The sequence below is a fragment of the Paucilactobacillus salsurae genome (assembly GCF_054784995.1).
This window is the reverse complement of sequence record NZ_BAAHWX010000002.1, coordinates 230,686-336,390: the sequence shown is the minus strand read 5'-3', so window position 1 is coordinate 336,390 and position 105,705 is coordinate 230,686. Positions and strand designations below refer to the sequence as shown.

Sequence of the window (105,705 nt, the reverse complement as noted above, 5' to 3'; positions counted from 1 at the left end):
CCTGATTTAATGCTTTCCATGGTTCAAATAAGTTATTAATCACGATTAATGATTTATTTGAGCTGTGGAAGGTAAACGCGGTTCTGAATGTCTCTTAAAACCTGTCTCAAATATTGACTTCAATCCAAAAATCATCGGTAACGGCTGGGAAACAGATCTCAATGATGTTCAAATCAAAATTTCATTGCCAACCCAACCTGTCAAGAAACTACAAGCATGGACACACGGTCCATCAAACGGTCATACAACAGTTAATCGTCAAAAAGGCACCGTAATGATGAAGATTGCTTCACTGGATGCTCATCAATTTGTAGAAAGCCATATGATTTTTCCAACAACTGTGACGTCTACTAACACTTATGTCATTAACAAAAAACGTCTGAAAGCTGTACAAAATCAAGAAAGAAAATTTGCCAAAAGTACCAACAACCGCCGATTAAGAAAACAACTAATTTCGGTAGGTAGCTTTTTGATTATTTTTATCATCAGTCTTTGGTTTATCATTAGCCAACTGGTCTGGTTTCATCGTCATAAACGAGACAAAGTCATTAAGACGCCTCATGTGCACAATTTTGAAATTCCAAGTGAAGATGCTGTCACCAGCCAATCTTTGCTGAATCATAATCGACCTAACACACATGCTTTCACGGCTTATTTATTAGAATTAGCAGCAAATAAATTAATTACAATTGTGCCGGAAGGAAAAACTTTTAGATTAACTCAAACTACAAAATATACTAAACCAAAAATCGGTGGCAAACTATTAACTGATTTATTTGAAACGGTGGGAACCTTGATTGATTCTAAAGACGGCTTATATAGTGTTACGCTAACAGAATTAAAAAAATTTGCTCCAGTTGGTTCTGGCAAAAATGATCTTCAAGATCATTTTAAATCTTGGCAATATCAAATCTATAATCACGCTGAGTCACTCGGCTATTTTGACAAACAAAACGGCAAAATAAAAAACAAAGCAATTCTATTATTGATTTTCGGCCCGTTGCTTTCAATTTTTACATTTGTGGCCAGTCTATTTTTAATCACGATTAATGCTGGATTTATCGTACTGGGATGGTTACTCAGTATTTTGCTGTTAGGTTTCAGTGTGATAATAGGAATTTCGAAGTTAATCAATCTGTCACCCTACACACAAACTGGTGAAGATGAAATCGGCAAAATTCGTAACTTTAAATACATGCTCAAAGATATTGGTGAATTTGATCGTTCACAGGTGGGCGATTTAATTTTATGGGAAGAAATTCTACCCTATGCCGTTTCGTTCAATTTAGCTAAACGTGTCATTCAAGCAATGAATACGAACTTTACGGTCGACGAATTAAGTTCAGGCGGGTATGGTTACTACCCAATTTTCTTTGACAGTGAAACCGCAGATATGAACTTTGCTTCTGATTTTGCTAATTCCTTCAACAGTGGTGCTGGCACTGACATGAATGGTAATGACGCTAGTTCTTCAGGTAGTAGTGGCGGCTTCAGTGGCGGCGATTCCGGTGGCTTCGGCGGTAGCTCAGGTGGTGGTGCCTTTTAATGACAGTATATTTCTAAAATAATTAAAAAAATGGATCGTGAAAGTTCACGATCCATTTATTTTACTTTTTTTCTAACACCGTCACACTTTCAATGTGCGTTGTCTGTGGAAATTGATCAACAGGCGTAATTGCATCTTTAACTTGATATCCTTGATCCGCAAATAATTGAATGTCCCGCACTAGCGTCGCCGGATTACAACTCACATAGACTACCTTCCCAGGTCCCATTTGGGCTGCTGCTTCAATTAATTCATTCGTTAGTCCTTTACGTGGTGGGTCAACAATAATCACATCTGGTTTCAGGCCATCTGCTTGCCAAGTTGCCATTTGTTCTTCAGCTTTGCCAACGACAAACTTAACATTATCAATACCGTTATGCTTAGCATTCTTTTTGGCATCGTGAATCGCATCCTCAACAATTTCGACACCATAGACTTGTTTGGCATGTTTAGCAACAGCCAGTGAAATTGTGCCAATACCACAATAGGCATCAATCACTGCCTGGTCACCAGTTAAGCCTGCTTTTTCGATAGCTAATTGATATAATTTTTCTGTTTGTTGGGGGTTAACCTGATAAAACGAACGTGGTGAAATGATGAAATCTAATCCCAGCAATTGATCGGTAATCGTCTCACTGCCCCATAACAACACATTTTTTTCACCCAACAACACATTGGTGTTTGGTGTATTAATATTTTGCACAATGCTTTTCACTTCAGGTAATTGTGCGGTAATACCAGCCACAATTTGGTCAGACATCGGCAAACGTTTGTGGCGGGTTACAATCACAATCATCATCTCATGACTGTAATAACTTCGTCTTACCATGACAGTCTTGACCACACCCTGATTAGATTGTTCATCGTACGGTTCGATGTGGTACTTACGCAATAAGTCGCGAACCACAATAATGGCCTCATCAATTTTAGGATCTTGAATATAGAAATCTTCAATTGGAACTAATTGATGACTACCGCGTTTATAAAAACCGGTCTGCAATTGACCACGAACTTCACGGACAGGAACTTGAGCTTTGTTCCGGTAGTGATATGGTGTTTCCATCCCAATCGTCTCACTGACTGGAATTTCTAAGTGTGCCTTTTGTAATAGTTCAGCAATCTGGTGTTGCTTAAACTGTAATTGGGCAGAATAACTCAAATGTTGTAATGGCGCAATGCCTGTTTGCGTATATTCTTTATTTTTCACTTCTACTCGATCTGGGCTTGTGGTGTTCCACTTAATTACACGGCCAAATGCGTAATTGGCAGTCACCTTAGTGACCTTAAAATCGACTTCTTCACCCGGTAGCGCATTGGTTAAAAAGATCGGAAAAGTGTCAATTTTGATGACACCCATTCCTTGATATGTTAAATCAATGACTTTGCCCGAATATGATTCATTTTTGTGTACTGGTTGATTTCTTTTCAATATATTTTTTCCTCAATTTTTCTGTGTAACGACAAATGAGTCTGGTACAAAATTAGATTGTTACCAGACTCATTATAGGTAAGTTTTTGGTGAATGCAAATTTTTGAGTGTTGAACGTTCTCTACAATTTATCCACCGCTTTAACAAATTTTTCTTCTGCTTTTTTAACATCCTCATCAATCCCAGTAACGGCACTGTCTGGCATGTCATCAACGTTAGCAAACGTTTCGATGTGTTGTTTAAGATCTTCAAACACCATTGGCGCATCGCCACCATATTCACCGTCGAGATTGATCATTAAGCGGTCGTTAGCAGCCATGGCTTCTACCTTGGCGACCTTTTTATAGATCACTTTTGGATCGTCAATGTGTTTGCCACCATTTAACACCTTGGTAATCAAACGCATCATTTCAATTAGATTAGCTTCCTTCACGATAATCATTGTGAATTTACCATCATCTAATGACGCATCCGGCACGATTTGTTCAAAGCCACCCACGGAATTGGTTAAGGCAATCAAAAACATGGAGGCCTTACCATTAAATTCTTCACCATCGTACTTAATGTGCATCGTGACTGGTTTGATTTGTGGCAATAACTCAGCGCCCTTGGCGACATAGGCTAAGTAACCAAATAACGACTTCATTTGTGAAGGCACGTCATACGTCAGTTCAGTCAATGAACCACCGGCAGCAATATTGATAAAATAATTATCGTTCGCTTTTCCAATGTCCATTTTGATTGTTTGGCCCTTTAAAATAACCTTAGCTGCTGCAATCGGGTCTTCACGTGGAATTCGAAGTGCCCGTGCATAGTCATTAGTTGTTCCTGCGGGAATAATTGCCATCTTAGGACGTTTCGGTAATCCAGCAAGACCATTAACCACTTCATTAAGTGTGCCGTCCCCACCAGCAGCCACGATTAAATCAAAGCCTTCTTTCGCGGCTCTGGTCGCCTCATTTTTGGCTGAATCAGGTTCAGGCGTTGTGGCATAAGCACTTGTTTCATACCCGGCTTGTTCATAAACAGCCATAATATCGACTAAATCACTTTTTAAGGCTTCGCGCCCTGAAGTTGGATTATAAATTATGCGCGCACGTTTTTGCATGCGAAATCCTCCATTAAATTAAAGTGCTTCAAGTGACTTAACAAGGAGGTCATTGACGACCTGTGGATTAGCTTGTCCATGAGTTTGTTTCATAATTTGACCAACGAGATAGCCTTTAGCACGGTCTTTACCGTTCTTAAAGTCCTCAACAGATTGGGCATTATCGGCTAAAATACCGTCAATAATTGGTTGTAATTGAGCAGGATCTGATAATTGGACCAAGCCCTTTTCCTTCACAAACTTATCTGGATCTTCACCATCAGTAATGGCCTTAAAGACCTTCTTAGCCATCTTAGTTGAGATAGTACCATCGCTAATTAACTTAATCATGGCAGCTAAATGTTCTGGTGTCAATTTTGTTTGCGTCAAATCAACTTGGTTATCGTTCAGGTAAGCATTCACGTCACCTTGAAGATAATTAGAAGCCATTTTGGCATCGGCACCTTGGGCCACAACTGCTTCAAAGAAATCTGACATTTCTTTAGTTTGCGTTAAAACCATAGCGTCATAATCAGTTAAGCCCAGATCGTTAATATAACGTTTACGACGATCACCAGGCATTTCAGGCATGTGATGCTTGATTTCATCAATCCAATCATTACTAATTTCAAGGACTGGTAGATCAGGTTCAGGGAAGTAACGATAATCGTCAGAACCTTCCTTAACACGCATTAAAATTGTTTGACCAGTTGTTTCGTCGTATCGACGTGTTTCTTGTTCAATCTTACCGCCAGACATTAAGACACGTTGTTGACGTTGTTCTTCAAAGGCCAAGCCTTTACGAACATAGTTAAACGAGTTCAAGTTCTTTAATTCAGTCTTGGTCCCATATTTATCTGAACCAACTGGGCGAATTGAAATGTTAACGTCAACCCGCATTGAACCTTCTTCCATTTTCACGTCAGACACACCAGTAAATTGAATTCGTTGACGCAAAGCTTCGAGATAAGCATAGGCTTCATCTGGTGAAGCAATATCAGGTTTTGACACAATTTCAATCAACGGTGTTCCCTGACGGTTCAAATCGACAAATGAATATCCACTTGGACTATGCGTATTTTTCCCGGCGTCTTCTTCAATATGCATTTCTGCAATTCCGACTTTTTTCTTTTCGCCATCAACTTCAATTTCAATCCAACCATCATGTGCTAATGGTGTTTCTGATTGAGAAATTTGATAGGCCTTTGGATTATCGGGATAGAAGTAGTTTTTCCGGTCGAAATGAGGATGTTGTTCGATTTCAGCGTGCAGTGCAACTGCCGCCTTAATACCATCTTCAACAACGCCTTTATTAGTGTTTGGTAACACACCAGGATAACCCCAATCAATGACGTTAGTGTTAGCATTTGGATCTGAGCCAAATTGCACTGGTGATGGACTAAAAATTTTAGAATTTGTTTTTAATTCAACGTGGACCTCGAGCCCAATTGTTGTTTCAAAGTTCATTAGTTTTGGCCCCCGATCTTTGGTGTTTGTTTATGAAAATCAGTTGATCGTTCAAACGTGTAAGCTGCTTTATACATTGTTTCTTCGTCAAATGGTTTTCCAATAATTTGCAATCCAACTGGCATGTTATTTGAGAAGCCTGCAGGAATTGACATTCCTGGTAGACCCGCCATATTAACTGGCACTGTCAAAACATCATTCATGTACATTGCTTTAGGATCTGAAATAGTTGAACCAATCTTGTAAGCAACTGTTGGGCCAGCAGGTCCCATGATTAAGTCGTGATCTGCAAACACCTTTTCAAAGTCTTGACGAATCAATGTTCGAATTTGGCTTGCTTTTTTAAAGTAGGCATCGTAAAAACCAGCTGATAGTGAGAATGTTCCTAACATGATTCTGCGTTTAACTTCATCCCCGAAGCCTTCAGTTCTGGAGCGTACATAAACATCTTCCAGATTCTCAACATCCTTAGCACGAACACCATAACGAATACCATCAAAGCGTTGAAGGTTTGATGAAGCTTCTGAAGAAGAGATAATGTAATAAGCGGCAACGCCGTATTTAGTATGTGGTAATGAAACTTCATCCACAATTGCACCTAATGATTCGTAGTGTTTCAAGGCAGCTTGAATCGTTTGCTTGACGCCTTCATCCACACCATCATCTAGATATTCTTTTGGTACAGCAATGCGTAAGCCCTTCACGTTTGTGTCTTCATTTAATTGAGCGGCAAAATCAGGTACTGCTTGTTTTGATGACGTTAAATCATGCTCATCGTGACCACTAATCAGTGAAGTCAATAATGCATTGTCCTTCACACTTTGAGTTAACCAGCCAACTTGATCCAAACTAGAACCAAAGGCAATGATGCCCCAACGTGACACACGGCCATATGTGGGCTTCATTCCAACAACACCGTTATATGATGCTGGTAAGCGAATTGAGCCACCAGTATCTGTTCCTAATGCTGCTAAGACTTCACCAGCTGCAACTGCAGCAGCTGAACCACCTGATGAACCACCAGGAACACGAGTTAAGTCCCAGGCATTATGGGTTGTTTGGTAAGCTGAGTTTTCAGTTGACCCACCCATCGCAAATTCATCTAAGTTTAATTTACCGGCATCGATAAAGTTTTGGGCTTTTAGTTTTCCAATGACTGTCGCGTCATAAATTGGCTTAAAGTTATCTAAAATTTTTGAAGCAGCCGTGGTGCGAATATCTTTGGTGACAATATTGTCCTTCACGCCCAATGGAATACCGGCTACTAATTGATCAGCGTTAATGCCTTGTTCATCTAATTGAGCAGCTTGTTTAAGAGCTTCGTCTTTATTCAATGTTAAAAAGGCCTCGACCTGGTCGTCGCGGTTTTCAATATTGTCGTATGTTGCCTTTGTTAACTCCGTTGCACTAATTTTTTTATTGACTAAATCGTCATGCAAGTTTGTTAAATCTGTTTCGTAAAAATCCATTACTCGCCATCCCCGCTTTCGTCAATAATTGCTGGTACTTTAATATAACCGTCTTCTGTATCTGGCGCGTTATTTAACAATGCTTCACGTTGATGGCTATTTACTGCAACATCTTCACGCATTGCATTGACTTGATCAGTTGCAGATGTCATAGGTTCAACACCTGTAGTATCAACTGGATCAATTGTTTCAAACATATCAATAATACTTTCTAATTGGCTGGTAAATTTACCTAACTGTTGATCGTCAAATTGTAATTTTGCAAGTGACGCAACATGTTTTACTTGTTGTTCATTAATTTTGTCTGACATTCTCTCAACCTCTTTTCGGGAATTCATACTTACAACCTATTATTGTATCACAAGCGGATTGTAATTAGCTTTTTTCAATGGAATTTATTGGAATTTGTGATTGTTTTTGTGGCTGGGTGGAAATTGTTTGGATTGTTAAGTTGTTGATGCGGTTTTGTTTATTACTGAAACGTGCTCCAAACAACAGTTTTCTGCGGTTAACAACAAAAAATGAATCATCACACATAACCCGTGTGATAATTCATTTTTTATCGTTAATCCTCAAAAACTACCCGTTGTTTTCCACACTCTATTTTTGAAACGTGTTCCGAGCACCAGCTTCCTGCGGTTAACAACAAAAAATGAATCATCACACACAGACCGTGCGATAATTCATTTTTTATCGTTAATCCTCAGAAGCTAACCGGTGCTCTCCACACTCTAATAGCTGTCAAACACATGACTACTAAACTTCTTCTGTCCTGAATCTCGGTAGACAAACGCCTGCATTTCTTGTGACGATTGAATCTTGATGTCAATTGGGATTCCGCTTGGTAGGTATTTTTGTGCAGCTTGGCCAATATATTGCGTGAAACTAGAAATTTCAGTTTGGCTATAGAACTGTGTAGTAACCGTAATATGCATTCCCGTCAGCGAGCCATTTTGGTACTGAGCTTGTGCTGTGACACCACTTAAATTAGGGAAGAATGATTGGACTTGGGTTTTAAAATTATCAAACGTGTTGTTGTCTGATTGACCTGCGCTATTACTACCTGAGCTGTCCGAAGCCTTTGGAAAGACCTTGTTTTTGATATCTAATGTCTTCCAACCTGCTAGATTGCTGCCTTTGTTGACGTTGTATTGGAAGAACGTTCCACCAACTAAGCTGTCATTTTTGGCTTGTTTATATAGTGCAATGGTAATTGGCACATTCTTTAATGCTTTTTCCTTACGCAAACGTTGCAATATTTTTTGAGCAGCTTGTTGCCCATATTGTTTCATTTCCGCATCACTAATTTTTTGTTCGAATTGTGGCCCATCTTTTTTCTTTTGATAATAATCAACAGAATTCAAACCAATTCCGATTGTAATGCCATGCAATTTAAGATCGCTACCATTTTGTTTCATAAAATCTTGTTCTTCAATTTGTTGAATATAGATTGGATTGCGAGTACCGTTTGTTTTACCTTTTTTAGGATTTAGCCCTGTCGGATTACTCTTTGATTGACGGTCTAGCCAATTACCAACCGTTGAACTATCAACATATTGACCTTCTTGAAAGACATAGCTCTTGGTTGAATAAACTTTTTTAGAAACGTTCAACAGTCCCGTTTCAAAGCTTTTTAAGTTAAAGGCATTATCATTTTGGGCCACATTAACGCCCCGTGACTTACTCGTTTCATACTTACCATTTTTGATGACTCCTTGATAAGTACTCCCATTGGAGTTCCCTGTTGTTGTATATTTAGTTGATTTCTTTGAACTAGAGCCAAATCCACATGAGGCTAACAACAAGGTTGTCACCATTAGAATGATACCAGTCCTAAACTTTTTCCACTTCATTATTGAAGGTCCTCCTTCATCATTTGAGAAAACTGTGTCTCATCCCAAATTTCAATTCCTAATTCTTGTGCTTTCGTGAGTTTACTACCCGCGTCTTGACCTGCAATCACAAAATCAGTTTTCTTGGAAACCGACCCGGTTACTTGCGCGCCTTGTTGTTCCAGCCAATTTTTGGCATCTGTGCGTGATAACTGTTCTAGCTTACCAGTTAAGACTACACGTTTATTTGCTAACGGACCATCTGTTACTGGTTCAGTAGCACCTAAGTAATCAGTATTAACGCCTGATTGTTGTAATTCTTGTACTAATTGTTGAACCTGCTGATTACCAAAATAGGTCACCACGCTGTCCGCAATTGTTGGTCCAATGGCATCAACATTGGCAATCGTCTCGCTATCTGCCGTCATAATTGCTTCAATTGTGCCAAAGTGTTGGGCAATCAGTCGTGCGGCTTTGGCACCAACATGGCGAATACCCAATCCAAATAATAATCGTTCCAATGAATTATGACGACTATTGTCGATTGCTGTCAAGAGATTATTAGCTGATTTCTCCCCAAATTTATCTAAAGTTAATAATTGGTCCATCGTTAACGCATATAATCCCGCTACATCATGAATCATTTCACGACCAAACAACTGATTAACAATTTTTGGCCCCAGACCATCAATATTCATCGCATTACGAGAGGCAAAGTGCGCCAGTCCTTCTTTAATTTGAGCAGGACACATTGGATTGATACAACGCAGAGCTACTTCATCATCCAGATGAACCAGTTTCGAACCACATTCTGGACACGCTGTTGGAATTTCGTAAGCAACACTATCTGCAGCCCGATCTTTTAACTCTACTGATGAAATTTCAGGGATAATGTCGCCTGCTTTATGCAGATAAACAGAATCGCCAATGCGGACATCTTTTTCTATCAAGTAGTCCGGGTTATGCAAAGAGGCTCTAGCTACTGTTGTACCTGCTAGTAATACCGGATCCATGACGGCTGTCGGAGTCACCGTTCCAGTTCTACCGACAGTCCATTCAATATCGCGAATCACAGTTTTTGCTTCCTCAGGCGGAAACTTATACGCGATTTCCCATCTTGGTACTTTAACTGTATTGCCAAGTTCAACTTGTGTTGCCAGATCATTGACCTTTTCAACAATACCATCAATTCCATATTCTAGATCATTACGTTGTTGGGTGTATTTATCAATGTACGCTTCAATTTCTGTCTTTGAATTCACTACTTGATAATTGGGGTTCACATTAAAGCCCAACTCCTTTAATTTAGCAAGCGCATCACTTTGAGTTGTGACACCAAGTGTTTGAAAATCAGGAACGTAATACATAAATGTACTCAAATGTCTGCTAGCAGTCACTTTGGCGTCTAGTTGTCGTAAACTACCAGCCGCAGCATTCCGGGGATTTGCAAAAACAGGTTGCCCCTGTTCTTCTCGTTTAGCATTCAGTTTGGCAAACGCTGCTTTTGGCATATAGCATTCACCACGCACCTCAATTGACAAAGGTAGTGATAATTTTTGCGGTACAGAATCAATGACAGCTAAGTTTTTAGTTATGTCTTCGCCAATAACCCCATTACCACGCGTCGATCCTTGCACTAACTGACCATTTTCATAAACCAACGAAATGGCTAGACCATCAATTTTAAGTTCCAAATTAAACTCAAAATCAGGCAAGCCATTTTTAACCAGTCGCTCGTTAAAATCATCCAATTCGACAGCTGAAAAAACGTCGCCCATCGAAAGCATCGGGTTGGTATGTTCCACTTTATTAAAGTCACCAGAGGTTGCGCCACCAACTTGTTGCGTTGGTGAATCTGGTGTGACTAATTGTGGAAATGCAGTTTCCAACGCCAATAGACGTTGATAGGCGCGATCATACACGTAGTCTTCTACACTAGGATTATCTTGTTGATAATATTCTTGGCCCCATTGTGTGACCTGGGCCTTAATTTGATTGACAGCCTGCTGCGCTTCTTCAACGGTCATCTGTTCAATTGGTTTGTCCATGTTATCCATCATTTCACCTTATTATTAATCAAATTAATCGTTTGCCTTTTCAATTGGTGCAAAACTAGCCAATAGTCGTTTAATACCTTGTTCCTTAAAAGCAATATCTAATTCCATATCATCGCCAGTACCATTGACTTTGACAACTGTGCCAGTGCCCCATTTTTTATGGGCCACTTTGTCACCAGCCTTCCAGCTTTGCTTTTCAGCGCCTGTACCGTTAAATTGCTGAACCGGATTAGCTGGACGATGGTAAGTTGTTGCTTGACTGCGATCAAATGGTGTTTGACGTGAGTGCGGCATTGCCGCCACATTTTCGTTTTCAATTTTAATTAAATCAGGATTGATTTCTTCGACAAAACGAGACGCCGGATTAGCCTGTCGACGACCATAGAGCATTCTTGAATAGGCATTTGAAATGTACAACTTGCGCTTTGCACGAGTGATTCCTACATATGCCAGACGCCGTTCTTCTTCTAATTCATCATCTTCCATGATGGCTCTGGATAATGGGAAGATGCCTTCTTCTAAGCCCATTAAAAAGACAACTGGAAATTCAAGTCCTTTAGCAGCATGCAACGTCATTAAAGTGACTGCAGGTGCTTGTTCGTCGACATCATCTTGGTCAGATACTAAGGCTAAATCTGCTAGAAAATCAGTAACTCGATCAGAATTTGTTTCTTCTTCGTCTTCTTGACCATCATCAAACTCCTTAGTCACTGACATAAATTCTTCTAAGTTTTCTAGCCGTGATTGAGCTTCCAGCGTTTTGCTAGTTTTAAGCGCTAGTTCATAACCCGTTTTTTCTAAAATTTGTTGTGTTAACTCTGTGACAGATAAAAATTCCACCATTTTGGTGAGATCGCCGATTAAGCGGGCAAAATCCTCTAACGCATTTCGCGCACGTGAAGAGATTTCATTATTAATTGACACATTTTCAGCTGCTTCCAACATGGTCCACCCATGATCTTGAGCAAACACTCGGAGTTTATCAATACTAGTTGACCCGATGCCTCGTTTTGGTTCATTGACAACCCGTTCAAAACTCATCGAATCAGCCGGATTGACCAGTAGCGTCAGGTATGAAAGAATGTCACGAATTTCTTTACGGTCATAAAATTTATGCCCACCGACCATTGTGTACGGTACATTAGCTTTTAAAAATGTTTCTTCAATCACACGTGACTGCGCGTTAGTACGGTATAAAACAGCAAAATCATTATAGTTAAGATGATTATCTTTAATCTCATCGCGAATCTTTTGTACCACAAAGTGCGCCTCATCGTTTTCACTTTGAGCACGGTAATATGAAATTTTGTCCCCCTCACCATTTTCCGTCCACAATTTCTTATCTTTACGGTAAATATTGTTTTCAATGACTTCGTTAGCAGCATCTAAAATTGTTTGAGTTGAACGGTAATTTTGTTCCAACATCACGGTTTTGGCGTCTGGATAATCATGTTCAAAATTCAAAATATTTTCCATATTGGCACCACGCCAACCATAAATACTTTGATCTGCATCCCCGACCACACATAAATTTTTAAAGCGCTGTGCTAATAAATTAACCAGTTTGTATTGGGCATCATTGGTATCTTGATATTCATCGACTAAAATATATTGAAATTTCTTTTGGTAATAGGCTAAGATTTCATCATTTTGTTCAAACAATTCAATCGTGACCATAATCAAATCATCAAAATCAAGGGCTTGATTATTGCGTAATTCTAATTGATAGCTTTTATACACCTGCGCCACAATATTTTCAAACGGGCTAGCAGCTACTTTTGCATACTCAGCGGGTGTTTGAAGGGCATTTTTAGCATTTGAAATAGCACTTAATAACGAACGCGGGTCAAATTTCTTGGTGTCGATATTTAAATCGGCACAGATTCGTTTGATTAATGTTCGTTGTTCGCTCGTGTCAGCAATCGTGAATGCTCTGTTGTACCCAACTGCTTCGATATCACGACGTAAAATACGTACACACAGGGCATGGAATGTTGATACCCAAACATCGCGGGCATTTTCACCTAACAAATTCCCCACCCGTTCGCGCATTTCTTTTGCCGCTTTATTGGTAAATGTAATCGCCAGAATATTCCAAGGATTGACGTCTTGTTCTTCAATTAGATAGGCAATGCGATGAGTTAACACACGCGTTTTACCAGATCCCGCACCGGCCATCACTAATAATGGCCCCTGGGTGGTTAAAACTGCCTCTTGTTGCTTATCATTCATGCCTTTTAATAATGCTTGTTGCCCCACTTTTATTCAATCCTCTCTAAAATTCAATCACTTAATATTATACCAAAATTACAGTTATTTTTCTGGATATTGGCCATAAAATATGGCGTCATGTCGATAACGATCATGACGCCAAATTGTGGCACCTATTATGCATTTTCACTGTCTGTTGCGGTAGACCAAACTTCAGTATTGTCCACTTGTAATTGCATTTTCTCTAAACTATCACCAGTGACTAAAACATGGCCATAAATTGGACTCTTATTTTCATCAGTCCGTGGATAATAAACAAATTGCCAATTGTTTTTTAAAACCCATTGTCGTTTTAAATCATCCAATTGTGTTTCATCAATATTCATCAACAAAACTGGTTGAATTTGACCAACTTCATGCAATTCAATACCAGCAATTGCGCGGATATGTTCTAGATATTGATCGACATTCAGACTTGCATCAAAAACAGCTGCTTGCCTAGTCAGTCCAAGTGTAATGCCTTTAACATATAACGAACCAGTCTCAGTCAGATAAAAGCCAATTTCGAAAACACCCACATATGGTAAAGTGCTTGCGACCGCATTGCCTATTCGTTCAATTTCAGCTTTTACGTCAGTTGGCACTTGCGCTGGTGATTGAACTTCCTCAATTCGATCTCCTTCAAATTGAACTTCAGTAATTGGAAAGAGTTTCATGCCTTGCGTCCCCTTACCAATTGTCAAAGAAAATTCACGTTGATGGGAGATATAAGATTCCAACACATACGTGCCGGCATCTATAAAATCTGCCGCTTTAGCAATATCAACTTGCCGATCAATTTTCATTGATCGTTCGCCAATACCACGTTGAATCGGCTTAAGCATTGCTGGATAACCAATGGAATCAATTGATTGGTAGATATCATCTAAACCAACCACCGTTACATATGGCGCAATATTGACATTAATTTGATCAAAGAAAGCCCGTTCTAACAAGCGATCCTGAATAATTTCCAACGCTTCCTTACCTTGTGGAACATAAGCAAAGCGGCTTAAAAATTCAATCATGGCTGAATCAACCAGTGCGTTCACGTACACAATTGCATCACAGCTTTGAGCAAATTCTTTTAACTTATCACGATCATTAAAGCCACCAATCACCGTAAAATCAGCCTGTTTAATAGCTGTATCCACTTGATTTGCATCATACATACCGACTTTAAATCCTGCACTCTTAGCCGCAATGGCTAATTTAGCCCCCAGGTACCCACTCCCGATGATGCCTAATGTATTGCCTGGATATAATACTTGCTTACTAACTGTTGCCACAACTTTCACCTCATTAAATTTGCCTTACTTAGTTATCTTCATCCATAAATGTTACTTGACCATTGTCTAACGACTTAATTCGTGCCAAAGATTCAAGCTTAATATTTTGATCTTTAATTTGCTGGGCGCCGGGTTGAAAACTCTTTTCAATCACAATTCCCACACCAGCGACTTGTATGCCCGCTTGCTTAGCGATATCTAACAATCCAAATACAGCTTGACCATTTGCCAAAAAATCATCAACGATTAAGACCGTATCATCTTGATCAATATACTTCTTGGAAATGGTGATTTGATTTTCGGTCTGCTTAGTAAATGAAAACACGGAAGATGTATATAGGTCGTCAGTTAACGTTAAACTCTTGTGTTTACGAGCAAAAATCACTGGCACATGCATCTGTAAGCCAGTCATGATGGCTGGTGCAATTCCTGACGATTCAACGGTTAAAATTTTGGTAATATGATCATCTTGGAACTTATGGGCAAAGGCTTGCCCAATTGAAAACATGAGATCTGGGTCAATTTGATGATTTAAAAATTGATCAACTTTTAAAACATCCCCAGATAATACGATACCATCTTGTTTAATGCGTTCTTCTAACTGTCTCATCACGTTCTCCTATCGTTATTGATCATATTTATTAAGATGATACTCATCAATTAAATTAATGAGTTTCGTGGCGTAGTTGGGGTCAGTGGCATAGCCCGCACGTTGTAAAGCAATAGCTGCATCTTTATAATTCGTTGCTTGAATTACTGACGCGTACAGATTGGGATTGCTGGTTGTGCCATTCACCATTAACAACGTATGTGCTTGAATCGAATCATCCCAACTGGGATAAACGGCAAACCGACCATGAATGACAATCCATTGCCCATTCTCATACTCTTTGGTATTCAATACTTTACTAGCTGTCGTATCGGTACTCTTGACGCCAAAGAGATTATTATATTTGGACGCCAGTGTGGAACTGCCCCAATCCGATTCCAAAATTGCTTGGGCAATTGTGATGGAAGACAATACATTATGCTGACGCATCATGGATTGGGCTCCGGGAGCGACTGAATTGATAAACTGTTGCTTAGCATCCGGTTTACGTTGTTCAATCAACTGCCGTTGGCGAATCTGATGTAATTCATTGACACCATAACCAACTAAAAAAAGGGCCATGATGACTAATAAAATATGTCCCCACCGCCATTTTCCTTTCAGTAAGAAAAAATTCGTGCGGCGTGATTTACGTCTTTTGCGGCGTGCCAAACTGTCACTCTCCCACTACTTTATGCACCATTGTACACTGAATTACATGAATTTGCAGTGTCAATTTTCTTGAATTTTTTTAAAAGTTAAGCCAAATTCCCAAACCCATGAATACGGTGAAAAATAACGTCATCATGATGGAGTTTTGGACAGATAAACCAAAGGTCTCTTTTTTAACCTGGACTGCAAAAAACTTGCGAACGTTCTTCCACACGAGCGGAATACTTAGCAACGCCAGAATCGTCAATTTTGGTAATAATCCAATCAAAGCAGCAATCACTAAACAAGCGTAGCCTAAAACATATGACCAGGCAAAAACCTTTAACATCGTTGGTTTGCCAAGGTAATAAACAGCCGTTCTGCGGTCATTCACTTTATCTTCTTGTTCATCGCAGATATTGTTAGCAAGCATGATATTCGAAATTGCAAAAACAGCAATTCCAGAAGATAATAGCACAGATAAAATGAATTCAAGATTAATTACTTGCTTCGTATAACAGTTAATATATGCTGCAATAAAGAAGATAAAGAAACCCATTGTAATACCTGAAAATGGTTCGCCAAATGGCGTAGTTGAAATTGGCCGCGGACCAGCGGCATAAAAATAACCAACTGCAAAACAGACTAGGCCGATGAACAGTAGTGACCAGCCAATCTGGGTCACCAAATAAATACCGATTAACGCTGAAATTCCAAACAATGTGAACGTAATAGTTCTTGCTAGTGGAATTGAAATGTTATGCACACCGACAACGTTTGTTTGTGATTTAAATTCTTCTTCGTCCTCAGAATTCAAAAAATCTTGGTAGTTATCGTTCGCATTCACGGCCATTTGCAAGACATTAGCTGCAATGAAAAACAAAATTGAATAGAGTAGATTGAACGTGTGATAATGGTAATAGGCATATAGAATGCCTAAAACAAACGGAAAAACTGATGCAATTAACGAATATATTTCAATAAATTCTAAAAAAACTTTTGGTTTCACAAGATCTCCTCCAAATTGGAATATGATTGACAATAGTAACAGTTATTTGTATGGTTAAATGTATAAATTCTCATTTCGGGGTATGAACATGGCACATCAAATTTGGCAAAAATTTCCAGTTATCGCTGATCAATTAGATGACCTAAGAACTTATTTATTAGGACTCATTGATTTATCAAATAAGCCTATCCAATCAAAAATTGTAGAGCTTCTCAGCGCCGGTGGCAAGCTTTTACGACCTGGATATTTTTATTTGTTTGCTGAACTGGGCAATACCGACAATCAAACACAATTACGTGCTGGTGCGGCATCAATAGAATTATTGCATGTTGCCACTTTAATTCATGATGACGTTGTCGACGAATCACCATTACGCTGCAATGTGGTTACTATTCATACACAGTACGGAAAGAAAAATGCAGTCTATGCGGGTGATTTTTTATTCACCTTATACTTCAACCAAATTATTAAAGCAGCTAATACCCTTGATGATGTTGCTAGTAACGCGCAGGTCATGCATGACATTTTAAACGGTGAGTTGAATCAAATGCAGTTGAATTATAAATTTGACGTCACCATTGATGAATATCTTCATGAAATTGATGGTAAGACTGCTAAATTATTTGAATTAGCATGTGTTCAAGGAGCCCGTTTGAGTGGTTGTGATGCAGAAATCATGACGCTAGCCACGAAAATCGGCCATAATATTGGGATTGCTTACCAGATTCAAGATGATATTTTGGATTATGCTGGTAATAGGCATCATACACAAAAACCAATTCTGGAAGACGTTGCTGAAGGTGTTTATTCACTGCCTTTAATTTTAGCATTACAAACAGAACAAAGGTTGCTAAACCCATATCTTAAGAAAAAACAAAAGATGACTAAGACCGATATTTTAGCAGTTCAAAAAATTGTGCTTGAATCTGGTGGCGTTACAAAAGCCCAACAACTTTCTGCAGAATACACAAACGAAGCCTTAGCGTTAATTCACCAACTTCCTGCTGGTCAGAGCCAAGAAATTTTAACGCAATTAACAAGTTCATTATTAACTAGAAATGCATAAAGAGTCTGGAACATAAAGTTCCAGGCCCTTTTTTGCTGGTCATGCTTGACCGGTATCTAAGCGATAAAGATTTTGGAATCTGGTATTTGTTGCTAACAATTCAGCTGGCGTACCGTTCATGTCTAATTGACCATGTTCCACGAAATACACACGATCGACAGATTGAATGCCAACTAAATGGTGCGTTACCCAAATAATGGTTTTATCTTTTAAAACATCGAAAATGGTTTTCAACAGGTCATGCTCCGTAATCGGATCTAGTGCGACCGTTGGTTCATCCAAAATCACGATGGGGGTATCTTGCAATAAGATACGGGCCAACGCTAACCGTTGTTGTTCACCACCTGAAAAACGCGAACCCGCTTCTTGAACCTGTGTATTAATGCCATCTGGCAAGGTACTGATCAGTTGGGTTAGTTCAACTTGGTCCAATGCTTTCAAGACCTGTTCTTCAGTTGCGTCTAAATTACCGAGGCGTAAGTTATTCAAAATAGTGGTATCAAACAAATATGGTTGTTGATCTAACACGGCAAATAGTTTTGAACGGTCATCTTGCAGATTTTCGATATCAACATCATTTAATTTAATGGCACCATTCGTTGGACGTTCATCACCTAAGATTAATTTCAACAGTGTACTCTTACCCGTTCCACTAGGACCTAAAATAGCAATCTTTTGTCCTTTAGTGATATTCATATCGATATCACTAAGTACTGTTCGATTGGCTTCAGAATAGCCAAATGAAACATGATCAATTGTCAGTTCTTGAAAATCTTCAGTTAAATGTTCCTGTGGTACCGTCTGTGAACTAGTTTGTGGCAATTGATTCACACGCTTAATAGATTCACGATATAAAGGCCATTCAGTTACACCTTGAGCAATTGATGTAAATGCTTGATCTAATGGGAAAATGCATAATACAAATGCTGCAATCCAGTTAGCTTGTTCCTGGCTTCCAACTAAATGCGTCCCGGCCCAACCAAGCGTCAAAATGGCAACTAAGCCAATCACAATTTGACTGAGATAGTCTCGTAACCATTGGAAGTTTTTATCCTTAATGCGTAAATCAAAAATTTGATTACTTTGGTTCAAATGTTTGGTCATAAAATCGTCTTGACGACCAGAAATCATCCAATCACTTAAGCCTAAAACTGAATCTGTCAGTGTTGTGTATAAATCAGTTTCGATTTCTTTTTGGCGAAATTCATTGGCACCGTTAATAAGGACAGATACCAATGGCATTACAAACATTAGCACGCCCATAATTAGTAAAATTAAAAGGGCAAAGGGCCAGTTAATCACGCCCAGGCCGATGACGATAAACAAATACACCATAAAGCCAGTCACTATCGGAAAAACCGTCGTTAAATACAAGTTTTCGATGTGTTCAATGTCATCGGCTAAAATCGTTAATAAACTACCTGTTTGATGTTTTTGTTTGATGGCTACTGCAGTTTGTTCGACAGAGTCATACAACCGTTTCCGAAAATTAGAAACAATTCGTAAAACCCAATTGTGGGCTGTTAACCGTTCAGCGTAACGAAAGACAGGACGCGCAATCCCGAAAGCACGTGTCAACACTATGGCTGGATAGATTAGTAATATGTTAAAAGGATGTGTGGCTGATTTACTAATCAAGTAGCCGGAAGTAAACATCAATGCCGAGCCACTAAAAAGCATCATAAATCCTAAAAACAAAACTAAGATAAGTAGCATCTTGTACTTACGAAGATATGGCATCACCCAAGTATCATGTTTAAAAATCGACATTACTGCTCACCTCCCATGTCACTAATCAGTTGCCGATAGGCACCCTCTTGATTGGCTAGATCCTGTGGTGTTCCATGTTGAACTAGTCGCCCATGATCAAGTACTAAAACATAATCCATTTGATTAAGCCAGTGCAATCGATGGGTCGCAAAGAAAACAAGATGTTCGGCAAAAACTGGCATCATTGTTTGCTTTAATTCTGCTTCCGTCTCAATATCCAGATGAGCAGTTGTCTCATCAAATAATAAAATTTTACGGTTCTGGTCAAGAAAGGCACGTGCTAAGGCAATTCGTTGCGCTTGTCCACCACTAACCCCACGGTTACCTTCCCCAATCTTGGTTTGTAAGCCATCAGGGAGTGTTTCTAACCAGTCGGCTAGCCCAGCTTGTTTAGCAGCTAATTCAATTTGTTCTAGCGACGCCTCTGGTGTATAAAAAGCGATGTTTTGGGCAATTGTTTCATGAAACAGATACGGTGATTGTGGGATATAAATAAAGTTCTTCTTCCACTCGTCTTGTTCCAAGTGTGGCAATTTCTGATCATTAATTTTGATAAATCCTGCGCCTTTTTGTGGCGATAAAAAGCCACCTAACGCATCAATTAATGTGGTCTTTCCAGAACCTGAACGGCCAATCAACCCAATCTTTTGGTAACCTTTAGCCGTAAAGCTAATGTCTTCAAGTGTTGCATCAACCGTTTGATTTGGATCCTTGTTTAGTTTGTCATAGGCCACATTCACATGGCTGAATTCTAATGTATCTTCGTTGGTCCAACCATTGATCAGCGGTTTTAATTGGCTGCGATCTTCAACTTCGGGTAGCTCTAATACGTCGTAAATGGCTGTCAGTGCATTCTTACCATCTAATGTTGCATGATAGTCATTAGCAAAGTTTCGAATTGGTAAAAAGTATTCTGGCGCTAAAATCAAGATGGTCAGCGCTGGTAACAGCAAGACACTACCCTTAATAAGGCCAAAACCCAGCATAACAGCGACAACGGCAATCGATAACGTTGTAAAAAAGTCTAAAGCAAATGTGGATAAGACCGCAATTGTTAACACCGAAAGAGTTTCTTTACGATAATCTTCGCTCACACTAAAAACATTATTCGAGTACTTTTTAGACAAGCCTAATTGTTTTAAAGTCGGTAAGCCACGTAAGGTATCAACAAAATTATTTGATAGCCGCTGATATCCTTCATATTGTCGGTCAGCTTTAGCCTGCGCGGCGTAGCCTAGTATAATCATGAAGATGATGCTAATTGGATAAATGAGCAGTAAAAATACACCTTGTTGCCAACGTAAAAACGTTATATAAACCAGAAGGATCCAAGGGATAATCATCATATCGAAAATTTTAATCACAACTAGTTGTAAATAATTTTGCACCTGGTCGATGCCGTCGATAGCCATCGTCACTGTACTCCCAGTGCCGCGTCCACTCACTGCATTAGGACCTAATTTAAATAGTTTGCCCATTAATTGTTCGCGCAAACCACGCACCGTTTGATCTACAAATGGTGCAATCGTCTTATTCTTTAGCATCGTTAACAAATGACGAATCAAAAAAACGACCGCAAATAAAATTGTGGTCGTTGTAATACTCGTCAAAGGTTGACGTTTCCAAAGACCGACGATGCTTTGTGCAAGAAATCGACCCTGAAACAGGATCATAAATGCTTGAACAAAGACCAGAAATCCCAAAATACCAAAAACTTTTTTTGCTCCAGGTAATTTGAAAATTCGTCGATCGATCATAAGCTAGCTCTCCTTTGTCTGTAGCCGTTGACGGAAGACCCAGTAACTCCAAATGAAGTATACAAGCACGATTGGCAAAATCGAAAGGGTCACGATTGTCATAATGTGCAATGTATATGGTGTTGATGAGGCGTCAGCTGCTAAGATACTAAATTTTGGATTATTCGCAATCATAACCCGTGGATATAATCCATTAAACAACAGTACGACAACACCTGCAAGGGTTAATCCTGTGGAGAAGAAAGATAGTTTTTCATGATCTAGGATCGTTCCAGCGTGAGCAATCACTGATAGAACAACAATTGCAGCTAAAATAATAAACGTTGAAACTGGTTTTGTAGTAAAGAAATCAGTGTAGAAATAAACTAACACAGCAAAAACAACTTCACCGGCATATAAAACCCAATATAAAGGTTTGGCATATGCTAAGGCACGTGAACGTAAGTCACCTGTTGTTTTAAGACGAATAAAGTTCAAGCCGTGCAATAAGCAAAGTAATGCAACGGCCACACCACCGACGATTGAGAAGAGATTAACATAGTCGGTAAAGCCGGCTGTGATATCTCCTGCCTTGTCCATTGGCATTCCTTTAACCATCGCTGTGAAAATCATTCCCAATAGGAATGGTGCACAGAAACTACCAATAGTAGCAGCCCATTCCCAAATGTTACGGCCTTGATCGGTGTGCATTCTTGAACGGAATTCAAATGCAACCCCTCTAAAGATTAATGCAATCAAGACGAAGAATAACATTAAATAGAAACCTGAGAATAGTGAAGCATACCACATTGGATATGAAGCAAACATGGCACCACCAGCAGTGATTAGCCAAACTTCGTTACCATCCCAGTGAGGTCCGATACTACTAATTAACATATCACGTTCTGACTCATCTTTAGCTAATCCCTTAATTGACATTCCGACACCAAAGTCGAAACCTTCAAGGAAGAAGAAAATACTGAAAAGTAAGCCGATAACTAAGAACCAAAAATTTTGTGTTAGGCTCATTTTACAAACGCCTCCTTTGCATATGGATCAATAACTTCTTGATCAAGTGAGGCAAGATCGTCTGGACCTTTCTTCAATTCACGATGTGATAACCAAATCATGACGAGTCCTAAACATGCAAACACTGCAAAATACGCAATATTTGTAAAGAGTAACGACCCGACAGAAACATTTGGTGAAACCGCATCTGCAATTGTGAGTAATCCGTAAACTACCCAAGGATAACGACCAAATTCTGTGACCATCCAACCGGTTGAGTTAGCAATGAATGGAAGCCACATCGTCAGTCCTAAGACATACAAGAACCAACGTTGATTTAAAATTGCTTTTGATTTTTGACGGTTAAAAATTAATCCGAGAATGGCAACCAATGCGAAGAATCCACCAGAAATAGCCATGATTCTAAAACTCCAGAACAATGTTTTTACAGGAGCATAGTAATTAATATCTTTACCGAACTTCTTGTCATACTTAGCATGTAATTCTTTGTTAATGGCGTTCATACCCTTAACTGAACCAGTTGTCTTGTGGTATGACAAAATTGAAAGTGCATGTGGTACATCAAGTGACCAGTTAGTCTTGTGATTCTTAGTGTCTAAACTAGCCATTGCTGCCCAAGGTGCTGATTTACCAGTTGTCTTGTAAACACCTTCCATTGCAGCAAACTTCATTGGTTGATCTTTAAGCACATATTGTGTTTGTAAATCACCTGAAGCAATGCTTCCAAGAGATGCAATTAAAGCAACAATCAGACTAACTTTGATTGACTTACGCCAAAAGTCTGTGTTTTCAGTCTTATTTTTCAATAAGCCCCAAGCAGACATTCCGGCAATCACAATTCCAGCAGTTAACCAAGCACCAAAGATCACGTGTGGAAATTCCATTTTTAATTGATAGTTGTTCACAACATCAAAGAAACTTACCATATTAACGCGTCCAGTGTTCTTGTTGATCATATAACCAACGGGGTTTTGCATAAAACTGTTGGCAGCTAAGATCCATAAAGCTGAAATCATTGTCCCAATCGAAGTTAACCAGATTGTGGCACAGTGAGCCCAGGCTGGGAGTTTATCCCAAGTAAAGATCCATAAACCGATAAATGTCGATTCCATGAAAAAGGCTGCCAGTGCTTCGATGGCAAGAGGTGCTCCGAAAATATCACCCATAAACCGTGAGTACTCTGACCAGTTCATACCAAATTGAAATTCTTGAATAAGTCCAGTTACGACCCCCACCGCGAAACTGAGTAAGAAAATCTTACCCCAGAAGATGGTCATTTGCTTATACAAGTCTTTCTTCTTAATAACATAAAGCGTTTCCATAATTGCGACGACAAAGCCTAGACCAATAGAAAATGGCACGAAGAAGAAATGAAAAATAGTTGTCATAGCAAATTGCCATCGTGCTAGGAAAACGATACTTAAACCGCTGCTAAACATTAATGTCCCTCCCTTTGTAACAAACTTTTAGTCATCACCTATTCAATAATAAGTAATTGTCTAACTGACTTCATTATATCGACTGATAAATGTTTTTACAATAGCTAGTTCATAAATATTCAAAGTTAATTGATTTTTTACTGTAACATCAGTAATCTAGGCCCCTTTGTTGATTAATAAATTGATCAAATCATCACTAGATAGTTTTCCAAAATAGTAACTAACGTCCAATTGACTAAAAACTTCCTCAATTGCTTTGCGTTCAAATTTCACGCCTTTTAAGCGTTGTTCAACTTCTGTAATAGGTCCTTGACCAAAGAAGTCACCATAGATTTTGATTTCACTAATTTTCCCATTTTCAACATTCAGGCGATAATCGACTGTTCCTGCTTCGAAATGTCGGCGATGTTGCACACTGAAAGCTGGCGACTTACCGTAAATCCAGTCCCAATTGTGATAATACGTGTCTAACAGTTCTTGAACGCCATCTTTGGTGGTTTGGTCAATCACATACCGGGAGGCCTGCGATAAATCATTTAACCCCAAAATTTCTTTTGCTAATTGATCTCGAAATTGTTCAATCGTTAACTGTTGATATTCTGGCTTAAAATGTGGCTTCAAATTAGTCACCCGGCTGTGAACCGATTTGATACCCTTAGATGCAATTTTATCCTTTGGTACATTTAAAGCATGTTCTATTTGAGTTAAATCAACATCATACATTAAAGTCCCATGTGCAAATAAGCGTCCATTTTGGCTATGCATGGCATTGCCAGAGAATTTTTGACCGTTGATTTGTAAATCATTACGACCACTTAGTTGGGCATCGGTTGCACCCATGTCATGAATTGCATTCAATACTGGTTGCGTGAACCGAGCAAAATTACCGACGGCATCCCCATCATCCTTAGTAATAAAACTAAAACTGACATTACCTAAATCATCAAATACTGCGCCACCGCCAGAAGTTCTCCGGGTAATGATAATATTGTGCTCATCCACGTATTGCTGATTAATTTCTTCATAAGCATTCTGATAGCGACCTAAAATAATACATGGTGAATTAATGTAAAAATACAAAATTGGTTCGGTTAAATCAGCATGTTCCATCAAGTAAGTCTCTAAAGCCAAATTGTAGCGAATATCTGTACTGTCACTCGTTAAATATTTCATACTCTTCACCTCAGGTTTATCATAGCGCAATCATTTTTAAACTACGAGATTTTTTTATAATAAAAAAGATTAAAAACCAACTGGTCTTTAATCTTGATTTTGGGCATGTTCTTTAAGACCAGCAACACTGTGGCGATAACCGTAACTAAAGTAAACAATTAAGCCAATGACCAGCCAGATGAAAAAGGCTGTCCACGTGAAGAGTCGTAATTCAAACATTAATGCGACACATAAAATAAATGAGATAATTGGTAATACTGGATAGAACGGCACTTTAAATGCTGTATCCAAATTTTTGAATTGCGGATCGCGTCTTAAGAAAACAATGCCAATTGACACCATCGCAAAGGCAAAGAGTGTCCCAATATTAACTAACTCTGCAATTTTATCAATCGGAATGATACAAGCAAAAATACTTGCCACCAGGCCGAATATCCACGTATTCGCAACTGGCACGTGAGTTTTTGGGTTTAATTTACTGAATGTTTTCGGCAATAAACCATCACGACTAATCGCAAACACTAATCGTGTCCCACCATAAGACATCACCAATAGCACCGTCGTCATACCGACAACCGCGCCAAGCGAAATAATCCCTGACACCCAGTCCTGATGGATAAAATGCAATGCGAAAGCAACCGGATCAGCCACGTTCAACTTGTTATATTTAACAATTCCAACTAAAACAGCTGAAAGGGCAATATATAATCCCGAAGCAACAACTAACGATGAAACAATGCCAATTGGCATATCACGCTTTGGATTTTTGACTTCTTCAGAAGCAGTTGAAACGGCATCAAAGCCAATATAGGCATAAAAAGCCACTGCGGCCCCAGAAACAATGCCTTTCATCCCAAATGGTAAGAATGGATGATAGTTGGCAGGTTTAACATAAAATGCCGCAATTAAGATGAATAACAAAATAACTGAAATTTTTAAAATGACCATCACAGCGTTAACTCGCGCTGACTCACGAACGCCACCAATGAGCAGCACCGCGATAATCATCGTAATCACAAATGCTGGCAGATCAAAGATCGCATGGGGCATGCCTGCCGTACCGTACGCCGCTTGTAATGCTGCAGGTAACTTCAAATGAAATCCAGCAAGAATATTTTGAAAATAGGCTGACCAACTGGCAGCGACTGAAGAAACCGCAAAAAGATATTCGGAAATTAAAGCCCAACCTAAAATCCATGCGATAAATTCGCCAAAAACGGCATATACATACGTATACGCACTTCCAGCTAATGGAATGGTGGACGAAAATTCAGAATAACAGAGGGCTGCTAGGGAACAAACGACTGCCGCCAATACAAATGACAACATGACTCCTGGTCCAGTATATTGGGCTGCAATAATTCCAGGTGTAATAAAAATTCCAGCACCCACAATTGCACCGACACCCATGGTCGTCAAACTAAATGCTGTCAACGATTTTTCGAGTCCCGTTTTCTTAAATAAATCCGTAGTAATATCCTTGCGAACAAATAAATGATGTTGCGCATCCTTGTTTGTCATGAAATACTCCTAATTAAAATATAATGAAACCGACATTTAATTTTAATATTGAATTGGGTTAAAGTCAATGAAATCTTAGATGACGCGTTTTTCTAACCTTATTTGTTTTTAATTTTCTAATAAACAAAGTAAAAATGCCTAACAAGGTTGATATTACCAAGTTAGACATTTCAAATTTATTTAATTGTGGCATCCATAATTGGATCATTTTGTGCAACGGTTGTTTTTGCTTGAATTAGTTTCAAATAACTAATATTTTGCATATTCGTGATGACAACCATCATTGTTGGTTTCTTACCTGCCTGTTTGATTGCTTCACGATCAGCGGTTGCTAAAAGATGTCCGTGTGTGACTTTTTGTCCTTCATGAACATTAATCGTAAACGGTTCACCCTTCAGTTCCACCGTATCGATTCCCATATGGAGTAAAATTTCAGTACCATTTGCTGTTTTAATGCCAATGGCATGTTTAGTCGGAAAGACCGTCATAATTTCACCGTCGACTGGTGAGACCACTTGATCATCAGTTGGTTCAACAGCATAGCCATCTCCAAGCATTTTTTGTGAGAAAGTCACATCATCAACATCTGAGATATCCATTAACTCACCTTGAGAAAAGCTATAAAAATGATCGGTATTACCAGAAAATTCACTTGTTTCATTAGTTTGAGTTTGAACAGTTGAATCCTCTGCTTGTGGTTGCGCAATAGGTGCATTGTTTTGATACAACTTAGCAAGCGCATCAGCCACAAATTGAACCTCTGTTCCGACCACAATGTGAATGTTATTTTGGTCAAGAACATTGACGCCCGCGGTTCCTGCCGCTTTAATGCCGTTTTGACTAGCCTTAGAAGTATCTTCCAGTTGTAATCTTAAACGAGTTGTACAATTATCAACCACTTTAATATTGTCATGCCCACCAATGGCAGCATAAATCTTCTTAGCTTCGATTGTATATTTATCATCATCAGTGTCAACGTCAACTGAAGCATCATTTGCTTCATCTGTTTCAACTTCTCGACCAGGTGTTAATAATTTAAATTTCTTAATTGCAAAATCAAATCCAAAGAAATAAATCACTGCCATTGCTAAGCCTTGAACTAAAAGCATGAACGGATGATTAGCTAGTGGCATGTGCCAACTTAACGTGTAGTCAACCAACCCCGCACTAAAGGTAAATCCGGCCGTCCAATGCATGAACGCTGCAAACGCAAGTGAAATTCCAGTAAATAGTGCATGAATGAGATACAGTGGCCATGCCACAAACATAAATGAAAACTCTAACGGTTCAGTCACACCGGTGAAAAATGATGCAAACGCACCGGCCATCATTAAACCAGCAACTTCTTTTTTGCGTTCTGGTCGTGCATTACGATAAATGGCATAGGCACCAGCTGGTAGACCAAACATCATCACTGGGAAGAAACCAGCTTGGTACATCCCTGTAATACCCTTTGTTCCCTTGCTTGCCCAGAAATTACCAATATCGTTGATACCGGCAGTGTTAAACCAAAAGACCTGGTTCAATGCTTGGTGGAGTCCGGTTGGAATTAATAGACGGTTAAAGAACCCGTAAAGACCGGCACCAACTGCACCAAGATTAACAAAGAATTTACCAACAGATACTAAGGCCTCATACACTGGTGGCCAAATAAAGAATAACAGAATTGTCACGAAGAACATGGCAACTGCTGCCATAATTGGCACTAATCTTTTACCACTAAAGAATGACAATGCCATTGGTAACCTGGTATTATGAAATCTGTTGTATAAAGCTGCGGCAATTAATCCGGAAATAATTCCGACGAGCACGTTACCACTAATTGCGGTAAATGCTGGATCGACGTTTGCCACTTTGATGCCTTTGAGTAACGCTACAGAATCTGGTGCTAAAACAGTCACTGGAATAAAGTAGGCAACCACCCCAGCTAACGCAGCAGCCCCATCTTTATCCTTTGACATTCCAATAGCTAAACCAACTGCAAATAATAGCGCTAACTGACCTAGAATTGCCGTCCCACTACTTTGTAAAAATTGAGCTAACGCCCAAGAAGCGGGCATATAATGCCCAATCCCCACTAGTAATGCAGCAGCAGGTAACACTGCAACTGGTAATTGTAACGAACGTCCCATTCGCTGCAAATACGTCTTCATATCATGTTCCTCCCAAAAAACTATTTTTTAATACGAATTAAATCATACCGTTTATTGTTGATGCTCGCAAACAACACGACACATTTTTGGCGTTTTGCAGTCATCGTTAAAATAGTGCTGTATCAATATTTGATAACTTTTCAACATAATCATAAAATCATCATTTATAGCTAATAATGGTATTACAACAAGCTTTAGCGCATAGAAATTGAACTTAATAATAACTTAAGAAAACGTTACCATTGTGATAATGATAACGTTTAGTCCGTGTATTTATTGGTAAATGATGCAATGCGTCGTTGATATTCCTTGGGATTCACCCAAAAACTTTCAGCATGCGTTGCTGTTGGCACAATCCATTTTTCTTTTGGACCCTGAGTGGCCTGATAATTTTCTTCAATCATCTCAACTGGCACATAGACGTCTTCTTGTCCATGAATAAAAAAGATGGGTAAATGATTCTTTTTTAATTGATCAACTGATGAGGCCTGTCTTAGTTGAAATCCTTGTCTGTATTGATTCAATAAACTCACAGTCGATACAAACGGATACTTGGGCAAATGAAATGTTCGTTTTAGAAGATAGCTCAATTCATCAATGATATCGGAATAGCCGCAATCAGCAATCAAACATTTCACTTGGTAAGGTAGCTTTTCCCCACTCAACATCTCAACCGTGGCACCGCCCATTGAAACACCAAACAAAACAATTTGTGAGTCGACCCCTAGTCGTGTGATTAATAGTTTAATCCATTTTAAATAATCAAGGCGATCTAACCAACCAAACGAAATATACTTTCCCGCCGATTGACCGTGACCACGATCATCTGGCAACAAAACGTTAAATCCTAATTGATGAAACATTTTGGCATAGTTAGCCATTGTTTCGCCGTTACCCTTATAACCATGAGCAATGATGACGCTTCGATTTGTTTTGGCTTTTGCCGGTAGATACGTCGCATTCAAGTGTTTGTCGTCAACCGTCTGATTTAACTTCCATGTATAGGTTTTTTGATCGTTTAACCATTTAACATAATCAAAATAAGCTTGTGCATATTTTTGTTTATCTGCAGAAGTTTCTGGCACTTTATCGACTCGTTTAAATGCAAATTGATATAACTTTTCTGAGGCACCAACTGTTCCTGCCGCTAATGCCAGTGGTGCTAAGATACCTAATGCTGTTTTCTTTTCCATTCTATCAATTCCTTATGCTTATAAAAAATATTAACTCATTGCTTTATTTTACACGCCTCCTGAGCAATCACAAGTTTTTTTGCTTGTCGCCATTGATTCTTTGGCAAATCTCATCTCTTTTGACTAATTTGTTTAATAGTGCATTATTGACACAGACAAGTGTTAAAATTAAAATTAAATGATAATTTAATTAGAAGGTAATACATAATGACAAATAAACATCATCTATTCGTTCGAAAAAACATAGCTACTGATCTCTATAAAAAAACGGGTCTTGAAAAATCTTTGACCGCCTTTAGCCTGATTACGATGGGCGTTGGCGCAATTGTGGGCGCCGGGATATTTATTACGCCAGGTATTATTGCGGCAAAGTATACGGGCCCAGGCGCCATGCTCGCGTTCGTGTTGGCCGCCGTCGTATGTTCATTCGCAGCGTTATGCTACTCAGAATTTTCTTCAACTATTCCGTTAGCTGGGAGTGCCTATACATATATTTACGCTGTTTTTGGTGAATTAATTGCCTGGGTGCTCGGCTGGGCACTTGTTTCAGAATATCTATTCTCCGTTTCTGCAGTTGCAGCCAGTTGGTCTGCCTACTTTCAAAACATTCTGACAGGTCTCAATATTCATATGCCTGTAGCATTAACCGCCGCATACGGCACTGCAGGAAAGCCAGGTGCAATTTTTGATTTACCTGCGTTCGTAATCATTATGATTATTTCAGCACTGTTAGTGGGTGGAATTCGTGAATCTGCTCGTGTTAATGCCATCATGGTAATTTTAAAAATTATTGTGATTATTCTATTTATTGTTGTTGGTGTCCTTTACGTTAAACCAGCCAATTATAGCCCGTTTTTACCCTTTGGAATGAAGGGCGTTGTTTCAGGTGCCGCCGTCGCATTCTACGCCTATATTGGCTTTGATGCCGTTTCAACTGCTTCTGAAGAAGTTAAGAATCCACAAAAGAACGTGCCGATTGGCATTATTGGTTCATTACTCCTAGCAACCGCCCTGTATATTGCATTATCAGCTGTATTGGTCGGCATTGTGAAATATACAAAACTAAACGTTGCTGATCCAGTTGCCTTTGCCTTGCACTTTATTCATCAAGATTGGATTTCTGGCATTGTTTCGTTAGGTGCCGTTATTGGAATGACCACAGTTTTAATTGTGTTTCTATATGGTGGCACGCGGCTGGTCTTTGCTATTAGTCGTGATGGTTTGCTTCCAGAAGTCTTTAGCAAGTTAGCACCTAAGACACACTCTCCTGTATTAAATACTTGGATTTTTGGTATTGTTGGTAGCTTCTTTGCTTGTATTATTCCAATCGATAAAATTACTGAATTAGTCAATATTGGAACACTCTTTGCTTTTGCGATGGTTTCAATCGGGATTGTCTTTCTTCGTCGTGATCCACAGTTTAGCAAACTTGATTCCGCGTTCCATGTTCCCTTCTACCCAGTGCTACCAATTATCTCATTTATTCTCTGTGTCATTCTTATGCTGGAACTAAAATTATTTACCTGGATTGCATTCTTCATTTGGCTTGTCATTGGGCTCGTTATTTACTTCTGTTATGGTTATCGTCATAGTAAGGCACGACAAAATCTTTAAGATCACAAAAAAAGAACTTCCTTTTAAAGGGAGTTCTTTTAAAATATCGATATATAAAATATATATTAACGTTTTGAGAATTGTGAAGCCTTACGAGCTTTCTTAAGACCTGGTTTCTTACGTTCCTTCATACGAGCGTCACGAGTTAATAAACCTGCACGCTTCAAAGGTCCACGGAAATCTGGGTCGACGTTAAGCAAAGCACGGGCAATTCCATGACGAGTTGCGCCAGCTTGACCAGAAAAACCTCCACCATTGACGTTAACTAAAACATCATAGTTACCAGTTGTTTCTGTTGCTCCAAATGGTTGTAATACAACTTCGCGTAAGTTTGCAAATGGAATATAGTCTTCGATTGATTTACCGTTCATAGTAATTTTACCTGAACCTGGTACTAAACGAACACGTGCCACTGAGTTCTTACGACGTCCTGTACCAATATATTGTACTTGAGCCAAATCAGTTTCCTCCTTAAATTAAGTTTGTAATGTCTAATACTTCTGGTTTTTGTGCTTCATGTTTGTGATTTGCATCAGCATAAACATGTAACTTCATTCCCATTTGACGACCTAAAGTTGTATGAGGAAGCATTCCCTTTACAGATAGTTCAATCAATTTGTCAGGATTTGTTGCACGTAAGTTACCAGCAGAGTTTTGCTTCAAACCGCCAGGATAATTTGAGTGACGATAGTACATTTTTTGGCTTGCCTTATTACCTGTTAATTTAACTTGAGCTGCATTAATCACAATTACATTATCACCCGTATCCACATTAGGGGTGTAAGTAGGTTTATTTTTACCACGTAAAATTGAGGCTACAACCGTCGAAAGGCGACCCATTGGTACATCAGTTGCGTCAACAATGTACCATTTGCGATCAACTTCGCCTGGTTTTGCTAAATAAGTTGTTCTCAAAATCATTTCCTCCATTTTTCTGAGTTTCTTTAATTTTATAAGTTTCCGGGGCTTATAAACTAGAAAAGAATAACCAACGACTAGTTTACTTTAATTTTGGTCACGCGTCAATCAATTTTTGTCGTCATAGCTGACTTTTACAAGATATAATCCACTAGCTGGTGCAGTACCTCTTGCTCGCGACCGATCTTTTGCACGCAAAACTTTGGGAATATCGTCAACAGGGCGTTTTTCTGACCCAATTTCTAACAAAACGGCTACCATAATTCGAACTTGATTATATAAAAAGCCACTACCTTCAAACTCAAAAATAATTTCATGATTTATTTTGTCTTCCACAACCTTAGCAGTGTATATCGTGCGGACGTTAGTCTTTGTTTGACTACCTGAGGCGACAAAACTAGTGAAATCATGTTCACCAACTAAATCTTGGATTGCCTGTTGCATCAGTGGCAGGTTCAACGAATATTTAAAGTGCCCCGTATAATTGCGTTTAAAAGGATTCACAAATTCGCCTTGTGAAACCCGATAGCGATACAATTTATGATGAGCATTAAAGCGGGCATGAAAATCAGGAGCAACCCGACAAGCCTGATTCACTAGAATATCGAGTGGCAAGATACTGTTCAAAGCTCTGCGTAATGAATCATCGCCCATTTGATAGGGTAAATCAAAATGAGCGACCTGAGCCAGTGCATGTACCCCAGCATCAGTTCTTCCTGAAGCCACTACAGAAATGGGCGGATTTGGTTTTTTGGCAATTTTATTGACGGCATTTTCCAAAGCCTGTTCTACAGTTCTTTCATGCGGTTGAACTTGAAAACCAGCAAAATTGGTTCCGTCGTATGCAAATTCAATTTTGTAACGATACATTTAACTAACCACTCTTAATATAAATAATAGAACGACAATCACTACAAACACACTAACGGCAATCGTATCACGACGATGCCACTGTAAAATGCGATATTTGGTCCTTTGATCACTATCTCGATAGCCTCTGGCTTCCATTGCAGTCGCTAAATCTTCAGCTCGTTTAAAAGCACTAATAAACAGCGGAATCATGATTGGAATCACTGATTTAATACGTTTAATCAACCCACCAGAGGCAAAATCAACGCCCCGCGCCCGTTGTGAATTCATAATTTTTTGAGTTTCATCAAGTAGTGTTGGTACAAATCGGAGCGCAATTGACAACATTAAGGCTAATTGAGCAACTGGCACCTTTACTTTTTTCAAGGGCGCTAACAGATATTCCACCGCATCAGCAATCATTAACGGCTGTGTTGTCAGCGTGAGGACCGTTGAAATACAAATGATTAAAACAAACCTAATAAAAATGAATAGTCCATTTTTTAAACCAAATTGCGTGATGCTTAAAATACCCCAGTGCCAATAAACATGACCACCTGAGCTAAAAATAATTTGTAGCAGAACAGTAAATAGAATAATCCAAATTAATGGTCGAACACCATCCCAAAAAAACTTCAAACTAACTCTGGTTAATAAAATGCTCGCAATAGTGACCAACGTTAATAACAGGTACGTTTGCCAATTATTTGCAAAAAAAATAAGAATAATAAATAAAATACTCAAACTCAGTTTATTGCGAGGATCCATTTTATGAATTAATGAGTTAGTTGGGACATAGCGACCGAATAATACTTTTGTAAACATTATTTGGCCTCCCCTATTTGTTGCATAATTTGTGTTGCCAATTGCTGTACAGTTAACGGAAATGGCTCAAATTGAAAACCTTTGTCAGACAAAGCTTGTGCAAACATTGTTGTCTTTGGAACATCTAGATGATTTTCTTTTAGTAGTTGTTGATTGGCGAAAATTTTTTCAGGTTGATCAGTGGCGACAATTTTGCCTTGATTCATAACCACTACTTGATCAGCGTATTTAGCAGCATCTTCCATTTGATGGGTCACTAAAATAATCGTCATGTTTTGTGTTTGATGTAATGCATTAAACAACGTCATCATTTCTTCTTGTCCAGTTGGATCAAGCCCAGCTGTAGGTTCATCTAATATCAACGTTGTAGGTTGCATGGCTAATACACCAGCAATTGCAACTCGGCGCATTTGACCGCCAGATAATTCAAATGGCGATTGTGCTTCAAACGAACTATCTAATCCTACTAGCCGTAGAGCGTTTCTAGCTGCACTTAATGCTTGATCATCATCAAATCCGATATTTTTAGGTCCAAACGAAACATCTTGAATAACTGTTTCTTCAAATAACTGACTTTCTGGAAATTGAAAAACAATGCCGATATGTTTTCTTAATTGAGCTAGTTCTTTAGAGCTGCTTTGTGAATCTATATTAATATCATCAACTGTCATCGAACCTGAGGTAGGTTGTAACAAGCCATCCATTTGCTGAATAAGCGTTGATTTACCGCTTCCTGTATGGCCAATGATGGCTGTGTAAGATCCATCAGTTATTTTCAAATTAACGTCTGTTAAAGCCTGAAAGGCAAAAGGCGTATTTTCTTGATAGACAAAATTTAGATTTTTGAATTCAATTGTTGCCATAACCATTCTACCATCCGTTCATTAGTCATATACTCATCTGGAAATTTCAAACCATCACGCTCAAGCTCGTTTTTTAGTTGCTGAGCATAAGGCGGATTGAGTCCCCATTTTTTTAGATTATTGCCTTGCGAAAAAATTAATTCCGGTTGATCTTGTGCAATAATTTCACCATTGTTTAGCACAACTATTTGTTCAGCTAGCGCAGCTTCTTCAATATCATGAGTAATTGAAATAATTGTTAACTGTGTTTGCTCTTTCAGTTTCTGTAGCACATCTAAAACCATGGCCCGCCCTTCTGGATCCAACATACTAGTGGCTTCATCAAGAATTAATATTTCTGGTTTTAAGGCAATTGCGCCTGCCAAAGCTACTCTTTGTTTTTGTCCACCGGATAATGACGAAGGTTCGCGATTTGCAAAGTTTTGCATCCCCACAGTTTCAAGTGCTGATTGCACTCGCTCAACCATTTCTTCACGGGGAATTTGTTGATTTTCAAGTCCAAAAGCCACATCATCAGCCACTGTTGCGCCAACAAATTGATTATCTGGATTTTGAAAAACCAATCCAATTTTTTCGCGAATATCCCAAACTGTCTGCTCACTTAGCTCCAAACCGTCAACTGTTATCTGTCCACTATCTGCAGCGATTAAACCGTCTATTGCACGTGCTAATGTACTTTTCCCGCTACCATTATGCCCAACAATAGCAGTCCAACTACCTGATTCAATTGACAATGAAACTTTTTTTAAAGCTGCCTTAGGTGCATCTTTATATGTAAATGTTAAATCTTTGATATCAATCAGAATCGATTTCATTTTAACGAACCCTTTCTTGCAATAGTGTAATAATACCATATCTGCGTTAAGACAAATAGTGAACTAGACCTAATTTTTGGCAAAAAAAAATCACTTACAATAATAGTGCACGACTGTTGTCGCATTCAAACTAGACTAGAGATTATAAAAATCTCACCATCGTTACGTTTTATACCATTATCATAGTGATTCTTTATTACATTGATTTAAAAACTAATCAACAAATTCCAAAATAACCATTTGTGCACCGTCTCCACGACGAGGCATTGTTTTCATAATGCGTGTATAACCACCATTACGATCAGCAAATTTAGGTGCCAATTCTTCAAATAGGTTTTGAAGTGCTGATTGAACACGGATATTATCTCCATCTTCCTTAACATCAGCAACAACATTGCGAATAAATGAAGCGGCTTGGCGACGGGCGTGTAAATCGCCACGCTTACCCAAAGTGATCATTTGGTCTGCTGTTTTTCGTACTTCTTTAGCACGAGCTTCAGTAGTTTCGATTCGACCGTTAACGATCAAATCAGTTGTTAAATCACGTAATAAAGCTTTACGTTGTGAACTTGTACGTCCTAATTTACGGTAACTCATGAACTTAGTACCCTCCTTTTTACTTAAATTCTAGTCTTCTTTACGAAGTGATAAACCTAAGTCGATTAATTTAGCTTTAACTTCATCCAATGACTTGCGGCCTAAGTTACGAACCTTCATCATATCAGCTTCTGATCGATCAGTTAATTCTTGGACAGTATTGATGCCCGCACGCTTAAGACAGTTATATGATCGAACTGACAAATCTAATTCTTCGATTGTCATTTCTAACATTTTTTCTTTATGCGTTTCTTCTTTTTCGACCATGATCTCAGCATTTTTAGCAGTATCTGTTAATTCAACAAACATTGATAAATGCTCAGTTAAAATTTTAGCAGCTAAACTAACTGATTCACTAGGTGTAATTGAGCCATCTGACCAAACATCAAGTGTCAGTTTATCATAATCATTTCGTTGCCCAACACGTGCATTCTCAACTGTGTAGTTTACGCGTTCAATTGGGGTATAGATGGAATCAACTGGTAAAACACCAATTGGTAAATCATCCATGACAGCTTTGTTATCATCAGCAGATACATAACCACGACCTTTATTGGCGGTCATTTGAATATGCAATTCTGCACCATCAGCAACAGTTGCAATGTGCAAGTCTGGATTTAAAACGGTAACGTCGCCATCAGTTTGAATATCACCTGCGGTAACTTCAGCAGGCCCTTTGACATCAATTTCCATTGTTTTATCTTCATCTGAATCAATTTTTAAAGATACTTGCTTCATATTCAAGATAACTTGGGTAACGTCTTCTGTAACGCCTTCCACAGTTGAAAATTCATGCAAAACTCCATCAATTTGAATACTTGTAATTGCAGCACCCGGAAGTGATGCAAGCAACACACGACGTAAAGAATTTCCGAGTGTCGTTCCATATCCACGTTCAAGTGGTTCTACGACAAATTTGCCATAGTTGTTACTTTCTTCAACTTTATGAATGTTTGGTTTCTCAAATTCGATCATTCTAATTTTTTACCCCTTTCAAAACGTGGTTCGTTATTAATACGAAATTACATTAGTATGAAGAACTTCTCCACGAGGAATGCACTGAATTAAACACGACGACGCTTTGGAGGACGAGAACCGTTATGAGGTACTGGTGTCACATCACGAATAGCGCTGACTTCTAGTCCAGTTGTTTGAAGTGCACGAATAGCAGCTTCACGACCAGAACCAGGTCCTTTAACTGCAACTTCAACAGTCTTCATTCCATGTTCCATTGATGCCTTAGCAGCAGCTTCTGAAGCTAATTGAGCAGCAAATGGGGTTGACTTACGACTTCCTTTAAAACCTAGTGAACCAGCAGATGACCAAGCCACAGCATTTCCTTGCATGTCAGTGATCATTACTAATGTATTGTTAAATGTCGAATGGATGTGTGCCACACCTGACTCGATATTCTTTTTAACTCGACGCTTACGAGTTCCTTTTCTTGTAGCCATAAAAATTACTTACCTCCTTTTCTATAATTTATTTTTTCTTTCCGGCAACGGAAACTGCTTTACCCTTACGAGTACGAGCATTGTTTTTAGTATGTTGTCCACGAACTGGTAAACCACGACGATGACGCATGCCACGATAAGAACCAATTTCTTGCAACCGTTTGATGTTTAATGATACTTCACGACGAAGATCACCTTCAACTTTATAGTTGTCAACAGCTGCACGAACTTTATCTTCTTGGTCTGGTGTTAAATCACGTACACGAATATCTTCAGATACGCCTGCTTCGGCCAAAATCTTTTGTGCACTAGTATTTCCAATTCCAAAAATGTATGTTAATCCGATGACAATTCGCTTATCACGGGGTAAATCCACACCTGCAATACGAGCCATTAGTCACTACACCTCCATTCTTTTATATTATTTACCTTGACGTTGTTTGTGCTTTGGATTTGCAGAGCAAATCACCATAACACGGCCATTACGTTTGATCACTTTGCAGTGTTCACACATTGGCTTTACTGATGGTCTTACTTTCATTTGAATAACCCTCCTAGAAAGTTATAATCAATAATTACTTAAAACGGTACGTTATTCGGCCCTTGGAAAGGTCATAAGGTGACATTTCAACAGTTACACGATCACCAGGTAAAATTTTAATGTAGTGCATTCGAATTTTGCCTGAAACGTGAGCTAAAATCTCATGTCCATTTTCAAGTTCCACTTTAAACATTGCATTGGGTAAAGTTTCAACAACTTTACCTTCAATTTCAATGACATCATCTTTTGCCACTGATAAGTTCCTCCTTTGTGAAATTCATAGAAAAGTGACATAAAAACGGTGGAAAAGTCTTCCACCTGCTCGATATTTAATTAAGCTAAACCTGGAATAGTTTACCATAATCATTATATCAATGCAAGACAAGCGTTTGTTGCCTATAGTGATGTCAAAACTTTTCGAACTTCTTGATAAACTTTATCAATATCTTGATCACCATCAATGGTGTGAAGAACATTTGCTTTTTGATAATAATCAACTAGTGGTGTGTTCATCTTAATATTAACATCCAGTCTGTTTTTAACAGTTTCTGGTTTATCATCTTCACGCTGGTAAAACTCATGACCGCCACACACATCACAGGTACCTTCAACCTTAGTTGGGTTATAGATCTTGTGATATGTGGCACCGCAATTTCTACAAATGTAACGTCCTGTTAAACGTTCAATTAGAACACTTGGCTCAACATGAATATTTAACACTGCATCAATCTTGCGATTTGTGTTTTTCAACATTTTATCAAGAGCTTCAGCCTGTGTTAGATTACGAGGAAACCCATCTAGCATAAATCCTGACTTTGTGTCTTCATTTGCTAATCGTTCTTCAACAATTCCATTGGTAACTTCATCAGGAACAAGATCACCTTTGTCGATAAATTTCTTTGCTTCCAATCCCATTGGTGTTTCATTTTTCATAGCTGCACGAAAAATATCACCAGTAGAAATGTGTGGAATATCAAATTCTTCAACAATTTTTTGTGCTTGTGTTCCTTTACCAGCACCTGGAAGACCCATTAGGATCAAATTCATTGTACTCACGTTTTATCCCCCTAAGTTTATTCTCTGATAAATCCGACATATTCGCGTTTCATCATCAATCCATTAAGTTGACGCATAACGTCCAATGCAATTTGGACAACAATCAAAAGACTTGTCCCACCTAAACCGATAGATTGACTTAAGTTCCAAATGTTACTTGCCAATAATGGAATAAGCGAAATAAATCCTAGGAAAAGTGATCCCACAGTACTTAATCTCATTAATAGTGAAGAAATAAATTTCTGTGTACCTTTACCAGGCCAAACACCTGGAATGTAACTTCCTTGCTTTTGCAAATTTTCAGAAAGTTTTTCTGGATTGACTTGAACGAAAGCATAGAAGAAAGTAAACAGAACTATCAATAAAATATAAAGTGAAGTACCTGGGATGGTCTGCATATTAAAGATATTAGTCATGACCTGGTACCAATGATCTGCTCCGTGACTTCGTTGGAAAGCCATCAAAATAGTTTGTGGGGTTGAGACAAACGATCCAGCAAAAATAACAGGGATAACACCAGCAACGTTAATCTTCAATGGAAGATAACTGCTTTCTGGTGCAGCACTTGTACGGCGAGTGTATTGAATTTGCAAACGTCGTTCGGCTTGCTGTACCCAGGTAACAAACGCCACAATAATCAATAGTGCAACGACTATTAGAGCAATGAATCCAATACCCATCCATAACTCGCTACCACTAGCACCAGTTATTTGATCTGACCACAATTGGTGAATACCCGAAGGCATTCTAGCAATAATACCGGCGAAGATCAGAACAGAAACACCGTTCCCAAGACCTTTTTCAGTAATCATATCACCCATCCATGTAGCCATCATGGTACCAGCTGTTAAAATGACACCAATCATTATATAAGTTTTCCAACCAGGATTATTAACTAACTTCAACGTGCTTAACGCATTAAAACCAGCCGTAATACCAATTGATTGGATAAATCCTAAAACGATTGTAAGCCAACGGGTCGCTTGATTCAGTTTTCTTCTACCAACGTCTCCTTGTTTCCCCCACTCAACAAACTTAGGCACAATATCCATTTGTAACAATTGCACCACAATTTGAGCCGTGATATATGGAGAAACACCCATTGCAAATAAGGAATAATTCTCAAGACCGCCCCCACTGAATGTATTCAGTATAGAAGCTAGTCCAGTTGAAGATATTTCTTGTAATGCAGCGGCGTTAATGCCGGGGACGGTGATATATGCACCAAGTCGGTACACGATCAAAACAAACAAAGTAAATAGTATCTTTTTACGGATATCTTTAACCTTGAATGCATTTTTGATAGTTGTGAACATTAGATCACCTCAGTTTTACCACCTGCAGCTTCAATAGCTTTTGTAGCTGAAGCTGAAAACTTATTTGCCTTAACAGTTAACTTCTTAGTCAATTCACCATTACCAAGAATTTTAACACCACTTTTTTCGTTTTTAACAATGCCCTTTTCAACTAATTGAGTAGGTGTTACTTCGCTGCCATCGTCAAATTGATCAAGAACTGACAAATTTACGACTGCAAATTCTTTACGGTTAATGTTTGTAAATCCGCGTTTTGGAATTCGACGGTACAATGGCATTTGGCCACCTTCAAATCCTAGACGTGTTTTACCACGGGCCTTTTGACCTTTTTGACCACGACCAGCAGTTTTACCATTACCGGCTGACGTACCACGACCGCGTCGCATACGTACTGAACGAGAACCTTCTGCAGGTTGTAATTCATGTAGTTTCATTTAGATTGGCACCTCCTTAGTATAATGTATTATTTAACTTCTTCGACTGATACTAAGTGAGCAATTTTAAAAATTGCACCACGTGTTGCTTCGTTATCAGGTTTTACAACAGAACTATTCACACGTCCGAGTCCAAGTGCTTTAACAATGGCACGTTGTGCAGGAAGACGGTGAGCAGCGCTATGAATTAAAGTAATTTTTACTTGAGCCATTACCTAGTCCTCCTATTGTGCTAAATGTTCTACAGAAACCCCACGTAATGCGGCAACTTCTTCTGCACTCTTTAATGCTTTTAAGCCTTCGAATGTTGCACGAACAACGTTTACGGGTGTATTTGATCCAAGACGCTTTGAAGTAACATCAGCGATTCCTGCTAATTCCATGACTGAACGAACTGCACCACCGGCAGCAACTCCAGAACCTTCAACAGCAGGTTTCAACATAATTCTTCCGCCACCGTATACTCCAATGACTTCATGAGGAATGGTTGTTCCAACAACTGGAACAGCAACCAAATTCTTCTTAGCATCTTCAACAGCCTTGCGAATAGCTTCTGGAACTTCTTGAGCTTTACCAGTACCGAAACCAACATGACCATTCTTATCACCAACAACTACCAAAGCAGCAAAACGTAGACGACGTCCACCTTTAACAACCTTTGTAATTCGGTTGATGGCAACAACATTATCTTCAAGATCTAACTTTGATGGGTCAATAAATGCCATTGTAAAATATTCCTCCTTTTCCTAAAATTTAAGTCCATTTTCACGTGCAGCTTCAGCCAAAGCTTGTACACGACCATGATACAAATAGCCACCACGATCAAATACAACTTCAGTAATCTTCTTTTCATTAGCACGTTTTGCAACTAACGCACCAACACCTGCAGCACGTTCTGTTTTATTATTTCCACTAACTTCACTGTCTAATGTGGAGGCACTTGCGAGCGTCACACCCTCTACGTCATCAATTAATTGAGCATAGATGTTTTTGTTTGAACGATAAACATTTAAGCGTGGGCGCTCAGCAGTACCAGAAATCTTTCCGCGAACACGCATATGACGGCGTTGGCGAACTTTATTCTTATCTGGTTTTGAAATCACAACAGTCACCTCTTTATTTAATTTAATCTTTTAATGATTATTTACCAGTCTTACCTTCCTTACGACGAACATATTCATCCTCGTAACGAATACCTTTACCTTTGTAAGGTTCTGGTGAACGAACAGCACGAATTTCAGCAGCTAAGTCACCGACTTCCTGCTTACTAATACCACTGATCTTAATTGTTGTATTATCAGGTACTTCAAGAGCTAAACCTTCTGGAGTATCAAATTCAACTGGATGTGAGTATCCAACTGAAAGAACAAGTTTTTTACCCTTTAATTGTGCACGATAACCAACACCAACTAATTTTAGTGTCTTTGAAAAACCATTAACAACACCTTCAACCATGTTGTTGAAGTTAGCACGCATTGTACCATGTAATGCACGCGTCTTATTATTGTTGTCTGGACGATCAAACTTAACTTCATTACCATCAACATTCATTGTGATAACTGGAGAAAAAGTTCTTGTTAATGAACCCTTTGGTCCTTTAACTGTGACATCGTCACCGTCGCGTTTAACTTCAACGCCTGCTGGCAATTCAACAACTTTATAACCAATACGACTCAATGTTTGTGCACCTCCTTTTTTTACTTATTGTTTACCAAACGTAAGCGAGTACTTCGCCACCGATTTTCTTTGATCGTGCTTCTTTATCAGTAACAACACCTTGTGATGTTGAGATGATTGCAATTCCTAATCCATTTAAAACCTTAGGAACAGCATCAGCTTTAACATATGAACGTAAACCGGGCTTTGAAATTCTCTTCAAACCAGTAATAACACGTTGATTGTCTTTGCCATATTTCAAAAAGACACGAATGATGCCTTGTTTATCATCATCAATATATTCAACATCGCGTACGAAACCTTCATTTTTTAAGATTTCAGCAATGTCTTTTTTCATTTTTGAAGCAGGTACTTCTAATGATTCGTGACGAACCATGTTCGCATTACGAATACGAGTTAGAAAATCTGCAATTGGATCACTCATAGACATTGATGTTTATCCTCCTTTTTGTCGAATTTTTTACCAGCTGGCCTTCTTCATACCAGGAATTTGACCTTTGTAGGCAAGTTCGCGTAAGCAAATCCGGCATAAATGGAATTTTTGATAGACTGAATGTGGACGTCCACAACGTTCACAACGAGTATACGCTTGTGTTGAAAACTTAGCGGGACGTTTGTTTTTAGCAATTTGTGATTTTTTTGCCAATGTGTGGAACCTCCTTATTTATTAAATGGCATTCCTAATTGTGCCAATAATTCACGTGATTCTTCATCTGATTCAGCAGTTGTAACAATCACGATATCTAAACCACGAACACGATTAACATTATCATAATCAATTTCTGGGAAAATTAATTGTTCTCTAACACCTAATGTGTAGTTACCACGGCCGTCAAAAGCTTTGCTGCTGACACCATGAAAATCACGAACACGAGGTAGAGAAACATTAATTAATTTGTCTAAGAAATCATACATTCTTTCGCCACGAAGTGTAACCTTCGCACCAATTGACATGCCTCCACGAAGACGGAAACCGGCAATTGACTTCTTAGCTTTTGTAACTAAAGGCTTTTGACCAGAAATTAAAGCTAATTCAGCAACTGCTTCGTCAAGGTTCTTTGCATTTGTCGTTGCATCACCAACACCCATGTTCAAGACAATTTTGTCAATTTTAGGTGTTTGCATGATAGATGTGTAATTAAATTTTTCCATTAGTGAAGGTGTGATTTCACTAGTGTATTTTTCTTTTAAACGATTTACCATGAAATATTGTTCCTCCTTTCTCATTAGTTAAGTGTCTTACCTGACTTTTTAGCAACTCGTACTTTGCTCCCACCAACAACTTCAAAACCGACTCTTGTTGGTTCATTAGTAGATGGATCAAGTAGCATTACGTTAGAAGCATTAATTGGCGCTTCTTCGTCGATTACGCCACCTTGTGGGTATTTGTTACTTGGCTTTTGATGTTTCTTAACCACGTTAACACCTTCGACAACCACACGATTAGCCTTAGCAATAGTAGACTTAACTGTGCCTTCTTTGCCTTTGTCTTTTCCGCTGATTACTCGAACTTTATCACCAGTTTTTAAAAACATGTTGACTGTGCACCTCCTTATTAATGTAGATGAAATTATAGAACTTCAGGAGCTAGTGAAATGATCTTCATAAAGTCATCATCACGTAGTTCACGAGCGATTGGGCCAAAGATACGTGTTCCTTGCGGACTCTTATCATCTTTAATAAGTACAGCGGCATTTTCATCAAATTTAATATATGAACCGTCTGTACGGCGTAGACCTGTCTTAGTTCTAACAACGACAGCTTTAACGACGTCACCTTTTTTGACAACGCCACCTGGTGTTGCTTGTTTTACAGTAGCAACAATAATGTCACCAATATTACCTGTTTTAACACGTGAGCCACCTAAAATCTTAATCACTAAGATTTCGCGGGCACCAGAGTTATCAGCAACTTTCAACCGACTTTCTTGTTGAATCACGGTTAATGTCCTCCTTCCATCTTCAAATCAGAATACGAATTTAAGTGATGATTTAGATAATAACGGCTTTTTCAACAATTGATACTAAACGGAAACGCTTCTTTGCTGATAGCGGGCGAGTTTCCATAATTTGAACAATATCGCCAGTTTTAGCTTCGTTATTTTCATCATGCGCATAAAATTTCTTTGAGTACTTAACTCGCTTTTTATAAATAGGATCGTTTTTATATGTTTCAATCATAACAGTAATGGTTTTGTCCATCTTGTCTGAAACAACACGGCCTTGATATACTTTACGAGCGTTACGGTCTTCACTCATGCGTTAATCCTCCTTTTCGTATTCTATTTGTTACTTAATTCTTGTTGACGAAGAACAGTTTTTACTCGAGCAATATCTTTACGAACTTGCTTGAGGCTAGCTGTATTTTCAAGTTGACCTGTGGCCAATTGGAAACGTAAGTTAAATAATTGTTCTTTCAATTCTTTTTCTTTAGTTAACATTTCATCAGTGGTTAATCCGTTCAATTCTTGAACAAAATCTTTAGTTTTCATTTGATTGCCCACCTACTTCCTCACGTTTTATGATCTTAGTGCGGACAGGTAATTTGTGACTAGCTAAACGCAATGCTTCGCGAGCGACTTCTTCAGAAACGCCACCGACTTCGAACATTACCTTGCCACGCTTAACAGGTGCTACCCAACCTTCGGGAGTACCTTTCCCATTACCCATACGAACACCGACACCTTTTGCGGTATATGATTTGTGAGGGAAAATCTTAATCCAAACTTTCCCACCACGCTTCATGTAACGGTTCATAGCAACACGGGCAGCTTCAATTTGACGGTTTGAAATCCAATGCGAATCAAGCGCTTGAATACCATATTCGCCGAATGTGACAGTTTTGCCACCTTTAGCTTCGCCACGCATATGACCACGATGTTCACGACGGAACTTAACTCGTTTAGGTACTAGCATGTTTATTTCCCTCCTTGCTCTTTGGCGTTTTGCTTAGCGCCTTTCTTTTCTGGGAGAATTTCTCCACGGTAAATCCAAGTTTTAACACCTAAAGCACCATATGTTGTATGTGCTTCGTCCCATGAATAATCAATGTCGGCGCGAAGTGTATGAAGAGGAACTGTTCCTTCAGCATATGCTTCAACACGAGACATATCAGCACCATTCAAACGACCAGCAACTTGGGTTTTAATACCCTTGGCACCAGAACGCATTGTACGTTGCATTGCACCACGCATAGCGCGACGGAAAGCAACACGGTTTTCAAGTTGACGTGCAATACTTTCACCAACAAGGTGTGCATCTAAGTCAGGCTTTTTGATTTCCACAATGTTAATGTGAACACGTTTGCCTGTTAAATTGTTTAATTCTTTACGAAGCGCTTCTACTTCTGAACCACCCTTACCAATAACCATTCCTGGTTTGGCAGTGTGAATTGAAACGTTAACGCGATTAGCAGCACGTTCAATTTCAACGGTTGACACAGAGGCCTCAGCAAGTCGTTTTTCAATATATTTACGGATTCGTAAATCTTCATTCAAGAAAGCAGCAAAATTTTTTTCAGCATACCACTTTGCTTGCCAGTCACGAATGACACCAACACGAAATCCAGTTGGATTAATCTTTTGACCCACTTGTTATCCCTCCTGTTTTTCTGAAACAACCACTGTAATGTGACTTGTACGTTTATTAATTGGAGAAGCTGAACCCTTTGCACGAGGACGGAAACGTTTTAAAGTTGGTCCTTCGTTAGCAAATGTTTCGCTAACAACTAATGATTCACGATCTAAGTCAAAATTATTTTCAGCATTTGCAACAGCAGATTTTAAAACTTTTTCAACATCTGAAGACGCACCGCGTGGGGTGAACTTCAGAATTGCGAATGCCTCAGCGACACTTTTACCACGAATTGTATCAAGTACAAGACCAACTTTACGAGAAGAAATTCGAACAGTTGTCGCAGTAGCACGTGCTGATGTAATTGGTTCTGCCATAATTCACCCTCCTTTACTTACCAGTTTTTTTATCGTCACCAGAATGTCCACGGAATGTCCGTGTTGGCACGAATTCACCTAATTTATGTCCAACCATATCTTCTTGTACATAAACTGGTACATGTTTTCTTCCATCATAAACAGCAATTGTATAGCCGATAAAGCTAGGGAAAATTGTTGAGCGACGTGACCATGTCTTGATGACCGATTTTTTATCTTGATCAGCTTGAGCTTCGATCTTCTTTAGAAGATGAGCATCTGCAAAAGGTCCCTTTTTTAAACTACGACCCATTGTGTTACCTCCTCTCGGACTTACATTCAGTATTATTTATTAACGAGTATGTGGACCACGTTTACGACCACGAACAATAAATTTGCTTGAACGTGCTTTGTGTGAACGAGTCTTCTTACCAGCTGTCTTCTTACCCCAAGGTGAAAGAGGTGATGGACGACCAACTGGTGCTTTACCTTCACCACCACCATGAGGGTGATCGTTAGGGTTCATTACAGATCCACGAACATGTGGACGTTGACCAGAATAACGCTTACGACCGGCCTTACCAATATTGATCAATTCATGTTGTTCATTACCAACTGCTCCAATTGTTGCACGGCAAGTTGCTAATACCATGCGAACTTCACCAGACGAAAGACGTACTAAAACGTACTTATCTTCCTTACCAAGTAATTGTGCAGATGTTCCTGCTGAACGAGCCAGTTGACCACCTTTACCGGGCTTCAATTCAACGTTATGAATAACCGTACCAACTGGAATATTCGCTAATGGTAAAGTATTACCAACTTTAATATCAGCTTCAGGTCCTGATTGTACTTCCATACCTACTTCAAGGCCCTTAGGCGCAATGATGTATGATTTCGTTCCGTCAGCATAACCTAACAATGCAATGTTTGCAGTTCTGTTAGGATCATATTCAATCGCTTTAACAGTTGCAGGCACATCATCTTTGATACGTTTGAAGTCAATAATACGATATTGACGTTTTGTACCGCCACCACGATGGCGAACAGTGATGTGACCATAACTATTGCGGCCGGCTGTATGACTTTTTGGTGCTAATAATGATTTTTCAGGAGTTGTCTTTGTGATTTCTGAAAAATCAGAACCAGTCATATTACGACGACCGTTAGTGGTTGGTTTATATTTCCGAATTCCCACTGTTTTTTCCTCCTATAATTATCAATTAATTATTCTTCATTAAATAATTTAATTTCGTTTGAATCGGCAGATAAGGTCACAATAGCCTTACGACGCTTCTTTGTGTAACCAACATAGCGTCCTTGTCGCTTCAATTTACCACGAACATTCATGATGTTTACTTTAACAACTTTAACATCAAAGATTTCTTCGATGGCTTTTTTGACTTGTGTTTTTGTAGCATTAACATCAACGTCAAATGTGTATCGCTTGTCATCCATTGTTGCCATTGAAGCTTCAGTGACAACTGGACGTAAAATAATATCGCGTGCTTCCATTATGCCAGCACCTCCTCTACTTGAGAAAGAGCTGTTTGCGTAATAACTAATTTACCGTTATTTACGACATCCAAAACATTAACATTGCTTGCTGATACTACAGTAACATTTGGTAAGTTACGAGCAGATAATGCAACGTTTTGGGCATCTTCATCAAGTACTAATAAAGTTTTTTCAGTGGCTTTTAAGCCAGTTAAAACGGCTGAAAAATCCTTTGTTTTTGGTTGATCAAGCTTTAGTGCATCAACAACAACCAATTCTTTATCAATCACTTTTTGTGAAAGTGCAGACTTAATTGCAAGTTGACGAACTTTGCGAGGCAATTTGTAGGCATATGATCGTGGAGTTGGTCCGAAGACGATTCCACCACCACGCCATTGTGGTGAACGAATTGAACCTTGACGAGCACGGCCTGTGCCCTTTTGACGCCATGGTTTCTTACCACCACCACTAACAGCACTACGATTCTTTACAGCATGTGTTCCTTGACGCATAGCTGCACGTTGACGAATAACAGCATCGAAAATCGCATTTTCATTTGGTTCGATACCGAAAACGTCAGCGTTTAAATCGACAGTTCCGTTTGTGCTTCCATCTTGTTTATATAATGCAACACTTGTGGTCATTACTTAGTTCCTCCTTTCCTATGCTTTATTTTTTTGCTTACTTAAGTTTTTCTTAGTGTTTGCTTTTACTGAATTTTGGATTGTAATGTATGATTTGTTAGCACCAGGGACATTACCCTTAATTAACAGTACGCTATTTTCAGTGTCAACACGCACAATTTTCAAATTTTGCATTGTCACTGTATTGCCACCCATACGACCTGGCAATGGTTTACCTTTGAACACGCGGTTAATAATGGCACCGAGTGAACCAGGACGACGATGGTAACGAGAACCGTGAGCCATAGGTCCACGATGTTGACCATCCTTATGGATGTTACCTTGATATCCGTGTCCTTTTGTTACGCCTGTGACATCGACAGCTTCACCAGATTCAAACAGATCAGCCTTGATTTCGTCACCGACTTTGACGTCTTCTCCTAATTGCGCATCCCTGATTTCACTAATGAAGCGCTTAGGAGTAGTATTTGCTTTTGCTACATGACCTTGTTCGGGCTTGTTGCTGAGCACTTCACGCTTGTCATCAAAACCCAATTGAATTGAAGAATAACCATCATTTTCAACTGTTTTAACTTGTAAGACAACGTTAGGAGTAACATCAACAACTGTCACAGGAACTAATTCACCGTTTTCAGTGAACACCTGTGTCATTCCGACTTTTTTTCCTAAGATTCCTTTGGTCATGAGTACACCTCCAATATATTGTAATTAAATAGAAAAATTAAAGCTTAATTTCAATGTCGACACCACTTGGCAAGTCGAGTTTCATTAATGAATCAACTGTCTTAGGTGTTGGATCAACGATATCAATCAAACGCTTGTGTGTGCGCATTTCGAATTGCTCACGTGAATCCTTAAATTTATGTGGTGAACGAAGCACCGTATAAATTGTACGTTCCGTTGGTAGCGGAATAGGACCCGAAATTGAAGCACCAGTTCTCTTAGCAGTCTCGACGATCTTGTCAGCAGACTGATCCAAGATGCGATGCTCGTAAGCCTTCAAACGAATGCGAATCTTTTGTTTTGCCATTGTGTTCCCTCCTTCGTCAATATTTTAAATATGACTAGCTCCGTGAAAATTACCGCCACATCCTGTGGCAAAGCGGCCGGGTGTGTCGCAACCTTTCACATCAACGCTTGCACATGTTGAGCCGCAGCAGGGCATAGTACACCCTTGTTGCAGGCTCAAGCACTTATCTATGATACTAGAGAACAACGTTGATTACAAGCTTTTTCTCGCTTTTTTTCATAGAAAAATATTTCATTTATGTGACATTTTTTGCACAAAAAAAGTAGAAACCGAAGTTTCTACTTTTAAAAGATTAAAATTAATCTTCCTTAATGTTTGAACCACCATTTTTCTTGATGATTTCAGCTTGAATTGATTTTGGAACAGCTTCATAGTGATCAAATGCCATGGTAAATGTACCACGACCTTGTGATGCAGAACGAAGTGTCGTTGCGTAACCAAACATTTCAGAAAGTGGCACAAATGAATGAACTTGTTGTGCATTCCCACGTTCTTCCATTCCATCAATACGTCCACGACGAGCAGTAACTTGTCCCATAATATCACCCATGTATTCTTCAGGAATCACGATATCAACTTTCATGATTGGTTCAAGAATAACTGGCTCAGCTGACTTGGCAGCATTTCTCAATGCGATTGAAGCAGCAACTTTAAAGGCAGCTTCACTAGAATCGACTTCATGGTAACTACCATCGTATAACTTGGCTTTCAAATCGACTAACGGATATCCAGCAAGAACACCATTTTCCATTGATTCTTTCAAACCTTGTTCTACTGAAGGAATATATTCACGAGGAACAACTCCACCAACAATGGCATCTTCAAATTCGAATCCTTTACCTTCTTCATTAGGTTCGAATTCAATCCAAACATCACCATATTGACCTTTACCACCTGATTGACGCACAAATTTACCTTGAGCTTGTGTTGCCTTTGTAAAGGCTTCACGATAAGCAACTTGTGGCGCACCAACAGTGGCTTCAACGTTAAATTCACGTTTCATACGGTCGATGATAATATCCAAATGTAATTCACCCATTCCGGCAATTAAAGTTTCACCAGTTTCAGGGTTAGTTTCAGCCTTGAAAGTTGGATCTTCTTCAGCAAGCTTTTGAAGAGCGATATCCATCTTATCTTGGTCAGCCTTTGATTTAGGTTCAACGGCAACTTGGATAACTGGATCTGGGAATTCCATTGATTCCAATTGAAGTGGACGATCTGGTGATGTTAAAGAATCCCCGGTTGTCGTGTTCTTCAAACCAATGGCAGCTGCAATATCTCCAGAAAAGACTTCTGGGATTTCTTGACGGTGATTTGAGTGCATTTGTAGCAAACGACCAACACGTTCACGTTTGTCTTTAGTTGTGTTTAAAACGTATGACCCTGATTGAAGAGTACCAGTATAAACACGAATAAATGTTAAACGACCAACGAATGGGTCAGTTGCAATCTTAAATGCTAATGCGGCAAATGGTTCGTCATCATCAGCCTTTAATTCGATTTGTTCGCCTGAATCTGGATCTGTGGCATTGTATGGCTTAACATCAAGAGGTGATGGTAAGTAATCAATGACAGCATCCAACATCATTTGAACACCTTTGTTCTTGAATGCTGAACCTGCGAGAACAGGGAATAATTCAAGATTCAATGTTCCGCGACGAATAGCAGCTTTGATTTCTGGTTCAGAAATTTCTTCCCCACCAAGGTATTTTTCCATGATGTTATCGTCGATATCTGCTAATTCTTCGATCATAGTATCGCGACGCTTAGCAGCTTCTTCTTTATATTCTTCAGGAATGTCAACTGTATCCCAGTTAGCACCTAATTCATCTTCATCATAGATATCTGCTTTCATTTCAACAAGGTCAATGACACCTTGGAAATTGTCTTCAGCACCGATTGGCATTTGAATAGCCAATGGTGTTGCATTTAACCGGTCTTTGATTGTTTGAACTGAATAATCAAAGTTAGCGCCTAATTTATCCATCTTGTTAGCAAAGACGATACGTGGAACGTTGTAATCAGATGCTTGACGCCAAACAGTTTCTGTTTGTGGTTCAACACCAGCTTGGGCATCCAATACCGCAACGGCACCATCTAGCACACGCAATGAACGTTCAACTTCAACAGTAAAGTCCACGTGTCCTGGTGTATCAATGATGTTAATACGGTGGTCTTTCCATGCAGCAGTTGTTGCAGCAGATGTGATTGTGATCCCACGTTCTTGTTCTTGTTCCATCCAGTCCATTTGTGAAGCACCATCATGGGTTTCACCAATCTTATGAATCTTACCAGTATAGTACAAGATCCGTTCAGTAGTGGTAGTTTTACCGGCATCAATATGGGCCATGATTCCGATGTTACGAGTGTTATCAAGTGAATATTCTCGTTTATTAGCCATCTTAAAAATGTTTCTCCTTCCAAAAAGGGTTTCTTAATGAGTTTTTTTAAAAAAGTGACTACTATATGTTTTCATATAACAGTCACCAAAAGTTGTTGATTAATCTTTTTGTGATTACCAACGATAGTGAGCAAAAGCCCGGTTGGCATCTGCCATTTTATGTGTATCTTCACGTTTCTTAACAGATGCACCAGTATTGTTAGCAGCATCCATAATTTCACGTGCGAGTCGTTCTGTCATTGTGTGTTCCCCACGTGAACGTGAGAATTGTGTGATCCAACGAAGACCTAAAGTAGTTCGACGATCTGGACGAACTTCGATTGGTACTTGATAGTTTGATCCACCAACACGACGTGCCTTAACTTCAAGTACAGGCATAACGTTTTCCATGGCTTCTTGGAATACTTCAACAGGATCGTTGCCTGTTTCTTCCTTAATCATATCGAAAGCAGCATACAAAATTTTTGATGCTGTTCCTCGCTTACCATCAACCATCAAATGGTTAATTAAGCTTGTAACAAGTTTTGAATTGTACATTGGGTCTGGTAAAACTTCAGGCTTTTGTACATGTCCTTTACGTGGCATTTAAGCGATTCCTCCTATTCCTTTGGCTTCTTTGTTCCGTATTTAGAACGTGATTGGCGACGGTCTTCAACACCGGCTGTATCAAGTGTTCCACGAATAACATGGTAACGAACACCAGGTAAATCCTTAACACGTCCACCACGAATCAAAACAACACTATGTTCTTGTAGGTTGTGACCAATTCCTGGAATATAAGCAGTAACTTCGATCAAGTTTGAAAGACGCACACGAGCGTACTTACGAAGAGCTGAGTTAGGCTTCTTTGGTGTCATTGTACCGACACGAGTTGCAACTCCACGTTTTTGAGGTGAAGCATTGGCAACTGTTGCTTTTTTGTGGCTATTGTAGCCAAAGTTCAAAGCTGGTGACTTTGATTTAGAACTATGAGACTTACGTCCCTTGCGTACCAATTGATTAATTGTAGGCATTAAATTTGTTGCTCCCTTCATTTTTTCAAAATTCTAGTCCACACATCCAGGTGGTTCTTTTTAGGTTATAAAAAAAACACACAAAAGCCGTGTAGTTTGGGCTCTTGTCGACAACAGCACTATCTGTAACGACAGAACGACTAAGTTTTAAAAGCACCTTTAATAGAGTATCACGACAAAAACCTAGTGTCAATGATGAGTTGACCAGTTTTTTTAATAAAATTTTTTGTGACTTTTCCGTAACTATTATACAGGAGGTTTATTACTTTGAACTACTTATTTTTTATTTACGGATTGTGTTGGGGATCATTTCTAGGTGTTGTCATCGATAGAACTTACGTCCATCGATCAATCATTTATCCCCGTTCTGCTTGCGACCATTGCCACCAGTTTTTACGGTGGTGGCAACTAATTCCGATTTTAGGGTATTTTCTGCAACGTGGACACTGTCATTTTTGTCACAATAAAATTCCGCTTCAATCGACAGTTTATGAACTTTTATTTGGTGTCATCTTTTTATCCATCTATCAATCTGGCTGGTGTTACTTTTTTTGTGCTCTTTGCTTTTATTCCGGATTATTAATCTTATCTGCTACGGATATTAAGGAACATGCGATCTATACAATTCATTTACTATTTTTATTACCCGGATATTTGTTATGGCCATCTTTAATTACTTTAAAGATCACTGAGCTATTGTTGCTGATTGGCACAACAATTTTTTTGTTGACACTAGGAAAAATTACTCACGGCCTTGGAATTGGTGACATTGAAATTATTTTTATTTTACAACTTTTCACTGGTTTCACTATGATTATTCAGACTATTTTTATCGCTTGTACACTGGCTATTATATATATATTAAGCAAAAAACACTTTTCTCAACTAGCTTTTGTGCCCTTCATTGCGATCGCATTTCTCACTCAACAGTTGTACCAAAATTTTATGTAAAAAAATAACCTGATGCTAAAAAGCATCAGGTTGTTTTTATAAAGAAACTTATTTTTCTTGTTCCTTCATTTGTTGTTCGATATCACTGATTGAGTAGACACCGTCAGCACTCGATTCACCGACTTTTTTAGGAATAATATTCCGATAGTCAGCCATTCCAGTTCCGGCAGGAATAATCTTACCAATGATCACGTTTTCCTTTAATCCAACTAATGGATCATTTTTGCCACGAATAGCAGCATCTGTCAGAACACGTGTTGTTTCTTGGAATGAAGCAGCTGATAAGAAACTGTTTGTTTCCAAAGCAGCCTTTGTAATTCCTAAGATAACTGGACGACCCGTTGCTGGATTACCACCAGAAACAAGTGTCTTGTAGTTATCATCACGGAATTCATCAATATCCATTAATGCCCCTGGTAAGACATCAGTATCACCAGGATCCATGACACGCACTTTTCTGAGCATTTGACGAATCATAATCTCAACGTGCTTATCAAGGATTTCAACACCTTGCATACGATATACCTTTTGTACTTCAGCTAATAGATAGTTTTCAGTAGACAAAACGTCGCGAACTTGGAGAAGTTCCTTAGGATCAATTGATCCATCGTTTAAAGCAGCACCACGATGAACAAAATCGCCTTCAGCAATCTTCATCCGTGCCGTTAGAGGTAATGTGTATGTCCGTGTATCGGTTTCACCTTTAATAGTGATTTCCTTAGTTCTTTCGGCAGGGTTTTCTTCGATTGATTCAACCGTACCAGTAACCTCAGTAATCTCAGCTTTACCTTTAGGATTACGAGCTTCCACAATTTCTTGGATACGAGGAAGACCTTGGGTAATATCTTCGTTACCAGCCACACCACCAGTATGGAAGTTACGCATTGTTAACTGCGTACCTGGTTCACCGATTGATTGAGCCGCAACAGTACCAACTGCTTCACCAGCTTCAACTTGATCACCAGTAGCTGCATTACGTCCATAACAACGTTCGCAGACACCGTGTTTCGTGTTGCAAGTAAATGCTGAACGAATGGTAACTTCGGTAACGCCGGCATCAACAATTTCTTGAGCCATATCTTCATCAATCATGATGTTTTTACCAACGATTTCTTCGCCAGTAGTTGGGTTGTAAACTGATTTCATTGTATAACGACCAAGAATTCGGTCATACAATGGTTCAATCATTTCATTGCCTTCAGTAATGGCAGTAATTCTCAAACCACGATCAGTACCACAATCCTTTTCGCGAACGATAACATCTTGAGCCACATCAACGAGTCGACGAGTAAGATAACCAGAGTTGGCTGTCTTAAGCGCAGTATCAGTCATTCCTTTACGGGCACCGTGCGTAGAAATAAACATTTCCAACACAGTAAGACCTTCACGGAAGTTTGACAAGATTGGCAATTCCATGATCTTACCATTAGGAGCGGCCATCAAGCCACGCATTCCGGCAAGTTGCGTAAAGTTAGAGATGTTACCACGCGCTCCTGAATCTGACATCATGTTAATTGGGTTGTGGATATCCATACTTTCAACAAGTTTTTCTTGAACTTTGTCTTTAGCATCGTTCCAAACACCAATAACACGTTCATAACGTTCGTCATCAGTAATTAATCCACGACGGAATTGTTTGGTAATTGTAGCAACTTCTTTATGAGCATCGGCGATGATTTCTGGTTTTTCTTTCAAGTCGGTGATATCAGAAATACCAACTGTAATACCAGAAATGGTTGATTCGTAGTAACCCAAATCCTTCATTTTATCCAATAAGAGTGATGTAGCAGTTACTTTATACTTTTTGTAAACTGCAGCAATAATATCGGCTAAGAAGCCCTTCTTAAATGGTGAGATTAATGGTGCGTTTGAAAGATAAGCTTTCAAATCCTCACCGGCATCCAAGAAGTACTTTTCGTCAACACCACTATTTAAGTTTGCACTCGTTGGTTCATTTAAATAAGGGAAATCCTTAGGTAAAATGTCGTTAAAAATTAATTTACCAACAGTGGTTACCAAGATTTGACTCTTTTGTGCAGAAGTAAATGGCTTAGCTGGCATTGAAGAGACTGCGACACCAACACGCGTATGCAAGTGCACATAGTTATTTTGATAAGCCGTCCGGGCTTCGTTCAGATCTTTAAAGATCATCCCTTCGCCTTCACGGTTCTTTTCTTCAATAGTTAAGTAGTAGTTACCGATAACCATATCTTGAGATGGCGTAACAACTGGCTTCCCATCACGAGGTGCCAAAATGTGACCGGCGGCAAGCATTAACAAACGTGCTTCGGCTTGTGCTTCATCAGATAGTGGCACGTGAATAGCCATTTGATCACCGTCAAAATCGGCATTGTAGGCTTCACACACTAATGGGTGAACACGCATTGCTTTACCAGAAACTAAAACAGGTTCAAAGGCTTGAATTCCTAAGCGGTGAAGCGTAGGTGCCCGGTTTAGTAACACGGGATGTTCTTTAATAACATCTTCAAGAACATCGAACACATCATCATCTTTACGATCAATTTTGCGTTTAGCATTCTTAATGTTTGAGGCAAGTTCACGTTTAACCAATTCTTTCATAATGAATGGCTTAAACAATTCCATTGCCATTTGGACTGGCAGACCCATTTGGTTCATTCGTAGTGAAGGGCCCACATCGATAACTGAACGACCAGAGTAGTCAACACGCTTACCAAGTAAGTTTTGACGGAAACGTCCTTGCTTACCTTTTAATAAGTGAGAAAGGGACTTCAAAGGACGGTTACCTGGTCCAGCAACCGGACGACCACGACGACCATTATCGATCAACGCATCGACGGCTTCTTGTAACATCCGCTTTTCGTTTTGGACAATAATACCAGGGGCATTCAAGTCTAATAAACGCTTCAAACGATTATTACGGTTGATCACACGACGATATAAATCATTCAAATCAGAAGTGGCGAAACGGCCACCTTCCAATTGAACCATTGGACGTAAATCTGGTGGCATTACAGGAATAACATCCATGACCATCCAGTCAGGATTATTACCTGATTTCAAAAATGCTTCCAAAATATCCAAGCGGCGAACAGCACGTGTCCGCTTTTGACCAGAAGCTTCTTTCAATTCTTCTTTTAAGTCTTCGGCTTCTTTAGCTAAATCAACGTCTTCAAGAAGATGTTTAATTGCTTCAGCACCCATTGCGGCTGTGAAACGTGTCCCAAATTCAGCTTTCTTATCACGATATTCGCGTTCAGAAAGTAATTGTTTCTTTTCAAGTGGTGTATCACCAGCATCTAAAACAACGTATGATGCAAAGTAGATCACTTCTTCAAGTGAACGAGGGCTCATATCAAGAACTAGACCCATTCGACTAGGAATACCCTTGAAATACCAAATGTGTGTCACTGGTGCAGCGAGTTCAATATGACCCATCCGTTCACGGCGGACTTTAGAACGCGTAACTTCAACACCACAACGGTCACAAACAACACCCTTATAACGGATTCGTTTGTACTTACCGCAGGCACATTCCCAATCTTTTGTTGGTCCAAAAATACGCTCATCAAACAAGCCATCACGTTCAGGCTTTAAAGTTCGGTAGTTGATGGTTTCTGGTTTTTTTACTTCACCATATGACCAACTACGGATTTTGTCTGGTGATGCCAGACCGATTTGCATACTTTCAAATTTATTGACATCAATCAACGAATGATCCTCCTTTTGTTAGTTAATGATTCTTTAACTGCTAAATTAATCTTGTTTAGTTTCTTCTGGAGTTGTGGAAACTTCGGCGTCAGCAACTGGTTTTTCTTGTTGTGATGCTTGTTGTTCAGCGTATTTGCTTAATGCATCAACGTTAACAACATCGTCTCCGTCGTCATCCATATCACGAAGTTCAATTTCTTTTTCTTGATTGTCCAAGACCTTCATGTCCAATCCGAGTGCTTGCAATTCTTTGACTAACACACGGAATGATTCAGGAACCCCTGGCTTAGGAATTGGTTCGCCCTTAACAATCGCTTCGTAGGTTTTAACACGACCGACAACGTCATCTGACTTATATGTCAAGATTTCTTGAAGTGTGTAAGCAGCACCATAAGCTTCAAGTGCCCAAACTTCCATTTCACCAAAACGTTGGCCACCAAATTGTGCTTTACCACCAAGTGGTTGTTGTGTAACTAATGAGTAAGGTCCAATTGAACGAGCATGAATCTTATCATCCACCATGTGGGCAAGTTTCATATAATGCATAACACCCACGGCAATACGGTTATCAAATGCTTCACCGGTACGACCATCATATAAGACAGTCTTTCCATCTTCTGGTAAACCAGCTTCACGAACAGCATCCCAAACGTCATCGTCGGTTGCGCCATCAAAAACAGGACTAGCAACGTGGATGCCTAATTTACGAGCAGCCATCCCCAAATGCAATTCGATAACTTGACCGATATTCATACGAGAAGGCACACCCATTGGACTTAACATAATATCAATTGGAGTTCCATCTGGCATGTATGGCATATCTTCTTCAGGAATGACCACAGAAACGGTACCTTTGTTACCATGACGACCGGCCATCTTGTCACCAACTTGAAGCTTACGTTTTTGAGCAATATAGACACGAACCATCATGTTAACACCTGGTGATAATTCATCCCCGTTTTCACGAGTAAAGACTTTAACGTCTTGAATAATACCGCCACCACCATGAGGAACACGAAGTGATGTATCACGAACTTCACGTGACTTTTCACCAAAAATGGCATGAAGTAAACGTTCTTCAGCTGATAATTCTGTCACGCCCTTTGGTGTCACCTTACCAACCAAAATATCGCCATCTTCAACTTCAGCCCCAACACGAACGATTCCATCATCGTCAAGATCACGAAGGGCATCTTCACCAACGTTAGGAATTTCACGTGTCATTTCTTCGGGTCCAAGTTTTGTATCACGAGCTTCTGATTCATATGATTCGATATGAATTGAAGTATAAACGTCGTCTTTAACAAGACGTTCGTTAATCGCAATCGCATCTTCGAAGTTATATCCTTGCCAAGTCATAAAGGCAATCAATGGGTTTTGACCGAGCGCTAACTCGCCATTTTCCATTGAAGGACCATCAGCTAGGATTTCGTTCTTATCAACCTTATCGCCCAATTTAACAATTGGCCGTTGGTTGTAGTTTTTACCACCATTTGAACGACGGAATTTCATTAATTTGTAAGTATCTAATGTGCCATCTTCACGGCGGACACGAATTTCACGTGCATCGACGTATTCAACGGTACCATCATACTTAGCAATCAAGGCAACACCAGAGTCATGGGCTGCTTTATATTCAATCCCAGTTCCGACTAATGGTGAATGTGGGTTAAGCAGAGGAACAGCTTGACGTTGCATGTTGGCACCCATCAAGGCACGGTTAGAATCATCGTTTTCCAAGAAAGGAATACATGCAGTGGCAACTGAAACAACTTGCTTAGGCGAAACATCCATGTAGTCGATGTTCTCAATGCTAGTTTCAATATTCTCTGATGTTGAACGCGCCATAACTGTATCTTCAACAAATGAACCATCGTCATTTAATGGAGAGTTGGCTTGCGCAATAACATAGTTATCTTCTTCATCGGCAGTCAAATAATCGATTTTGTCAGTAACCTTGTGTGTCGTCCATGAAACACGACGATATGGTGTTTCAATGAAACCATACTTGTTAACACGTGCGTAACTTGACAAACTGTTAATTAAACCGATGTTAGGACCTTCGGGTGTTTCAATAGGACACATCCGACCATAGTGAGTATAGTGCACATCACGCACTTCATAACCGGCACGGTCACGCGTTAAACCACCAGGTCCAAGGGCTGAAAGACGACGTTTGTGTGTCAATTCGCCAAGTGGATTGGTTTGATCCATGAATTGTGACAATTGTGATGAACCAAAGAATTCTTTGATTGATGCCACTACGGGACGAATATTAATTAATTGTTGTGGTGTGACTGTTGCAGAGTCTTGAATTGACATTCTTTCACGAACAACACGTTCCATTCGTGACAAGCCAATTCTAAATTGATTTTGCAATAATTCACCAACTGAACGGATACGACGGTTACCCAAATGATCAATATCATCGGTAACGCCAATGCCTTCTTGTAAATTAAAGAAATAATTCATTGAAGCTAAAATGTCAGCTGGTTGGATATGTTTTAACTTAAGGTCAATATGACCATTACCAATCATTGGCACTTCGCGTTCAGGATCAACCTTTGAATAAACCATAATCTTTTGTAAGATCACTGGTTCAGTCACAACGGCCTCTTCAGAAGGACTGTAAGTGATTGTCTTAAAGTCTTCGCGATCAAGATACGGTGCCAGATCATGCATGACTTCTTTGGTAATTGTGTCACCTTTTTGAGCAACCACTTCACCAGTATCTGGATCAGCTAATGTTTCAGCTAAAGTTTGGTTCAACAAACGCGTCTTTAAATTGAGCTTCTTATTGGTCTTGTAACGACCCACTGGTGCCATGTCGTAACGTTTAGGATCAAAAAAGCGCGCAGTTAAAAGACTTCTTGATGAATCCGCTGTTTTAGGTTCACCAGGACGCAAACGTTCGTAAATATCTTTTAATGATTCTTCAACACGAGAGTCTTCTGTGTTTTTGTGAATATCTTTATCTAAAGTAAGTGCTAATGACTCACTTTGACCAAACATATCAATAATTTCATCATCTGAGCCAAAACCAAGGGCGCGAATTAATTCAGACAATGGCACTTTTCTAGTACGATCAATTCGTACATAGGCAATGTCTTTAGCATCGGTTTCGTATTCCAACCATGCACCACGATTAGGAATAAATGTGGCACCATAGTTAGTACGACCGTTTTTATCAACTTCTTCATTGAAGTAAATACCAGGTGAACGAACTAATTGAGAAACAATAACTCGTTCTGCCCCATTAATAATGAAGGTTCCTTGGTCAGTCATTAATGGAAAATCACCAAAGAACACATCTTGTGACTTAATTTCACCAGTTTCATGGTTCGTTAACCGAAGGGTCACATACAAAGGTGCTGAATAATTGGCGTCATGTTCACGCGCCTCATCCACTGTGTATTTGGGTTCCAATAATTGATAATCAACAAACTCTAACGAAAGATTTCCTTGAAAGTCATCAATTGGCATAATGTCATCAAACATTTCACGCAAACCTTCATCCAAAAACCATTGGTAAGAATCACTTTGGATTTCAATCAGGTTTGGCAAATCAAGAACTTCTTTAATCCGTGAGTAACTACGACGAGTACGGTGTTTTCCGTACTTTACTAAATGTCCGGCCAAGCTGTTCACCTCTCTATTATACTTGTAAGATCATCTCAAAAGTTTAAATATTACATTTGTGTTACAAATGCTAAAAATCTCAACTTTTGGGCAAAAAAAATCCAAAAACAGCAATTTGTGTTTTTGGTTTTTATGAAGAATCGCGTGGACAATAGATCACACGACTCAAATGAACTTACTGTTACATACGCATAATATACTATAATTTTTTATCGTATAAGTCAAGTGTAACGAAGTCACATTATGATTTAGTTTTCTTTAGCGATGCCATACATAATAAATTTCAACAGTAATTTAGTCTGATCAACATCTGATAATGAGTCACCGCCAATGCGATGGAAGCTGGTAAAAATCGGACTAAGACTAGAAATAAAGAATTCAGCTGCTTCGCCAGGTAAAATTTCAGCCTTTAAATTAACTTCTGGTAACTTGAAGTAGCTAGCAATAGGGTCAACGTAGTCCATTTTAAAAATCATGGCCAGTTTACGTTGATTACCGGGCTTTAAATCTTTAAAACTACCATGAATTAACGTGAAAACGTTATTGGTATGAATTTTAGTAAGAACTTGTGTAATCTGTGTTAATCGGTCAATTGGTAATAAGTCATTCTTGCGCATAACTTTATTGATCCCATTTCTGACTTCGCCACCGACTTGAGAAATTACTTCCAAAAAAATAACTTCTTTATCGCTGAAATGATGATAGAGTGCTGGTTGTGTAATTCCTATCTCACTAGCAATATCTCTGGTTGATGTCCCTTGATAACCCTTTTTTAAAAATTGTTTTCTGGCTGTCGTCAAAATTGCTGTTCTTGTCTTCTCAAGTTGTTCTGCACGTTTCATCTATTATGCCCCTAACTCACGCTTGTTTTTTTCTTAACAAACTGATTATCACCTGAAATGTGACTTTTGACAAGTTTTAATTACACTTTCAACAAAAAAAGTACCATTGCTGATGCCGATTCATCAACAATGGTACTTAAACTAAGTTAGTTAGAAACTGTAATTTCGTGCATCTTTTTAGTATCGTCTGCTACCTTAATGGTAATCGAGCCAGCTTTGGCACCAATGGTAACCTCGTCTTGAACCTTGATTAATCCTGATAACATTGCTTCACTAAGTCGGTCTTCAATTTCGGTTTGTAATGCTCGACGAATTGGTCGTGCACCATATTCAGGATCAAAACCAGCTTTGGCAACAACATCAATTGCTGCAGCAGTGATTTTTAAGTTGATTCCCTGTTCCTCAACACGTGTCACAATTTGCTTAGTCATCAACTTCACAATTTCGTGTAATTCTTCCTTATTAAGCGAATGGAAAATAACTGTTTCATCAATTCGATTCAAAAATTCTGGTCGGAAGTGCAATTTCAACTGTTCTTTAATTGCACCAGACATTGCATTGTAGTCGTTCATAGGACTCTTGGCACCAAATCCAACTTCTTTTTCATCACGCAATGTTGTTGCACCCAGGTTAGATGTCATAATTAAAATTGTATTGCGAAAATCAACATGGCGGCCTTTGGCATCTGTCAAATAGCCATCATCTAACACTTGCAATAACAGGTTAAAGACATCTGGATGGGCTTTTTCAGCTTCATCTAGCAAGACAACTGAATAAGGATGTTGTCTGACCTTTTCGGTTAACTGTCCACCCTCATCATATCCGACATAGCCAGGAGCGGCACCGATTAAGCGACTTGTACTGTATTTTTCCATATACTCAGACATATCAACACGAATCATATTATCTTCAGAGCCAAACATCGCTTCAGCCAATGCTTTTGCTAATTCAGTCTTTCCAACACCGGTTGGCCCCAAGAACATAAACGAACCAATTGGACGATTAGGATCTTTCAACCCACTTCGCGCCCGTCGAATCGCACGAGCAACTGCTGAGACCGCTTCAGATTGGCCTACAACCCGACGATGAAGGATCTTTTCTAAGTTAACTAATCGATCACTTTCTGTCTTCCGTAATTGTGTGAGTGGCACACCAGTCCATTCAGCAACCACTTGGGCTACGTCTTCATCACTAACTTTTAAACTATAGCCTTCATTTTGCTGTTGTTTTTTGGCATTCTTTTTATCAATGCGTTCTTTTAGTTTTAATTCTTCATCACGTAATTGGGCAGCTTCATCAAAGTTTTGGTTCTCAATTGCCTGCTCTTTACGTGTCCTAAGGTCTTCTAGCTTAGTCAATTGTGTTGACTTGGGTGATTTCTTGTCTTGTGCATCAATACGAACTTTTGCAGCCGCTTCATCCATCAAATCGATGGCTTTATCAGGCAAGAAACGATCACTAATATAGCGCGTGGATAATTTGACTGCTGCTTCAATTGCGGCATCAGTTATTTCAACATGGTGGTGTTCTTCATAACGAGGTTTTAAACCTTTTAGAATTTCAATTGATTCATCTTGAGTAGGTTCATTAACTTGAACAGTTGCAAATCGCCGTTCGAGTGCAGCATCAGATTCAATATACTTTTGATATTCATCTAACGTGGTAGCACCAATTGTTTGCAATTCACCTCGAGCTAACGCAGGCTTTAAGATGTTTGATGCGTCAATAGCCCCTTCAGCACCACCAGCACCTATCAACGTGTGTAATTCATCAATAAATAAAATCACTTGGCCATCGTTATAAATTTCATCAATCACCTTTTTTAGACGATCTTCAAATTCACCGCGATACTTGGTTCCGGCAACTAATGAACCCATATCAAGCATCATCAGACGTTTTTGGGCAAGATCATCTGGAACGTCTCCAGCCACAATTCTTTGTGCAAGGCCCTCTGCAATTGCGGTCTTACCAACACCCGGTTCGCCAACAAGAACAGGATTATTTTTAGTGCGTCGACTTAAAATTTGAATCACTCGACGAACTTCTTGATTACGACCCACCACTGGGTCCATTTTATTTTCACGAGCACTTTGAGTTAAGTCCCGTGCTAATGAATCGAGTGTTGGAGTACCTTCAACTTGTTGCTGTTTACCTCGGTTTGCTTGGCGCTTTTTAGGTGTTTCAGTGATTCCCAAACGACGCATAACCACTTTACGTGCTTGATTTAAATCAACGTTTAAACTTAACAAAATGCGCGATGACAGCACACTTTCGTCTGAAAGGAGTGCTAATAACAAGTGCTCAGTGCCAATTTTAATCGCTCCCAAACGTTTTGCCTCATCACCAGCAATTGATAGAACTTCTTTTGCCTTTGGTGAATACGGTAAATAGGTATCCTTGTCAGCATTTTTAAGTGTTCCATAGCCTGTGAATCTTTCGATTTCTTCACGAATGTCATCTTCAGTAATTGAAAATTGACGTAATACTTTATTGGCAATCCCATTTTCTTCAATACTTAAAGCTAGCAACAAATGTTCGGTACCAATGGCTTGATGTTTAAAGTACTTTGCTTGTTCCTGAGCTAATACCAACACATTTTTGGCACTTGGTGTAAATAGGTTATCCATTGGAAATCCCCTCTTTCTCAGCTTTCAAAGCGTAACCGGTTTAACAAGGAAACTAACACATGAGCACGCAATGCGTTTTCTAGTTGGCGATCCTTGATTGCTAGTGTTTTTTTATCAATCATGACGGCCATTAAGTCCGCTTCACGACGCGTAATAACTTCTTCATCATAAAGTGTCTGAATAATAGAAATTGCATCTCGTTGGCTGATTGAATCACCGATAACCTGAATTAATGTATTTAATACATCAACATCATCAAGTAAATTGACTCGCTCGATTCTAATATAACCACCACCACCACGCTTACTTTCCACAACATAACCATTTTGGATCGTAAAGCGCGTCTTGATCACATAATTAATCTGTGATGGCACGACATCAAACAAATCAGCAATTTCTGATCGGCGAATTTCGACTTGTTCTGAATCAGCCAAAATACTCTTTAAATACTGTTCAATAATGTCTGAGATATTCTGACTTTCCATTGCGTGATCTCCATTCTTTGACTAATGTTGACTAATATTATACAAACTCTCATAAATATTGCAAACATTTCACTTCAACCAGTACATCCATCATACAACAAAAGGACCAAACTTTAACAGTTTGATCCTCGATTACTTTGAAAATAGTTTATTCTTTTTCTTTGTTATCAGTGGAGCGGTTTGCAATTAAATCTAATACGTAAGCGATACCGCCAAGAATTGCGGTAAAGGCGGTCATTGCAACAATCATCAAAATAGCACTGTAACTAGCACCGTTGATTAATTTATCAAAACCGTGAATAGCATATGTCATTGGTAACACAGATGCTACGCTTTGATAGAAACCAGATAACATTGCATTTGGAAAGACCTGGCCTGTAATCACAATTTGTAAGAGTGCCAATAACACTGCAAACAAGACGCCGACACGGCCAAACATATGATACAAAATCATACAAATTCCTGTGAACAATGCTGATGTCACAATGGTAAAGAATGCTAATCCTAACCAATTTTGAACAGTGACACCCATCACCCCAACCACGACTAAGGCAATCAACGATTGTACTAATGCTGTCGTGGCGATTGCTGCTAGAGGTTCATCCTTGAGTGCAGCTTGTTTTTTGTTTGGAATAAATAATCCTAACTGTGTGACAACTGCACCGATGAATAGTGCAAATGCTAGTACCAATGGTGCAAAGACGTTCTTCAAGTTTTCATTTGCAGCTACATCTTTTTCACGACTACTTACAGGTGTCGCAAAATGGTTGACGTTGCCAGTTCCGGCATTCACATCCCCAATTTGTTGTGCACCATCAACTAGTTTAGTATTCAATGTTGTCACACCATCAGTCGCAGTAACTAATCCAGCTTGCACTTGATCAGAACCATCAGCTAATTGAGAAGTACCACTCTTAATTTGGCTGGAGCCATCTGAAATTTGACGAGAGCCACTAACTAATTGATTACCACCTGATTTCAATTGACTGCCACCTTGTGTGATTTGATTTGAACCACTAACCAATTGGGCCACACCACCAATTAATGCAGGAGCTGAGTCAGACAATTGCTTGTTACCACTGGCCACTTGGTTAGCACCTGATTGCAACGCTGCTTTGTTGGCTTCTAGTTGCTTACCACCTGAAACAATTTGGCTCTCACCTGTAAACAGTTGTTTGATCCCATCAATTAGCGAAGGTGTTTGATCTGCCAGTTGGGCATTACCATCAGCAACCTGGTTAGCACCGTCACTTAATTTATCAAGATTCGTATCAGCTACCAATTGTAGATGATCTAAGCCATCTTTTAGATCTTGTGTACTGCTGGCAACACTATTTAACTCATTGATTGTATCGTCTGAAAGTAACGGTGTTGTTTCATTCAAAAGATTGGTTGATTCAGTTTGTAAATTCTGCAAATCGTCAATCATTCCTTGTGCAGTATCCTGGTCTAACGTAAAGCCGCTCAATGCATCATTTGCTTGCGTTTTAACTGTTTGCAAGGCATTTGCTTCAGTTACAGCCGTTGACCCTAAGGTTGAAGTTGAGGTCACACTAGCCTGAGCTTTTGTTTTCAAGTCAGCCAAGTTAGGCGTGTCTGCAGGTAACGCATTAACAGCATCCAAAACAGCTTTAGCCTTTGAATTGGCATCAGTCTGTTTACTTTTGACTGCGTCTGAGTTAGGAATAAAATTCAATATTCCTAATTGACCCTTCATTTGTTGTACCTTGCTTAAGAGTGGCAACATACTATTTAGTGTATCTAACCCACTTTGAAGGTTATTCATATCAGTTTGTACCTGCGTCGTATCGGTTTGTGCTTGTTTCATCAATTTAGTCATATCTGAAACACTGGCGATGATCTTATCGTTAGCAGATACACCGGCTTTAATTTGTTGAATACCGGCGTCAAGACCGACATCATCAGGATTCCCATCATCAATACCATAGCGAAAATTGTGAATTCCTTGAGCTAAGCTTTGTGAGCCGGCAGCTAGTGCTGTCGTGCCGTCGCCTAGACTTCCGGTACTTTGATTCATTGTCGTTAACCCACCGAGTACTTTTTGGTTAGCGGCATTCATATCTGAAACACCGTTTGTATACTGATTAACGCCGTCAGCAAGTGATTTTGAACCAGTTGCTAACTGTGAAGTTCCGCTGACAAGTGGCTGAGCCTTTGCTTGTAATTCAGTCAAGCCAGCATTCATTTGCTGATTAGCACTGACCAATGAATCAACACCACTTTTATAAGTGTTTAACCCACTGTCTAACGTCTTAGTACCAGCATCAAAAGTTACCATTTTGGTGGCTAAGACATTTAAATTACGAGCAACCTGCTCATTACCATCTTTTAATTGCAACATTCCTTTATCTAATGTTGTTGTCCCGGTAGCGGCTTGCTTGGTACCATCACCGAGCTTTTTCAGGCCAGATAATAATGTTTCACTGTAAGCTTTTTGTAAATCTGTTTTGACTTTAGCCTGAACAGTATCTGCGACTGTGGTTGTCACCATTGAAGATAAGAAGTTATCACGAGGTGATTTATGAAGCTTAATCAAACTCACTTTGGGATTCTTATCCAATACCGTTCCTGCATTTTTGGAAAAATCTTTTGGCAATTCAATTTCTAAATATGCCTGACCACTAGCTAATTGTTTTTTTGCTGTTTTTTCACTTACAAATTCCCAATTTACTTGATGATCTTTTTTTAATGTTGAAACCACCTGTTTACCAACATTAATTGTTTTTCCATTACTGACTGCAGCTTGGTCCTTATTAACCACTGCTACTGGAACGTTCTTAGTTGCGGATTTTTGCTCATATTGAATAAAATTAAAAATAGCAATTAACAAAACCGCAGGAATTAAGCAAGCAAGCACAACATACGAAATGCGCTTGCTCTTTGCACTCCAGATATTTTGAAGCATTATGATCCTCCATTCTATAAAAATTGAATTTTCATTCAAAAATAGTTAATGTCATGAATTAAAAAATAAGGTTAATGTCATGAACCATTTATCAGATTATGCTAACTTAAGTTGAATGTCAACCCTTGACAATGAACGTTATTAGTTGCTCTTAAATAATAGTTTCTATCATCAACAAAGACTCAGCATTATTATTTCAGGGATTCTAAAACTAAATATTTTCATCTTTGTTTCGAGTTATTTTTTATTTTAACATTCTTCATCTTGAATGATTAATCAAGTCAATGTTTTTCACATTGTTTTTTCACAATCAATCATTAAAAAACATATATAAAAACTAATTTGTTGACACAAATGCAATAACGTTGCATAATGAAAGCGCTTGATTAGTTATTATTTTTTTAATTGAAACTTGTGAAATTACATTTGGAGGTAAAACAATGGCATACAAAACAGTAAATCCATATACGAATGAAGTTGTTAAAGAATATGATGACGCTACAGCTAATGAAATTGAAGCAACATTACAAAATGCGCACAAGTTGTTTAAGCAATGGGAATCTGAAGCACCAGCAACTCGAAAAGATCAGTTGCATGATATTGCTAGATTAATGCGTGAAAATAATGAAGACCTTGCCAAAACCATGGTTACGGACATGGGAAAGCTTTATCGTGAAGCGCTTGGTGAAGTTGAATTGTGTGCAATGATTGCCGATTATTTTGCCGATCACAGTGCAGACCTACTCCAGCCCACTAAATTAGATACAATGGCTACTGGGACTGCTCAGATTAAAAAACATCCATTAGGTGTTTTGATGATGGTTGAACCATGGAATTTCCCTTACTACCAAATCATGCGTGTTTTTGCACCTAACTTTATGGCTGGAAATCCTATGATTTTGAAACATGCTGCCATTACACCTGGTAGTGCTTTAGCATTCGAAAAAATCGTTAAGTTATCAAGTGCACCTGATGCTAGTTTAACCAACTTATTCCTAAATTATGATCAAGTATCAGATGTGATTGCTGACAAACGTGTCCAAGGTGTTGCTTTGACTGGTTCCGAACGCGGTGGTAAGAGCGTTGCTAAGGAAGCCGGTGCTAATCTTAAAAAGAGCACAATGGAACTTGGTGGAACAGATGCATTTGTCGTTTTAGATGATGCTGATATTGATGCTGTTACCGAAATTGCCTGGCGTGCGCGTCTTTACAATGCAGGTCAAGTATGTACTTCGTCAAAACGTTTCATTGTGTCCGCTAATTTATATGACGAATTTTTGGCAAAATTAAAAGAAAATTTTGCCAATGTTAAACCTGGTGACCCAATGGCCAATGAAACAACCCTTGCCCCAATGAACTCTCAAAAGGCAAAGGACAAACTGCAAAAACAAGTTGATGAAGCTATCGCCAACGGTGCCAACTTATACTATGGCAATGAACCAATCGACTTACCAGGTCAATTTTTCCAGCCAACTATTTTAACCGACGTGAAGCCTGATAATCCTGCATATTCAAAAGAAATGTTTGGACCAGTTGCACAAGTTTACAAGGTTAATAGTGATCAAGAAGCAATTGATTTAGCTAATGATTCCGATCTTGGCCTTGGTGGAATCGTCTTTTCTAAGGACGTGCAACGGGGTGAAGATGTTGCGAGTCAAATTGAAACCGGAATGGTATTTGTAAATAACTTTATGGTTACTCTTCCAGAACTACCATTTGGTGGTATTAAAACTTCAGGTTACGGTCGCGAAATGAGTGCCTTAGGTCTGAATGCCTTTGTTAATGAACAGTTAATTGTGACAACAGATAAACCAAATATGGATAATTTAGCCGGTGGCCTGGTTGCCACTGACCCTGAATAGACAAAAAAGGCTGCCTTTAAGGCAGTCTTTTTTTGACATCAACAACTATCGGGAATACACGATTCGAACGTGCGACCTCAGCGTCCCGAACGCTGTGCTCTACCAAGCTGAGCTAATTCCCGAAAATAAAAAATGCACCCAGTAGGAGTCGAACCTACAACCTTCTGATTCGTAGTCAGACACTCTATCCAGTTGCGCTATGGGTGCATAATAAAAGCGGAAGACGGGATTCGAACCCGCGACCCCCACCATGGCAAGGTGATGTTCTACCACTGAACTACTTCCGCAATTAAACTATTCGGTTATGCCAAGTAATTACCTGACTTAATAATGATAATGTACTATAAATTACCTGTCAATAGTTTTCATACTAAAAAGCCTAACTAATGCTAAGTTAACATTAATTAGGCTTCTTTTTAATGAGCATATTTGGCATTCATTCTCGTCTCAAAACTTTGCATGATGAACGATAATATTTGCGTTAAGACCAAGTAGATAACACCAGCTACCAGCAGCGGCGGTACGAAATCATACAAGGTACCTCCTACTCCAAGTGCCTGAGCAGTAACCTCTTGCACTCCAATATAGAATAGTACGGAGGATTCCTTAATCAGGGTAATGAATTCGTTTCCTAACGCTGGTAAAATATTACGCACAGCTTGCGGTAGAATAATCGAAAACATAGCCTGACGACGACTTAACCCAAGGGATAGACCAGCTTCTGTTTGACCATCGGCAATCGAAATAATTCCGGATCTAAAGATTTCTGCTGTATACGCTCCTGAATTAATTCCCAAGGCTAACGCACCTGGAATCGTACGATCCAGCCCAGACCCTAATAGCTGAATTTGAGGAATTGGTAATACCTTAGATAACGTATAATAAATCAGCATAACTTGGATCATCGACGGTGTACCACGGACAATAGCAATGTAGAGACGTGCAATCCATTGAAAAAGGGAAACCTTTGACAATCGCAACATCACAATTAATAGTCCCAGCACAATTCCTAAAAACACACCGATAATCGAAATAATAATCGTTAATGCCGTACCATCAAGAAATAGTGGGTAGTATTTTCCTAAAAAATCAAACATCTAACAACCTCTTTTATTTTGCAGTACCATATTTAACTTGAATATTTTCTGCTTTGTTGAGCAACTTATCCATCTCTCCACTCTTTTGTAGCTTTTCAATTGTCTTATTAACTTTCTTCATCAACTTCTTATCACCTTTACGTCCAGCAACGTTAATGTAACTTTGTGATTTAGGTGTATTTAACTTAACTTTAGCAATGGCGTACTTATCTGGATAGGTTTTGAGGTAGTTATCTGCAATTTCACTTTCAACTACCACGCCATCCAATTTCCCTGCTTGCAATTCGGTGGTGAGACTAGTTACCATTCCTTCAGTAACAATATTACCTTTCGTTTGCTTTTTGGCAATTTGTTCTTGAGTTGAAGATTGTTGCGCACCAATTTGCATCCCCTTGGTGGAAGCAATCGTGTTATATTTGTTAGCATCCGATTTCTTAACTAACAGATAATTCTTAACAGTGTAATAGCTCTTTGAAAATGATACTTGTTTCTTTCGTTCTGGCGTAGATGTCATTCCAGAAAGAATCAGATCTACTTTGTTACCTTTTAAATCAGATATAAGTGATGAGAATTCTGTGTTTTCAATTTTCAATTTAACACCCATCTCATCGGCAATTTTTTGCGCGATCAGCATATCATACCCAGTAATTTGTTTTTTACCATCTTTGACAATTGGAAATTCAAATGGTGCATAATCAGCACTTGTACCAACAACTAAGGTCTTTTTATCTTGAATCTTCTTAACACTATTGTCGGCACTCTTGTTGCCACATCCTGCTAATCCAATGGAAAGGACCATCACTAATCCTAGAGCGACTAACCAACTTTTCTTAATTATTTTTTCCATGCGATTTCCTCCGTTATATATGCATTTAAATTCAATAAATATCACAAAATATGCAAATTAATCACAATATTCATTTTATTAGTGTATATTTTTGCATTTATTTTATGTTGAATACATCTTAAATGATATTTAAACAAAAATCAACAAAAAAATGAATCTTTTTGCATAAAAATTCTAAAACACGGTTAAATTAGGGTATTTATTGAATATTTTCTTAATGAAAGTAATAAAAAAGCTTGTGAACGATAAGTTCACAAGCTTTTTTCAGTGCCGACTAGAGGATTCGAACCTCCGACCCCCTGTTTACAAGACAGATGCTCTGCCAACTGAGCTAAGTCGGCATTAATTATGCGGATGAAGGGATTCGAACCCCCACATCACAAGGATACTAGAACCTAAATCTAGCGCGTCTGCCAGTTCCGCCACATCCGCAAATATAATGTCTATTTATTTCTATTCTCCATATTAATATGGAATGGAGGATACAGGGCTCGAACCTGTGACCCTCTGCTTGTAAGGCAGACGCTCTCCCAACTGAGCTAATCCTCCAAATGACAATTAATAACCTTTAAAACAACTATTTAACTTTATCATCAGGTTTTTTAATTGTCAACAATCAATTGGTGCTATATCAAGCGTTTTTAATGAATTGATAATTCACTGAGTCGCTCATCAACTGCTGCTAAAACCGCATCAGCTGCACTGGCATCTTCGACGAAATTAAATTCATCCCCATTGATCGTCATTTTAGGGCTTTGATCATACGCATCATACCAATCCATGTACCTTTGATTTAAATTATGATAATACTCATACAAGCTAGGATCATTTTCAATTTGTTCAAATGAGCGACCACGTTTTTTGATTCTTTCTAACATTGTCTCAAATGACACTTGAATATGAATCAACAAGTCTGGTGCTTTTTGATGTGGTTCATTGGGTAATTCTTCCATCATATTTTTCAAAAGAGAATCATAAATGGATACTTCTGTATCAGTCGCGCGGCCTAAGTCAGCATTTAAATGAAATAATAAAGAATCCTCAAAAATGGACCGATCAAGGACATCTGTATCATTAGCAAATGATTGTTTTATTTCATCCAATCGTTTGTTTAAAAAGTAAATTTGCAATAGAAAAGCATATTTCTTGGGATCTTGATAAAACAATGGCAAAATTTCGTTGTCATCGACTGACTCATAAAATGCTTTACTGCCCAAATGGTCAGCTAATAATTTGGTAAAACTGGTTTTTCCAGCGCCAATCGTTCCTGATAAAACAATCATTTGATTTCCCCCACTACTTGAGTTAACTTTGAACGTCCAAAAAATATTGTACCATCTGGAAGCTCTGAAATAAATTACTGATGTATTACAAAATAAAAATGATAGTTGTGTGGCTGGCAACTACCATTTTCATTCTTGTTTTAGTTTTTTTGCTCGTAGCTTTCTCCGCGGGTTCTTGGTGTTAGATCCACATCCTCCAGTGCAATAACGTGTGTTTTATACCTGATTTTGTAGTATAAAAATAAAATTACAAACAAAGGAATACTCATATAAGTAATTCCAATTGCTTGCCAATCCATTTTCGCAAATGCACCAAGATCTTGTCCCACAATAACAAGTATACATAAGAACAAAGCAAATAGTGGGCCAAATGGAAACAGCGCGGCCTTATAATGCAGTTCCGAAAGAGAATGTCCTTGTCTAATGAATGCTTTTCTAAATCGATAATGAGAAATAGCAATTCCGAGCCAAGCAATAAAGCCAGTCAATCCGCTAGCTGCAATCAAAAATTGATAAATTTGTGGTCCGAAGATACCCGTTAAAAATGTAAATGCACCGATAATAGTTGTTCCAATTAAAGCAAAAAAGGGAATTCCTCGAACATTGGTAATACCAAATATTTTAGGCGCGTAACCTTCCAGTGAAAGTGAATAAAGCATTCTTGTTGATGCATACATCCCCGAATTTGCAGCTGAAATGACAGACGTTAAAATAACAGCATTCATCACACTAGCAGCAGCAGCCAAACCTGCTCTTTTAAATACTAATGTGAACGGACTAATAGCAATGTCTGTTGCTGATGATCCAAGTAAATATTTACTTGTATAAGGTAATACACAAGCAATGACAAAAATTGCTAGGATATAAAATAATAAAATTCGCCAGAATGTTGAGTGAATAGCTTTAGGAATGCTCTTTTCCGGCGTTTCTGATTCTCCAGCTGTGATACCAATCAACTCAGTTCCTTGAAAAGAAAATCCAGCAACTACAAAAACACTTAAAATTGGTGGAATTCCACCAACAAATGGAGCTGACTTTAAAGTCAGATTATGGAAGCCAATGGCTGATCCGCCTAAAATTCCAACGATTGTTAGTAAACCAACAGCTAAAAAGATAATAACAGTTACAACTTTAATAATTGCCATCCAGTATTCAGCTTCCCCAAACGTACTAACAGACAGAGCGTTAATTGCAAAAACAAACAACATGGCAATCGCGCTAAATATCCATCCCGGAATATGTGGTAACCAAAAATTCATCACAATACCAGCAGTTGTTACGTCAACAGCAATAGTAATAGCCCAGTTAAACCAGTAGTTCCACCCCATTGCAAACCCAAATGCTGGATCCACAAATTTTGTTGAATATGCCGCAAATGACCCAGTCAATGGCATGTATGTAGCCATTTCACCTAAACTCGTCATTAAAAAATATACCATGATACCGATGCCAATATAGGCAACTAAGGCTCCACCAGGTCCAGCCGTCGAAATTGCAGATCCACTAGCTACAAACAATCCAGTTCCAATAGACCCTCCTAATGCAATCATTGACAAATGTCTTGTTTTCAATGATCGCTTAACGTCGTGGTGCTCTTGCACTTGCTCTTTTTCCATATACTTTACCCCTACCTATATTTTATTCATCAAGTCGCGCTATAATTAAACATTTTTTATTTTAGTCATAAAAAAAGATCTTTTTGTTTAATCACGCTAAACAAAAAGACCCCATTAATTATTCGGTCAAATCGTTGATAGCGCCCCGCAGTTCTGCAACTGCGACAGTCTCTAGCTTGTTCAACTAGAGCCCAACAAATTAAAGAAATAAGCTTTAATTCATTTCGGCACGCCACCCTTTTTAATTTACTACGATGCTTATTCATCTAGTAAAAAATACTAATGAGTCGTGCAACCTCTTCTTCGATGTACCTGTAAATTATACACTATCTATTTGAAACGACAACCATTATACCAATTCTTTTAAAAAATCATTTTATTTTCGAAAAATGTAAAATTATCAATCCATCTTCTTTTTTTTCGATCACAAAGTTTATTTTTTTCAAAACCTTTAAAGATTGTATGTTGCTTATTTCAGTTTGCGCGTATATTTTTAAATAATGGGTACTTGAAAGAACTTCTGGTAGTAATATTTTCAATGCATCGGGCATAATATGTTTGCCCCATTGATCTGGCCGTAAGCAGTATCCTAATTCCAAAGCACTACTCGATACAATACCTTCCTTTTCGTACCAGGGATAAAATCCGATCATTCCTATTAGATCATTTTTATGAAAAATAACGTAAATTAAAGGGTTATTCATCCAGAGTTGAAAAATGACAGCTCGTTCTGCGGGATTATTGGGTAACGAAATTTTTGCCATTTTTTTCATTTTTTCATCTTGAAATAATAAACTCAATTTTTCAAAGTGAACAACGCTTAACTTTTTTAAGTTAAAATTATTTTTTTTATATTCTGTATGCACTATAATTAACCTCAATGAATTTTTTAAGGAGTATCAACATGAAAGTTATTCAGCAGAATTTATCAAATAGTAACTACACGACAACAGCAACACTTACTGGTTATATTAAAGAACCCGATGCTCATGCTCACCAAACCGCTCTTCCAGCTCTAATTTTTGTACCTGGTGGTTCTTATACCCATATCCCTGAGCAGCAAGCGGAAAGCATTGCGTTGGCTTTTAGTGCTTCAGGTTACCAGGTATTTATTCTTAAGTATAGTTTTACGGGTGAAAAAGAACCACTACTGCCTGCACCTTTGATTGAATTAGCACTCAGCTTTCAATTAATTCAATCCAATAGTGAAGAATGGTTTATTAATCAACAAAAAATCGCTACAATGGGCTTTTCAGTAGGCGGACACATTGTCGCACTTTTTAATGATTATTGGAGCAGTCAGTGGCTTAATACGCTAAGCCACACTAATGCGGAAATTATTAAACCTGCTGCAGTAATCTTAGGTTACCCAGTAATTGATTTCAACTTAGGATTTCCAAACGATTCAAAAAAAATTGCTAGTTGGACCAATGATACTGAAAAAATGGCTGCTGATCATCACGTTTCTGAAATGAACGTCCCTACTTTTGTTTGGGTTACTGAAGATGATCCGTTAGTTCCTTCTGAAAATGCACTTGCGTACGTCAACGCACTTTCGCAAAATCATGTACCTTATGAATATCATGTTTTTGCACACGGACCTCATGGGTTGGCACTTGCTGACGAGCGGACGGCATGGAATCCAGATTCAGATAATTCTCATGTCGCACATTGGTTTCAACTGGCAACGGAATGGTTAAAAACAGTACTTTAAATAATCACAAATCAAAAAGGAAACGACTCAGCCTACTGCTGTCTCGTTCCCTTTTATTATTGTTCGTCCGGCATGACAATAGCAGCAACAATATACAGCAACACACCCGGAACAAATGCTGTAAAAAGTGTAATAGCTGAGTATCCAATGCGTACCAACGTTTTGTCCCATCCTAAATATTGTGCAAATCCACCTAACACTCCCGAAAGTATTTTTTCGCTTGATTTTGTAAGATTCATACTTCTTTGCTCCATTCTGATTTTAAATAATTGAATTAGATAAAAATGTCCACCGTTTAAAAATAGGGGCCAGAAAAACATACAGCCAGGAAGTCACTTGCAGCCACGTATACGCAAGTAACATGGCACCAATAACATCACTAGGATAATGAGCAAATAAATATACCCTTGAGATTGCTAAAACAATCAAATAAATTACTAATAAAATCTGGCAAACAATTCGCCCTAATCGATGTTTAATATTTGGGATTACAAATATAAATAAAATAGCAATGATTAGGAACATTCCAAACACGTGACCACTAGGAAAACTGAATCCATCATCACCAGATAAATGTTGAACTGGTCGGGCTCGTTTAACAATATCTTTCACAACATAAGCAACAATGTCACCACTACCAAGTGTTAAAATTGCCCACAGAGCTGGAATCTTATATTTGAAGCCCCATAGAAAAAAAGCAATTATCAACACGTATACAATTGCTAATTTTGGTTCACCTAGAAAAGTAACTAGTGACATTAGCATGGTCTTAAGAGGTGTTTGAGTTGACGTAAAAAATCCTTGTAATAACGAATCAGCCAATTGAAATGCCACAGAATTAGCAATAATCAAGATCATAATCACCGCAAAAATAATGCCAGTAATCAAAAATCGCTTTATCCGCCCAGAATCTTGTTCAATATACATAATTGTTCCTCCAAAATTTGATCATTTTTAGTATAGCATACTCATTTAAATTTAATTTGGCGTTTCAATAGGACTCGTCGGATTGATTGGGAAATTTGATGGTATAATTCGCCTAAAACAAATCCCATCGCAATCGATCCTGCAATTACAACTACTTGAACGAAAAAAGACCAAGCTAATTGACTATTGCCAATAGCAAAATTTCGAATCATTTGATAGGCCTGCCCCCCCGGGACAAAGGACACTAAACTCGGTATATTAAAAATAACCATGGGCGACTTTTTAAATTGGGCAGCATACACACTTAAAATATTAATGAGTAACGCAGCAAATAAATTACCAAATGCTATTCCAACACCCAATTGTGAAATTATGCAGTAAAAAACCCATGACGTTGCACCAATCAATCCCGAAATATTAAACGAGTTGCGGGGTATATTCATTATGATACCAAAGCAAATTGTAGCGACATATGCCATTACGCCTTGCAACAACAGTGTAATTATATTCATTGTTTTTCTCCTATTATCTTATCACTTATATAAAGTTCAAAACACAAACAATCGCACTACCAATTGCAACTGTTGACAGCAAAGCTTCAAATGCTCTTGCTGGACCGCTGATTAAATTCCCTGTAACTAAATCGCGAACGGCATTCGTGATTGGCACTCCGGGAACCAATGGCATAATGGCACCAATAATAATATTGTCAAATGATGCCCCTATATGAAGATCTACAAAAATGGCCGCTAATATTCCAATACATAAAGAAGCAATAAATTCACTTAAAAATTGCACTTTAAAATATCGATTAAAATAGCTTAAAATGGCATACCCTATTCCACCTGCAATGAAACCGGCAGGCGCGTCGACATAATCTTTTGTAAAAACAATTAATAAAACTGCACTAAGCATCGCAGCGGCCAACAACCGTAGCCAAATTGGAAAACTAAGAGCTTCATCAACCGTTTCTAGTTTTGTTATTAACTCATCTAAATCAATTTGATTTTGTGCAAACGATCGCGAAAGAGAATTCACCATGGTTACTTTTTGCAAATCAATTGTTCGACGTGTGATGCTAACCACCTGAGCATTTGGATAGTTATCAACAGACATTACTACCCCAGTTACTGTCATAAAAATTTGAGGGGATTTAATTCCAGCATTATATGCAATTCGCTGCATTGTATCCAAAACACGCGACATTTCTGATCCATTTTCGATTAATATTCTTCCCGCTAATAAGCAGGCATTAATAACCTTAGTTTGTGAACTCATGGCGGTTTTCTCCTTCAGTATGTAATCTGAAACATTATGTACCAAAAAGTGGTCAATTGGCAACCATATTTGGGCGAATTTCACTAAAAATAAAAAAAGCTTCAGTGAATACTCACTGAAGCCAAATCAAGGAATGATTTAATTATTGTTTGTTAACGTTAACGGCTTGTGGTCCACGGTCGCTTTCTTCAACGTCGAAAGTAACTGCTTGACCTTCGTCAAGAGTCTTGAAACCGTCGCCTTGGATAGCTGAGAAATGTACGAATACATCGTTGCCATCTTCGCGAGTAATAAAACCAAAACCTTTATCTGCGTTAAACCATTTAACTGTTCCTTGTTCCATGTTGGAAATCCTCCTGTGCAAATTGCACGTCAATATTTATTTGTAATTCATGTTTCGGTGCAAATTGGGGATATTTCAAGCAATGAAACGATCGGACCAAAATTACCTTTTACCTAAACTACAAGAATTAATATAACATAGATTCAATAAAAATGATATCAATTTAAAGATTTATTTACGATTTATCACTTCGTATGAAAATATTGTGGGCCGCTTTGTAAGAAACGTTTAGTTGCTGATGGTCATCTTGTCTGATAATTTGAATTGGTCCTTCAAACGGCACATGTTCAATAATCTTCACCTTATCATTCACATTGAGCCCAATTTCGTGCAAGTACGTCAATAATTCATGATTATCAATAAACCGCTCAATTATCACGTGTTGACCATCTTCACCTTGCGCTAATGAGAGATGACTGATATCTTCAAAATGACCATTTTTATCTGGAATGACACCACCATGAGGGCAATATTTGGGGTGTTGTAAAAAGTCATCTAAGGCATTGATAAGCCGCTCACTAGTTTGATGTTCCAAAACCTCTGCTTCAGGATGTACATCTGGTAAATCATACTTTAATTTGTTAACTAAAAAATCTTCCCACAAACGATGTTTTCTCACTAATTGTGTAGCAACCTGAAGGCCAGCATCCGTTAATGAAATCCCAGCATATGGTTCGTGAACCACCAATTTTTCTTCTACTAATTTAGTGACCATTTCGGTAACAGAGCCCGCTGCCACCCCTAAACTTAAAGCAATTTCTTTATTAGCAACCTTACGCTGTACGCCACCCAATTCAAAAATGATTTTTAAATAATCTTCTTTCATTGGCGTCATCAACTTCACCTCGAACAATTCAATAATTTTTTTTGTCTGATAATATTACTAATATTTCTTTAAATCACATTGCATTCGAATAATCGATAGCATATCATAACAGTTAAGAATTCGGAATGCCTAAAAATATTTTTTGCATTACTTTTAAATTTAATTTTACACTTTGATTCATTAGAAAGGAAATTTTTATGCACTCAACTGAAGTTTCTGGCAAACGATTTACATGGGTTACCATCCTCAATTTACTCATCACCATCTTTGAAATCGTTGGTGGCCTAATATCTGGAAGCTTAGCGCTGTTATCAGATGCCTTCCATAACTTGGGGGACTCGATCTCAATTTTAATGGGATATGTTGCCCAAGTAATCGGCAAGAGGCCTGAAAGCCAATCTTCAACATTCGGTTACAAAAGAGCCGAAATTATTTCCGCTTTTTTGAATGCCCTATTTTTAATCGTTATTTCTGTTTTCCTGATTGTTGAAGCAATTAAACGACTGAATCATCCACAAACGATTGACGGCCCAATTATGCTTGTGGTAGCTGTAATAGGTCTATTGGCTAATTTTGTTTCTGCCATTCTCTTACGTTCTGGCAGTCACTCTAATTTAAATATCAGGGCCACTTACCTTCATATACTAAGTGATGCGCTATCGTCTGTGGGTGTTATCATTGGCGGCTTAATTATCACATTTACTAAGATTACCTGGGTAGACCCAGTAATTACCATTTTGGTCGCAATTTATATTTGTTTTGAGGCCTATCCAATTATCGTTAAAGCTGTCAAAATTTTGATGCAATCATCACCTAATATTGACTATAGTATGATCTGCCAAGATTTACGTGAAATACCCGGGATTGTTTCTGTTCATCATATTCATGCGTGGATGATGGATGAAAATCAAATTGTTTTTTCCATGCATATCAATGTTTCTGATATGTTGATTAGCGACCTTGAGCCTATTTACACCACTATTGAAGATCTGTTAAAAGATAAATACCATATCAATCATGTTACTATTCAAGCAGAGGTCCAACGTGGGCTTGATGAGCAGTTATTTAATATTGATGGCCATCGCCGTCAAGATCATCCTGAATCACATTAAAAAGAACAATCTCGTGACGAGATTGTTCTTTTTTATCTAACTTCTGAGATTAGAATAGTTGACCGACATAATAGTGAATAAACATTGTTAAAAAACCGATCAAAATGTTACGAATAATTGCAGTTCTTACGAGCCCATTTCCAAGTTTAGAACTGATAAATCCGGTTAAACCAACAGAAAACGTAACCGCGATAATTGTCGCAAACATTTTCCATCCTGCCGGGGCCAACGTCATGGCAAATAATGGAAAGATACCTCCTGATGCTGCAGAAAACATTGACGAAAAGGCAGCATCCCATGGATTTAAATAATGGCCCAATTCAATCCCATACTTAATTTTCACAACTGTTTCTAATGGTTTCTTTTCCAATAAATCATTAGCAATTTTTAGTGACGTAGCTTCAGAAACCCCTTCATTAACATAATAATCCTTCACAGCTTCTACTTCACTGGCAAAATCTGTTTTTAATAACCGCTGTTCTTTGGCAACAGCTGCTTTTTCAGTATCTTTTTGCGTACTAACAGATGCATATTCACCAGAAGCCATTGAAAAGGCACAAGCTAATAAATCTGATAATCCAGCAATAAAAATGGTAAATTGGTTGGTAGTCGCCGCTGCAACACTAAATAGCACACCGACAACGGTTAAAATACCATCATTAGATCCTAAAACACCTGCTCGTAAGGTGTTTAATTTTTCTTCTAGTGTTTTTTTGGATTGTTTTTTTTGTTTGCTAACATCCATAATATGACCTCACTTATGCAAATAATCTCCCAATTAAAAAGGTAACAATCATCGTTAATAATCCAGCAATCACATTACGTAAAACAGATTGTCGTCGATTAGAATCTCCTAACACAGCGGCAAAATACCCCGTTAATGATAAGCCAATGACTACGGCAATGATGGTTGCAACGACCTTAATTTTTTCAGGGAAAAAGGTGATCGAAACCAACGGTAAAATTGAACCAGTTGGAAAGGAAATCATCGAGGCAATAGCCGCTTCATAGGGGCTCGTAAATTCATGAATGCTAAATCCATATCGTTCCCTGACGGTAGCAGATAATGCATCCTTGCCCATCAATTCAGAAGTGGCGTCCTGAGCTAATTCAGGTGCAATTTCCTGATCTAAAAACCGCTGTTTAACAATGTTAAACTCTTCTTGATAATTTTCTTTCAATCGCGCTTGTTGCGTGATAATTGCCATTTTTTGTGAATCTTTTTGGGTACTGACTGAAACGTATTCGCCCATTGCCATTGAAATCGTACCAGCGAGCATTCCGGCTAAGCCAGAAATCAAAATCGCAAAGTTGTTACTATTAGCGCCTGCCACACCAACAACGATACCAGCAACCGATAAGATACCATCATTGGCACCCATCACACTTGCTCGTAAAACATTAATTCGTTGTGCCAGCGAAGATTGCTTTTTCATCATGTCATCTCCACGTACTAGTTTAGAATGATTACAATATAGAATTATACATCTTTTTTTTGATAAATCAACTTTTCCTGATGCTTTTTTTATTCAATTTAAAACGGATACTAGTAACAATTTTAAGTTACCAGCATCCGTTTTTTTAATCATTATTAATCGCGAATGATTGTGACTGAAATACCTGCATTTTTGGCCATATATGACGCTTGAGAACCAAATAATTTACGGCTATCCGATTTGCCAACTGATCCTACAACCAGTAAATCAGCGTGAAATTCAGGTAAAACATGGTTAATAATTCGTTCAGCCGGTTTGGCACCTTCGTCAATGATGGCCGTTATTTTTTGTGGATCAATCCCGTAGGCAATGGCTGCTTCCACATATTCATTAACCCGGGCTTCGAGTTGTTCGTGTGTGCTATGAATATAGTCTTTAGTCAATGCTTGATACACGTTAACGTCACCGGTCTCGAGAACTGACACAATCCCAATTTCAGACCCGTCTCGTTTTGCCTTATCGACCGCATAGTTAAAGGCTGCACGTGCGTCTGGTGCATCATCAACTCCCACTAAAATTTTATGAAATTCTTTTGGTTTAATTTCAATTGCCACGATGATTACCCTTCTTTCATTTCTTGTGCTTGATGCAATTCTAATCTTTTATTCCCTCGATATAAGTCTACAATTGCCCAGGTTAATAATGCAAGTACGGCGACCATCAATCCGTAGGCAATACCATTAGCCAGTTGAATCTCAGTTGCACTAGGTTTGGCACCAAAGAAACCTTGAATTGCGGCTGGCAAGCCAATCAAATTTAAAATCGTCAATGCAATCACCGAAAGCCAACCAAACACTTTAACAAGAAACGAATTTTTAAACCGTTCACCCATTTCTGCCTTACTATTGGTCATCATCAATAGCGGCAACATTGAAAACGGCAACGCAAATGCTAAGAACACTTGTGAATTATTCATTAAATTATTCAGCGCTGTATGTTCAGCAATGTCACTTTTACCACTTGTCATGACAACACAAATTAAAACCGGAATCACCGAAATAAGACGGGTCACCAAACGACGTAGCCACAGTGGCATTCTCATGTGAACAAAGCCTTCCATAATGACTTGACCTGAAAGTGTTCCTGTAATTGTCGAATTTTGACCGGAAGCTAATAACGCCACTGCAAATAAAATTGACAAAATTCCAGAATGAGCCACAGCAATTAATGTACCATTGCTTAAAGTCGATGTATCAGACAATGCTTGATACAAACCAAAGAACGATGGATCTTTAACGGCTCCTGATTTAAACACAGCAACACCCATAATCAAGAGCAGTGAGTTAACAAAAAATGCACAAGTTAACTGAATATTTGAATCCCAAGCTGAGAACTTGACTGCAGTGGCCACGTCTTCTTCGTCATCATGATCAATTTCACGTGTTTGTGAAATAGCAGAATGGAGGTATAAATTATGAGGCATCACCGTTGCACCAATAATGCCGAGTGCTCCAGATAATGGTGTATCTCCACCAATTTTGGGTGTTGAAGCAAATGTCTGACCAGTTGGTACTAATCCGGCAAAAACACCACCCCAATCAGGATCTGATAACGCTACTTGATAAACAAATACTAGTAGAATTACCAATATCAGACAAACCACAATTGCTTCAATTTTACGAAAACCAATCTTCGTCAATAATAACAATAACAACACATCAAAGACTGTAATAAATACAGCAACAACTAGTGGAATATTAAATAATAAATATAAGGCAATCGCTGCCCCAATAACTTCGGCAATATCCGTTGCCATAATTGCTAATTCCGTCAAAATCCAAAGAACAATCCCAAGCGTTTTACTCGTTCGTGCACGAATTGCTTGGGCTAAATCCATTTGTTCGACTATACCAAGTTTAGCTGCCATGTATTGCAAGAGCATCGCAATCAAACTTGACAAGAGGATTACTGACATCAATAAGTACTGAAAATTTTGACCACCTGTAATTGAGGTCGACCAGTTGCCGGGATCCATATAACCCACAGCTACTAAAGCACCTGGACCTGAATAAGCAAGTAATGTGCGCCAAAACCCCTTTCCTTTTGGTACCTTCACCGTTCCATTAATTTCTTCAAGTGAAGGACCATTCGCATATTCAATCAATTTGTGCTTCTTTTGTGCACCAATGCCATCCATGATCAAACTTCCTTTCTATTCAATTTTTATTCAAGTACTATGATACATCAAGTTAAAGAATTGTAAATATATTTTTTGGTATCCCTAACAAAATTAAAGTGTGAGTTACTGTTAACATGCCATTCATAAAAAAATCAAACTTCTTTAATTTCATCTTTACATTGGCAAATCGCTTGTAATGATTGACATCTGGCTTTCACAAAAAAATCACAATTCCTATCTTTAACATTCGGACAATCTTATCGTTAGACAACAAATTTAGATGCGAATATGATGAAGATAATGACATATTAATAAAAGTTAAAGGGGCCGATCATATGAAAACAGTCAGTGTTATCATTCCAGTCAAAAACAATGCACTTGCTCTCTCGCACCTACTTACCGACCTAAAAAAACAAACATATGCCAAAATCGAAGTTATTTTAATCGATAATAATTCTTTTGATCGTTCTTATCACCAAATGGTTGCTTTTAAAAAATTAAGCGGTCGTCCCACTATCATTATTCAAAACCGAATGAAACAAAATCAGTATCATTCATATAATCAAGGTATTGAACAGGCTCATGGTGACTTCATTATGTTTTTAACTGCGAACCAGAGATTATATCCACAGTATATTGCCAAGCTAGTTGCTAAAAAAGAAACTGAACATGTTACAGTTGCCGGATACAGATCAGCTAACCAAACACATATTCAAAAAGATAACTTATTGCCATTATTCCTGCAAAATCAGTTACCATCCTCTGTTCATAATTTACTCATCGATACAAATCTCATCAAAGAAAGCCGCTTTCTGCCTAACTTAAATCATGCGAGTCAGTTAGAATTTTTGGCTCAACTGTATCAAAAAATAAACCGAGTTGTCTTTTTATACCATGATCATCCGATGAACACCGTACCGGACGCATTAAATATGCTTCAAGCTGTTCAGATTATTGAAGCCAACATTGATCCAGTCAAATACGAATCGTACTTATGGCAATTTAAACATGCCAAGTTAGTGAATGTGTATCAGTTACTGCATCATTTACCACAGCGTCATAAATTCCTTTTCCAAGCTGAACTTAAAGCAGTTAAGCAAGAATTAAGTGCATTAGAAAAAAATTGCCTGTCGTTTTCAAGTAGCAAACGCATGAAAAGCTGGATCAATCGTCGATTCAATCTATCCTTTACGGTTTATCCTGAATTGCAAGTTGCAGAATAATAAAAAAGCCGAAATTCATTATCGAATTTCGGTTTTTAATTTAATTAGTTTGTGCTTCTTTAACTTCTTTTCGTGGTGCTTCATTGGTGTCGCCGTTGATAATTGTGACCATCGGAATAATCACAGGGCGGCGACCCGTTTGTGCGTATAATAGCTTTTGCAAACGACTCACAATAGTTCGATTAATTGAGCGTTCATCTACTTTTTTACGGTTTTTAAAGGTATTCAAAATGGCCCAAAAAACTTCGTGATTAGCTGCTTTGATTAATTCTTGTGATTCATGCATGTATACGAAGCCACGTGAGACAATGTCTGGGCCTGCTACAATCTGATGATCTTTCAAATCAACCACCGCAATCGCCGTTACAACACCTTCTTCAGAGAGCAATCGGCGTTCGCGAATTTCAGGATTACCGACACTGTCGTTAACATCCCGACCATCGATATACACGTCGCCGGCATCGATATGATCAGCCACACGCGCAGTATCTTTTGTTAAGGCCAAGACATCCCCATTAGCTAAAATAAAACTATTACTCAATGGCACACCTGTCATTTCGGCTAGCTTAGAGTGAATTTTTTGCATCCGATATTCACCATGAACTGGTGCAAAAAACTTAGGTTTCATTAACCGGAGCATGAATTCTTCATCTATTTGACCACCATGACCAGATGTATGGATATTATTCACATAACCATGAATGACATCAGCGCCAGCTTCATCCAATTTGTTAATCAATTGGTTAACACTCACGGTATTACCAGGAATAGGGTTACTTGAAAAGACAACCGTGTCCCCTGGTTGAATCGTAATTTGGCGATGCGTTCCCGCAGCAATTCGACTGAGGGCAGCCATTGGCTCACCTTGCGAACCGGTACACATAATCATAACTTTTTCTGGCGGATAAGAATTGATTTCATTTGGATCAATTAATGAATCCTCAGGAATATTTAAATAGCCCAACTGCTGTCCAGCAGCGATGGCATTTTCCATACTGCGACCGACAACCGCAATCATACGTCCTTGTTTAATCGCTTCATCAGAAGCTTCACGCAGACGATAAACGTTTGACGCAAATGAGGCGAAGATAATTCGCCCATCAATTCGTTCGAACACACGGCGAATATGCACGTCAACCCATTGTTCTGATTTAGTAAATTCAGGACGTTCGGCATTCGTACTATCAGAGGTTAATAGTAAAACACCATCATCCCCTAATTTAGCCATTTTTTGCAAGTTAGGCGCTGGTAAGCCACCAACTGGTGTTAAGTCAAACTTGAAATCTCCAGTTTGAATAATGGTTCCTTGTGGTGTGTGAACAGCAATCCCTAACGTATCTGGAATTGAGTGCGTGGTTCTAAAGAAGGTTACTGATAATTTTTTAAACTTCAAAACAGTATCTTCATCAACTTCATGCAATTCTGCCGATCTTAACAAGTGTTTTTCTTCAAGCTTGCCCTTAATCAAAGACAAAGCAAATGGTCCTGAATAAATCGGTGCTTTAACTTGTTGCAAGAAAAATGGCAATCCACCAATATGATCTTCGTGGCCGTGAGTCACGACAATGGCCTTAATTTTTTCTTGATTTTCTACTAAGTATGAATAGTCCTGAATAACATAGTCCACACCTAATAATTCATCTTCAGGGAATAAAACCCCACAGTCAATCACAATAATTTCATCTTGAAATTGAACACAGTACATGTTCTTCCCAATTTCGCCTAAGCCACCCATCGCATAAAAAGCGACCTCGTTGTTTCTAATTTTCAATTTGCGCATAGTTTCAGTTCTTTCCTTTTCTAATTTTATGTATTGTAAAAAGATATACTCCACCCGTTCGAATAATTTAGCATTATGTAATTGTTAACCGTTGTTGCTCATTTACAGCGTTATCTAAAATTAGATTCAAGATGCTGTTAAATTTATATTTTATCCGCACGATGTTTATGTCCTAAACATTGTAACATAGAATGACATTAATAGTGAAATTGAATGTCAAAAGGCATCAAAAAAGTCAATGCCACCAACAATTAAAATTGTGGTGACGTTGACTAATATCAATAATTTACATCCTTATGAAACTGCCAATTGATCATGTTGTTGCTGTTCCCATGTTGACCAATCAATTTCCGGATTACCTGTTTCATAAAATTTTTGATTCAAGTGTTGCAGAATTTCAAAGTATTCCTGGTAAGATTGATGAATACTTACCTGAACCAAAAGTGGTCCCGATAAATAGCGATTCCGTTCAAGCACATCATTAATATCGCTCACTAAATTACCGACTTTGAAATTGGTCATAATTTCTAAATCGCTTCTTTTAAATAGTTGAACATAAAAATCGATAAACCCTAAAATCGCTTTTTTTTGATTTTCTTGATCAAGTTGGTCAATGGTTAATAGTTGGTTACTACTCATTAATACCGTCTCCTTTAGACAAACCCTTTAACCACTCTTAATGCTAGCACAACTTTGACCAACCTGCTTAATCATTGCTCAAAAAAGGACCTAAGTCCCGCGGCTTAGGTCTTTATGAAGGTGACCGGGTTAGTTGAAATTCAATAATTTGAAGTTTCAAAAAACTGGTTGTAATTCTGATCGATTTCTTATTAACTCTGTGAGTTAACAATCAAGCGCTCTCGCACTGTTTAAATTTTGTTCAATTTACTGCAACACGTTATCACAACATTGACTAATCGTCTTGCGGGATAGTTTATTCCCGGTACTTAATACCTTCATGCTTAGATTATCACAAGTTACCAAAATTCGGTAGCTTATTTGTTTGGTATCAGTCGCAAAATCGTTGTGCCATTCTTAACAATCGCAAAAACATTGTGGTCAGGATCATCTTCAAGTGGTCCCATGTTAATAGCTGGATCACCATCAATTTCTTCCATTGATATGAATCGTTCAATATTGACCTTGCGGACAACGTCCATCATTTCTTTATGTTCCAATGATTTTCGCACTGCAACTGGCAATGTAAAACCGTCATCCAAAAATTTTTTGATGATTACTACTTTAACAATCGTTAATAGTTGATACTTTCGATTTTTTCCTGCTGAACTTTGAATCGGCGAAATGTAGTGTTTACTTTCCCAATAACGTAGTTGGCTCTGCGAAACACCTGAAATACGTGATAAATCACCAATTCCTAATTGAAATGACGGTTTGCCAAACAGGCCCTTCATCTCTTTAGTTATTTTAGGCAAAACGTTCGCTCCTTTTAATTTGTAAAAATTATTATGTTTTCTTGATTTAGTATATATTTTCTAATTTCTTTGTCAAGTTTATTGACAACGGATAAATTTTGGCCTATATTAAGACGCATGCTTAATTAATACATTGAAATGAAAAGAGGTTTTTTACGTTGAACGGTAAAGCAATCGACGTTAACGGAAAACCCTATAATCGAACAATGATGATTGTTCTATTATTAGTTGGTGTTTTCTGTACGGTACTTAATCAAACGATTTTAACAACTGCCTTTCCTGCTTTAATGAAGGCTTTTGACATCACAACGTCTACTGTTCAGTGGCTCACGACAGGATTCTTAATGGTAAATGGCATTATGATTCCTGTGAGTGCCTACTTGAGTAGTAGATTTAATTCTAAGTGGCTCTATATTGTCGCCATGAGTATTTTTGAGATTGGAACAGTGCTTGCTTGGACTGCACCTAATTTCGGTATTTTGCTGACTGCCCGCCTTATTCAAGCAATTGGTGTCGGAATTGCAATGCCACTCTTGCAAACAATCATGTTAACAATTTTCCCAGCTAATAAACGTGGTGCTGCCATGGGAATGGCCGGTATTGTGGTTGGTCTCGCACCAGCCCTCGGCCCAACCTTATCTGGTTGGATTATTGATAACTATTCATGGCGAGATTTGTTCGGCATGATCGTCCCAATTATGGCGATTGTCATTCTCGGCAGTTTCTTCTTTATGAAGAGTGTTATTGAGACGTCACATCCTAAATTAGATTTAATTTCATTGATCTTATCAACCGCCGGATTTGGTAGTATGCTGTATGGCTTTTCTTCTGTCGGTGACAAAGGTTGGGATGATCCAGTGGTCATTGCTACCATTGTAGTTGGTGCTATTTTGATTGTGTTATTCGGGATTCGTCAGCTACGAGTCGATCAACCCTTCTTACAAATTAAAGTCTTTAAATCAGTCGAATTTTCGATTGCAACTGCATTAAGTTCCATTGTTACAATGGCGATGGTTGGTGTTGAAATGGTAATTCCATTGTACTTGCAAATTGTGCATGGCATGTCAGCCTTTCATTCTGGATTAACCCTGTTAGCCGGCGCGCTAATGATGGGGTTAATGAGTCCAATCACTGGAAATTTATTTGATAAATATGGTGCCAAACGCTTGGCAATTTGTGGGATGTTCTTATTAACTATTGGTACTTTACCATTTGTTTGGATTACAAAAGACACCCCAACCATTTACATTGTCTTCTTATACGCCGTTCGGATGTTTGGTATTTCAATGGTCATGATGCCTGTCACAACTTCTGGTATGAACGCCTTATCAGTAGACATGATTTCACACGGGACAGCCGTTAACAACACTACGCGTCAAGTGGCTAGTTCAGTTGGTACAGCCATCTTGGTATCTGTTTTAACAAACGTGACCAAAAACAATATGCCTAGCAAGTCATTGTTAACGCAAACGCCATTTTCATATAAAACTGCAGCTATGAATGCAACTATGAGCGGTTATCATGCAGCATTTTGGATTGCTATCGGCTTTAGTGTGATTGGCTTTGTTGTTGCCTTTTTCTTAAAGGGTTCTAACAGCAATAAAAAAGCAACTCGACAAGTTAATGCAGATCAAGGAGGTGTTGACTAATGGTTTTAATTTTATTAGTTATCGGCGCGATTACCTTCTTTTTGGCATTCATGTTCACCTTTAAGCCAGCGTCTAGAATAGTGGCCATTTTAATATCAGGGATTATCTTAATTGGTTCAACCACTTTAATGGTGACTAACTATCATGATCACTTCGGTATGCATAAAGTCACAACAACAACTACCAAAACAATCTACAGTGCATCAAATTCAAAACAAATGCCGTTAGCCTTATATAAACCAGTTGGAACTTCGGGTAAAAATGACGTGTTCATTTATAATGATAAAGAAACCCAAAAGACACCTAGTCATACACAAGCTAATGAGTTCACACATAATAAAATCAAGTGGACCAATAAGCAAACAGCGACACTTAAGACCACTGAAACACGTTGGGTATATAAAAACAATTTCTACAAATTACTCTTTAAATGGTCCAATATGAATCATCAGTTGATTAAACGGACCAACACCTTTAACTACCCTAAAACTTACGTCAAAATTACAACGGCGCAAGCTGCTAAATTAAAGAAGCAAATGGGTAGTCAGAGTGCCAAAGCACAAATGCAAGCTCAAGGAAAAGCATTTGTGGAAGGCAAAGTTAAAGCAGCAATGATGAAAAACCCACAACTCTCAGCAACAGATCAAGCTAAGATTGTACAACAAGCTCAGATTGAATATCAATCTCAAGCATTGAAACAAGCTGTTAAGCAAATGAAATAAAAACTAATAAAAGATGTTCAGGAATGAACATCTTTTTTTGTTTGACATTAAAATTTGATGAGAGTTGTGCTAAACTATTTATCATTACTACTAATGGGAGGAACGCCAACATGAATGATGATTTAAGTTTTGCCAGTGGCGTAAAAGACGTTGTGCCAACACTTTTTGGCTATATTGGCATTGGTTTTGCATACGGCGTAGTTGCTCAAACCGCCCATTTAAATTTACTGGCCATTAGCCTCTTATGTTTAGTGGTTTATGCCGGCTCTGCGCAATTTGCCATTACTGCTATGTTAAGTGCTACGAGTCCAATTTCAGCCATTGTATTATCTACTTTTTTAATCAACTCACGTATGATTTTAATGAGTACTTCAATGGCTCAGTATTTTAAAAATGAATCCTTCAAGCAAAATGTCGCCATCGGAACATTACTAACCGATGAAACATTTGCCCTGGGCATGAATAAAGTCGCTTTTACGCACGGTAAACTAACCCCGCGTTGGTTTAATACCACCAATGTGATTGCTTATTTAGTTTGGTGGCTAGCCTGCATTGTTGGGGCTTTAGCTGGTAAACTAATTACCAATCCTCAAGCACTCGGGCTTGATTTTGCTGTCGTGGCGATGTTTATCGGCTTATTATATCTGCAAATGATTGGCGATCGCCGTCGAAAGTTGCGCGTTCAACTCGAGGTTATTTTGATTGTGACTGTTTCTTTGTTTGTATTGGGTCGATTTTTAAATACGGAAATTGCATTATTAATGGCAGCAATTATTGGTTGCGGTGGTGGAATGGCGGTGGAAAAATGGCACTAAGCACTTATACATTATTGGTTATTCTAGGTTGTGGTCTGGTGACATGGCTCTCGCGGGTTGTGCCATTTGTACTGGTGAAACAGTTTAGTCTGCCTGATGTCCTTGTTAAATTTTTATCATTTGTTCCCGTAGCCATCATGACCGCACTTTGTGTTCAAAGTTTATTAACCTTTAAAGTTGGCCAATGGCCCATGATTAACTGGGAAAATTTTTTAGCCGCGATTCCAACTTTTTTGGCGGCAATCATCAGTAAAAGTTTGCTGATTATTGCGATTGTCGGCGTTATTTCAATGGCCATCATCAGAATTTTCATTTAAAAAATGAGATATTTTAAAATATCTCATTTTTTGTTTGTGATGATTGTTTGCATATCTTCAGGAATTGGCACAGTAAACTGGCGAGTTTGCTCTGCAATCGGATCATAAAATTGTAAGTAATAGGCATGTAGTGCCTGGCGCTGCATTAAAGTTGTCTGACCACCATAGAGTTCATCCCCAATAATCGGTGCTAAAAATTGGGCACAATGAACGCGAATTTGATGGGTGCGACCAGTATGGAGCATCACTTCTAGCAACGACCAGTTTTGCCCGCTATCAAGAGACCAAAACTCAGTCTGCGACTTTTGGCCACCTTGGGCAATCTGGCGGGCAATTTGGCCAGAAACGCGCAGAATACCAGCATCTATCAGGCCGTGTTGCATCGCTACTGCGGTGCCAACCAGAGCCTGATATTTTTTAATCATCGTATGTTGCTCTACTTGTTCATTAATTAAACTTTGTGCCAACCTATTCTTGGCAATTAACACAATTCCCGATGTAAATCGATCTAAGCGTGTGATCATATGCGGACGCAGGTTTTTTTCTCCTTGGCTGATTAGATAACCCTTTACACGATTTAACAACGTATCTGTTTGATTAGTTGGTCCAGGAATCGTACTTAAATCTGCCGGTTTATTAACTACCAGCCATGATGCATCTTCATAGACCACTGTCACTGGTTGATTACTGACGTGAACAGCAGGATCTTCTTTTTCATCGTTTAACTTGACCGTTACACTTGCCTGTGGAGCCAAACTCGCACTACTAGCAACTGGTTGTCCATTAATTAAAAATGTCCCCGCTCCTTGATTAATAGCCGAAATTAGACGATGGCCCATTTTTTTACTTTGCAAAAATTGCTTTAAATTGATTGTTTGATTGGTGTTGTTTGTCCAAATAATTTTCATCGTTACACTCCTCTGATTAGAGTAGCAAATTAACTTCATTAAAAAAAGACTTTTTGCTGAATCGGGTGTTTTTCCTTGCAAATTTTAACTGTCAGTATTATTGTTACAGTTGAACAAAGGAATAGAAAGGTGATTGTTATGACAAATGTTTTAATTTTAGGTGCTGCCGGCCAAATTGCACAATTTGCTGAAGCCGATTTAATGGAAAATACTGATTATCATTTAACTTATTATCTGCGTAACGCAGGACGCATTTCAGTTTCAGATGCTTCACGTCAATCAGTTATCGAAGGCGATACAACCGATCAAGCGCAACTGGAAAGTGCTCTTGACAATATTGATGTGGTTTATGCCAATTTAGCTGGTTCCAACATTAAACAACAGGCCCAAACTCTTGTAAACGCAATGCATACCAAGAAAGTAACCCGTTTAATTTGGATTTCAACTTTAGGTATTTATGACGAAGTTCCTGGAGAATTTGGTAAGTGGAATAATGCCACTTTGCAAGGTTATCTACAAAATTATGCTGCCGCAGCTAAGGTTTTGGAAGATTCAGATCTCGACTATACCTTAATTCGACCAGCATGGTTGACTAATAAAGATGAAGTTGACTATGAAACGACCCAAAAAGGTGAAGCTTTTAAGGGGACTGAGGTTTCCCGCAAGAGTATTGGTGTTTTAGTCAGTCACATTGTTCAACATCCAAGTGAATCTGTTCGTGCTTCATTAGGTGTGAATAAACCAAACACAGATGGACCAAAACCTGCTTGGTACTAAATTGGTACTAAAAATGAAAGAATCATGACAATTTGCTTGTCATGATTCTTTTTTAATCTTCAATTGTGGCACCAAGGACATTTTTAAAATGATCAAGTGCCCATTGATTGCCCTCATCTGTTAAAGCTGCCACTGCACCTTGGTGAATAATCAAGTTGTAGTTCAAATTATACGCATCAACTGCCGTGTGTAGCACACAAATATCGGTACAAACCCCTACTAAGTGCAGTGTATCAACATGTCGTTCACGCAAACGCAAATCTAAATCAGTCCCAGCAAAGGCACTATAGCGGGTTTTATCATACATATAGACTTGTTCGTCATTTTGATGGGCTGTGAACCAATCTTGTAGTTCACCATAAAACTGTCTGCCCCACGTGTTAACAACGTTGTGAGGTGGAAATAATTTACTTTCTGGATGATACGGATCATTAGGAACGTGCACATCGGTTGGTAAAATGACCCAACCGCCATTTTGATTAATTTCATTGGCAATCGAAATTAATTGAGGTTCAATAATTTGTCCGGGTTTGCCCACAGTCAGCGCACCCTTATCAGCAACAAAATCGTTCGTGTAATCGACAATCAGTAAGGCTTCATTAGCACTCATATTCATCCTCCAATTAGGTTAATTAAGGTTATGTTATTTGTACCACGTGTACGCCAAAAAAACCACTATTTAAAAAAAATACTTACGAGAAAAATTTTTTTATGATAGTGTAATCTCTTGTCGGGCATTTTAAAAGAGAAAGATAGATATGAAGGGAGTTTTATTTATGATGGATACAAATATTGAAGAAACAACAACGCACCACCAAAACGCGGTTATTTCTGTCAACAAACCATTTTTAGCCATGTTTGGCTTATTAATAGGTGGTTTTGTTGGCATGCTCAGTGAAACTGCACTTAATATTGCGTTGCCGAATTTAATGGTTAATCTCAACGTTAGTGTTGCAACTGCTCAATGGTTGGTCACTGGTTACATGTTAGTAATTGGGGTGGTTTTACCACTTTCCAGTTTGCTAGCACATTGGTTTTCAACTCGGCAATTAATTATTTTTGCCTTAATTGATTTTATTGTGGGGGCTTTAATTTCAGCAGTTGCGCCTACGTTTACAATTTTATTAATTGGCCGAATGATTCAGGGAATTGCAACCGGACTAATTTTACCGTTGTTATTTACGGTGGCCGCATTAATTTTTCCACCCCATAAATTAGGTGCCGCAATGGGTATGATTGGCTTAGTTATCATGTTTGCCCCTGCAGTTGGTCCTACGTTAGCTGGACTCATCATCGGTGTCTCGAATTGGCATTTTATTTTTTGGCTATTTATTCCGTTTTTGTTAATTGGTCTCTATTTAGTGCTTAAGTATTTACCCAATGTGATGAAAATTACTAAACCAGCTATCGATTGGTTGTCGATTATTTTATCAACTGTTGGTTTTGGTAGTCTCGTGACTGCTGTTAGTTTAGCAAGTGCTCAAGGTTGGGGTTCACCAATCGTCTTAGGATTATTGATTTTTGCCCTAGCCATTATTGCGGTTTATATTGGTCGGCAACTTCACACCTCAACACCAATTTTAAACTTCACTATTTTTAAATCACCACGCTTCACTACTGGTGCGATTTTAGTCATGCTAGACTTTGGGATTATCCTATCAAGCATGTACCTTTTGCCAATGTTTTGGCAAAAAGGAATTGCCATTCCTGTTGCGTTAACTGGAATCGTGATGTTACCGGGTGGTGTCGTGAATGCAATCGTTTCAGCCATGTCAGGTAATCTATATGAACGGATTAACGTCAAAATTTTGGCAGTTAGTGGCTTTGTGATTTCAATCATTGGTATTGTGATGCTAATGTTCGCGCAAGCTAATTCACCAATCTGGTACGTGATTGTAGCTCACATCATTTTAATGGTTGGTGCACCGCTCGCAATGTCACCTTCCCAGACTTTTGCACTTAATGCATTAGATCCTATGACCACCAGCGATGGCAGTACCATTATGAATACGTTCCAACAAATCATTGGTGCTGTATCTACCGCCGTTGCTACCAGCTTATTGGCACTTGGACAAGCAATGAGCAAGACAAGTGCAGGTAATCAACAGATTGCCTTTACAAACGGTGTCCATCTTGGATTGTGGTTCACACTTGCTTTAGCAGTACTTGCGTTAATCATTTCTTTGACCTTAAAAAATAATCAAAATGCCACTGCATAAAAATGACACAAATAAAGAGCAGATTCTGATCGAAAGAATCTGCTCTTTTAATTTTATTCTTATCTAACATCAAATCCAGCGTCAGTTAACGTTGACTTAATCCCATCTCGATTAGTTGAATCAACATGCACTTCAACAATCTTTTCTGTCTTTCGATCTGTTACAACTACTGTTAAAATACTGTAGTTTTGTTTTGCTAAGGCATCACTAATCTTAGCAATCACACCTACTGAATCCTTTTTAACAATAATTGAAACACTAGTACCGCCGCGCCCGTAGCCAGCAATGTTCAAGAATGCGTCAAAAATGTCGTTATTCGTAATAATTCCGACAAGTTCGTCACCATCTTTTACTGGCAATACACCGATATTGTTTTTTCGCATTTCATAAATTGCATCTTCCAAAACCGCATCCTGTTGAACGACTTTAACGTCTTTTTCCATCACGTCTTCAACCGTAGTCTTGTTTAATAAATAATTAGCTTCGTACACCGATAAACTAGTGGCTTTAGAGGGTAATGCACGTTGAATGGTACCTTCTGTCACCAAGCCAACTAATTTACCATTATCAATCACTGGCAACCGGTGAATATTATTCGTCTTCATTAAATCAACGGCATCCGTCACCCGTGTTGTTGGTCGTACCGTAATTAAATCCGTTGTCATAAAGTCTGTTACGCTCATGATTTGTTAACCTCCCAAATATGCCTTTTGCACGTCTTCATTTGCTAATAGTTCTTTACCAGTTCCGGTCATTAAGATATTCCCAGTAGCTAGTACATAGCCACGATCTGCAATTGACAATGCCTTAGATGCATTTTGTTCAATTAACAAAACCGTTGTGCCTTGTTTTTGAATTTCTTGAATAATATCAAAAATTTCATTAATAAAAATTGGGGCTAATCCCATTGATGGTTCATCTAACAATAATAATTTGGGCTTTGACATCAAGGCGCGACCCATGGCGAGCATTTGTTGCTCACCACCTGAAAGCGTGGCAGCATCTTGATTTTTACGTTCTTTCAAAACTGGAAAACGTTCAAAAACGGCGTCATAGTCTTTCTTTAAACCGTCACGGTCTTTTCGTAAGAAAGCACCCATTTGCAGATTTTCCATTACCGTTAAACCAGGGAAAATGTGTCGTCCTTCAGGCACTTGAGAAATACCACCAGAAACAGTCTTTTGCGATTTTTGTTTCTGAATTTCTTTACCCTCATAGATAATTTTACCACCGGCAGGATGAAGTAACCCGGAAATGGTCTTGAGAATCGTTGTTTTTCCGGCACCATTGGCACCAATTAGCGACACAATTTCACCCTCATTAACTTCAAAATTAACTTTTTTAACAGCGTGAATCACACCGTAATTGACAGATAAATCTTCGACCTTCAACAACATTATGATTCACCCCCTAGATAAGCTTTAATAACTCGTTCGTTTTGTTGAATTTCAGTTGGTGTACCCTCAGCAATTAATTGCCCATATTCCAACACATAAATGCGTTGGGCAATGTTCATAACTAGAGACATATCATGTTCGATCAGTAATACCGTAATGTGAAATTCGCGTTGAATTTTGCGAATCAAACTAGTTAAATCAGCTGTTTCTTCAGGATTCATACCCGCCGCTGGTTCATCCAAAAACAAGATTTTTGGCTTCGTTGCTAAAGCCCGGACAATTTCAAGTCGCCGTTGTGCTCCATAGGGGAGGTTTTTGGCGAGATTATCAATTTGATCTTGCATATCGAAAATAGCTAATAAATCGATGGCTTCTTTACGAAGAGCATCTTCTTTTTTATAAAAAGATGGAAAACGCAAGACACTTTCAAAAAAGCCTTCTTTGTTTTTCGCTGTCATTGCAATCAGAACGTTATCTAGCACTGTCATTTCACTAAATAAACGAATATTTTGAAAAGTACGAGCTAGTCCAGCCTGTGCGACTTTATATGGCTTAACTTTATTGAGAATTTGCAGGCCATTATCAGTCTGTAATGCAATCGTTCCTTCTGAAGGAATAATTTGACCGGTTAACAGGTTAAATAGCGTCGTCTTTCCGGCACCATTGGGTCCAATTAATGCAACGAGTTCATCATCATTAAGATGCATCGTCACGTTGGAAACTGCTGTTAGACCACCAAAATTTTTGGTTAATTCTTTCACATCTAGTAAAGTCATCTAAGCGTCCCCCTTTTGTTTTGATTTGCTACCAAAACGGTTAAAGAGTTGGCGTACAGAAAATTCCCACGTACCAAGTAATCCTGATGGTTTAAAGACCATTAGTAGGATCAACGCAAATGAATAAAGCACCATCCGCAGGGTTCCAAAGTTTTGAAGTACCATATCCAAAATTCCTAGAACCGCTGCAGCTACGAATGTTCCCGTAATACTACCAATTCCACCTAGAACAACGATAATCAAAATATTGATGGATTCCATGATACCAAAATCGGTTGGCGCAATTGTTTGAATGTAGTTGGCATGTAATGCACCACCGATGGCAGCAGTTGCTGCACCAATGACAAACGCAATAACCTTCCACTTAGTTGTGTTAACACCCATTGATTCTGAGGCAATTTCATTTTCACGAATGGACATAACAGCTCGACCATCTCGACTGTGAATGAAGTTAACAATAATCAAAGTCGTAATGCAGACACAGACATAGACAACAGGCCAAGTAGCTAACATTGGAATGTTATAAAGGCCAGCAGGTCCATTAGTAATTTTCAAGTTATTCATGATAATCCGAATAATTTCAGCGACACCCATTGTGGCAATGGCCAGATAGTCACCATCAAGACGTAGGGTTGGAATACCAACTGCCAAAGCAACTAATGCTGAAACAGCTGCACCGACCAGCATCCCAATGAGCATCCCTAAAGGCGTTGCCATTGAAGACGTGATCAAAGCACAGACATAGGCACCAATCGCCATAAATCCAGCGTGACCCAGTGAAAATTGACCAGAAAACCCAATAATTAAATTGAGCCCAGTGGCTAAAATAATGTTAATACCAATCAAAACTAAGGTTGTCTCGGCGAACTGATCAATGACGCCAGCTACTTCCAAGACGTTAATCACAATGTAGCCAACAACCATGATCGCAAGCCACACGAAATTGTATTTGAGATTTTTTTTCATGTTTGTCGCCTACACTTTCTCTTTTATTTTTCTACCCAAAATTCCGGCAGGTTTGATGAGCAAAATTAGAATCAATACTGCGTAAACAGCAGCATCTTTGAACGCTGAAAAGCCAAGGGATTGCATCAAAGTTTCCAAGAAACCAATGACAAATCCACCAATAGCAGCACCAGGAATTAAACCAATTCCACCTAAAACAGCGGCAACGAAGGCTTTGATACCAGGTGTCATTCCCATCAATGGGTCAATTGAGTTGTAATAAAGCCCAATCATAACACCAGCTGCACCAGCTAGTGCTGACCCTAAAGCAAACGTAAATGAAATTGTTCGATCAATGTTAATTCCAATTAATTGTGCGGCATCAGGATCAACTGATACAGCCCGCATTGCTTTTCCCATTTTAGTTTTTCTAATAATAAACTGGAGCAATACCATCAAAACAATTGAAACAACCAAAATTAAAATTTGAATATTTGAAATGCCAACTTGGCTGATATGATAGGTATGAACCTTCATTGCTTGAGGAAAATCGCGAACGTTTGAAGTAAAGAGGTACGCCATCCCATTTTCAAGCAAGAATGAAACACCAATCGCAGTAATCAAAGCCGCAATTCTTGGTGAATTTCTGAGTGGTCGGTAAGCTAAATATTCAATTACGACCCCGACCATGGCACAAAAGATCATTGAAGTAATCAATGCTAGCCAAAAGTTAAAATGCAGTTGATTAATAACGTAGTAACCCCAAAAGGCACCCAGCATGTAAATATCACCATGCGCGAAGTTAATCAGCTTAATAATGCCATACACCATTGTGTACCCGAGTGCTAGTAGCGCATAAATACTTCCTAGTGACAGGCCATTAACAACTTGTTGCAAAAAAGTATGCACAATGTTCCACTTCCATTTCTAATTAGTCTTTTAAACAAGAAAAGTACATCAAAGTTTGGTTGAACTCACGTTTAATCACATTACAAACTGGATTGTTTACCTGTTGATAATGTTGATCATTTGGAACCGCCCTTTGTGTACTTTTTTAATCTTTAATATTTAATAACTAGTCGTTATTTAACAGCTGTGGCACTGTCTTCAGTACCATTCACAATCTTAGCAACGATAACTTGCTTTTGTGGGTTGTGCATCTTATCCATTGAGATAGTTCCAGTCACACCCTTGAAGTTCTTCAACTTACTTAAGCCAGTTGCAATCTTAGTTGAGTCCGCAGACTTTTGATTTTCAATGGCATCTTTAATCATGTAAGTTGCATCGTAAGCAAGTGCATCGAATGTCCCAGCATCTTCATGATACTTAGCTTTGTATGCTTTCATGTAAGCTGTTGCTTTAGCATTTTTGTTAGCCTTGGCATCGAAGTGAGTTGTGTAGTAAAGGTTTGTGGCATTTGACTTACCAGCAATCTTAACTAACTTAGGATCAGCAAAGCCGTCAGCACCAACGATTGGTGCATTAATACCCATTTGACGAGCTTGCTTAACAATCAAACCAGCTTCTGAGTAGTAACCAGGAACGAAGAGTGCATCAAAGTTCTTACCCTTCATCTTAGTCAAAACAGAGTTGAAGTCTTTATCACCAGATTGATAGTATTGTGTTTCAACAACTTGTCCTTTAAATTCTTTCTTAAAGGCCTTGGTCAATCCTTGGGCATAGTCTGTTGACTTGTCACCTAAAATAGCAACTTTCTTCAAATGTAAATCGTTATAAACGTACTTAGCTAAAGCTTTACCTTGATAACTATCTTCAAAACATGAACGGAACATATATGGTTGAACTTTACCATTCTTTTGTGCCGTTAATGAATCTTGTGTACCACCTGGTGTGATATAAGGTACCTTTGCTTTAGTATAGTTTGGCAAGGCAGCAAGCCCTGCTCCTGAAGTAATTGGTCCAATTACAGCATTAACTTTGCTTTGGGTCGTCAAGTTAGAGGCAACTTGGGCGGCTGAAGAATTATCAGATTTGTTGTCTTTTTCGACCAACTTCATCTTCATCTTCTTGCTACCAACTTTAACGCCACCGTCTTTGTTAATTTGTGCAACGGCTAATTTAACCCCACGTTCCATTGCAGATCCATAAGCAGCTGATGAACCGGATAATTCAAAGTTACCACCTAATTTAATGGTATTTCCACTTTGCTTGTTACCACCACCCGCAGCTGATGAACTACAACCTGACAAAACAAAAGTGCTGACTAACGCTAATACGCCTAGCGTTTTGAGAAATTTCTTTCCACGCATAACCTACATCCCCTATGTATTAAAATTAAAATATGATTATGTAATCTAATCATTTTCTAATAAACTACCATAACGAGATGGTCGAGTCAATGTTATTTTGCATCTTAATTGCCTATGATAACGGTTACAAGCATTGATAATTACGGATTTTTGAATTATTAAAATTTTCTCATTTAAAAAGGAATCTTGATATTATCAAGATTCCTTCACGGATTATTTTATCCTTGTGTCGCATTATGCGTGTGATTTGGTGCTACATCTGCGAATTTATTTAAAATTTTCATATCTTCTGCTGTAATTGAAAAATCCAATTGCGCATTTTCACGAATATGTTCCTCTGAAACGGCTTTCGGTAAAGGTAAAACACCATTTTCGATACAAAAACGCAATGCTAATTGTGACACGCTGACACCATAGCGTTCAGCAATGGCATTCATTTGTTCATTTTGAACTAGATCACCAGTTGCAAGTGGTGAATACGCTTCAACCAAAATATTATTTTTTTGGGCAAATTTAGTCGTTTTGGGTTCTGTATAGCCGACATAATATTGAATTTGATCAACCATCGGCTGAACATCTGTATTTTCAATCAGATTTTTTAAATCATGAACATTGAAATTAGAAACACCAATCGCTTTAACTCGTCCAGTTTCATACAAATGTTCCATTGCGCGCCAGACATCAATATTTTGTTCATCGTGATCAGTACCGATTGCAGACCATGGCCAAGGGGCGTGAATCAAGTATAAATCAAGATACTCTAACCCTAAATTCTTCATGGTTCGATCAAAGGCCTGTAGTGTTGCATTATAGCCTTTAATTTGAGCTGGTAATTTTGATGTGACAAAAACTTCGTGACGATCAATTTTCGAATCTTTAACGGCGTTTCCGACACTACTTTCATTGGCATATGCTTGCGCAGTATCGATATGACGATACCCCATTTGTAAAGCAGTTGCAACAGCTTTGTAGGCTGTCTGTCCTGCCGGAATTTGCCAAGTTCCAAATCCCACTTTGGGAATCTCAATATTATTTGCTATTTGAAACTTTTCATTCAAAACGCTCAAAATCTGCACCCCATTTTCGGCTGGTATTATTTTATGAACGACGACGTAAACTAAAGCGTCAGGCTTAATGATTGGATTTTTTGCCTGAAATCATTATACTACTTGTAAATTGAATTAAAAGGAGACAGCCCAATGGAATTATTTGTCACTGATTCTGCATTGACATTTATGAAACCAAAATTAACTAATAACCCAGTTATTTTGCTTAGTTATGACGATGGTGTTGGTCCTTATTCACCACACGGTTTAGTTGCCTTACAAATTGCATTCAAATTAGTTCTGATTAGTAAAGATATGCCAAAAAAAGACTATAACGTAGTCGTTCACTCAAATATTGGTGACCTCTATGTTAAAGATTATTCTCAACGATTTTTAGGTGATCATTTAACCATCAAGTTAAATGAAAACTATCAAGTTTTATCGTTAACTGATGACAGTGAAGTCATTGAAGATAACTTACAAATTGTGGATTATCGATCATAAAAAAGAAGTGTAACCACTGGTTACACTTCTTTTTGCGGATCTGCGTCATCCTTTAAACTAATCACAATTAGGTTGGTAATTAATAACGCAACTAAAAATAAACTAAAGATCATAATCACCGACCAATTCATTTTAATTAAATTACCTACGAGCATGGTTGCTAATGCACCACCTACTTGACTAAACCCACATGCTAAGCCCATTGCTGTAGCACGTGAAAAAACTGGATACTGTTCAGCCGTGTATACCTGAATAATGCCCCATGAACCCAGACTAAAAAATGAAGCTAATAGACCAGAAAACAGTAATATGTTTTTTTGAGTTGTGACCGCAAATAAAATCGCACCAATTGCGATACCAACTGAGAAAATACTAATCACCACTTTACGACCTATTTTTTCAACTAACCAAGCGGCTAAATAATAACCGGGAATTTGGACAATTGTGATGAGTAATGTATACCAGTAACTGTTAACAGCACTGTGACCTCTCATCATAATCAAAGTCGGAAACCAAAAAACAATGCCACAGTAGGCAAACATCACCATGAACCAACAAATACATAATTTTAGCGTGAGTGTAATATATGGTTTTTTAAAAATTTGATTGAGTGGTGTGAGGAAGTGCTCTTTTTTAACATGCGTACCAGTAGCACCATCAACACTTTTTACCAGATAAAAAGCATAGAAAAATGCTAATGCAGGGACTAGTGAGGCTAGTCGCCAACCACCCAACGGAATAATGCGATAGGAACTTATTGTTGCCACTAACCATCCTAATGACCAAAATATGCCTAATAAAATGACGGCTTTACTACGAAATTTAGGTGTCATACTCTCAAATAGAAAAGTAATAATAACCGGTAATTCACCACCAGTTCCGATACCGCTAAAAAAGCGCAGCATCAAAAACAACTGAAAATTATCAATGATTGCACAAAGACCTGTACTGATTGAAAATAGGAGCATCATCACAATCAAAATCGTTTTACGATTCACTTGATCGGCTAAAAGGCCAGATATCAGTGCACCAATGACAATACCAAATAAAGTAATCAGACCAACCCAATTTGTTTGACCGGATGTCAGTTGCCAATCCTTTTGAATGGCGGTGACAACAAATGTCAATAATCCCAAATCTAACGCATTAAAAAACCAAGCAATTCCAAGACTAAATGAAGATCGTTTCGTTGCCGTCCCGTCCATTGTTTCAGCCCCCCCGACACCCCTAAATAAAAAACACCCTCAAAGTTGCATTTAGTAAACTACAACAGGGGGTGTCGTGTCAATAAATTTGCTCAACAGCTAATTTACCGCGGTTTATTTAATTTTGGTTGCTTTCACAATTGTACCATGTTGAATTTCTTCAATCGCAATTGTTTTTTGTGGATTATGTTTCTTATCAACTGTCATTGTACCACTGACACCATGGAAGTCTTTGATCTTAGCAAGACCGTTAGCGATTTTAACTGAGTTAGCTGATTTTTCTGATTCAATTGACCTTTTAATCATATAAACTGTGTCGTACCCAAGCGCTGAAAATGTTGGTGCATCTTCATTGTACTTGGCTTTGTAATTTTTAATAAAGGCACTAGCTTTTGGATCGCTTTCCGCTGCTTTAGTTGAGAATGGTGTGGTGTAGTAAATGTCATTGGCGTTGCTCTTACCGGAAATTTTAACAAATTTAGGATCTGCCATGCCATCTGTACCAACGATTGGTTGTTTGATGCCCATTTGGCGAGCTTGTTTAACAATCATCCCGATTTCTGAGTAGTAACCTGGAGCAAAGATTGCATCAAATTTTTGATTCTTAATTTGCGTCAATGTGGCATTGAAATCCTTGTCGCCTGATTGGAAGTATTCAGTTTTAACAATCGTACCTGAGAAATCCTTCTTAAATTCTTTGGCAAGTCCAGTGGCATAATCAGTTGATTTGTCAGCCAAAATCACAACTTTTTTAGCTTTTAGGTTGTTGCTAACAAATTTAGAAACAACCTTACCTTGGAAGTTATTTTGAT

108 protein-coding genes, 6 tRNA genes and 1 riboswitch (1 of these 115 only partly in view) are annotated in these 105,705 nt (G+C 38.6%); of the genes, 15 read left to right on the top strand and 99 right to left on the bottom strand.

Features of this window, described 5'->3' with window-relative positions:
• The first annotated feature begins 64 nt into the window (after window positions 1-64).
• On the top strand, window positions 65-1,546 hold the full coding sequence (locus ACYVQZ_RS03640) for a DUF2207 family protein (RefSeq protein ID WP_461240029.1): 1,482 nt from the start codon (window positions 65-67) through the stop codon (window positions 1,544-1,546).
• A 61-nt stretch (window positions 1,547-1,607) separates the two neighbouring features.
• Here the strand turns inward: ACYVQZ_RS03640 and rlmD are convergent, their stop codons facing one another.
• The 12 genes from rlmD to ACYVQZ_RS03580 all read right to left on the bottom strand — a co-directional run bounded on the left by rlmD (window position 1,608) and on the right by ACYVQZ_RS03580 (window position 16,675).
• On the bottom strand, window positions 1,608-2,975 hold the full coding sequence (gene rlmD / locus ACYVQZ_RS03635) for a 23S rRNA (uracil(1939)-C(5))-methyltransferase RlmD (protein ID WP_461240028.1): 1,368 nt from the start codon (window positions 2,973-2,975) through the stop codon (window positions 1,608-1,610).
• 121 nt (window positions 2,976-3,096) lie between these two features.
• Window positions 3,097-4,083, bottom strand: a complete 987-nt coding sequence (locus tag ACYVQZ_RS03630; protein WP_461240027.1) for a diacylglycerol kinase — start codon at window positions 4,081-4,083, stop codon at window positions 3,097-3,099.
• Window positions 4,084-4,101: 18 nt separating this feature from the next.
• Window positions 4,102-5,529 (bottom strand): Asp-tRNA(Asn)/Glu-tRNA(Gln) amidotransferase subunit GatB, encoded by a 1,428-nt coding sequence (gene gatB / locus ACYVQZ_RS03625; protein WP_461240026.1) that lies wholly within the window; start codon window positions 5,527-5,529, stop codon window positions 4,102-4,104.
• The gene (gene gatA, locus ACYVQZ_RS03620) at window positions 5,529-6,998 is read right to left on the bottom strand and encodes an Asp-tRNA(Asn)/Glu-tRNA(Gln) amidotransferase subunit GatA (protein WP_461240025.1); all 1,470 of its coding nucleotides are present in this window, start codon (window positions 6,996-6,998) and stop codon (window positions 5,529-5,531) included. The genes gatB and gatA overlap by 1 nt, the downstream gene beginning before the upstream one ends.
• Window positions 6,998-7,309: an Asp-tRNA(Asn)/Glu-tRNA(Gln) amidotransferase subunit GatC gene (gene gatC, locus ACYVQZ_RS03615; RefSeq protein WP_461240024.1), complete on the bottom strand. Its 312-nt coding sequence runs from the start codon at window positions 7,307-7,309 to the stop codon at window positions 6,998-7,000. Before gatC ends, gatA begins: the two co-directional genes overlap by 1 nt.
• A gap of 420 nt (window positions 7,310-7,729) precedes the next feature.
• A complete protein-coding gene (locus tag ACYVQZ_RS03610; protein ID WP_461240023.1) occupies window positions 7,730-8,851 on the bottom strand; it encodes a CamS family sex pheromone protein in 1,122 nt (373 codons plus the stop codon).
• Window positions 8,851-10,887 (bottom strand): NAD-dependent DNA ligase LigA, encoded by a 2,037-nt coding sequence (gene ligA / locus ACYVQZ_RS03605; RefSeq protein ID WP_461240022.1) that lies wholly within the window; start codon window positions 10,885-10,887, stop codon window positions 8,851-8,853. Before ligA ends, ACYVQZ_RS03610 begins: the two co-directional genes overlap by 1 nt.
• A gap of 24 nt (window positions 10,888-10,911) precedes the next feature.
• Complete coding sequence (gene pcrA, locus ACYVQZ_RS03600; RefSeq protein WP_461240040.1) at window positions 10,912-13,119, bottom strand: DNA helicase PcrA; 2,208 nt, start codon at window positions 13,117-13,119, stop codon at window positions 10,912-10,914.
• A 155-nt stretch (window positions 13,120-13,274) separates the two neighbouring features.
• On the bottom strand, window positions 13,275-14,426 hold the full coding sequence (locus ACYVQZ_RS03595; RefSeq protein ID WP_461240021.1) for an ATP-grasp domain-containing protein: 1,152 nt from the start codon (window positions 14,424-14,426) through the stop codon (window positions 13,275-13,277).
• A 28-nt stretch (window positions 14,427-14,454) separates the two neighbouring features.
• A complete protein-coding gene (locus tag ACYVQZ_RS03590) occupies window positions 14,455-15,036 on the bottom strand; it encodes a xanthine phosphoribosyltransferase (protein WP_461240020.1) in 582 nt (193 codons plus the stop codon).
• 15 nt (window positions 15,037-15,051) lie between these two features.
• Complete coding sequence (locus ACYVQZ_RS03585) at window positions 15,052-15,687, bottom strand: glycoside hydrolase family 73 protein (protein WP_461240019.1); 636 nt, start codon at window positions 15,685-15,687, stop codon at window positions 15,052-15,054.
• Between the two features lie 79 nt (window positions 15,688-15,766).
• Window positions 15,767-16,675, bottom strand: a complete 909-nt coding sequence (locus ACYVQZ_RS03580) for a prenyltransferase (protein WP_461240018.1) — start codon at window positions 16,673-16,675, stop codon at window positions 15,767-15,769.
• An 88-nt stretch (window positions 16,676-16,763) separates the two neighbouring features.
• Here ACYVQZ_RS03580 and ACYVQZ_RS03575 point away from each other — a divergent pair, with 88 nt between their 5' ends.
• The gene (locus ACYVQZ_RS03575; RefSeq protein ID WP_461240017.1) at window positions 16,764-17,741 is read left to right on the top strand and encodes a polyprenyl synthetase family protein; all 978 of its coding nucleotides are present in this window, start codon (window positions 16,764-16,766) and stop codon (window positions 17,739-17,741) included.
• Window positions 17,742-17,780: 39 nt separating this feature from the next.
• Here ACYVQZ_RS03575 and cydC read toward each other — a convergent pair whose 3' ends face one another.
• The 8 genes from cydC to ACYVQZ_RS03535 all read right to left on the bottom strand — a co-directional run bounded on the left by cydC (window position 17,781) and on the right by ACYVQZ_RS03535 (window position 29,755).
• Entirely contained in the window at window positions 17,781-19,511 is a 1,731-nt protein-coding gene (gene cydC, locus ACYVQZ_RS03570) for a thiol reductant ABC exporter subunit CydC (protein ID WP_461240016.1), read from the bottom strand.
• Window positions 19,511-21,268: a thiol reductant ABC exporter subunit CydD gene (gene cydD / locus ACYVQZ_RS03565; protein WP_461240015.1), complete on the bottom strand. Its 1,758-nt coding sequence runs from the start codon at window positions 21,266-21,268 to the stop codon at window positions 19,511-19,513. The genes cydC and cydD overlap by 1 nt, the downstream gene beginning before the upstream one ends.
• A gap of 3 nt (window positions 21,269-21,271) precedes the next feature.
• Window positions 21,272-22,276 (bottom strand): cytochrome d ubiquinol oxidase subunit II, encoded by a 1,005-nt coding sequence (cydB, locus tag ACYVQZ_RS03560; RefSeq protein WP_461240014.1) that lies wholly within the window; start codon window positions 22,274-22,276, stop codon window positions 21,272-21,274.
• Window positions 22,273-23,715, bottom strand: a complete 1,443-nt coding sequence (locus ACYVQZ_RS03555; RefSeq protein WP_461240013.1) for a cytochrome ubiquinol oxidase subunit I — start codon at window positions 23,713-23,715, stop codon at window positions 22,273-22,275. The genes cydB and ACYVQZ_RS03555 overlap by 4 nt, the downstream gene beginning before the upstream one ends.
• A gap of 156 nt (window positions 23,716-23,871) precedes the next feature.
• Window positions 23,872-24,888 carry a lipoate--protein ligase gene (gene lplA / locus ACYVQZ_RS03550; RefSeq protein ID WP_461240012.1) on the bottom strand — a complete coding sequence of 339 codons (1,017 nt, stop codon included), beginning with the start codon at window positions 24,886-24,888 and terminating at the stop codon, window positions 23,872-23,874.
• A gap of 87 nt (window positions 24,889-24,975) precedes the next feature.
• Window positions 24,976-26,409, bottom strand: coding sequence for an APC family permease (locus ACYVQZ_RS03545; RefSeq protein ID WP_461240011.1), 1,434 nt, complete (start codon window positions 26,407-26,409; stop codon window positions 24,976-24,978).
• Between the two features lie 176 nt (window positions 26,410-26,585).
• A complete protein-coding gene (gene nagE / locus ACYVQZ_RS03540; protein ID WP_461240010.1) occupies window positions 26,586-28,562 on the bottom strand; it encodes an N-acetylglucosamine-specific PTS transporter subunit IIBC in 1,977 nt (658 codons plus the stop codon).
• Window positions 28,563-28,822: 260 nt separating this feature from the next.
• Window positions 28,823-29,755: an alpha/beta hydrolase gene (locus ACYVQZ_RS03535; RefSeq protein ID WP_461240009.1), complete on the bottom strand. Its 933-nt coding sequence runs from the start codon at window positions 29,753-29,755 to the stop codon at window positions 28,823-28,825.
• Window positions 29,756-29,962: 207 nt separating this feature from the next.
• On the opposite strand from ACYVQZ_RS03535, the gene ACYVQZ_RS03530 reads away from it, so the two are divergent.
• Window positions 29,963-31,369: an amino acid permease gene (locus ACYVQZ_RS03530; RefSeq protein WP_461240008.1), complete on the top strand. Its 1,407-nt coding sequence runs from the start codon at window positions 29,963-29,965 to the stop codon at window positions 31,367-31,369.
• Window positions 31,370-31,434: 65 nt separating this feature from the next.
• Here the strand turns inward: ACYVQZ_RS03530 and rpsI are convergent, their stop codons facing one another.
• From rpsI to rpsL, 38 genes are all read right to left on the bottom strand, one after another.
• On the bottom strand, window positions 31,435-31,827 hold the full coding sequence (rpsI, locus tag ACYVQZ_RS03525; protein ID WP_461240007.1) for a 30S ribosomal protein S9: 393 nt from the start codon (window positions 31,825-31,827) through the stop codon (window positions 31,435-31,437).
• Window positions 31,828-31,840: 13 nt separating this feature from the next.
• The gene (gene rplM, locus ACYVQZ_RS03520) at window positions 31,841-32,284 is read right to left on the bottom strand and encodes a 50S ribosomal protein L13 (protein ID WP_461240006.1); all 444 of its coding nucleotides are present in this window, start codon (window positions 32,282-32,284) and stop codon (window positions 31,841-31,843) included.
• Between the two features lie 111 nt (window positions 32,285-32,395).
• Window positions 32,396-33,157 (bottom strand): tRNA pseudouridine(38-40) synthase TruA, encoded by a 762-nt coding sequence (gene truA, locus ACYVQZ_RS03515; RefSeq protein WP_461240005.1) that lies wholly within the window; start codon window positions 33,155-33,157, stop codon window positions 32,396-32,398.
• Window positions 33,158-33,961: an energy-coupling factor transporter transmembrane component T family protein gene (locus tag ACYVQZ_RS03510; RefSeq protein ID WP_461240004.1), complete on the bottom strand. Its 804-nt coding sequence runs from the start codon at window positions 33,959-33,961 to the stop codon at window positions 33,158-33,160.
• Window positions 33,961-34,824: an energy-coupling factor transporter ATPase gene (locus ACYVQZ_RS03505; protein ID WP_461240003.1), complete on the bottom strand. Its 864-nt coding sequence runs from the start codon at window positions 34,822-34,824 to the stop codon at window positions 33,961-33,963. The genes ACYVQZ_RS03510 and ACYVQZ_RS03505 overlap by 1 nt, the downstream gene beginning before the upstream one ends.
• Entirely contained in the window at window positions 34,797-35,639 is an 843-nt protein-coding gene (locus ACYVQZ_RS03500) for an energy-coupling factor ABC transporter ATP-binding protein (RefSeq protein WP_461240002.1), read from the bottom strand. The genes ACYVQZ_RS03505 and ACYVQZ_RS03500 overlap by 28 nt, the downstream gene beginning before the upstream one ends.
• A 213-nt stretch (window positions 35,640-35,852) precedes the next feature.
• Window positions 35,853-36,236, bottom strand: a complete 384-nt coding sequence (rplQ, locus tag ACYVQZ_RS03495) for a 50S ribosomal protein L17 (protein WP_461240001.1) — start codon at window positions 36,234-36,236, stop codon at window positions 35,853-35,855.
• 30 nt (window positions 36,237-36,266) lie between these two features.
• The gene (locus ACYVQZ_RS03490) at window positions 36,267-37,211 is read right to left on the bottom strand and encodes a DNA-directed RNA polymerase subunit alpha (protein ID WP_461240000.1); all 945 of its coding nucleotides are present in this window, start codon (window positions 37,209-37,211) and stop codon (window positions 36,267-36,269) included.
• Window positions 37,212-37,300: 89 nt separating this feature from the next.
• Entirely contained in the window at window positions 37,301-37,690 is a 390-nt protein-coding gene (gene rpsK / locus ACYVQZ_RS03485) for a 30S ribosomal protein S11 (RefSeq protein ID WP_461239999.1), read from the bottom strand.
• Between the two features lie 28 nt (window positions 37,691-37,718).
• Window positions 37,719-38,084, bottom strand: a complete 366-nt coding sequence (gene rpsM / locus ACYVQZ_RS03480; RefSeq protein WP_461239998.1) for a 30S ribosomal protein S13 — start codon at window positions 38,082-38,084, stop codon at window positions 37,719-37,721.
• Window positions 38,085-38,111: 27 nt separating this feature from the next.
• On the bottom strand, window positions 38,112-38,231 hold the full coding sequence (gene rpmJ / locus ACYVQZ_RS03475; protein WP_010621648.1) for a 50S ribosomal protein L36: 120 nt from the start codon (window positions 38,229-38,231) through the stop codon (window positions 38,112-38,114).
• Between the two features lie 34 nt (window positions 38,232-38,265).
• The gene (infA, locus tag ACYVQZ_RS03470) at window positions 38,266-38,484 is read right to left on the bottom strand and encodes a translation initiation factor IF-1 (RefSeq protein WP_461239997.1); all 219 of its coding nucleotides are present in this window, start codon (window positions 38,482-38,484) and stop codon (window positions 38,266-38,268) included.
• 143 nt (window positions 38,485-38,627) lie between these two features.
• Window positions 38,628-39,278, bottom strand: coding sequence for an adenylate kinase (locus ACYVQZ_RS03465; RefSeq protein WP_461240039.1), 651 nt, complete (start codon window positions 39,276-39,278; stop codon window positions 38,628-38,630).
• Window positions 39,279-39,304: 26 nt separating this feature from the next.
• Window positions 39,305-40,603, bottom strand: coding sequence for a preprotein translocase subunit SecY (secY, locus tag ACYVQZ_RS03460; protein ID WP_461239996.1), 1,299 nt, complete (start codon window positions 40,601-40,603; stop codon window positions 39,305-39,307).
• Window positions 40,603-41,037: a 50S ribosomal protein L15 gene (gene rplO, locus ACYVQZ_RS03455; RefSeq protein WP_461239995.1), complete on the bottom strand. Its 435-nt coding sequence runs from the start codon at window positions 41,035-41,037 to the stop codon at window positions 40,603-40,605. Before rplO ends, secY begins: the two co-directional genes overlap by 1 nt.
• Window positions 41,038-41,066: 29 nt before the next feature.
• On the bottom strand, window positions 41,067-41,249 hold the full coding sequence (gene rpmD, locus ACYVQZ_RS03450) for a 50S ribosomal protein L30 (protein WP_461239994.1): 183 nt from the start codon (window positions 41,247-41,249) through the stop codon (window positions 41,067-41,069).
• 12 nt (window positions 41,250-41,261) lie between these two features.
• On the bottom strand, window positions 41,262-41,762 hold the full coding sequence (gene rpsE, locus ACYVQZ_RS03445) for a 30S ribosomal protein S5 (RefSeq protein ID WP_461239993.1): 501 nt from the start codon (window positions 41,760-41,762) through the stop codon (window positions 41,262-41,264).
• A 21-nt stretch (window positions 41,763-41,783) separates the two neighbouring features.
• Window positions 41,784-42,149 carry a 50S ribosomal protein L18 gene (rplR, locus tag ACYVQZ_RS03440; protein ID WP_461239992.1) on the bottom strand — a complete coding sequence of 122 codons (366 nt, stop codon included), beginning with the start codon at window positions 42,147-42,149 and terminating at the stop codon, window positions 41,784-41,786.
• 28 nt (window positions 42,150-42,177) lie between these two features.
• Complete coding sequence (gene rplF / locus ACYVQZ_RS03435) at window positions 42,178-42,714, bottom strand: 50S ribosomal protein L6 (RefSeq protein WP_461239991.1); 537 nt, start codon at window positions 42,712-42,714, stop codon at window positions 42,178-42,180.
• Between the two features lie 31 nt (window positions 42,715-42,745).
• Entirely contained in the window at window positions 42,746-43,144 is a 399-nt protein-coding gene (rpsH, locus tag ACYVQZ_RS03430) for a 30S ribosomal protein S8 (RefSeq protein ID WP_461239990.1), read from the bottom strand.
• 30 nt (window positions 43,145-43,174) lie between these two features.
• The gene (locus ACYVQZ_RS03425) at window positions 43,175-43,360 is read right to left on the bottom strand and encodes a type Z 30S ribosomal protein S14 (RefSeq protein ID WP_461239989.1); all 186 of its coding nucleotides are present in this window, start codon (window positions 43,358-43,360) and stop codon (window positions 43,175-43,177) included.
• A 14-nt stretch (window positions 43,361-43,374) separates the two neighbouring features.
• Window positions 43,375-43,917, bottom strand: coding sequence for a 50S ribosomal protein L5 (rplE, locus tag ACYVQZ_RS03420; protein WP_461239988.1), 543 nt, complete (start codon window positions 43,915-43,917; stop codon window positions 43,375-43,377).
• 23 nt (window positions 43,918-43,940) lie between these two features.
• A complete protein-coding gene (gene rplX, locus ACYVQZ_RS03415; protein ID WP_461239987.1) occupies window positions 43,941-44,249 on the bottom strand; it encodes a 50S ribosomal protein L24 in 309 nt (102 codons plus the stop codon).
• Window positions 44,250-44,284: 35 nt separating this feature from the next.
• Window positions 44,285-44,653, bottom strand: a complete 369-nt coding sequence (gene rplN, locus ACYVQZ_RS03410; RefSeq protein WP_461239986.1) for a 50S ribosomal protein L14 — start codon at window positions 44,651-44,653, stop codon at window positions 44,285-44,287.
• Window positions 44,654-44,705: 52 nt separating this feature from the next.
• A complete protein-coding gene (gene rpsQ / locus ACYVQZ_RS03405; RefSeq protein WP_461239985.1) occupies window positions 44,706-44,972 on the bottom strand; it encodes a 30S ribosomal protein S17 in 267 nt (88 codons plus the stop codon).
• A gap of 23 nt (window positions 44,973-44,995) precedes the next feature.
• Window positions 44,996-45,205 carry a 50S ribosomal protein L29 gene (gene rpmC, locus ACYVQZ_RS03400; protein WP_461239984.1) on the bottom strand — a complete coding sequence of 70 codons (210 nt, stop codon included), beginning with the start codon at window positions 45,203-45,205 and terminating at the stop codon, window positions 44,996-44,998.
• On the bottom strand, window positions 45,195-45,629 hold the full coding sequence (gene rplP, locus ACYVQZ_RS03395; RefSeq protein WP_461239983.1) for a 50S ribosomal protein L16: 435 nt from the start codon (window positions 45,627-45,629) through the stop codon (window positions 45,195-45,197). The genes rpmC and rplP overlap by 11 nt, the downstream gene beginning before the upstream one ends.
• 2 nt (window positions 45,630-45,631) lie before the next feature.
• Window positions 45,632-46,303, bottom strand: a complete 672-nt coding sequence (rpsC, locus tag ACYVQZ_RS03390; protein ID WP_461239982.1) for a 30S ribosomal protein S3 — start codon at window positions 46,301-46,303, stop codon at window positions 45,632-45,634.
• Window positions 46,304-46,306: 3 nt separating this feature from the next.
• Window positions 46,307-46,663 carry a 50S ribosomal protein L22 gene (gene rplV, locus ACYVQZ_RS03385; protein ID WP_461239981.1) on the bottom strand — a complete coding sequence of 119 codons (357 nt, stop codon included), beginning with the start codon at window positions 46,661-46,663 and terminating at the stop codon, window positions 46,307-46,309.
• Window positions 46,664-46,676: 13 nt separating this feature from the next.
• A complete protein-coding gene (rpsS, locus tag ACYVQZ_RS03380; protein ID WP_461239980.1) occupies window positions 46,677-46,955 on the bottom strand; it encodes a 30S ribosomal protein S19 in 279 nt (92 codons plus the stop codon).
• Window positions 46,956-46,994: 39 nt separating this feature from the next.
• Entirely contained in the window at window positions 46,995-47,840 is an 846-nt protein-coding gene (rplB, locus tag ACYVQZ_RS03375) for a 50S ribosomal protein L2 (RefSeq protein ID WP_461239979.1), read from the bottom strand.
• Between the two features lie 29 nt (window positions 47,841-47,869).
• A complete protein-coding gene (gene rplW / locus ACYVQZ_RS03370) occupies window positions 47,870-48,157 on the bottom strand; it encodes a 50S ribosomal protein L23 (protein ID WP_461239978.1) in 288 nt (95 codons plus the stop codon).
• Window positions 48,157-48,783, bottom strand: coding sequence for a 50S ribosomal protein L4 (rplD, locus tag ACYVQZ_RS03365; protein ID WP_461239977.1), 627 nt, complete (start codon window positions 48,781-48,783; stop codon window positions 48,157-48,159). Before rplD ends, rplW begins: the two co-directional genes overlap by 1 nt.
• A gap of 18 nt (window positions 48,784-48,801) precedes the next feature.
• Complete coding sequence (gene rplC / locus ACYVQZ_RS03360) at window positions 48,802-49,467, bottom strand: 50S ribosomal protein L3 (RefSeq protein ID WP_461239976.1); 666 nt, start codon at window positions 49,465-49,467, stop codon at window positions 48,802-48,804.
• A gap of 37 nt (window positions 49,468-49,504) precedes the next feature.
• Window positions 49,505-49,813: a 30S ribosomal protein S10 gene (gene rpsJ, locus ACYVQZ_RS03355; protein ID WP_461239975.1), complete on the bottom strand. Its 309-nt coding sequence runs from the start codon at window positions 49,811-49,813 to the stop codon at window positions 49,505-49,507.
• Between the two features lie 298 nt (window positions 49,814-50,111).
• On the bottom strand, window positions 50,112-52,214 hold the full coding sequence (gene fusA, locus ACYVQZ_RS03350) for an elongation factor G (RefSeq protein WP_461239974.1): 2,103 nt from the start codon (window positions 52,212-52,214) through the stop codon (window positions 50,112-50,114).
• Between the two features lie 114 nt (window positions 52,215-52,328).
• Window positions 52,329-52,799 (bottom strand): 30S ribosomal protein S7, encoded by a 471-nt coding sequence (gene rpsG / locus ACYVQZ_RS03345; protein ID WP_461239973.1) that lies wholly within the window; start codon window positions 52,797-52,799, stop codon window positions 52,329-52,331.
• A 14-nt stretch (window positions 52,800-52,813) separates the two neighbouring features.
• Complete coding sequence (gene rpsL, locus ACYVQZ_RS03340) at window positions 52,814-53,227, bottom strand: 30S ribosomal protein S12 (protein ID WP_461239972.1); 414 nt, start codon at window positions 53,225-53,227, stop codon at window positions 52,814-52,816.
• A 267-nt stretch (window positions 53,228-53,494) separates the two neighbouring features.
• On the opposite strand from rpsL, the gene ACYVQZ_RS03335 reads away from it, so the two are divergent.
• Window positions 53,495-54,178 carry a prepilin peptidase gene (locus tag ACYVQZ_RS03335; protein ID WP_461239971.1) on the top strand — a complete coding sequence of 228 codons (684 nt, stop codon included), beginning with the start codon at window positions 53,495-53,497 and terminating at the stop codon, window positions 54,176-54,178.
• 48 nt (window positions 54,179-54,226) lie between these two features.
• Here ACYVQZ_RS03335 and rpoC read toward each other — a convergent pair whose 3' ends face one another.
• The 6 genes from rpoC to ACYVQZ_RS03305 form a co-directional block, all read right to left on the bottom strand.
• Complete coding sequence (gene rpoC, locus ACYVQZ_RS03330) at window positions 54,227-57,868, bottom strand: DNA-directed RNA polymerase subunit beta' (protein WP_461239970.1); 3,642 nt, start codon at window positions 57,866-57,868, stop codon at window positions 54,227-54,229.
• 45 nt (window positions 57,869-57,913) lie between these two features.
• Entirely contained in the window at window positions 57,914-61,516 is a 3,603-nt protein-coding gene (gene rpoB / locus ACYVQZ_RS03325) for a DNA-directed RNA polymerase subunit beta (protein ID WP_461239969.1), read from the bottom strand.
• Window positions 61,517-61,755: 239 nt separating this feature from the next.
• Window positions 61,756-62,349, bottom strand: a complete 594-nt coding sequence (locus ACYVQZ_RS03320; RefSeq protein WP_461239968.1) for a TetR/AcrR family transcriptional regulator — start codon at window positions 62,347-62,349, stop codon at window positions 61,756-61,758.
• A 146-nt stretch (window positions 62,350-62,495) separates the two neighbouring features.
• Complete coding sequence (locus ACYVQZ_RS03315) at window positions 62,496-64,976, bottom strand: ATP-dependent Clp protease ATP-binding subunit (protein ID WP_461239967.1); 2,481 nt, start codon at window positions 64,974-64,976, stop codon at window positions 62,496-62,498.
• A gap of 17 nt (window positions 64,977-64,993) precedes the next feature.
• Window positions 64,994-65,461, bottom strand: coding sequence for a CtsR family transcriptional regulator (locus tag ACYVQZ_RS03310; protein ID WP_461239966.1), 468 nt, complete (start codon window positions 65,459-65,461; stop codon window positions 64,994-64,996).
• Window positions 65,462-65,609: 148 nt separating this feature from the next.
• Window positions 65,610-68,387, bottom strand: coding sequence for a YhgE/Pip family protein (locus ACYVQZ_RS03305; protein ID WP_461239965.1), 2,778 nt, complete (start codon window positions 68,385-68,387; stop codon window positions 65,610-65,612).
• Window positions 68,388-68,827: 440 nt separating this feature from the next.
• Between ACYVQZ_RS03305 and ACYVQZ_RS03300 the strand changes: the two genes are divergently transcribed.
• Window positions 68,828-70,249, top strand: coding sequence for an NAD-dependent succinate-semialdehyde dehydrogenase (locus ACYVQZ_RS03300; RefSeq protein ID WP_461239964.1), 1,422 nt, complete (start codon window positions 68,828-68,830; stop codon window positions 70,247-70,249).
• A 48-nt stretch (window positions 70,250-70,297) separates the two neighbouring features.
• Here ACYVQZ_RS03300 and ACYVQZ_RS03295 read toward each other — a convergent pair.
• From ACYVQZ_RS03295 to ACYVQZ_RS03245, 11 genes are all read right to left on the bottom strand, one after another.
• Window positions 70,298-70,371 (bottom strand) — tRNA-Pro (locus ACYVQZ_RS03295).
• An 11-nt stretch (window positions 70,372-70,382) separates the two neighbouring features.
• Window positions 70,383-70,456: transfer RNA gene (locus ACYVQZ_RS03290), tRNA-Arg, on the bottom strand.
• 8 nt (window positions 70,457-70,464) lie between these two features.
• A tRNA-Gly gene (locus tag ACYVQZ_RS03285) sits at window positions 70,465-70,536 on the bottom strand.
• 129 nt (window positions 70,537-70,665) lie between these two features.
• The gene (locus tag ACYVQZ_RS03280; RefSeq protein ID WP_461239963.1) at window positions 70,666-71,346 is read right to left on the bottom strand and encodes an amino acid ABC transporter permease; all 681 of its coding nucleotides are present in this window, start codon (window positions 71,344-71,346) and stop codon (window positions 70,666-70,668) included.
• A 13-nt stretch (window positions 71,347-71,359) separates the two neighbouring features.
• Complete coding sequence (locus tag ACYVQZ_RS03275; RefSeq protein ID WP_461239962.1) at window positions 71,360-72,193, bottom strand: transporter substrate-binding domain-containing protein; 834 nt, start codon at window positions 72,191-72,193, stop codon at window positions 71,360-71,362.
• Window positions 72,194-72,461: 268 nt separating this feature from the next.
• Window positions 72,462-72,534, bottom strand: a tRNA-Thr gene (locus ACYVQZ_RS03270).
• Window positions 72,535-72,542: 8 nt separating this feature from the next.
• Window positions 72,543-72,625: transfer RNA gene (locus tag ACYVQZ_RS03265), tRNA-Leu, on the bottom strand.
• Window positions 72,626-72,669: 44 nt separating this feature from the next.
• Window positions 72,670-72,742: transfer RNA gene (locus tag ACYVQZ_RS03260), tRNA-Val, on the bottom strand.
• 92 nt (window positions 72,743-72,834) lie between these two features.
• The gene (locus tag ACYVQZ_RS03255) at window positions 72,835-73,476 is read right to left on the bottom strand and encodes a deoxynucleoside kinase (RefSeq protein WP_461239961.1); all 642 of its coding nucleotides are present in this window, start codon (window positions 73,474-73,476) and stop codon (window positions 72,835-72,837) included.
• Between the two features lie 140 nt (window positions 73,477-73,616).
• Entirely contained in the window at window positions 73,617-75,092 is a 1,476-nt protein-coding gene (locus ACYVQZ_RS03250) for an amino acid permease (protein WP_461239960.1), read from the bottom strand.
• Between the two features lie 130 nt (window positions 75,093-75,222).
• A riboswitch (Lysine riboswitch) is annotated at window positions 75,223-75,401 on the bottom strand.
• A gap of 62 nt (window positions 75,402-75,463) precedes the next feature.
• Complete coding sequence (locus tag ACYVQZ_RS03245; RefSeq protein WP_461239959.1) at window positions 75,464-75,958, bottom strand: GNAT family N-acetyltransferase; 495 nt, start codon at window positions 75,956-75,958, stop codon at window positions 75,464-75,466.
• Window positions 75,959-75,996: 38 nt separating this feature from the next.
• Here ACYVQZ_RS03245 and ACYVQZ_RS03240 point away from each other — a divergent pair, with 38 nt between their 5' ends.
• Window positions 75,997-76,806: a lp_1002 family arylesterase gene (locus ACYVQZ_RS03240; protein WP_461239958.1), complete on the top strand. Its 810-nt coding sequence runs from the start codon at window positions 75,997-75,999 to the stop codon at window positions 76,804-76,806.
• A gap of 56 nt (window positions 76,807-76,862) precedes the next feature.
• Here the strand turns inward: ACYVQZ_RS03240 and ACYVQZ_RS03235 are convergent, their stop codons facing one another.
• The 6 genes from ACYVQZ_RS03235 to ACYVQZ_RS03210 all read right to left on the bottom strand — a co-directional run bounded on the left by ACYVQZ_RS03235 (window position 76,863) and on the right by ACYVQZ_RS03210 (window position 80,189).
• Entirely contained in the window at window positions 76,863-77,045 is a 183-nt protein-coding gene (locus ACYVQZ_RS03235; protein WP_461239957.1) for a PspC domain-containing protein, read from the bottom strand.
• A 22-nt stretch (window positions 77,046-77,067) separates the two neighbouring features.
• Entirely contained in the window at window positions 77,068-77,733 is a 666-nt protein-coding gene (locus tag ACYVQZ_RS03230) for a phosphatase PAP2 family protein (protein WP_461239956.1), read from the bottom strand.
• A gap of 41 nt (window positions 77,734-77,774) precedes the next feature.
• A complete protein-coding gene (locus tag ACYVQZ_RS03225) occupies window positions 77,775-78,245 on the bottom strand; it encodes a threonine/serine exporter family protein (RefSeq protein WP_461239955.1) in 471 nt (156 codons plus the stop codon).
• Between the two features lie 25 nt (window positions 78,246-78,270).
• A complete protein-coding gene (locus tag ACYVQZ_RS03220; RefSeq protein WP_461239954.1) occupies window positions 78,271-79,011 on the bottom strand; it encodes a threonine/serine exporter family protein in 741 nt (246 codons plus the stop codon).
• A 142-nt stretch (window positions 79,012-79,153) separates the two neighbouring features.
• Entirely contained in the window at window positions 79,154-79,354 is a 201-nt protein-coding gene (locus ACYVQZ_RS03215; RefSeq protein ID WP_461239953.1) for a cold-shock protein, read from the bottom strand.
• A gap of 175 nt (window positions 79,355-79,529) precedes the next feature.
• Complete coding sequence (locus ACYVQZ_RS03210; RefSeq protein WP_461239952.1) at window positions 79,530-80,189, bottom strand: metal-dependent transcriptional regulator; 660 nt, start codon at window positions 80,187-80,189, stop codon at window positions 79,530-79,532.
• Window positions 80,190-80,377: 188 nt separating this feature from the next.
• Here ACYVQZ_RS03210 and ACYVQZ_RS03205 point away from each other — a divergent pair, with 188 nt between their 5' ends.
• Window positions 80,378-81,292 carry a cation diffusion facilitator family transporter gene (locus tag ACYVQZ_RS03205; RefSeq protein ID WP_461239951.1) on the top strand — a complete coding sequence of 305 codons (915 nt, stop codon included), beginning with the start codon at window positions 80,378-80,380 and terminating at the stop codon, window positions 81,290-81,292.
• A 49-nt stretch (window positions 81,293-81,341) separates the two neighbouring features.
• Here ACYVQZ_RS03205 and ACYVQZ_RS03200 read toward each other — a convergent pair whose 3' ends face one another.
• The 4 genes from ACYVQZ_RS03200 to ACYVQZ_RS03185 all read right to left on the bottom strand — a co-directional run bounded on the left by ACYVQZ_RS03200 (window position 81,342) and on the right by ACYVQZ_RS03185 (window position 84,925).
• Window positions 81,342-82,037: a VIT1/CCC1 transporter family protein gene (locus ACYVQZ_RS03200; RefSeq protein WP_461239950.1), complete on the bottom strand. Its 696-nt coding sequence runs from the start codon at window positions 82,035-82,037 to the stop codon at window positions 81,342-81,344.
• Between the two features lie 13 nt (window positions 82,038-82,050).
• Window positions 82,051-82,731, bottom strand: coding sequence for a VIT1/CCC1 transporter family protein (locus ACYVQZ_RS03195; protein ID WP_461239949.1), 681 nt, complete (start codon window positions 82,729-82,731; stop codon window positions 82,051-82,053).
• A gap of 152 nt (window positions 82,732-82,883) precedes the next feature.
• The gene (locus ACYVQZ_RS03190) at window positions 82,884-83,342 is read right to left on the bottom strand and encodes a universal stress protein (RefSeq protein WP_461239948.1); all 459 of its coding nucleotides are present in this window, start codon (window positions 83,340-83,342) and stop codon (window positions 82,884-82,886) included.
• A 5-nt stretch (window positions 83,343-83,347) separates the two neighbouring features.
• Window positions 83,348-84,925 (bottom strand): Nramp family divalent metal transporter, encoded by a 1,578-nt coding sequence (locus ACYVQZ_RS03185; protein WP_461239947.1) that lies wholly within the window; start codon window positions 84,923-84,925, stop codon window positions 83,348-83,350.
• Window positions 84,926-85,242: 317 nt separating this feature from the next.
• On the opposite strand from ACYVQZ_RS03185, the gene ACYVQZ_RS03180 reads away from it, so the two are divergent.
• A complete protein-coding gene (locus ACYVQZ_RS03180) occupies window positions 85,243-86,130 on the top strand; it encodes a glycosyltransferase family 2 protein (protein ID WP_461239946.1) in 888 nt (295 codons plus the stop codon).
• A gap of 40 nt (window positions 86,131-86,170) precedes the next feature.
• Here the strand turns inward: ACYVQZ_RS03180 and rnjA are convergent, their stop codons facing one another.
• From rnjA to ACYVQZ_RS03165, 3 genes are all read right to left on the bottom strand, one after another.
• Window positions 86,171-87,910 (bottom strand): ribonuclease J1, encoded by a 1,740-nt coding sequence (gene rnjA, locus ACYVQZ_RS03175; RefSeq protein WP_461239945.1) that lies wholly within the window; start codon window positions 87,908-87,910, stop codon window positions 86,171-86,173.
• A gap of 294 nt (window positions 87,911-88,204) precedes the next feature.
• Entirely contained in the window at window positions 88,205-88,549 is a 345-nt protein-coding gene (locus tag ACYVQZ_RS03170) for a hypothetical protein (RefSeq protein WP_461239944.1), read from the bottom strand.
• Window positions 88,550-88,905: 356 nt separating this feature from the next.
• Complete coding sequence (locus tag ACYVQZ_RS03165; RefSeq protein ID WP_461239943.1) at window positions 88,906-89,343, bottom strand: MerR family transcriptional regulator; 438 nt, start codon at window positions 89,341-89,343, stop codon at window positions 88,906-88,908.
• A gap of 206 nt (window positions 89,344-89,549) precedes the next feature.
• Between ACYVQZ_RS03165 and ACYVQZ_RS03160 the strand changes: the two genes are divergently transcribed.
• From ACYVQZ_RS03160 to ACYVQZ_RS03145, 4 genes are all read left to right on the top strand, one after another.
• Window positions 89,550-90,992 (top strand): MDR family MFS transporter, encoded by a 1,443-nt coding sequence (locus ACYVQZ_RS03160; protein ID WP_461240038.1) that lies wholly within the window; start codon window positions 89,550-89,552, stop codon window positions 90,990-90,992.
• A complete protein-coding gene (locus ACYVQZ_RS03155) occupies window positions 90,992-91,714 on the top strand; it encodes a DUF4811 domain-containing protein (RefSeq protein WP_461239942.1) in 723 nt (240 codons plus the stop codon). Before ACYVQZ_RS03160 ends, ACYVQZ_RS03155 begins: the two co-directional genes overlap by 1 nt.
• Before the next feature lie 110 nt (window positions 91,715-91,824).
• Window positions 91,825-92,529 carry an AzlC family ABC transporter permease gene (locus ACYVQZ_RS03150; RefSeq protein ID WP_461239941.1) on the top strand — a complete coding sequence of 235 codons (705 nt, stop codon included), beginning with the start codon at window positions 91,825-91,827 and terminating at the stop codon, window positions 92,527-92,529.
• Entirely contained in the window at window positions 92,520-92,846 is a 327-nt protein-coding gene (locus tag ACYVQZ_RS03145; RefSeq protein ID WP_461239940.1) for an AzlD domain-containing protein, read from the top strand. Before ACYVQZ_RS03150 ends, ACYVQZ_RS03145 begins: the two co-directional genes overlap by 10 nt.
• A gap of 23 nt (window positions 92,847-92,869) precedes the next feature.
• Here ACYVQZ_RS03145 and ACYVQZ_RS03140 read toward each other — a convergent pair whose 3' ends face one another.
• Window positions 92,870-93,754 carry an RluA family pseudouridine synthase gene (locus ACYVQZ_RS03140; RefSeq protein WP_461239939.1) on the bottom strand — a complete coding sequence of 295 codons (885 nt, stop codon included), beginning with the start codon at window positions 93,752-93,754 and terminating at the stop codon, window positions 92,870-92,872.
• A gap of 138 nt (window positions 93,755-93,892) precedes the next feature.
• Between ACYVQZ_RS03140 and ACYVQZ_RS03135 the strand changes: the two genes are divergently transcribed.
• Window positions 93,893-94,531, top strand: coding sequence for an SDR family oxidoreductase (locus ACYVQZ_RS03135; protein ID WP_461239938.1), 639 nt, complete (start codon window positions 93,893-93,895; stop codon window positions 94,529-94,531).
• 52 nt (window positions 94,532-94,583) lie between these two features.
• Here the strand turns inward: ACYVQZ_RS03135 and ACYVQZ_RS03130 are convergent, their stop codons facing one another.
• The gene (locus tag ACYVQZ_RS03130) at window positions 94,584-95,141 is read right to left on the bottom strand and encodes a cysteine hydrolase family protein (protein ID WP_461239937.1); all 558 of its coding nucleotides are present in this window, start codon (window positions 95,139-95,141) and stop codon (window positions 94,584-94,586) included.
• A 169-nt stretch (window positions 95,142-95,310) separates the two neighbouring features.
• Between ACYVQZ_RS03130 and ACYVQZ_RS03125 the strand changes: the two genes are divergently transcribed.
• On the top strand, window positions 95,311-96,750 hold the full coding sequence (locus ACYVQZ_RS03125) for a DHA2 family efflux MFS transporter permease subunit (RefSeq protein ID WP_461240037.1): 1,440 nt from the start codon (window positions 95,311-95,313) through the stop codon (window positions 96,748-96,750).
• Window positions 96,751-96,809: 59 nt separating this feature from the next.
• On the opposite strand, the gene ACYVQZ_RS03120 is transcribed toward ACYVQZ_RS03125, so the two are convergent.
• From ACYVQZ_RS03120 to ACYVQZ_RS03090, 7 genes are all read right to left on the bottom strand, one after another.
• On the bottom strand, window positions 96,810-97,433 hold the full coding sequence (locus ACYVQZ_RS03120; protein WP_461239936.1) for a CBS domain-containing protein: 624 nt from the start codon (window positions 97,431-97,433) through the stop codon (window positions 96,810-96,812).
• A gap of 6 nt (window positions 97,434-97,439) precedes the next feature.
• Entirely contained in the window at window positions 97,440-98,150 is a 711-nt protein-coding gene (locus ACYVQZ_RS03115; protein WP_461240036.1) for an ABC transporter ATP-binding protein, read from the bottom strand.
• Window positions 98,147-98,923 carry an ABC transporter ATP-binding protein gene (locus ACYVQZ_RS03110; protein ID WP_461239935.1) on the bottom strand — a complete coding sequence of 259 codons (777 nt, stop codon included), beginning with the start codon at window positions 98,921-98,923 and terminating at the stop codon, window positions 98,147-98,149. The genes ACYVQZ_RS03115 and ACYVQZ_RS03110 overlap by 4 nt, the downstream gene beginning before the upstream one ends.
• Window positions 98,924-99,889 (bottom strand): branched-chain amino acid ABC transporter permease, encoded by a 966-nt coding sequence (locus ACYVQZ_RS03105; RefSeq protein WP_461239934.1) that lies wholly within the window; start codon window positions 99,887-99,889, stop codon window positions 98,924-98,926. It abuts the gene before it with no gap.
• A gap of 9 nt (window positions 99,890-99,898) precedes the next feature.
• On the bottom strand, window positions 99,899-100,777 hold the full coding sequence (locus ACYVQZ_RS03100; RefSeq protein WP_461239933.1) for a branched-chain amino acid ABC transporter permease: 879 nt from the start codon (window positions 100,775-100,777) through the stop codon (window positions 99,899-99,901).
• 173 nt (window positions 100,778-100,950) lie between these two features.
• On the bottom strand, window positions 100,951-102,138 hold the full coding sequence (locus tag ACYVQZ_RS03095; protein ID WP_461239932.1) for an ABC transporter substrate-binding protein: 1,188 nt from the start codon (window positions 102,136-102,138) through the stop codon (window positions 100,951-100,953).
• A 218-nt stretch (window positions 102,139-102,356) separates the two neighbouring features.
• Window positions 102,357-103,205: an aldo/keto reductase gene (locus tag ACYVQZ_RS03090; protein WP_461239931.1), complete on the bottom strand. Its 849-nt coding sequence runs from the start codon at window positions 103,203-103,205 to the stop codon at window positions 102,357-102,359.
• Window positions 103,206-103,337: 132 nt separating this feature from the next.
• On the opposite strand from ACYVQZ_RS03090, the gene ACYVQZ_RS03085 reads away from it, so the two are divergent.
• Window positions 103,338-103,688, top strand: a complete 351-nt coding sequence (locus ACYVQZ_RS03085; RefSeq protein ID WP_461239930.1) for an iron-sulfur cluster biosynthesis family protein — start codon at window positions 103,338-103,340, stop codon at window positions 103,686-103,688.
• 20 nt (window positions 103,689-103,708) lie between these two features.
• On the opposite strand, the gene ACYVQZ_RS03080 is transcribed toward ACYVQZ_RS03085, so the two are convergent.
• Window positions 103,709-104,893 (bottom strand): MFS transporter, encoded by a 1,185-nt coding sequence (locus ACYVQZ_RS03080; RefSeq protein WP_461239929.1) that lies wholly within the window; start codon window positions 104,891-104,893, stop codon window positions 103,709-103,711.
• 114 nt (window positions 104,894-105,007) lie between these two features.
• On the bottom strand, window positions 105,008-105,705 hold the 3' portion of the coding sequence (locus ACYVQZ_RS03075; protein WP_461240035.1) for an ABC transporter substrate-binding protein. 490 nt of this gene lie beyond the right edge of the window; the window shows 698 of its 1,188 coding nt (coding positions 491-1,188); the start codon falls outside the window, past its right edge — the gene reads right to left on this strand; the stop codon is at window positions 105,008-105,010.

Excerpts from the sequence above, each read along its gene's own strand:
- ACYVQZ_RS03630 (WP_461240027.1), bottom strand. The coding sequence starts at position 4,083 with ATGCAAAAACGTGCGCGCATAATTTATAATCCAACTTCAGGGCGCGAA.
- gatB (WP_461240026.1), bottom strand. The coding sequence starts at position 5,529 with ATGAACTTTGAAACAACAATTGGGCTCGAGGTCCACGTTGAATTAAAA.
- gatA (WP_461240025.1), bottom strand. The coding sequence starts at position 6,998 with ATGGATTTTTACGAAACAGATTTAACAAACTTGCATGACGATTTAGTC.
- gatC (WP_461240024.1), bottom strand. The coding sequence starts at position 7,309 with ATGTCAGACAAAATTAATGAACAACAAGTAAAACATGTTGCGTCACTT.
- ACYVQZ_RS03610 (WP_461240023.1), bottom strand. The coding sequence starts at position 8,851 with ATGAAGTGGAAAAAGTTTAGGACTGGTATCATTCTAATGGTGACAACC.
- ligA (WP_461240022.1), bottom strand. The coding sequence starts at position 10,887 with ATGGATAACATGGACAAACCAATTGAACAGATGACCGTTGAAGAAGCG.
- pcrA (WP_461240040.1), bottom strand. The coding sequence starts at position 13,119 with ATGAATGATAAGCAACAAGAGGCAGTTTTAACCACCCAGGGGCCATTA.
- ACYVQZ_RS03590 (WP_461240020.1), bottom strand. The coding sequence starts at position 15,036 with ATGAGACAGTTAGAAGAACGCATTAAACAAGATGGTATCGTATTATCT.
- ACYVQZ_RS03575 (WP_461240017.1), top strand. The coding sequence starts at position 16,764 with ATGGCACATCAAATTTGGCAAAAATTTCCAGTTATCGCTGATCAATTA.
- cydC (WP_461240016.1), bottom strand. The coding sequence starts at position 19,511 with ATGTCGATTTTTAAACATGATACTTGGGTGATGCCATATCTTCGTAAG.
- cydD (WP_461240015.1), bottom strand. The coding sequence starts at position 21,268 with ATGATCGATCGACGAATTTTCAAATTACCTGGAGCAAAAAAAGTTTTT.
- cydB (WP_461240014.1), bottom strand. The coding sequence starts at position 22,276 with ATGAGCCTAACACAAAATTTTTGGTTCTTAGTTATCGGCTTACTTTTC.
- ACYVQZ_RS03555 (WP_461240013.1), bottom strand. The coding sequence starts at position 23,715 with ATGTTTAGCAGCGGTTTAAGTATCGTTTTCCTAGCACGATGGCAATTT.
- lplA (WP_461240012.1), bottom strand. The coding sequence starts at position 24,888 with ATGAAATATTTAACGAGTGACAGTACAGATATTCGCTACAATTTGGCT.
- ACYVQZ_RS03545 (WP_461240011.1), bottom strand. The coding sequence starts at position 26,409 with ATGACAAACAAGGATGCGCAACATCATTTATTTGTTCGCAAGGATATT.
- nagE (WP_461240010.1), bottom strand. The coding sequence starts at position 28,562 with ATGAAGACGTATTTGCAGCGAATGGGACGTTCGTTACAATTACCAGTT.
- ACYVQZ_RS03535 (WP_461240009.1), bottom strand. The coding sequence starts at position 29,755 with ATGGAAAAGAAAACAGCATTAGGTATCTTAGCACCACTGGCATTAGCG.
- ACYVQZ_RS03530 (WP_461240008.1), top strand. The coding sequence starts at position 29,963 with ATGACAAATAAACATCATCTATTCGTTCGAAAAAACATAGCTACTGAT.
- truA (WP_461240005.1), bottom strand. The coding sequence starts at position 33,157 with ATGTATCGTTACAAAATTGAATTTGCATACGACGGAACCAATTTTGCT.
- ACYVQZ_RS03510 (WP_461240004.1), bottom strand. The coding sequence starts at position 33,961 with ATGTTTACAAAAGTATTATTCGGTCGCTATGTCCCAACTAACTCATTA.
- ACYVQZ_RS03505 (WP_461240003.1), bottom strand. The coding sequence starts at position 34,824 with ATGGCAACAATTGAATTCAAAAATCTAAATTTTGTCTATCAAGAAAAT.
- ACYVQZ_RS03500 (WP_461240002.1), bottom strand. The coding sequence starts at position 35,639 with ATGAAATCGATTCTGATTGATATCAAAGATTTAACATTTACATATAAA.
- rplQ (WP_461240001.1), bottom strand. The coding sequence starts at position 36,236 with ATGAGTTACCGTAAATTAGGACGTACAAGTTCACAACGTAAAGCTTTA.
- ACYVQZ_RS03490 (WP_461240000.1), bottom strand. The coding sequence starts at position 37,211 with ATGATCGAATTTGAGAAACCAAACATTCATAAAGTTGAAGAAAGTAAC.
- rpsK (WP_461239999.1), bottom strand. The coding sequence starts at position 37,690 with ATGGCTACAAGAAAAGGAACTCGTAAGCGTCGAGTTAAAAAGAATATC.
- rpsM (WP_461239998.1), bottom strand. The coding sequence starts at position 38,084 with ATGGCTCGTATTGCAGGTGTGGATTTACCCCGTGATAAGCGAATTGTC.
- rpmJ (WP_010621648.1), bottom strand. The coding sequence starts at position 38,231 with ATGAAAGTAAGACCATCAGTAAAGCCAATGTGTGAACACTGCAAAGTG.
- ACYVQZ_RS03465 (WP_461240039.1), bottom strand. The coding sequence starts at position 39,278 with ATGAATTTGATCCTAATGGGTCTTCCAGGTGCTGGTAAAGGAACACAA.
- secY (WP_461239996.1), bottom strand. The coding sequence starts at position 40,603 with ATGTTCACAACTATCAAAAATGCATTCAAGGTTAAAGATATCCGTAAA.
- rplO (WP_461239995.1), bottom strand. The coding sequence starts at position 41,037 with ATGAAACTACATGAATTACAACCTGCAGAAGGTTCTCGTTCAGTACGT.
- rpmD (WP_461239994.1), bottom strand. The coding sequence starts at position 41,249 with ATGGCTCAAGTAAAAATTACTTTAATTCATAGCGCTGCTCACCGTCTT.
- rpsE (WP_461239993.1), bottom strand. The coding sequence starts at position 41,762 with ATGGCATTTATTGACCCATCAAAGTTAGATCTTGAAGATAATGTTGTT.
- rpsH (WP_461239990.1), bottom strand. The coding sequence starts at position 43,144 with ATGTCTATGAGTGATCCAATTGCAGATTTTCTAACTCGTATTCGTAAT.
- rplE (WP_461239988.1), bottom strand. The coding sequence starts at position 43,917 with ATGGTAAATCGTTTAAAAGAAAAATACACTAGTGAAATCACACCTTCA.
- rplX (WP_461239987.1), bottom strand. The coding sequence starts at position 44,249 with ATGTTTTTAAAAACTGGTGATAAAGTTCGAGTAATCAGCGGAAAAGAC.
- rpsQ (WP_461239985.1), bottom strand. The coding sequence starts at position 44,972 with ATGAGTGAAGACCGTAACGCTCGTAAAGTATATCAAGGCCGTGTTGTT.
- rpmC (WP_461239984.1), bottom strand. The coding sequence starts at position 45,205 with ATGAAAACTAAAGATTTTGTTCAAGAATTGAACGGATTAACCACTGAT.
- rplP (WP_461239983.1), bottom strand. The coding sequence starts at position 45,629 with ATGCTAGTACCTAAACGAGTTAAGTTCCGTCGTGAACATCGTGGTCAT.
- rplV (WP_461239981.1), bottom strand. The coding sequence starts at position 46,663 with ATGGCAGAACCAATTACATCAGCACGTGCTACTGCGACAACTGTTCGA.
- rpsS (WP_461239980.1), bottom strand. The coding sequence starts at position 46,955 with ATGGGTCGTAGTTTAAAAAAGGGACCTTTTGCAGATGCTCATCTTCTA.
- rplW (WP_461239978.1), bottom strand. The coding sequence starts at position 48,157 with ATGGAAGCACGCGATATTATTTTACGTCCAGTTGTCACTGAAGCTTCA.
- rplD (WP_461239977.1), bottom strand. The coding sequence starts at position 48,783 with ATGACCACAAGTGTTGCATTATATAAACAAGATGGAAGCACAAACGGA.
- rplC (WP_461239976.1), bottom strand. The coding sequence starts at position 49,467 with ATGACCAAAGGAATCTTAGGAAAAAAAGTCGGAATGACACAGGTGTTC.
- rpsJ (WP_461239975.1), bottom strand. The coding sequence starts at position 49,813 with ATGGCAAAACAAAAGATTCGCATTCGTTTGAAGGCTTACGAGCATCGC.
- fusA (WP_461239974.1), bottom strand. The coding sequence starts at position 52,214 with ATGGCTAATAAACGAGAATATTCACTTGATAACACTCGTAACATCGGA.
- rpsG (WP_461239973.1), bottom strand. The coding sequence starts at position 52,799 with ATGCCACGTAAAGGACATGTACAAAAGCCTGAAGTTTTACCAGACCCA.
- rpsL (WP_461239972.1), bottom strand. The coding sequence starts at position 53,227 with ATGCCTACAATTAATCAATTGGTACGCAAGGGACGTAAGTCTCATAGT.
- ACYVQZ_RS03320 (WP_461239968.1), bottom strand. The coding sequence starts at position 62,349 with ATGAAACGTGCAGAACAACTTGAGAAGACAAGAACAGCAATTTTGACG.
- ACYVQZ_RS03315 (WP_461239967.1), bottom strand. The coding sequence starts at position 64,976 with ATGGATAACCTATTTACACCAAGTGCCAAAAATGTGTTGGTATTAGCT.
- ACYVQZ_RS03310 (WP_461239966.1), bottom strand. The coding sequence starts at position 65,461 with ATGGAAAGTCAGAATATCTCAGACATTATTGAACAGTATTTAAAGAGT.
- ACYVQZ_RS03305 (WP_461239965.1), bottom strand. The coding sequence starts at position 68,387 with ATGCTTCAAAATATCTGGAGTGCAAAGAGCAAGCGCATTTCGTATGTT.
- ACYVQZ_RS03300 (WP_461239964.1), top strand. The coding sequence starts at position 68,828 with ATGGCATACAAAACAGTAAATCCATATACGAATGAAGTTGTTAAAGAA.
- ACYVQZ_RS03280 (WP_461239963.1), bottom strand. The coding sequence starts at position 71,346 with ATGTTTGATTTTTTAGGAAAATACTACCCACTATTTCTTGATGGTACG.
- ACYVQZ_RS03275 (WP_461239962.1), bottom strand. The coding sequence starts at position 72,193 with ATGGAAAAAATAATTAAGAAAAGTTGGTTAGTCGCTCTAGGATTAGTG.
- ACYVQZ_RS03255 (WP_461239961.1), bottom strand. The coding sequence starts at position 73,476 with ATGATTGTTTTATCAGGAACGATTGGCGCTGGAAAAACCAGTTTTACC.
- ACYVQZ_RS03250 (WP_461239960.1), bottom strand. The coding sequence starts at position 75,092 with ATGGAAAAAGAGCAAGTGCAAGAGCACCACGACGTTAAGCGATCATTG.
- ACYVQZ_RS03240 (WP_461239958.1), top strand. The coding sequence starts at position 75,997 with ATGAAAGTTATTCAGCAGAATTTATCAAATAGTAACTACACGACAACA.
- ACYVQZ_RS03235 (WP_461239957.1), bottom strand. The coding sequence starts at position 77,045 with ATGAATCTTACAAAATCAAGCGAAAAAATACTTTCGGGAGTGTTAGGT.
- ACYVQZ_RS03230 (WP_461239956.1), bottom strand. The coding sequence starts at position 77,733 with ATGTATATTGAACAAGATTCTGGGCGGATAAAGCGATTTTTGATTACT.
- ACYVQZ_RS03225 (WP_461239955.1), bottom strand. The coding sequence starts at position 78,245 with ATGAATATAATTACACTGTTGTTGCAAGGCGTAATGGCATATGTCGCT.
- ACYVQZ_RS03220 (WP_461239954.1), bottom strand. The coding sequence starts at position 79,011 with ATGAGTTCACAAACTAAGGTTATTAATGCCTGCTTATTAGCGGGAAGA.
- ACYVQZ_RS03215 (WP_461239953.1), bottom strand. The coding sequence starts at position 79,354 with ATGGAACAAGGAACAGTTAAATGGTTTAACGCAGATAAAGGTTTTGGT.
- ACYVQZ_RS03210 (WP_461239952.1), bottom strand. The coding sequence starts at position 80,189 with ATGACGCCAATGAAAGAAGATTATTTAAAAATCATTTTTGAATTGGGT.
- ACYVQZ_RS03205 (WP_461239951.1), top strand. The coding sequence starts at position 80,378 with ATGCACTCAACTGAAGTTTCTGGCAAACGATTTACATGGGTTACCATC.
- ACYVQZ_RS03200 (WP_461239950.1), bottom strand. The coding sequence starts at position 82,037 with ATGGATGTTAGCAAACAAAAAAAACAATCCAAAAAAACACTAGAAGAA.
- ACYVQZ_RS03195 (WP_461239949.1), bottom strand. The coding sequence starts at position 82,731 with ATGATGAAAAAGCAATCTTCGCTGGCACAACGAATTAATGTTTTACGA.
- ACYVQZ_RS03185 (WP_461239947.1), bottom strand. The coding sequence starts at position 84,925 with ATGGATGGCATTGGTGCACAAAAGAAGCACAAATTGATTGAATATGCG.
- ACYVQZ_RS03180 (WP_461239946.1), top strand. The coding sequence starts at position 85,243 with ATGAAAACAGTCAGTGTTATCATTCCAGTCAAAAACAATGCACTTGCT.
- rnjA (WP_461239945.1), bottom strand. The coding sequence starts at position 87,910 with ATGCGCAAATTGAAAATTAGAAACAACGAGGTCGCTTTTTATGCGATG.
- ACYVQZ_RS03170 (WP_461239944.1), bottom strand. The coding sequence starts at position 88,549 with ATGAGTAGTAACCAACTATTAACCATTGACCAACTTGATCAAGAAAAT.
- ACYVQZ_RS03160 (WP_461240038.1), top strand. The coding sequence starts at position 89,550 with ATGATGATTGTTCTATTATTAGTTGGTGTTTTCTGTACGGTACTTAAT.
- ACYVQZ_RS03155 (WP_461239942.1), top strand. The coding sequence starts at position 90,992 with ATGGTTTTAATTTTATTAGTTATCGGCGCGATTACCTTCTTTTTGGCA.
- ACYVQZ_RS03150 (WP_461239941.1), top strand. The coding sequence starts at position 91,825 with ATGAATGATGATTTAAGTTTTGCCAGTGGCGTAAAAGACGTTGTGCCA.
- ACYVQZ_RS03145 (WP_461239940.1), top strand. The coding sequence starts at position 92,520 with ATGGCACTAAGCACTTATACATTATTGGTTATTCTAGGTTGTGGTCTG.
- ACYVQZ_RS03140 (WP_461239939.1), bottom strand. The coding sequence starts at position 93,754 with ATGAAAATTATTTGGACAAACAACACCAATCAAACAATCAATTTAAAG.
- ACYVQZ_RS03135 (WP_461239938.1), top strand. The coding sequence starts at position 93,893 with ATGACAAATGTTTTAATTTTAGGTGCTGCCGGCCAAATTGCACAATTT.
- ACYVQZ_RS03130 (WP_461239937.1), bottom strand. The coding sequence starts at position 95,141 with ATGAGTGCTAATGAAGCCTTACTGATTGTCGATTACACGAACGATTTT.
- ACYVQZ_RS03125 (WP_461240037.1), top strand. The coding sequence starts at position 95,311 with ATGGATACAAATATTGAAGAAACAACAACGCACCACCAAAACGCGGTT.
- ACYVQZ_RS03120 (WP_461239936.1), bottom strand. The coding sequence starts at position 97,433 with ATGAGCGTAACAGACTTTATGACAACGGATTTAATTACGGTACGACCA.
- ACYVQZ_RS03110 (WP_461239935.1), bottom strand. The coding sequence starts at position 98,923 with ATGACTTTACTAGATGTGAAAGAATTAACCAAAAATTTTGGTGGTCTA.
- ACYVQZ_RS03105 (WP_461239934.1), bottom strand. The coding sequence starts at position 99,889 with ATGAAAAAAAATCTCAAATACAATTTCGTGTGGCTTGCGATCATGGTT.
- ACYVQZ_RS03095 (WP_461239932.1), bottom strand. The coding sequence starts at position 102,138 with ATGCGTGGAAAGAAATTTCTCAAAACGCTAGGCGTATTAGCGTTAGTC.
- ACYVQZ_RS03085 (WP_461239930.1), top strand. The coding sequence starts at position 103,338 with ATGGAATTATTTGTCACTGATTCTGCATTGACATTTATGAAACCAAAA.
- ACYVQZ_RS03080 (WP_461239929.1), bottom strand. The coding sequence starts at position 104,893 with ATGGACGGGACGGCAACGAAACGATCTTCATTTAGTCTTGGAATTGCT.